This window comes from Pseudoflavonifractor sp. An187 (genome assembly GCF_002160275.1).
Taxonomy (GTDB): Bacteria; Bacillota; Clostridia; order Oscillospirales; family Oscillospiraceae; genus Enterenecus; species Enterenecus faecium.
This window is the reverse complement of sequence record NZ_NFKG01000006.1, coordinates 1-87,107: the sequence shown is the minus strand read 5'-3', so window position 1 is coordinate 87,107 and position 87,107 is coordinate 1. Positions and strand designations below refer to the sequence as shown.

At 60.1% G+C, this 87,107-nt stretch carries 77 protein-coding genes, 2 pseudogenes and 1 other annotated feature; of the genes and pseudogenes, 6 read left to right on the top strand and 73 right to left on the bottom strand.

Annotated features, from left to right (window positions below):
* Window positions 1–230: 230 nt before the first annotated feature.
* From B5F22_RS04885 to deoC, 3 genes are all read right to left on the bottom strand, one after another.
* Window positions 231–827: a carbohydrate-binding family 9-like protein gene (locus B5F22_RS04885; protein ID WP_158096622.1), complete on the bottom strand. Its 597-nt coding sequence runs from the start codon at window positions 825–827 to the stop codon at window positions 231–233.
* Between the two features lie 25 nt (window positions 828–852).
* Window positions 853–1,209 (bottom strand): sporulation initiation factor Spo0A C-terminal domain-containing protein, encoded by a 357-nt coding sequence (locus B5F22_RS04880; protein WP_087229490.1) that lies wholly within the window; start codon window positions 1,207–1,209, stop codon window positions 853–855.
* Between the two features lie 99 nt (window positions 1,210–1,308).
* Window positions 1,309–1,956 (bottom strand): deoxyribose-phosphate aldolase, encoded by a 648-nt coding sequence (deoC, locus tag B5F22_RS04875; protein ID WP_087391473.1) that lies wholly within the window; start codon window positions 1,954–1,956, stop codon window positions 1,309–1,311.
* A gap of 176 nt (window positions 1,957–2,132) precedes the next feature.
* On the opposite strand from deoC, the gene B5F22_RS04870 reads away from it, so the two are divergent.
* Together B5F22_RS04870 and B5F22_RS04865 are read left to right on the top strand one after the other, a co-directional pair.
* Window positions 2,133–3,041, top strand: coding sequence for a transcriptional regulator (locus B5F22_RS04870; protein ID WP_087391462.1), 909 nt, complete (start codon window positions 2,133–2,135; stop codon window positions 3,039–3,041).
* Window positions 3,038–4,753 carry an ABC transporter ATP-binding protein gene (locus tag B5F22_RS04865; protein WP_158096621.1) on the top strand — a complete coding sequence of 572 codons (1,716 nt, stop codon included), beginning with the start codon at window positions 3,038–3,040 and terminating at the stop codon, window positions 4,751–4,753. The genes B5F22_RS04870 and B5F22_RS04865 overlap by 4 nt, the downstream gene beginning before the upstream one ends.
* Before the next feature lie 35 nt (window positions 4,754–4,788).
* Here the strand turns inward: B5F22_RS04865 and B5F22_RS04860 are convergent, their stop codons facing one another.
* The 21 genes from B5F22_RS04860 to B5F22_RS04760 all read right to left on the bottom strand — a co-directional run bounded on the left by B5F22_RS04860 (window position 4,789) and on the right by B5F22_RS04760 (window position 25,823).
* On the bottom strand, window positions 4,789–5,940 hold the full coding sequence (locus B5F22_RS04860) for a DUF362 domain-containing protein (protein ID WP_087391458.1): 1,152 nt from the start codon (window positions 5,938–5,940) through the stop codon (window positions 4,789–4,791).
* Between the two features lie 73 nt (window positions 5,941–6,013).
* Window positions 6,014–7,963, bottom strand: a complete 1,950-nt coding sequence (locus B5F22_RS04855) for a bifunctional 4-hydroxy-3-methylbut-2-enyl diphosphate reductase/30S ribosomal protein S1 (protein WP_087391456.1) — start codon at window positions 7,961–7,963, stop codon at window positions 6,014–6,016.
* Window positions 7,960–8,550, bottom strand: a complete 591-nt coding sequence (locus tag B5F22_RS04850) for a lysophospholipid acyltransferase family protein (protein WP_087391454.1) — start codon at window positions 8,548–8,550, stop codon at window positions 7,960–7,962. The genes B5F22_RS04855 and B5F22_RS04850 overlap by 4 nt, the downstream gene beginning before the upstream one ends.
* Entirely contained in the window at window positions 8,547–9,239 is a 693-nt protein-coding gene (gene cmk, locus B5F22_RS04845; protein ID WP_087370378.1) for a (d)CMP kinase, read from the bottom strand. The genes B5F22_RS04850 and cmk overlap by 4 nt, the downstream gene beginning before the upstream one ends.
* Window positions 9,236–10,501 carry an NAD(P)/FAD-dependent oxidoreductase gene (locus tag B5F22_RS04840; RefSeq protein WP_275532478.1) on the bottom strand — a complete coding sequence of 422 codons (1,266 nt, stop codon included), beginning with the start codon at window positions 10,499–10,501 and terminating at the stop codon, window positions 9,236–9,238. Before B5F22_RS04840 ends, cmk begins: the two co-directional genes overlap by 4 nt.
* A 32-nt stretch (window positions 10,502–10,533) precedes the next feature.
* Entirely contained in the window at window positions 10,534–11,406 is an 873-nt protein-coding gene (locus B5F22_RS04835; RefSeq protein ID WP_087229468.1) for a MurR/RpiR family transcriptional regulator, read from the bottom strand.
* Window positions 11,407–11,543: 137 nt separating this feature from the next.
* Window positions 11,544–12,248, bottom strand: coding sequence for a pseudouridine synthase (locus B5F22_RS04830; protein ID WP_087229465.1), 705 nt, complete (start codon window positions 12,246–12,248; stop codon window positions 11,544–11,546).
* 17 nt (window positions 12,249–12,265) lie between these two features.
* Window positions 12,266–13,402, bottom strand: a complete 1,137-nt coding sequence (locus B5F22_RS04825; RefSeq protein ID WP_143482189.1) for a D-alanyl-D-alanine carboxypeptidase family protein — start codon at window positions 13,400–13,402, stop codon at window positions 12,266–12,268.
* 46 nt (window positions 13,403–13,448) lie between these two features.
* Window positions 13,449–13,850, bottom strand: coding sequence for a GerW family sporulation protein (gene ytfJ / locus B5F22_RS04820; protein ID WP_087370369.1), 402 nt, complete (start codon window positions 13,848–13,850; stop codon window positions 13,449–13,451).
* Window positions 13,825–14,490, bottom strand: coding sequence for a DUF2953 domain-containing protein (locus tag B5F22_RS04815; RefSeq protein WP_087391448.1), 666 nt, complete (start codon window positions 14,488–14,490; stop codon window positions 13,825–13,827). The genes ytfJ and B5F22_RS04815 overlap by 26 nt, the downstream gene beginning before the upstream one ends.
* Entirely contained in the window at window positions 14,487–15,089 is a 603-nt protein-coding gene (gene scpB, locus B5F22_RS04810) for an SMC-Scp complex subunit ScpB (RefSeq protein ID WP_087229453.1), read from the bottom strand. The genes B5F22_RS04815 and scpB overlap by 4 nt, the downstream gene beginning before the upstream one ends.
* Before the next feature lie 2 nt (window positions 15,090–15,091).
* Window positions 15,092–15,883, bottom strand: coding sequence for a segregation/condensation protein A (locus B5F22_RS04805; RefSeq protein WP_204210519.1), 792 nt, complete (start codon window positions 15,881–15,883; stop codon window positions 15,092–15,094).
* A gap of 103 nt (window positions 15,884–15,986) precedes the next feature.
* A complete protein-coding gene (gene rnc / locus B5F22_RS04800) occupies window positions 15,987–16,667 on the bottom strand; it encodes a ribonuclease III (RefSeq protein WP_087229450.1) in 681 nt (226 codons plus the stop codon).
* Between the two features lie 60 nt (window positions 16,668–16,727).
* Window positions 16,728–16,961 carry an acyl carrier protein gene (locus B5F22_RS04795; protein ID WP_087229446.1) on the bottom strand — a complete coding sequence of 78 codons (234 nt, stop codon included), beginning with the start codon at window positions 16,959–16,961 and terminating at the stop codon, window positions 16,728–16,730.
* A gap of 86 nt (window positions 16,962–17,047) precedes the next feature.
* Window positions 17,048–18,109: a phosphate acyltransferase PlsX gene (gene plsX, locus B5F22_RS04790; protein WP_087370362.1), complete on the bottom strand. Its 1,062-nt coding sequence runs from the start codon at window positions 18,107–18,109 to the stop codon at window positions 17,048–17,050.
* Between the two features lie 18 nt (window positions 18,110–18,127).
* Complete coding sequence (gene trmFO / locus B5F22_RS04785) at window positions 18,128–19,429, bottom strand: methylenetetrahydrofolate--tRNA-(uracil(54)-C(5))-methyltransferase (FADH(2)-oxidizing) TrmFO (protein WP_087391446.1); 1,302 nt, start codon at window positions 19,427–19,429, stop codon at window positions 18,128–18,130.
* Between the two features lie 15 nt (window positions 19,430–19,444).
* On the bottom strand, window positions 19,445–21,769 hold the full coding sequence (gene topA, locus B5F22_RS04780; RefSeq protein WP_087229437.1) for a type I DNA topoisomerase: 2,325 nt from the start codon (window positions 21,767–21,769) through the stop codon (window positions 19,445–19,447).
* Between the two features lie 6 nt (window positions 21,770–21,775).
* Window positions 21,776–23,020, bottom strand: a complete 1,245-nt coding sequence (gene dprA / locus B5F22_RS04775; RefSeq protein ID WP_087370356.1) for a DNA-processing protein DprA — start codon at window positions 23,018–23,020, stop codon at window positions 21,776–21,778.
* 25 nt (window positions 23,021–23,045) lie between these two features.
* Window positions 23,046–23,816 (bottom strand): RNA methyltransferase, encoded by a 771-nt coding sequence (locus B5F22_RS04770; RefSeq protein ID WP_087391444.1) that lies wholly within the window; start codon window positions 23,814–23,816, stop codon window positions 23,046–23,048.
* Complete coding sequence (locus tag B5F22_RS04765) at window positions 23,813–24,460, bottom strand: TrkA family potassium uptake protein (protein WP_087229428.1); 648 nt, start codon at window positions 24,458–24,460, stop codon at window positions 23,813–23,815. Before B5F22_RS04765 ends, B5F22_RS04770 begins: the two co-directional genes overlap by 4 nt.
* Window positions 24,461–24,473: 13 nt before the next feature.
* Window positions 24,474–25,823: a potassium transporter TrkG gene (locus tag B5F22_RS04760; RefSeq protein WP_087391442.1), complete on the bottom strand. Its 1,350-nt coding sequence runs from the start codon at window positions 25,821–25,823 to the stop codon at window positions 24,474–24,476.
* A gap of 451 nt (window positions 25,824–26,274) precedes the next feature.
* Between B5F22_RS04760 and B5F22_RS04755 the strand changes: the two genes are divergently transcribed.
* Complete coding sequence (locus B5F22_RS04755) at window positions 26,275–26,979, top strand: hypothetical protein (RefSeq protein ID WP_087391440.1); 705 nt, start codon at window positions 26,275–26,277, stop codon at window positions 26,977–26,979.
* Between the two features lie 45 nt (window positions 26,980–27,024).
* Here the strand turns inward: B5F22_RS04755 and srtB are convergent, their stop codons facing one another.
* The 27 genes and pseudogenes from srtB to queA form a co-directional block, all read right to left on the bottom strand.
* Window positions 27,025–27,828: a class B sortase gene (gene srtB / locus B5F22_RS04750; protein WP_087391438.1), complete on the bottom strand. Its 804-nt coding sequence runs from the start codon at window positions 27,826–27,828 to the stop codon at window positions 27,025–27,027.
* A gap of 75 nt (window positions 27,829–27,903) precedes the next feature.
* Window positions 27,904–30,681, bottom strand: a complete 2,778-nt coding sequence (locus tag B5F22_RS04745) for an SMC family ATPase (RefSeq protein WP_087391436.1) — start codon at window positions 30,679–30,681, stop codon at window positions 27,904–27,906.
* Window positions 30,678–31,817 carry an exonuclease SbcCD subunit D gene (locus B5F22_RS04740; RefSeq protein WP_087391434.1) on the bottom strand — a complete coding sequence of 380 codons (1,140 nt, stop codon included), beginning with the start codon at window positions 31,815–31,817 and terminating at the stop codon, window positions 30,678–30,680. The genes B5F22_RS04745 and B5F22_RS04740 overlap by 4 nt, the downstream gene beginning before the upstream one ends.
* Window positions 31,814–32,383, bottom strand: a complete 570-nt coding sequence (locus B5F22_RS04735; RefSeq protein WP_087391432.1) for a DUF4886 domain-containing protein — start codon at window positions 32,381–32,383, stop codon at window positions 31,814–31,816. The genes B5F22_RS04740 and B5F22_RS04735 overlap by 4 nt, the downstream gene beginning before the upstream one ends.
* Before the next feature lie 15 nt (window positions 32,384–32,398).
* Window positions 32,399–34,057, bottom strand: a complete 1,659-nt coding sequence (locus B5F22_RS04730; protein WP_087391430.1) for an ABC transporter ATP-binding protein — start codon at window positions 34,055–34,057, stop codon at window positions 32,399–32,401.
* A gap of 187 nt (window positions 34,058–34,244) precedes the next feature.
* Window positions 34,245–37,454: a LamG-like jellyroll fold domain-containing protein gene (locus tag B5F22_RS04725; RefSeq protein ID WP_087391428.1), complete on the bottom strand. Its 3,210-nt coding sequence runs from the start codon at window positions 37,452–37,454 to the stop codon at window positions 34,245–34,247.
* An 18-nt stretch (window positions 37,455–37,472) separates the two neighbouring features.
* A complete protein-coding gene (locus B5F22_RS04720; RefSeq protein ID WP_087391424.1) occupies window positions 37,473–39,386 on the bottom strand; it encodes a family 43 glycosylhydrolase in 1,914 nt (637 codons plus the stop codon).
* A gap of 9 nt (window positions 39,387–39,395) precedes the next feature.
* Window positions 39,396–45,791: a family 43 glycosylhydrolase gene (locus tag B5F22_RS04715; RefSeq protein WP_087391422.1), complete on the bottom strand. Its 6,396-nt coding sequence runs from the start codon at window positions 45,789–45,791 to the stop codon at window positions 39,396–39,398.
* A 400-nt stretch (window positions 45,792–46,191) separates the two neighbouring features.
* A complete protein-coding gene (locus B5F22_RS04710) occupies window positions 46,192–47,079 on the bottom strand; it encodes a hypothetical protein (protein ID WP_087391420.1) in 888 nt (295 codons plus the stop codon).
* 196 nt (window positions 47,080–47,275) lie between these two features.
* Window positions 47,276–48,130 carry an undecaprenyl-diphosphate phosphatase gene (locus B5F22_RS04705; protein WP_087391418.1) on the bottom strand — a complete coding sequence of 285 codons (855 nt, stop codon included), beginning with the start codon at window positions 48,128–48,130 and terminating at the stop codon, window positions 47,276–47,278.
* Between the two features lie 217 nt (window positions 48,131–48,347).
* The gene (locus B5F22_RS04700) at window positions 48,348–49,130 is read right to left on the bottom strand and encodes a hypothetical protein (protein WP_087229388.1); all 783 of its coding nucleotides are present in this window, start codon (window positions 49,128–49,130) and stop codon (window positions 48,348–48,350) included.
* A gap of 119 nt (window positions 49,131–49,249) precedes the next feature.
* Window positions 49,250–49,720, bottom strand: a pseudogene (locus B5F22_RS04695) (lysine--tRNA ligase); the annotation flags it as partial.
* A 165-nt stretch (window positions 49,721–49,885) separates the two neighbouring features.
* Window positions 49,886–50,110: pseudogene (locus tag B5F22_RS04690) on the bottom strand (tyrosine-type recombinase/integrase); the annotation flags it as partial.
* A gap of 476 nt (window positions 50,111–50,586) precedes the next feature.
* Complete coding sequence (locus B5F22_RS04685) at window positions 50,587–52,494, bottom strand: LPXTG cell wall anchor domain-containing protein (protein ID WP_143482188.1); 1,908 nt, start codon at window positions 52,492–52,494, stop codon at window positions 50,587–50,589.
* Between the two features lie 254 nt (window positions 52,495–52,748).
* Window positions 52,749–54,782, bottom strand: a complete 2,034-nt coding sequence (locus tag B5F22_RS04680) for an InlB B-repeat-containing protein (protein WP_087391413.1) — start codon at window positions 54,780–54,782, stop codon at window positions 52,749–52,751.
* 337 nt (window positions 54,783–55,119) lie between these two features.
* Window positions 55,120–55,464 carry a hypothetical protein gene (locus B5F22_RS04675; protein ID WP_087391410.1) on the bottom strand — a complete coding sequence of 115 codons (345 nt, stop codon included), beginning with the start codon at window positions 55,462–55,464 and terminating at the stop codon, window positions 55,120–55,122.
* A 52-nt stretch (window positions 55,465–55,516) separates the two neighbouring features.
* A complete protein-coding gene (locus B5F22_RS04670; protein WP_087391408.1) occupies window positions 55,517–56,653 on the bottom strand; it encodes a hypothetical protein in 1,137 nt (378 codons plus the stop codon).
* 33 nt (window positions 56,654–56,686) lie between these two features.
* Window positions 56,687–57,655, bottom strand: coding sequence for a hypothetical protein (locus B5F22_RS04665; RefSeq protein ID WP_087229373.1), 969 nt, complete (start codon window positions 57,653–57,655; stop codon window positions 56,687–56,689).
* A gap of 503 nt (window positions 57,656–58,158) precedes the next feature.
* A complete protein-coding gene (locus B5F22_RS04655) occupies window positions 58,159–58,485 on the bottom strand; it encodes a hypothetical protein (RefSeq protein ID WP_087229370.1) in 327 nt (108 codons plus the stop codon).
* A gap of 415 nt (window positions 58,486–58,900) precedes the next feature.
* Complete coding sequence (locus B5F22_RS04650) at window positions 58,901–60,313, bottom strand: helix-turn-helix transcriptional regulator (RefSeq protein WP_087391401.1); 1,413 nt, start codon at window positions 60,311–60,313, stop codon at window positions 58,901–58,903.
* Between the two features lie 39 nt (window positions 60,314–60,352).
* Window positions 60,353–60,565: a helix-turn-helix transcriptional regulator gene (locus tag B5F22_RS04645; RefSeq protein ID WP_071442138.1), complete on the bottom strand. Its 213-nt coding sequence runs from the start codon at window positions 60,563–60,565 to the stop codon at window positions 60,353–60,355.
* A 467-nt stretch (window positions 60,566–61,032) separates the two neighbouring features.
* Entirely contained in the window at window positions 61,033–62,544 is a 1,512-nt protein-coding gene (gene lysS / locus B5F22_RS04640; RefSeq protein WP_087391398.1) for a lysine--tRNA ligase, read from the bottom strand.
* Window positions 62,545–62,580: 36 nt separating this feature from the next.
* Window positions 62,581–63,057: a transcription elongation factor GreA gene (greA, locus tag B5F22_RS04635; RefSeq protein ID WP_087369190.1), complete on the bottom strand. Its 477-nt coding sequence runs from the start codon at window positions 63,055–63,057 to the stop codon at window positions 62,581–62,583.
* Window positions 63,058–63,224: 167 nt separating this feature from the next.
* The gene (locus tag B5F22_RS04630; RefSeq protein WP_158096620.1) at window positions 63,225–63,617 is read right to left on the bottom strand and encodes a TIGR04086 family membrane protein; all 393 of its coding nucleotides are present in this window, start codon (window positions 63,615–63,617) and stop codon (window positions 63,225–63,227) included.
* A gap of 103 nt (window positions 63,618–63,720) precedes the next feature.
* Entirely contained in the window at window positions 63,721–64,023 is a 303-nt protein-coding gene (gene yajC / locus B5F22_RS04625; RefSeq protein WP_087369249.1) for a preprotein translocase subunit YajC, read from the bottom strand.
* 116 nt (window positions 64,024–64,139) lie between these two features.
* A complete protein-coding gene (tgt, locus tag B5F22_RS04620; protein ID WP_087391393.1) occupies window positions 64,140–65,273 on the bottom strand; it encodes a tRNA guanosine(34) transglycosylase Tgt in 1,134 nt (377 codons plus the stop codon).
* Window positions 65,274–65,296: 23 nt separating this feature from the next.
* Window positions 65,297–66,319, bottom strand: coding sequence for a tRNA preQ1(34) S-adenosylmethionine ribosyltransferase-isomerase QueA (gene queA / locus B5F22_RS04615; RefSeq protein ID WP_087391467.1), 1,023 nt, complete (start codon window positions 66,317–66,319; stop codon window positions 65,297–65,299).
* 314 nt (window positions 66,320–66,633) lie between these two features.
* Between queA and asd the strand changes: the two genes are divergently transcribed.
* From asd to dapB, 3 genes are read left to right on the top strand one after another with little or no spacing between them, the layout of a single operon-like run.
* Window positions 66,634–67,722: an aspartate-semialdehyde dehydrogenase gene (gene asd / locus B5F22_RS04610; protein WP_087391390.1), complete on the top strand. Its 1,089-nt coding sequence runs from the start codon at window positions 66,634–66,636 to the stop codon at window positions 67,720–67,722.
* Window positions 67,723–67,755: 33 nt separating this feature from the next.
* Complete coding sequence (gene dapA / locus B5F22_RS04605; protein ID WP_087391386.1) at window positions 67,756–68,643, top strand: 4-hydroxy-tetrahydrodipicolinate synthase; 888 nt, start codon at window positions 67,756–67,758, stop codon at window positions 68,641–68,643.
* Between the two features lie 10 nt (window positions 68,644–68,653).
* A complete protein-coding gene (dapB, locus tag B5F22_RS04600; RefSeq protein ID WP_087391383.1) occupies window positions 68,654–69,406 on the top strand; it encodes a 4-hydroxy-tetrahydrodipicolinate reductase in 753 nt (250 codons plus the stop codon).
* Between the two features lie 45 nt (window positions 69,407–69,451).
* On the opposite strand, the gene tyrS is transcribed toward dapB, so the two are convergent.
* From tyrS to B5F22_RS04490, 22 genes are all read right to left on the bottom strand, one after another.
* Complete coding sequence (gene tyrS, locus B5F22_RS04595) at window positions 69,452–70,681, bottom strand: tyrosine--tRNA ligase (protein ID WP_087391379.1); 1,230 nt, start codon at window positions 70,679–70,681, stop codon at window positions 69,452–69,454.
* A gap of 16 nt (window positions 70,682–70,697) precedes the next feature.
* Window positions 70,698–71,567, bottom strand: coding sequence for an EamA family transporter (locus B5F22_RS04590; protein WP_087391376.1), 870 nt, complete (start codon window positions 71,565–71,567; stop codon window positions 70,698–70,700).
* A gap of 23 nt (window positions 71,568–71,590) precedes the next feature.
* Window positions 71,591–71,843, bottom strand: a binding site (T-box leader).
* Between the two features lie 29 nt (window positions 71,844–71,872).
* Window positions 71,873–72,670: a Cof-type HAD-IIB family hydrolase gene (locus B5F22_RS04585; RefSeq protein WP_087369197.1), complete on the bottom strand. Its 798-nt coding sequence runs from the start codon at window positions 72,668–72,670 to the stop codon at window positions 71,873–71,875.
* Window positions 72,671–72,692: 22 nt separating this feature from the next.
* Window positions 72,693–74,384 carry a DNA repair protein RecN gene (gene recN, locus B5F22_RS04580; RefSeq protein ID WP_087391373.1) on the bottom strand — a complete coding sequence of 564 codons (1,692 nt, stop codon included), beginning with the start codon at window positions 74,382–74,384 and terminating at the stop codon, window positions 72,693–72,695.
* A gap of 28 nt (window positions 74,385–74,412) precedes the next feature.
* Window positions 74,413–74,868, bottom strand: a complete 456-nt coding sequence (locus tag B5F22_RS04575; protein WP_087391370.1) for an arginine repressor — start codon at window positions 74,866–74,868, stop codon at window positions 74,413–74,415.
* A gap of 4 nt (window positions 74,869–74,872) precedes the next feature.
* Window positions 74,873–75,742 carry an NAD(+)/NADH kinase gene (locus B5F22_RS04570; RefSeq protein WP_087229327.1) on the bottom strand — a complete coding sequence of 290 codons (870 nt, stop codon included), beginning with the start codon at window positions 75,740–75,742 and terminating at the stop codon, window positions 74,873–74,875.
* Complete coding sequence (locus B5F22_RS04565) at window positions 75,739–76,548, bottom strand: TlyA family RNA methyltransferase (protein ID WP_087369200.1); 810 nt, start codon at window positions 76,546–76,548, stop codon at window positions 75,739–75,741. Before B5F22_RS04565 ends, B5F22_RS04570 begins: the two co-directional genes overlap by 4 nt.
* On the bottom strand, window positions 76,541–78,376 hold the full coding sequence (dxs, locus tag B5F22_RS04560; protein ID WP_275532477.1) for a 1-deoxy-D-xylulose-5-phosphate synthase: 1,836 nt from the start codon (window positions 78,374–78,376) through the stop codon (window positions 76,541–76,543). The genes B5F22_RS04565 and dxs overlap by 8 nt, the downstream gene beginning before the upstream one ends.
* 27 nt (window positions 78,377–78,403) lie before the next feature.
* Window positions 78,404–78,841 carry a divergent PAP2 family protein gene (locus tag B5F22_RS04555; RefSeq protein WP_087229318.1) on the bottom strand — a complete coding sequence of 146 codons (438 nt, stop codon included), beginning with the start codon at window positions 78,839–78,841 and terminating at the stop codon, window positions 78,404–78,406.
* Window positions 78,842–78,858: 17 nt separating this feature from the next.
* On the bottom strand, window positions 78,859–79,746 hold the full coding sequence (locus B5F22_RS04550; protein ID WP_087229315.1) for a polyprenyl synthetase family protein: 888 nt from the start codon (window positions 79,744–79,746) through the stop codon (window positions 78,859–78,861).
* A complete protein-coding gene (gene xseB / locus B5F22_RS04545; protein ID WP_087369202.1) occupies window positions 79,736–79,978 on the bottom strand; it encodes an exodeoxyribonuclease VII small subunit in 243 nt (80 codons plus the stop codon). Before xseB ends, B5F22_RS04550 begins: the two co-directional genes overlap by 11 nt.
* Window positions 79,969–81,189 carry an exodeoxyribonuclease VII large subunit gene (xseA, locus tag B5F22_RS04540; RefSeq protein WP_087391364.1) on the bottom strand — a complete coding sequence of 407 codons (1,221 nt, stop codon included), beginning with the start codon at window positions 81,187–81,189 and terminating at the stop codon, window positions 79,969–79,971. The genes xseB and xseA overlap by 10 nt, the downstream gene beginning before the upstream one ends.
* Entirely contained in the window at window positions 81,186–82,127 is a 942-nt protein-coding gene (locus B5F22_RS04535) for a DNA-binding protein (RefSeq protein ID WP_087391360.1), read from the bottom strand. Before B5F22_RS04535 ends, xseA begins: the two co-directional genes overlap by 4 nt.
* 28 nt (window positions 82,128–82,155) lie before the next feature.
* Window positions 82,156–82,614, bottom strand: a complete 459-nt coding sequence (gene nusB / locus B5F22_RS04530) for a transcription antitermination factor NusB (RefSeq protein WP_087229301.1) — start codon at window positions 82,612–82,614, stop codon at window positions 82,156–82,158.
* Between the two features lie 231 nt (window positions 82,615–82,845).
* Window positions 82,846–83,214, bottom strand: coding sequence for an Asp23/Gls24 family envelope stress response protein (locus B5F22_RS04525; RefSeq protein WP_087229298.1), 369 nt, complete (start codon window positions 83,212–83,214; stop codon window positions 82,846–82,848).
* Between the two features lie 107 nt (window positions 83,215–83,321).
* Window positions 83,322–83,897, bottom strand: coding sequence for a SpoIIIAH-like family protein (locus B5F22_RS04520; protein WP_087369205.1), 576 nt, complete (start codon window positions 83,895–83,897; stop codon window positions 83,322–83,324).
* 27 nt (window positions 83,898–83,924) lie between these two features.
* The gene (locus B5F22_RS04515; RefSeq protein WP_087391356.1) at window positions 83,925–84,449 is read right to left on the bottom strand and encodes a hypothetical protein; all 525 of its coding nucleotides are present in this window, start codon (window positions 84,447–84,449) and stop codon (window positions 83,925–83,927) included.
* On the bottom strand, window positions 84,446–84,934 hold the full coding sequence (locus tag B5F22_RS04510) for a hypothetical protein (protein WP_087391353.1): 489 nt from the start codon (window positions 84,932–84,934) through the stop codon (window positions 84,446–84,448). The genes B5F22_RS04515 and B5F22_RS04510 overlap by 4 nt, the downstream gene beginning before the upstream one ends.
* Window positions 84,931–86,025, bottom strand: coding sequence for a stage III sporulation protein AE (locus B5F22_RS04505; protein WP_087391350.1), 1,095 nt, complete (start codon window positions 86,023–86,025; stop codon window positions 84,931–84,933). The genes B5F22_RS04510 and B5F22_RS04505 overlap by 4 nt, the downstream gene beginning before the upstream one ends.
* Window positions 86,026–86,036: 11 nt before the next feature.
* Window positions 86,037–86,426, bottom strand: a complete 390-nt coding sequence (locus B5F22_RS12265; protein ID WP_087391347.1) for a SpoIIIAC/SpoIIIAD family protein — start codon at window positions 86,424–86,426, stop codon at window positions 86,037–86,039.
* The gene (spoIIIAC, locus tag B5F22_RS04495; protein WP_087229280.1) at window positions 86,423–86,617 is read right to left on the bottom strand and encodes a stage III sporulation protein AC; all 195 of its coding nucleotides are present in this window, start codon (window positions 86,615–86,617) and stop codon (window positions 86,423–86,425) included. The genes B5F22_RS12265 and spoIIIAC overlap by 4 nt, the downstream gene beginning before the upstream one ends.
* Window positions 86,618–86,631: 14 nt before the next feature.
* A partial coding sequence (locus B5F22_RS04490; protein ID WP_087391344.1) for a stage III sporulation protein AB occupies window positions 86,632–87,107 on the bottom strand: 476 nt, incomplete at its 5' end.

Below are 87,107 nucleotides of genomic sequence, written 5' to 3'. Positions count from 1 at the left end.
CTGTGGATGAAGCGGGAACACGGACGGCTTCAAACCCGTGTATCTGAGAAAATGACAGCGTAGCTTACCGAAATTGAAAAACTTCCGCAGAAAGCTCCATCCAGGTGGTATGGGCTGGCTTTTGCATGCCCAAAACGCTGCGGAAGTTCCACATACTGGATTCGTTTTTGCTGTTGAGAGTAAAAAAGGATGTGCCACAAAACTTACGTTTTGCGACACATCCATTCTATTTATTCAAACACCAGGGTGCCGAAATCGCCTCGGCGGTGGAAATCCGGCTTGTCGCTGGTCACCGGGGACCAGGCCAGATAGTGGGGATGCTCGGTCTCATCGCCGCACTTGTAGACGTTGGCACAGCAAGTGCCGGAATAGGTGAAGCCGGGGAAGTAGCGGCCTACAAACTCGGCGGGGATGCGGAAGGTAATGCCCCAGGTGTTCTCCTCCTGCCAGCTCTGGGGGCAGAACAGCTCGTCCATCTTCTTGACGATCTGGCGCACCCGGGTGGGGCGCGTGCCGCCAAAGCCCAGGTTCAGGGACTTGAGGGGGTTCCACTCAAAGTTGAAGTACCGGGCGTCCTCCTCCAGGGGGGCAAAGAAAACTTCCAGGCAGCTGTCGTTGCACACCTGGTCCAAGGTCCCAGTGAGGGTGGCACGGATGGGGTTCTCCTGGGCCTCCAGGCGCACGTACAGGTTCTCCCCGTCGTGGCACAGCTGCATCCAGGCCTTCACTCCGGCAGGCTCCAGCCAGCCCGTCTCCTTCAGCTCTGCGCGGGGAATGTTATCCCAATGGGCCCCGTCTCCCCGGGGCACACGATAGGTCTCTTTCATAGATTTGTCAACTCCAGTCTTGTTCTCAGTCATCAAAGGCCCCGTTGGCCTCCATGTAATAGCAAATAATATCCACAAATTCGCCTGTGGTGGGCTTGACACGGATGGGGAATCCCGCCATCTCTCTCAGTCGCTCCTGGTCGCCTTTGTTCCACTGGTGGTCCCGAATGAGCCGCAGATTCCGTTCCACCGTCGCCGGGGTGGCCTGGTCAAAGTGGGCGGCCACAGCCGGATACAGTCCCTTGGTGATGCGGCGCAGCAACTCCGGCTCCGTGTGGGCCAGCTCCACCGCACACACCAGCTGTCGCAGGGACAAAGACTCGCCAATCAATCCCATGGAGCGCAGGACCTCTCGAATCGCCCGTTGTTGATTCAATGTCATCCCGCCTTCCCTCGTTTTTCTCAGGTCTATTTTACTATAACTCCCAGAAAAACGAAAGAAATTTCATTCTGATTTTTCGACGTGATTCGACACCCCAATTTAGCCCTTCACCAAGGCCACAATGCGGGAGGTACCCAGCCGGGCAGCCCCCAGGTCCAGGAAGGTCTGGGCATCTTCCAGGGATGTAATGCCTCCGGCGGCTTTCACCTGCACCTGTGCTCCCACGTGGGCACGCAGCAGGGCCACATCTTCCGCCGTGGCGCCCCCAGAAGAAAATCCGGTGGAGGTCTTGATAAAGTCCGCCCCACTCTCGGTCACCAGCTCACACAGCTTCACTTTCTCCTCTTGGGTCAGCTGGCAGGTCTCCACGATCACCTTGAGGATATGTTCCCCGCAGGCCTCTTTCACCGCCCGCAGCTCCGCCAGCACGTCCGACCAGCGGCCATCCTTCACCCAGCCCAAATTGACCACCAGGTCAATCTCACTGGCTCCGTTAGCCATGGCGTTCTGAGCCTCGAACACCTTCACCGCCGTGGTGGAGTAGCCATTGGGAAACCCAATGACGGTACACACCGGAAGTTTCCCCGCCAAATACTCGCTGGCCTGTTTGACATAGCTGGGCGGGATGCACACCGAGGCGCAGCCATAGGCCACCCCGTCGTCGCAAATCTGGCGAATCTCTTCCCAGGTGGCGGTGGGGCGCAGCAGGGTGTGGTCCACCGCCGCCAAGATGCGCCGTTCGTCCAATTCTCTCACCTCCCCCATGGTTTTATCTCTTCCCCATCATACCCTCCCTTCTGCCCCATTGCAAGAGGGTTTCCCCTTTCGCTTAACCATTGGTTGAATTTACTCAAGATTTCCTCCATTGCACTCAACCGCTATTTTTCCTATAATACAACCATCAAGCGAATGGAGGAGTTTCCATGAACCAGCCTTTGAGTGCCACCATCACCCGCCTGCGCAAAGAGCGGGGCTTAACCCAAGAGCAGCTGGGACAGCTGGTGGGAGTATCCGCCCAGGCGGTGAGCAAATGGGAAAAGGGCGGTGCCCCGGATGTGGAACTGCTGCCTGTGCTGGCCGATCGTCTGGGGGTGAGCATCGATGCCTTATTTGGACGGGCCGACCCGTCCACCGCCGATATGACCACCCAGTTTCAACAGTGGCTGTTGTCCGTCCCCATTGATCGGCGGTTATTTTCCTTATTTGAACTACTGGCAATGTCCTCCCCCTATTTGGGCAGCAACCTGATGGGCTCTGGCATCATCCCGTCCATTTCGGTGCAATCCACCTGTTATATCGACAATATTGTTCCCACTCCTTCCAGGGAACACTCCACTTGCTGGCTTCGCTCCTATGTCACCTCGGAGGAAGGGTTGGTTCTAGGGGTATTGGCGGAGGACTTCCCCCTGTTTTTGCTGATGCCGGAGCCCCCCAAAGGATACCAGAGCAATCTCCCCGAACCAGAGCGGTGCCGAAAGTTATTCGCCGCCCTGGCCCTCCCCGGCGCTTTGGAAATTCTCCTGTACCTCCACGGGCGAGAGGGGAGCTTCTACCACCCCTCCGCCATCGCCAAGCACACCAAACTGCCCTTGGAGGATGTGCTGGCAGCACTCCCTAAAATGGCAGAATGCGAGCTGCTGAAGAAAAAGGATTTGGAGCTGGAGGACGGTCCCACCCAGGTCTACACCCTTCACAACAACTTTTCCTTTGTCCCCTTCCTGTTTTTGGCCCGCTGGGTCATGCAGCCGGAGGACGCCTATGTGTTTGCCTGCGACACCCGAAACCGCCCCCTCCTCGCCCCACCCCCAGAGAAAAAGGAGAACCAATCATGAAACAACCACTTGACCGCACCCTCTACACCCGTGCCATCTTCCGGGGCAATCGGTTATGCTTTGTCATCGCCCTCCTATTCACCTGTGCAGGCACCCTGTGGAATCTCATCGTCTCCTATCTGCTGGGGTACATCTTAGACATCATGACCACCGGGAATCTAGCCCAGCTGGCCCATACCACTCTGTTCTGCTTGGGGTTATCCGCTGTGATTTTCCTCTCCCAGTTGGCCCTGTACCGAGCCAAAACCCGGTTCATCCACCGGGGGCTGGCCCAGTACAAGGACCTCGCCTTCTCCCACCTATCCCAAAAGAGCATCCGGGCCTTTTCCCAGGAAAACACCGGGCGATACCTCTCCGCCCTCACCAACGACACCAACTCCATCGAAGAAAATTATCTCAACCAGTCCTTTCTTATGGTGTCCCAAGTGCTTCTCTTTTTTGGCTCGCTGGGCATGATGCTCTGGTATAGCTGGAAGCTGGCCTTGGCTACCATCCTGCTCAGCCTCATCCCCATTGCCGTCACCCTGGCCACCGGAGGCAAGCTGGCAGCCAGGGAGAAAAAAGTCAGTGAGGAAAACGAGAGCTATGTGTCCATGCTCAAAGACCTGCTCAGCGGGTTCTCTGTCATCAAAAGCTTCAAGGCAGAGGATCAGGTACGCTCCCGCTTCGCCCAGGCCAACGCCTGGTTGGAACACATCAAGGCCCGTCGGCGGTGGTTATACTTTCTCATCTCCGCTATGTCCACCTGTCTGAGCTTCCTGGTCCAGTTTGGCATCTTCCTCTTCGGGGCCTACCTGGCCATCCAAGGGGAGATCACCCCGGGCACCGTGCTTATCATGGTCAACCTGTGCGGTCTGCTCCTCAGTCCCATCCAGACGGTGCCCCAGTACTGGGCCGCCCGCAAAGCCGCCCTGGCCCTCATGGACAAGCTGGCAGAGCTCACCGCTCAGAACCAGCAGGAGAGCGGCGTATCCATCCCCGCCACGCTGAGCCAGGCCATCACCCTGGACCACGTGTCCTTCGGCTACGAGCCGGACAAGCCCATCCTGCAAGACCTCACCGCCCAGTTCCAGGCCGGGAAGACCTACGCCATCGTGGGCGGCTCCGGCTCCGGCAAGTCCACCCTGCTCCACCTGCTCATGGGGGCCAGCGGGGCCTATACCGGCTCCATCGCCATCGACGGCACCGAGCTGCGGGACGTGGACGCCCACAGCCTCTATGACCTGATGAGTCTCATGGGGCAGGATGTATTTCTCTTTGACGACACCATCCGCAACAACCTCACCATGTTCCGCTCCTTCCCTGAGGAGGAGGTGGCACAGGCTGTGGAGCGGTCCGGGCTGTCCCAGCTGCTCCAAATGCGGGGTGAGGACTACCGCTGTGGGGAAAACGGCGTGAACCTGTCCGGCGGCGAGGGCCAGCGCATCTCCATCGCCCGGTGCCTGCTGCGCCGCACCCCGGTGCTGCTGCTGGACGAGGCCACCGCCGCCCTGGACAATGCCACCGCTGCCGCGGTCACCCAGTCCATTCTGGACTTGACGGGCACCACCCGCATTGTGGTCACCCACCGCCTGGAACCCCAGCTCATGGCCCAGTACGATGAGATACTGGTCATGCGGGACGGACGCATTCAGGAGCAGGGCTCTTTCTCCGCTCTTATGGACCGAAAGGGATACTTCTACTCCCTGTTCACCCTGGCACAGCCGACCTAACGAAAACGGCCTGACTTCACAAGTCAGGCCGTTTTTCATCGTTCCAGCAGTCTGGCCACCCAGGTGCGGTGGACCACCATGGCGCTTTTGGGGCAGAACTCCTGGCAGCAGAAGCAGCGGATGCACTTGTCCCGATGGACCACCGCCTTCCCCTTCTCAATGGTGATGGTCTTGGCCGGGCAGATGTTGGCGCACACGCCACAGCCCACACAGTGCTGTTTCACCACCTTGGGCTTCTGGCTGAACACCTTGGCCATCACCGCGCCTCGCAGTCGCTTGGACAGGTGCTTCCCGTCCCCCTCAAAGAGGTGGCCGTTGCCCGTCTCAATGCGCTGGAAGTCTGGGACCACAAAGTCCTCTACGTTGCCCTGGACGGTCAGCTCTTCCGCCGTGGGGGGAATGAGCCCTCGCTCCATCGCCGCCTCCAGGGTGGGCACCTCCTCCCGACGCAGGCCCAACAGCTGGGCGCACACCAGGTCTGCCTTGTGAGGGCTCTCAGAGGCCGCCAGAAGGCCCACATGGCGCGGGGTACCTCCGGTAGGCCCGTTGCCCTCCATGCACGTCACGGCGTCTACAATGGTCAGGCGTGGCTTAAAATACTCGTCCAGGTCCACGATCATCCGGGCGAAGTCCCGGGGGTCAGGAAACCGGAAGTGGTACTCCGGCTTCATGGCGCCTGGGATGGAACCGAACATGTTCTTGGCTCCACAGGTCATAGCCATCATGCCGTGGGTCTTCAGCTTGCAGAAATTGATGATGGCATCCGCCTTTGAGAGGTAGGCGGTATAGGTGAACTGGCGGCACACCTTGCCCTGGGGGTACTCCCCCTGGGCGTGGCTGAAATCCCAGTTCAGGCGGCCTCCCGCCTGCTCCACCTGCTCCATCCCGGTGGCCTGATACACCCCCTTGACATAGGCGGCGTTGTACAGCCCGCCGGGGCTGTCCCCCACCACCACGTCCGCTCCACGCTCTGTCAGCATGCGCACCAGGGCGCACAGCAGAGACGGGTGGGTGGTGGCCGCCCGTTCCGGCTTGAGAAAGGTCACCAGGTTGGCCTTGATGGCGATTCTCATCCCCGGCTTCACCCAGGAGAGACCCCCCAGGGGCTCCAGCACCCGTGCCAGGGCGGACTCCACCTCCCCCTGGGAATAGTCCTTACAGGGAGTGAGCACCACATCCGGTTTCATACGATTCCTCCTTTGGACAAAAAACTCCCCCGGCCGATCCAGCCGGGGGAGTTGGTACAGCGATTTGAGAAACTTAGGCTTCCTCGGTCTCCTCGGTCTCCTCCACGTCGTTGCCCTCCAGCAGAGCACGGATGGACAGGGACACCTTCTTGTTCTCCTCGTCGATGGCGATGATCTTGGCGTCCACCATCTGGCCCTCAGTCAGCTCGTCACCGGGCTTCTCCACACGGTGGTCGGCGATCTGAGAGATGTGGATCAGGCCGTCCACGCCGGGAACGATCTCGGCGAAGGCGCCGAAGGTCATCAGCTTGACGATGCGCACGTTGGCCACATCGCCCACGGAGTACTTGCTGGTGAACACAGTCCAGGGCTCCTGGCTGCGGTCCTTCATGCCCAGAGAGATCTTCTTCTTCTCGGGGTCGAAGCCGATGACGTACACGTCCACCTCGTCGCCCACGGAGACAACCTCAGCGGGGTTCTTGATGCGGGACCAGGACAGCTCGGAGACGTGGACCATGCCGTCCACACCGCCGATGTCCACGAAGGCGCCGTAAGAAGTCAGGCTCTTCACGGTACCGGTGTAGTGCTTGCCCACCTCGATGTTGTTCCAAATCTCGGCAGCGGCAGCGGCACGGGCCTCAGCGGCCACGGCACGGATGGAGCCCACCACGCGGCGGCGAGCACGGTTGACCTCGGTGATGCGCAGCTGCACGCGGGTCTTCACCATGCCGGACAGATCAGCACCACGGGGCTGGCCGGACTGAGAGGCGGGGATGAACACGCGGATGCCCTTGACGTTGGCCACCAGGCCGCCCTTGTTCTCCTCGGTGATGATGCCTTCCAACACTTCCTTGCTCTCCACGGCGTTCTCGATGGTCTCCCAGTTCTTGGCAGCATCCAGACGCTTCTTGGACAGCTTCACCATGCAGTCGCGGTCGCTGACCAGCATGACGTAGGTCTCGATCTCCTCGCCAACCTTGGCAATGTCCTCCACCTTCACGTCGGGATCATCGCTCAGCTCGGACACGGGGATGTAACCGGGATACTTGATGCCCAGCTCCACCTGCACCTCGGTGGGTGTGATGGCAACGACAGTACCAGTGACCTTATCCCCCGTATTCAAAGTTTTGAACGATTCCTCCAGCATTTCAGCAAAGGACTGTTCAATCTCCATAATTTCATCGCTCATTTTGTTGTAGACCTCCTTTATTATCCACTCCGGTGTGGATGCACCGGCAGTGATGCCAAGCGTCCGGACAGAGCAAAAGTCCTCCGGGGACAGAGCGTCTGCTTGCTCCACCTGCACCACGTGGGCACAGGACTCCTGGCAAATCTGGGTCAGACGCCGGGTATTGGAGCTTTTGGGGTCTCCGATGACGATCATACTGTCACACCTGCCGGCCAATTGAGCCGCCTCAGTTTGACGCTTAGACGTAGCACCACATATTGTATCAAAGTATTCCGCATTTGTACACACTTTTTTTGCGTTTTCAACGGAATTTTCCCAATTCGCCCGAATGGCCGTGGTTTGGGAGACAAACGTCAGGGGTTGATGGACCAATTCCGGGCGATTTCGGAAGATTTTTTCCAACTCTTCCCAGTTTGCTGCCACCACAGAATGTTCTGCACATCCGGCAATACCCACGATCTCCGGGTGGTCCGGGTCGCCCACAATCACAGGCACCCGGCCCTGGGCGGCGGCATTGCGGACAATGTCGTGGATGCGGGTGACGTTGGGACAGGTGGCGTCCACCACCTGGCAGTCCTTCTCCTGAAGCTGGGCGTACACCCGGTCCGGTTCTCCATGGGCCCGGATGAGCACCGTGGCCCCCTGGGGGACCTCCTCCAAGCTGTGGACGGTCACCGCCCCCAGCTCTTCCAGTTTGGCAATCACATGGGCGTTGTGGGTGATCTCCCCCAGCAGATAGATCTTCTGGGTCTGGGCCAGCTGTTGGGCTTGCTCCACGGCTCGGCGCACGCCGTAGCAGAAGCCTGCGGACTTAGCAAGGAGCACTTCCTTCATACGCTACCTCCCAAATGATGAATCCGGTCCATGAGGTCGTCAGCAATGCGCTGATAATCCTCTGGTCCCGCTTTTCTCCCCTCGTAGACGGGGGCATAGGGCTTACCAAACACCACCCGGGTCTTGCGGAACAGCTTCTTCTTGGGGGAGATGTACACCGGGAGAAGCATGGTTCCGGTACGGGTGGCAAACATGGCGGCTCCGGTGTGGGCCGCGGCGTTCTCCCCCTCTTTCACACGGGTTCCCTCAGGGAAGAGCAGCAGCTTCTCCCCGTTGCGCAGCACCCGCATGGCCTCCTTGATGGCGGCCACATCCGCCTTGCCTCGCTTGATGCCGATGATGCCCGCCTTTCCCAGCAAAAAGCCCAGGACGGGAATCTTCATCAGCTCTTCTTTTGCAATGATGCGGGTTTGGCACCTCCAGCCTAAGGCGCACACCACATAAATGGGGTCTCCCAAGGTGGTGTGGTTGCCGCACATCACCACGGCCCCCTCTGGCACGTTCTCCCGCCCCTCTACCTTCCACGGGTGGAAGATTCGCATGAAAATCCAAATCAGGGGGTACAGCACAGCATACAGTCGATTCATGGGCGCACGCCCTCCCTTCCCAGCTTGGCCACAATGGTCTCCAGCAGCAGCTTGTGGCTCTCCTCCAGGTCCTTGCCGGTGGTGTCCACCACGGTGGCGTCCTCCGCCTGTTTCAGGGGGGCAATGGCCCGCTCCATGTCCTGTCGGTCCCGCTCCACCACGTCGGCCAAAATCTGCTCCAGGTCGGCCTGCTGGCCCCGCTCCAGAAGCTCCAGATAGCGGCGCTGGGCCCGGTCCTTGGCGTCGGCGGTGAGGAAGATTTTCACGTCCGCCTGGGGCAGCACCACGGTGCCGATGTCCCGGCCGTCCATAATGACGTTGTGGTTGTCCGCCAGGTGCCGCTGCTTGTTGAGCAGGAAGGCCCGCACAGGGGCCAGGGCTGCCACCTTGGAGGCGTAGCCGGAGATCACATGCTGGCGAATGGCCTGGGAGACGTCCTCCCCGTCCAGATACATCCGCTGCTGTCCATCCTCCCCGTGGCCCATGGTGATATCCACCTGGCCCAGGACCTGCTCCACCGCCTGGGGGTCGCTGGGGTCCACGCCTCGGCGCTGGACCGCCAATCCCACCGTGCGATAAATGGCCCCGGTGTCCACGTAGAGATATCCCATCTCCTGGGCCAAAGCCCGGGCCAGGGTGGATTTCCCCGCCCCAGACGGACCGTCGATGGCTATGCTGTAATACTTCATTGCGCTGCGCCGTCCTTTTTCTCTAAATATTCTGTGACTGCCTGTCCCGCCACCCAGCCGGTGGCCCAGGCAATTTGCAGGTTGAATCCGCCGGTATAGGCATCCACGTCCAACAGCTCCCCGGCAAAGAAGAGCCCCTGCACCTTCTTGGACTGCATGGTCTTGGGGTCTACCTCCCCCACCTTCACGCCTCCGGCGGTGACAATGGCCTCTTCCACCGGACGGGGCCCGGACACCTCCACGGAGAAGTCCTTCAACGTCTCCAGCAGGCTGCGCCGCTGTTCCCGCCGCAAATCATGGGCCTTGGTGTCCAAGGGAATGCCTGCTCGGCTGGCCACCACCGGAATCATGGACTGGGGCAGCAGCCCTCCCAGGGCATTGCCCATGTTCTGGTTGGCCCGCTCCGTGAAGTCCCGCACCAGACGGGCATCCAGCTTGCTCTCATCCAGGGCAGGCTTGAGGTCGATGTGCAGGGTGTAGTGGTCCCGCTGGAAGTTCATATGGGCAGAGGCGGAGAGCACCAGAGGCCCGGACAGGCCAAAGTGGGTGAAGAGCATCTCCCCCATCTCCTGGTAAACCACTTTCCCCTTTTTGTTTTTCGCTCGCACCTCCACGTTGCGCAGGGACAGCCCCTGCATCTGCTTACAGCAGGGGTCGGTGGACTCCAGGGGCACCAGAGAGCCCCGCACCGGGACGATCTCATGCCCCACCTGCTGGGCCAGCCGATAGCCGTCCCCGGTGGAGCCAGTACGGGGGTAGGAAGCCCCTCCGGTGGCCAGGATGACGCAGCCCGCCTCCAGGCCCTGGGGGCTGTGCTGGGTGGTCACCCCCACCACCTGGCCGTCTTGGAGCTTCAAGCCCGTGACCCGGTCCCGGAGCAGCTCCACACCCAGGCGGCGCAGCTCGAAAAACAGGGCGTCGATGACATCGGCGGCCTTGTCCGAGACGGGAAAGACCCGGTTCCCCCGCTCCACCTTCAGCTTGACCCCCAGGTCCTCAAAAAAGTCCATGGTGGCCTGGGCGTCAAACCGGGACAGGGCGCTGTACAAGAACTTGCCGTTGCGGGGGATGGAGGCCATCATCTCCTCCAGCGAGCAGTGGTTGGTGACGTTGCACCGCCCCTTTCCGGTGATGTACAGCTTGCGCCCCACCTTCTCATTGGGCTCCACCAGCACCACCTGGGCCCCGCCTCTGGCGGCGGAAATGGCCGCCATCATTCCGGCAGCTCCCGCCCCCACCACGATTACGTTTTCTCTACTCACCGTCGTTCCATTCCTCTCCCGGGCGTGTTTGATTACTTCCCGTCATACTCCACCTTCTCATACACCTGATACTCGTCCCAGATGTTCTCCAGCCGCTCAAAGGTGGCGGTGACCTCCGCCTCCTTCTTCCGTCCCACCGCCGCAATCAGGGCGTTGAGAATGGACAGCGGAGCCACCAGGGAGTCCACAAAGGAGGCCATGTCGCTCTTGGCCAGCAGGCGGAGGTTGGCCGTATCATACAGGGGCGACATGGCGCTATCGGTGAGGGCTACCACCGTGGCCCCCTGGTCCCGGGCAAACTCCATGGCCCGCACCGTGCGGGTGGAGTAACGGGGGAAGCTGATGCCGATGACCACGTCCCCCTCTCCCACCCGGAGCATCTGCTCAAACATCTCGCTGGCCAGGGTGGTGTGCACCTGGCGCACGTTGTCAAAAATCAGGTTGAAATAAAAGGCCAGGAAATCGGACAGGGCGGCCGCCGAACGCACACCCAGGATGTAGATATGTTTGGCCTTGACAATGGCCTCCACAATCGCCGAGAACTCCTCCCGGCTCAACTCCTCCAGGGAGGTACGGATTTTCTCAATGTCCGACTGCACCACTTTCTCCAGCAGGTCGTGGTCCCCCAGTCGGTCGTTGGACACCTCAATGCGCTGCACGGTGGTGAGCTTGCTGCGAATCATCTCCTGCAAGGCCCGCTGCATGGCGGGGTAACCGTCAAAGCCCAGTTCGGCGGCAAAGCGCACCACCGTGGACTCGCTGATGCGCACCGTCTGTCCCAGCTTGGCTGCCGTCATAAACGCCGCCTTGTCGTAATTCTCCAAAATAAAACGGCCAATCAATTTTTGGCCCTTGGAAAATGTGCCCATATTGCTCTGAATTAGCGTCAAAATATCCCGACTCACAGCGGTTCCCCCTCACTGGCTCCTTGCCCAAGAAAATCGGCGTACCACCAAGGGCCGCCGATTTCCATCATTGTTTCTCTGTCCTATCATACTCGCTCTTTTGGTAAAATGCAAGAGGTTTTGCAAGAAGTTTACCGTCACTTGCAAATTTCATGAAACAATTCCTGCATCTCCCCTGCGGTCAGGGTCCGCCAGGTGCCCCGTTTCAGGTTTCCCAGCCGGAGATTACCCTCCCGCACCCGCACCAGACGGGTGACCGTGACCCCGGCGGCGGCGCACATCCGCCGCACCTGGCGGTTCTTCCCCTGATGAATGACGATTTTCAGCTTCTGGGGCCCCAGAGGCTCCACCTCATCGGCCACCATGTCCTCCCCGTCCACCACCATGGGCTTGGAGAGGATGGGCAGGGCCGCCGTCACGTCTCCGGTGACCTGGACGTGGTACTCCTTGCGCACCTCGTGGGAGGGGTGGGTGAGCTTGTGGGTGAGGTCTCCGTCGTCGGTGAGCAGCAGCAGCCCCTCCGAGTCCATGTCCAGCCGTCCCACTGGCCATACCCGCACCCCGCAGTCTGCCACCAGCTGGGCCACTGTCTTGCGCCCCTTCTCGTCCGAGAGAGTGGTGACGTACCCCCTGGGCTTGTGGAGCATGAGATATGTATGGCGGCGGGGCTGGGTCAATGCCACCCCGTCCACCTGGATGTGGTCCCGCTGGGGGTCCGCCTTCTCTCCCAGGGCAGCCACCCGTCCGTTGACCTGCACCCGCCCTGCGTTCAAATACTCCTCCGCCTTGCGCCGGGAACAGATCCCGGCCCCGGAGAGGATCTTCTGTATCCGTTCCTCCACACGCTCACGCTCCTTGTCTAAATCAGTCCCATGCCGGGCACGGTGGTCTCCCAGCTCTTGCCCCACAGGCCCATCCACCAGCGCACCAGGGCGTTTGGTTTCCATCGGTCGTCTTCCACCCCGGTCCCAGTCTCCACGGGCATCTCTGCCACCACTTCCCCGTCCAAAATCCAACGGGCAGTGCCCACCTGGGTCCCGGCGGGAATGGGGGCGGTCAAGGGGGAGTATACGTCCAGCTGCATGTCCAGCTGTTCTCCCTCCGCCAGCGGGAACCAGCAGTCCCCCTGGGCAACCAGGGACACCGTGGGCTGCACACTGCCCGCCACCGCCGCCTGGCCCACCGCTGTCCCCTCCCCGCACAGCTGGGTGACCGGGTAGGTATCAAAGCCGTAGTGGAGCAGGGCCTGGTGGTCGTCCCAGTCATCCGGGTCATTGAGGGTGACGCACACCAGGGTCTGCGCCCCCCGGGTGGCCGCCGACACCAGAGTGCGGCCGGAGGCCTCGGTGTACCCGGTCTTCATGCCCACGCAGTCCTCCTCCAGCCACAAGAGCTTATTGTGGTTGACGAAGGTGCGCCCCTCCAGGGAGATATTCTGGGTAGCGCAGATGCTGGCCACCGTGGGGTTTTCCAGGCAGGCACAGGCCAGAAGGGCCATGTCATAGGCGGAAGAGTAGTGCTCCTCCTGGTTGAGGCCGCTGGGGTTGGTAAAATGGGTGTTGCTCATGCCAAGCTCCCGGGCCTTCTCATTCATAAGCTGTGCAAACCCCTCCAGGTCCTCCCCAATCCAGCAGGCGATGACCTGGGCGGCATCGTTGCCCGACTGGAGCAGCAGCCCGTAGAGCAGAGTCTCCAGGGTCAGCTGGTCCCCCGCCTTGAGATAGAGGGAAGAGCCCTCCACCCCCTCCAGCCATTCCGGTTCTACGGTGATGACCTGGGACAGGTCGGAGGTCTCCTCCACCGCCACCAAGGCGGTCATCAGCTTGGTGATGCTGGCAATGGGGCGGGGCGTGTGCATGTCCTCCTCAAAGAGCACACGCCCGGACCCCGCATCCATGAGCACCGCCGACGAGGCGGAGGTGGACACCGCTCCCGCCGGGGCGGAGGTACCAAACAATAGTGTTAAGGCCACCAACAGGGCCGCAATCTTCCTCAAAAAAGGTCACTCCCATCCAAGGTATCAGATGGGAGTAGTATCACCTTTATTCTCCGCTCTTATCCGTGCCGGTCTTTTTGTCGATATATCCGGTGACCTTTTCAAACATCTCAGGCACCAGATCCACCACCCGGCCCACCGAGTCCCCAGCGGGAGGAGCCACGGGCAACAGCCGCACGCTGCCATCCTTGACAATGAGGAAGGCCACGGGGGTGACGTTGACCCCGGCCCCGGCGCCGCCGCCGAAGTTCTTTTCCACGTTGGGGGTCTTGCCGAAGTCGGAGCCGCCAGTGGCAAAGCCAAAGGACAGCTTGGACACGGGGATGATGGTCACGCCGTCGGCGGTGACGATGGGCTGGCCCACCACCGTGTTGGTGTCCACCATCTCACGAATCCGGCTCATGGTCGTCTGCAACACTTCATTAATGGGATGCTTTTGTTCGCTCATGACTGTTTACCTCCTTGGAGTGCTGGGTGGTTCCACCCTCTTCGGCCTTGATGGCCGCCAGTTTTTTGATATATCGCAGGGCAAAGCTGAGACACTGGCCCATGGTCAGGGAGAGCTCTGCCTGAGCTGACACCTGGGGCTCCTTTTTGTCGTAGTCCAGGTCCACCACAAATTTGTGGTCCTTCACCCGGAAGTTGCCGTCGATGAGGTTCCAGATGCCGCCGATGACCCCGTTGATCATTCCGTAGCCGATGGCAGCGGAGGCAGGGTCCTTCCCTGCCCAGATCAGGTGCATCTTTAGCTTGCGCACGATGATCTTCCGGCGCAGCTCCCCTGCCGCTTCACAGATGAGGGGCAGATAGCGTTGGAACTTCTTCCACGAGCCGGGGTTCAAAAGGTTCCCCAACAGATTCTTGGTTTTCTCTTTCTCCGGCTGGGGTGTTTTTTTCGGTTCCTTGGGCTGCTTTTTCTTTTTCTTGGGCCGTTTGGCGGGTCTTGGCACCACCGGAACGGTGATGGGCCCCAGCTCCAGGGCCAGCCGAACTCCCTCCTGGCTGTAGCTGGCCTTGGCCCGCACAGGCACCAGCAGAAGCAGCGCCAGGGCCAGGACCACGCAGCCCAGTACAATCCAAATCATCATGCCTCACCCGAGGGTTCTTCCCCCTCGTCCTCCTGCATCTTGGCGATGGCCGACTCCAGATCCAGGGTCAGCTGGGTGCCCTCCTGGCTGGCCGAGGGCAGCTCGGGCAGCTCGTCCAGGCTGGTCAGACCAAAGGTGCGCAAAAAGTGGTGGGTGGTGCGAAACTGCATGGGACGGCCCGGGACCGCCAGCCGCCCCGCTTCCTCGATGAGCTTCCGCTCCAGCAGAATTCCCACGGTGTAGGAGCTGTCCACCCCCCGAATCTGCTCAATGTACGCCCGGGTCACTGGCTGGAAGTAGGCCACAATGGCCAGCACCTCCAAGGCGGTCTGGGACAGTTTGGGGGGCTTGCGGTGCTCCAAGGTCTTGCGGATGGGGTCTGCGTACTCGGGGGCGGTGCACATCTGCCAGCTGTGCTCGGTACGCACCAGGCAGATGCCCCGGCGCTGGTAGCGGTACTCGTCGGCCAGCTTCCGGCACACGCTGTCCACCGTCTCCACATCCTGCTCCAGGGTGGCGGCCATGCGCTCCACCGGCACCGGGTCCCCGGCTGCAAATAGGATGCCCTCTATGGTGCATTCCAACTCCTTCAATTCCATGCTCAGGCTCCTCCGTCCTCCGCCGCCTGGGACTCCGGGTGGGTACAGGTCAAGGTACTGTCCTCCCCGGTGCCAGCCAGATAGATTTGATTGGATTTACACAGCTCCAGCACCGCTAGAAAGGTGGCCACAATCTCCGAGCGGCTCTTGCTGCCCCGAAACAGGGCCCGGAAGTGGGTGACTCCCAGGGTGGTCAGCTGGTCCAGAATCCACCGGGCCTTGGTCTCCACCGGGTAGGGCTCCCGGCCCACAATGCCGTGAAAGGCCCGGGTGGGCGGCGGGACATTTCCATCCCCCCGCTGAAACAGACGGCGAAAGGCCTCGGTGAGGTCTGCCGGGTCATGCTGATAGCGGTAGGTCGTCTCCTGGGGCAGAGGCTGAGGCTGGCCCACCAGGTAGTCCCGTCCGAACTCGTACCGCCCTGCCAACACATTGGTGATGCCCTTGATGCGCTCATAGCTCTCCTTGTGCTGGTGCTCCTCCAGGGCCGCCATGAGCTGCTCCATCTCGCTCAAAGCCTCTTCGTCGTCGATGGAGAGGAGCATGCGGGTCTTGATGTACACCAGGTGGGCAGCCATAATGACAAACTCGCTGGCCACCTCCAGGTTCAGCCGCTCCCTCTGTTCCATCCAATCCAGGTACTGGTCCAGAAGCAGGGTGATGGAGATGTCCCGGATTTCGATTTTGTTTTTGCTCAGCAGGTGGAGAATGAGGTCCAGAGGCCCGTCAAAGTCCTCCATGCCCTCCTGTCTTACTTTTACCACCTTGTCCAGATGGTATACCGGGACATCCATACTTCTCCCCCCTCTTGGGATGAAATCGAGATTATTATATCGAATTTCACACAAAAATACAAGGGCACCCACGGGTCAAACCCGTCAGTGCCCTTGGGGTCCATCAGGCTTTCGCTCCGGCCAGCTTCTCCAGGGCGGCTCGGGCCGCCATCTGTTCCGCCTCTTTCTTGGTGTGGCCCTTACCCTGTCCGGCAGGGACGCCGTCCACGGCGGCCTCCATGACGAAAATCCGGGCATGGTCCGGTCCAATCTCCCGCACCAGGCGATAGCTCACGCTCACTCCGGGCTTGCGCTGCACCAGCTCCTGCAAGGCGGTCTTATAGTCCCGATCCACCGCTTTCTCCCGCTCCTTGTCCAGGATAAAGGTGCGGATGATGCTCTCCGCGGCGGCCATGCCGCCGTCCAGATACACCGCCGCCAGCGTGGCCTCGGTGGCATCGGCCAGAATGGAGGGACGAGTGCGCCCGCCTCCGGCGGCCTCGCCCTTACCCAGCTTCAAATAGGCGCCCAAATCCAGGACCTTGGCCACCTCGTATAAGCTTTCCTCACACACCAACGCTGCACGGGTCCGGGTCAGCTCCCCCTCCGGCATGTTGGGATGCGAGGAAAACAAATGCTGTGCCACCACAAGGCCCAGGACCGAATCCCCCAAAAACTCCAGCCGCTCGTTGCTGGTCACGCCCTCCGAGCGGTGCTCGTTGGCGTAGGAGCTATGGGTCATAGCGTGCTCCAGCAGCGATAGGTTTTTAAACTGATACCCCAACTTCTCTTCCAAACTTTTCATACTACCCTCCACGGAAAAAGCCCCGCCAGTGGCAGGGCTTTCCCCAAATCAAATGACTTCTTACAGATCCAGATGCTCCTGCATGTACTTGTACAGGTCGCCCACGGTGACGATGGAGCTGATCTCCTCTTCCTCCATCTCCTCCATGCCGAACTCCTCCTCCAGAGCCATGGAGAGGTCCACCAGGTCCACAGAATCCGCGCCCAGCTCGTCCACAAAGGCGGTATCCTTGGTGATGGCGTCAGCGTCCACGCCAAACTGCTCGGCAATCAAGGCACACAATTTTTCAAACATACTTTTCTCAAGCTCCTTTTATGTTGCTTTGGTAACAACATAATAGGGGCTTGATGCGTCCCTGTCAAGTGTCTTTTTGACAGTTTTTACTCCGCAGTCCCGTCTGTCTCCTGCTTTTTTGCCAAGCCCTTCACGGGCAGGCGCATGTACTCCACGTTTTCCGTGATATCCTCGATGATGCCGGACTTGCTGTACTCCATGGCCTGACGAATGGCGTTCTTCATAGCATAGCCGTCGGAGGAGCCGTGGGCCTTGATCACGGGGTGGGAAATGCCCATCAGGGGCGTGCCGCCCACCTCGCCGGAATCCATCTTCTTTTTAAACTCCCGCAGGCCGTCCTTCACCAGCAGAGCTGCAATCTTGGTCTTGAGACTGGAAAGAAACATCTTCTTGATCTCCCGGGCCATGTAGATGCCCACGCCCTCCATGGTCTTGAGGAAGATGTTGCCGGAGTAACCATCGGAGACGATGACGTCCACCGAGCCGGACACCGCCTCCCGGGCCTCCACGTTGCCCACGAAGTTGATGCGGCCCTCATCCGAGGCCTTTTGCAGCAGGCCATAGGCCTCCCGCTGCAAGTCTGTGCCCTTGGAGGGCTCCGCTCCGATGTTCAAAAGGCCCACCTTGGGCTCGGGACGACCCAGCACCCGCTCAGCGTAGTAGCTGCCCATAAAGGCAAACTGGAGCAGGAACTCGGGGGTGCACTCGGCGGTGGCGCCGCAGTCGATGAGCACCGCCCCGCCGTTACCCGTGGGCACCACAGGGGCTAGAGCCGCCCGGCGGATGCCCTTGATGCGCTTGGTCATCAGAGTGGCGGCAGACAGCAGGGCTCCGGTGGAGCCGGCGGAGACAAAGGCATCTCCGGTGCCGTCCTTGAGCAGGTTCAGGCCCACGGTGAGAGAGGAGTCCTTCTTCTCCTTGAAGGCGGTGGCGGGGTTGTCGCACATCTCCACCACCTGGTTGGCGTGGGTGATCTCCAGGCCCTGAGGCACTTCTGTGACCCCCTCCTTGTGCAGGGCCTCCAGAATCTCCTCTCCACGGCCCACCAGTACCACTTCTACGCCGTACTCGGCAATGGCATCCAAGGCACCTCGCACCGGTGCCTGAGGGGCGTTGTCACCGCCCATGGCGTCTACAATGATCTTCATCTCCGGCCCTCCTTCTCGTTACAGCTTCTCTCGCAGGGCATCCACCAGCTCCAGAGAGCGGCGGGACAGCTCTGCATTTTTGTTTCGCTTGCCCTTGACCTTGTGGTCCAGGGGCGGCATGATTCCAAAATTGATGTTCATGGGCTGGAAGTCCACCACGCTCTCGTTGCTCACGTACTGAGCCAGAGCGCCCAAGGCGGTCTCCCGGGGAAAGTCCACGGCTGGCTTGCCCAGCAGGCGGTTGGCCAGCTCCACCCCGGCCACAAAGCCGGAGGCGGTGGACTCCACATACCCCTCTACACCGGTGATCTGTCCGGCAAAGCAGATGCGCTCCTGGCCCCGTACCCGGTAGTAAGCGTCCAGCAGCCGGGGGGAATCCAGATAGGTATTGCGGTGCATGACCCCGTAGCGCACGTACTCGGCATGGGCCAGGGCGGGAATCATGGAGAACACCCGCTTCTGCTCTCCCCACTTCAAATGGGTCTGGAAGCCCACGATGTTGTACAGGGTGCCCTGGGCGTTGTCCCGGCGCAGCTGCACCACGGCATAGGGCTCCTTCCCCGTCTTGGGGTCGGGCAGGCCCTTGGGCTTGAGGGGACCAAAGCACAGGGTCTGTTCCCCCCGTCGAGCCATGACCTCCACGGGCATACACCCCTCAAACACCCGACCGTCCTCAAAGCCGTGGACAGGGGCCTCTTCGGCCTGGCACAGCTCCTTCCAGAAGGCCTGGTACTCCTCCTGGCTCATGGCGCAGTTGATGTAGTCCGCCGTGCCCCGGTCATACCGGGAGGCAAACCAGGCGTGGTCCATGTCGATACTCTCAAAGGTGACAATGGGAGCGGCGGCATCGTAGAAATTCAAATACCCGCTGTTGGGAAAGAGCTTGGCGATCTCCTCCGACAGCCCCTCGGACGTGAGGGGGCCACTGGCAATGATGACCTCTCCCTCCGGGATGTGGGTGACCTCCCCCTCCACCACGGTGATGTTGGGGTGGCTACGCACGGCGTCGGTGACCGCCTGGGAGAAGGCCTCCCGGTCCACGGCCAGAGCGCCGCCCGCCTCCACACGGGTCTGGTCGGCACAGCGCAGGATGAGGGAGCCACAGCGGCGCAGCTCCTCTTTCAGCAGCCCCACCGCATTCTCCAGTTGGTCGGAGCGGAGGGAGTTGGAGCACACCAGCTCCGCAAAGCCGTTGCTGTGGTGGGCGGGGGTCATCTTGTGGGGCTTCATCTCGTGCAGGGTCACCCCAATCCCCCGTTGGGCCAGCTGCCAGGCGGCTTCACAGCCCGCCAAGCCTGCGCCAATGATGGTTACATTCATAGTTCTTCCTTTATCTCAGGCCTCGTCCGCTTCTTTGGCGGCTTTGGCCGTGGTTTTCTTGGTGGTCGTCTTCTTCGTGGTGGTCTTTTTCGCCGTGCTCTTCTTGGCGGTGGTCTTTTTCGCCGTGGTCTTCTTCTTGGTCTCGCCCTCGGCCTGCTCCTGACCTTCCACCTGCTGGGCTGCCTCGCCCTCTTCGGTCTTCTTGCGGAAGCCGCCCCGCTTCTCTTCCGGTAGGAAGTTGGGACACTTCTCGTTGATGCAGAAGGGGCGCTTGTAGCCCCGGCCCGCTTTCTTGAACATGGTGTGGCCGCACTCGGGGCAGCAGTCCTTCACGGGCACGTCCCAGGTACGGAACTCACAGCGGCGGCTCTCGTCCTTACTGTTGAGGTGTTCGCAGCAGTAGTAGGTATACTGTTTGTGGGTCTTCTTGCTGGTTCCGGTGCGCTTGACCAGGCGGCCGCCGCACAGGGGGCACTTGCCCGGCATCTCCACCACCAGAGGCATGGTGAAGTTGCACTCCGGCCAGCCGGGACAGGCCAGGAAGCGGCCAAACCGCCCGGACTTCACCACCAGGTTGCGCCCGCACTCGGGGCAGATCTCCTCGGAGACCTCGTCGGGGACCTTGATGCGCTCCCCGTCCAGCTCGCTCTCCGCCTTCTTCATCTCCTGGTCAAAGTCGGTGTAGAAGTCGGACAGCACCTGCTTCCAGTTCACCTCGCCGGTCTCCACCTTGTCCAGCCGCTCCTCCATCTGGGCGGTAAAAGCGGGGTCCACAATGTCAGAGAATTTGTCCTTCATCAGCCCTGTAACCACTTCTCCCAGGGGAGTGGGCCGCAGGTGCTTGCCCTCCTTGACCACGTACTCCCGGTCGGTGATGGTGGAGATGGTGGGGGCATAGGTGGAGGGTCGGCCAATGCCCTTCTCCTCCAGAGCCCGGATGAGGGTGGCCTCGGTGAATCGGGCGGGGGGCTGGGTGAAGTGCTGAGAGGGGCTCAGGTCGTCCAGACGCAGGGCCTCCCCCTCCTTCAAGTCGGGCAGCGGGGACTGAGGCGCCTCGTCCTCGTCGTCCCGGCTCTCCTCATACACGGCGGTGAAGCCGGAGAACTTGATGGAGGAGTGGCTGGCCCGGAACTGGTACCCGGCACTCTCCACCTCAATGGACACGCTGTCATAAACAGCCTGGGCCATCTGGCAGGCCAGAAACCGGCTCCAGATGAGCTTGTACAGCCGATACTGCTCGCTGGTCAGGTCCTTCTTCAACTGCTCCGGGGTGAGGTTCACATCCGAGGGACGGATGGCCTCGTGGGCGTCCTGGGCAGAGTCCTTGGCCTTGAAGCGGCGGGTCTTTTCGGGATAATAGTCCTTGCCGTACCGAGCCTCGATGAAGGTCTTGGCGGAAGCCAGAGCCTCCTCAGACAGGCGCAGAGAGTCGGTTCTCATGTAGGTAATCAGACCCACGGTGCCCTCTCCGGTGATGTCCACACCCTCATACAGCTGCTGGGCCACGGACATGGTGCGCCGAGGGGTCATGTTCAGCTTTCGAGAGGCCTCCTGCTGCAAGGTGGAGGTGATAAAGGGCGGGGCGGGATTACGCTTTTTGTCCTGGCGCTTGACTGCCCGCACTGTGAAGGTGTCTGCCTTCACAGCATCCATGACCTCCTGCACCTCCTGGGCGTTGCCCAGTTCCATCTTCTTGTCCCGGCCGTAGAACTCCGCCCGGAAGGCCCCGATGTTGGGGGCGATGCGGCCCAGGTCGGCGGTGATGGACCAGTACTCCTTGGGCACGAAGGCGCGAATCTCCTCCTCCCGCTCCACCACCAGACGGGTGGCCACGGACTGCACACGGCCCGCAGACAGGCCACGGCGGATCTTCTTCCACAGCAAGGGGGAGAGCTGATAGCCCACGATGCGGTCCAGAATACGCCGGGCCTGCTGGGCGTCCACCAGGTTCTGGTCGATCTCCCGGGGGGACGCGATGGACTCGGTGACCACCTTGCGGGTGATCTCGTTGAAGGTCACCCGGCAGGTCTTCTCCTTGGGTACTCCAAGCACCGACTGCAAGTGCCAGGAGATGGCCTCTCCCTCTCGGTCAGGGTCGGTGGCCAGATAGACACGCTGGCTGTCCTTGGCGGCCTTTCTCAGCTCAGAAATGGTCTCTTCCTTATCCTTAATATCCTGATAGTCCGGCTCGAAGGTGGTCACGTCCACGCCCAGCTTGCTCTTGGGCAGGTCCCGCACGTGGCCCATGGACGCCTTCACCTGATAGTCCGGTCCCAAATATTTTCCAATGGTTTTTGCCTTAGCTGGTGACTCTACAATCACCAAATTCGTATTTCCCATAGATTCTTACTCCATTTTCAGTTTCACCGCTGCCCGGAATCGCTTGTCCTTTCCCTGGGTCACGTACCCTTGCAGCTGCAACATGGTCAGAGCAGCCAGAACCTGTCTGGCAGAGCGCTGGGTGTGCTCCACCAGGCCGTCCGCTCCCTTGGCTCCCTCTTGCAGAGCCAGGAGCACCACCTGCTCGTCATCGGTCAGGTTTTTCCGGCACTCCTTCCAGTCAATATATTCCATGCTTTCGGGATTGTCAACCTCTTTTTCCGCAGCGGGGGCTGTTTTGGGGGAAACGGGAGCCGGTTGTACCTGCTCCAACTGCTGCAATCTCTGCTCCACCACCTGGGGGTTCAGAGGGGGCTGTACCCCTAATTTTTCCGGGAAGCGATCCCGCCATTCACACAAGATATCCTCCCCACAGGTCACCAGTTTGGCGGCTCCCTCCTGGATGAGGCGGTTGGTGCCCTCGCTGGCCGGGGCGTCGATGGCACCGGGCACGGCGTATACGTCCCGGTTCTGGTCCAGAGCATGGCTGGCTGTGATGAGAGCGCCGCCCCGCCGGGGACTCTCCACCACCACAACGCCCAGGGACAGGCCGCTGATGATGCGGTTGCGCACTGGGAAGTGGCTGCCCTTGTGCTCGGTCCCTGGGGGATATTCCGAGAGAAGGAGCCCGGAGGCCGCCACATCCTCGTAGAGGAAGCGGTGGTACCGGGGATAAATAACGTCCAGCCCTCCGGCCAGTACGCTCACCACCGTGCCCCCGGCCATGAGGGCTCCCCGGATGGAGGCCGCGTCAATGCCCTGGGCCATACCGGACACCACCATAGCGCCGCCGTGGGTCAGCTCCATGGCCAGCTTTCCCGCCACCCGCTCCCCGTAAGGGGTACAGCTGCGGGTGCCCACCATGGCAATGGCCACCTGGTCGTCCAGAGAGATGGGGCGTCCCTTGGCGTAGAGCACCAAGGGCGGCTGGGGGATGTTCTCCAAGCGCTGGGGATACACCGCATCCTGACGGGTCATCACCCGGATGCCCAGCTGGTCGCAGCGGTCCAAAATCCGCTCCACCTCTCTCATGGACTTGTCCTTGAGCGAGGATCGGGCCAGACCGCTGAGCCCGGTGAGTTCATCCACGTCCTTGGCATGGGCGTAGTATACCCGCTCCGGCCCGCCGAAGTGGTCCAGCACCCGCTGCATGGTCACCCCCGCCAGGCCTCGCCGAGTGGACAACCACACCCAGTATTTCAAGTGGGACACCGTTCCCCGCCCCCTTCTCTCTCCTTTATAATTGGTCTCTGGCCATCTCCCAGAGCACCACCGACGCCGCAACGGCGGCGTTGAGGGATTCGCATCGCTCCACCATGGGAATTTTCACCGTCTTCTCACACAGCTGCAAGCTCAGGTCGGACACGCCCCGGCCCTCGCTGCCGATGATGACGCCGCTGCGAGTCAGAGAGACCTGCCGCACGTCCACGGTGTCCTCCCGCAGGGCTGTGGCGTACAGGGGAATGTCCGCCGCCCGGAGCCGTGCCGCCGCCTGCTCCAGGGTGCACTCCCACACAGGCAGGCGGAACGCCGCCCCCATGGTGGACCGCACCGTCTTGGGGCTCCAGGGGTCGGCGCAGCCGGAGCACAGGATGAGGCCGTCCGCCCCGAAGGCGTCAGCGGTACGCCAGATGGTCCCCACATTGCCCGGGTCTTGCACCCCGTCTAAAATGAGGTAGCGGTTCCCCGTCAGCTGCTCCGGAAGTTCCAGAGCGGGGGTACGGCAGACAAACACCACTCCCTGAGGGGTCTGGGTCTGGGCCACCGCCTCCAGCAGAGAGTCCGGCACCTCCACCACCCGCACGTCGTCGGGCAGCTGAGGCAGGGTGACCCCGGAGGCGTACACCACTGTCTCCAGGGGAATGCGCCAGCGCACCGCCTCTTGGAGCAGCTTGGGCCCCTCCCCCACGAATACCCCCTCCTCCCGGCGGGCGCTGCGCTTGCTGCCCAGCTTGCGCAGCCGGATGACCATGGGGTTGGAGCGGCTGGATATCACTTCATGTCTCATTTGTCGCATATCTTGGCAATGTCCTCATCCCGGCCCAGCACCATCATCTTGTCATTGGGGAAGAGCACGTAGTCTGCCCCCGGGGAGACGTTGACCTCCTGGCCACGGCGCACGGCAATGACGTTCAGGGCATACTTGGCCCGGATGTCCAGGTCCCGGATGGTCTTGCCCTGCCAAGCGGCGGGCAGGTCCACCTCCACGATGCCGTAGTCCTCAGACAGTTCGATGTAGTTGAGGATGTTGGAGCGGGCCAGACCCTGGGCCACCTTGATGCCCATCTCATGCTCGGGGAACACCACGTGGTCCGCCCCAACCTTCTCCAGCAGACGCTGGTGGACGTGGCTCATGGCCTTGCACACCACACGGGGCACCCCGGCCTCTTTCAGACGCATGGTAATCAGGGCGCTGCTGCCCACGTCGTTGCCCACGGCCACCACGGCACAGTCGTACTCGCCAATGCCCAGGGCATTGAGTACCGCCGGGTCTCGAGCATCGCCCACCACGGCGTGGGTCACCAGGTCGGCCACACTCTGCACCCGATCCCGGTCCGTGTCCACGGCCAACACGTCATGGCCTACTTCGAACAACTCTCTGGCCACCGCCGTTCCAAAGCGGCCCAGGCCAAACACTGCAAAATTCTTCACGTCAATTCCTCCATTAACCGATCATAACGTCACTTTCCGGATAGCTAATGCGGCTCTGCCGCCCGCCCTGGGTCAAGAATGCCACGGACAGAGAGAGCACACCCACACGGCCCAAGTACATCATCGCCACCAGCAACAGGTGGGAGAAGGTGGACAGGGTTGGGGTGATTCCGGTGGTCAGACCCACCGTGCCCAGAGCAGAGGCCGTCTCAAAGGCAGCGGACAGATAGGGGACCTCATCCACCACCGAGATGGTGATGGAGGAGAACAGGAACATCACAGACACCACCAGGACCAAGGTCACGGCGGAGAGCACCTTGGTCAGGGGGATGGTTCGGCCCCGGATGGTCACTTCGCTGCGGCCGTGGAGCCCGGCCCGCATGGCCAGCACCAGCACGCCCAAGGTCACGGTCTTAATACCACCAGCGGTGGACCCGGCAGAGCCGCCCACCAGCATGAAGAGAACGCACACAAACTGGGACACCTCTCGCAGTCCGCCCTGGGAAATGCTCAAAAAGCCGGCGGTACGCAGGGTGATGGACTGGAACAGGGCGTTGAGCCCCTGCTGCCACCAGGGCATCCCCCCCAGCGTCTCAGGGTTATCATGCTCCACCAGCAGGAAAAACAGCATGCCTCCCACAATGAGGGATGCCGTGATGACAATCACCATCTTGCTGTACAGGGACAGACGGTGGAAGGACTTCTTGTGTATGATCTCCTCCCACACAAAAAAGCCCAGACCGCCGCACACAATCAGGCAGGCCACCGTGAGCAGCACCACCGGGTTATCGGAATAGGTGGACAGGCTGCCCAAGCCGTCGGGGCCCAGCAGGTCAAAGCCCGCATTACAAAAGGCGGACACGGCGGTGAACACGCCCTTCCAAATGGCCCCCAGCCCATAGCGGGGCCAGAAACACGCCGTGAGCACAATGGCGCCCATGCCCTCCACCAGGAAGGTCAGGCGGAACGCTCCACCCACCAATCGGGCCACGTCGTGCATGTCGTTGAGGTTAAAGGCGGACACCATCATCAGCCGCTGACTCAGCGACATGCGCTTTTTTACCAGGCTGGCCAACAGAAAGATCACACTCATAAAGCCCAAGCCGCCCAGCTGAATCAAAGCCAAAATGACCACCTGACCAAACAGGGTAAACTGAGTCAGGGTGTCCACCACGATTAGGCCCGTCACACAGGTGGCGGACGTGGCGGTGAACAGGGCCGTGATGGGCCCACAGCTCACCCCGGACCGGGACGCAATGGGGAGCATCAACAGCAACGCCCCCGTCAAAATGACTCCAGCAAACGATAAGGCGATGACTCTGGTGGAGTTGACCACCCGTCTCCGCCGCCCTCTGCCACTCATCTTCCACACCTCTCCATTCCATAGGAAAGTCATACCGTCAGAGCCCTCTGCCGGTATGACTTTGCGCAGATCTGTTCAAACACGGGCCGACGAGTTCACATCGTTGCTTCATGGTTCTCGCCCTCCCCGTTTCTGATTGGGAAACTCTGACGGTTTCCCGTTCTTTCCCGCCCGCACTCGCTTCTTCGCAGGCGATCCCCTACATTGTACAAATAACCATGGGAAATTTCAACCCCTTTGTTCCCATCCCCGCCAACTCCTGCCTTTTGTGGAATCTCCCCGCATTTTTCAATCGCCCTATATCTTGCATGATGCAAATTGTATATTGATTCCAGGTCCTCTCAGGCGTATAATTAAGTATCATAATCACGGGCTTATTGGGAGAAACCGCGGAAAACCATCTGGTTTTCCGCGGTTTCCTTCCTGCCTAAAAAAGGAGACTTCATATTATATGGATGGACGAAAATTTTGCTGTCGGATTTTGTTTTATGTGCTGGGCCTGTTTGTCATGGCCTTTGGGGTCACCTTCGCGGCCAACTCCAACCTGGGAATGTCGCCGGTAAACTCCATTCCCGCCGTACTCAGTGCCATCACCAACATCGAGATGGGCACCTGTGTGATTATCATTTTCTCCCTGTTTATTGTGGCACAAATTCTCATCAAGCGGCGACAGTTTCGCCTCATTGACCTGACACAGCTGATTTTCTCCACTATCTTCGGCTTTTTCGTGGACTTCACTAACTTTCTTATGGGCGGCATTTGTCTGCCCACTGTGGCAGGGCGTGTCGTCATGATGCTCATCAGCCTGGTGCTCATCGCCATTGGAGTGTCCGCCTATGTGGCCACCGATCTCATCAACATGCCCATGGAGGGCATGACCCTGGCCATCACTCAAGCCGTGAAGCACAAGACCTTCCGCCAGGTCAAGGTGGTGGTGGACACCGCCACCGTGGTCATCGCTCTGGTGCTGTCTCTGGTATTTATGGGTGTGATTCAGCTCAATCAGGGCATCACAGGCTATCCCACCAGCCTGGTCTTTGTGGGCACCATCGTCAGCGCCGTGGGCGTGGGGACCGTCATGGGTCCCGTTCAGAAGGTGGTCCTCCCTCCCATCCGCCGCATCTGCTTCGGCTCCTCGGCCCAGACGGCCCAATAATTGCAACAAATGCCCCGAGAGGCTTGAAGCCTCTCGGGGCATTTGTTATCCGTTGACCTCAGCAGGCACCAAACGGGCATGCAGGACAAAACGAGCATTTTCAAAGGCGGAGCTACAGGTGGACAGGGTGACAATCCGGTCCTCCTCCCGCAGCTGCACATCGGTGGTAAAGGCAGAACGGCCCTGGATATCCTCCAGCCAGCTGGTAAAGCTGCCCTCCTCGGTGAAGTTCAGCTGCCAGGCGTTGGTGTCCACGCTGCTGACATAGCCGGAGAAGAATTGCAGCAGATAGGTCTGGTCCGGGGTCATCAGGTAGCCCACCGTGTGCTCCTCATAGAAGCTCTGGTCGGCATAGTGGCGCAGGTCGTTGAACATGGTCTTGTTGTTCATCTGGTGGCCGTAGATGATGGTATTGGGGTCGGTGAGGTCTGCCTCGTTGCGGTAGTCCATGAAAATGGCGCCCGCACTGTTCCACTTACCGGTGAACAGGCGGTTGAGGTAGTACTCATTGTCCGAACCCTGCACCACAGGATAGTTGACATGGGTGCCGGGGATGTAAATCCAGGCCATCACGTCCGGGTTGATCCCCTTCAAGGAATTAAAATCCACCACCGGGAACTGATTCAAATTCTCGGTAGCCTGGGGGGCCGGAGTGCCATCTGGGTTCTCTTCCTCGCCAGACTCGGAGGGAATCACAGGCAGCTCGCTGGGGATGCTCACAAACTGCTCCAGCTCTCCGTAGGCGTCCTCGCCCTCCTTGTACTCCGACATGATACTCCAAATCTTATACCCTGACACCGCCATCACAACAATGAGGATGGCGCAGATAATTCGATACAACCACTTCATGCGTACCCTTCTTTCCCTGTGGTAAAATTGAACGTATTTACTATACCATAACTATAGGCAAATTTCAATGCTGTGTCACACCACAATCTCCACCCGGCTGCCGCCGGTGCGGTCCTTGCGCACCACGATCTGTTTGTCGATTTTCTCCTTGAGCTCGGACACATGGGAGATGATGCCCACCAGGCGGTTGCCCTGGGCCAAATCTCCCAGCGCCCCCATGGCCTTGTTCAGGGATTCCTCGTCCAGGGAGCCGAAACCCTCGTCCACGAACATGGTGTCCAGGCGGATACCCCCGGCAGAGGACTGGATTTCATCGGACAGCCCCAGGGCCAGGGCCAAAGAGGCCTGGAAGGACTCGCCCCCGGACAGAGACTTGACGCTGCGCTGGGTGCCGTTGTAGTGGTCGATGACATCCATCTCCAGGCCGCTCTGGCCCCGGCTGCCCGCCGCCTCCCGGCGGCGCTTTAGCTCGTACTGGCCCCCGGTCATCACCAGCAGCCGCAGGTTAGCTCTGCGGAGGATGCGGTCAAAGAAGGTCATCTGCACATAGGTCTCCAGGGCGATTTTCTCCTTCCCCGGCAAGGTACCGTTGACGGTGTTGGACAACGTGCGCACCCAGGTATACCGCTGCTCCAGCTGGGTGAGCTGGGCGGTCTTTCCCTGGATTTGTTCCAAGGCAGTGCGGTTGGTAGTAATGCGGGTGTGGAGCTCCCGCTGCACAGCAGTCAACTGGGCACGCCGCAGGGTCAGCTCCTGGCTGCGGGCCCGCTGGGCCACCAAGTCCACCGGCTGGCTCTGCTCCACCAGGTGGGTCAGCTGCTTCACCGCCTCCTCTGCCCCCGTCAGGGCCAGTTGGGCGGCATTGGCCCGCCGCTGAGCCTGAGTTTGAGCCTCCTCCAGCCGCTGGAGCTTCCCTTTCAGGTCACTCTGCTCCTGTCTGGCCTGTTCCGCCTGAGGGTAGCGCAGCTGCCCTTCCAGGGTGTGAATCTGCCCCTGCAGCTCTTCCCGCCGGCTGTTTGCTCCTGCCAGCTGCTCCCGAGCAGAAGCTATGGCCTGCTCCAGCTCTCCTAGCCGCTGTTCCTGCTGGGGAATTTGAGTGTCCAGCTGTCGCTTGCGCGCCAAGGCAGCCTCCACCTGGCGCAGCTGTCCCCTCACCTGGTCCAATGCCTCCTGGGCTTTTCTCTGGGCCTCCCGAATGGCTTGGGCCACCTGGTCCAAGGGCTGGTCTGCCCCCTGCTCTGGCAGCACGTGAACCATTTGACTGCGCAGACGCTGCTCCCGCTCCTCCAGAGCTGTACGGGCCTTTCCCGCCTCCACACTCCAGGTGCTGGCGGTCTGCTGGGCCGCCTCCCAGGCCTGCTTGACCCGGTTCAGCTCCTCCTCCGTGGGTGCCCCCGGGGAGAGTTGGGCGGGGGTGGGATGGGCCAGGGACCCGCACACGGGACAGGGCTGGCCCTCTGCCAGCTGCTGGGCTAAAATTCCCGCCTGCTCATCCAAAAAGGCCTGATTTTTCCCGGTGTAGTCCTCTTGAGCCGCTTGTGCCTTCTGCCGGGCCACACCATAGCGTTTCTGGGCATTCTCCAAGTTCACACGGGCCTGACGGCACCCTGCCAGCAGGGTGCTTAATTCCTCCAGCTGCTGGCTCTGTTCCTGGGCCCGGGTCTGCTGTCCCAGCAGCCGCTCCCGCTGGGCTCCTGCCTCTTCCAGGCCCGCCCGCTCCTGCCGCCAGAGTTCCAGCTCCTTTTCCCGCCGCCGCTGCTCGTTCTCCTGCTCCTCCAGCCAGGTGCTCTGTTGTCGGATGCTCTGGGTTTGAGCCGTAAGATTCTGGCGCAGCTGGTCCAGCTCCTGATACCGGGGCAGCCCTGCCTCCAGGTCCGCCAACTGGGCCCGCAGGCCTTCCAACTGTGGTGCCTGTGCCGTCTGGGCCTCCAGCTGCTGTTGCGCCGCCTCCCACTGGGCGGCACAGGTCTTCCGCCGGGCTTGGGCCTCTTCCAGCTGGCTTTGGGCCTTTTCCAGCTCCTCCGCCTTAGCCAACAGGGCGGTGACAGCCTTCCACTCTCCGTCCAGCTGTTCCAGCTCCTCACTGCATTGGGTGTCCCGCTCCCGGTCCTGCTCCAAGAGGGCCTCCAGAAGTTCCACCGTCTCCTGGATGGGCAGCTCTCCCGCCCAGGCCCGCTCCCACTGGGGGTACATCGGGTCCTCCCGGGGGCAGAGCACCCCGTCGATGTACTGTTTGACGCTGGCTCGAGCCGCCTCACACTCCCTCTGTAGAGCGCCGCTCTCGCTTTTCACCTTCTCCTGGAACACCATGTACCCTCGGGTGGGGAAGAGCTTGCGAAAAATCTCCTGTCTGCTACGGGTATCCGCCAGCAGCAGCTTGAGAAAGTCCCCCTGGGCGATCATGGCAATCTGGGCAAACTGGCTGCGGTCCAGTCCGATGATATTCACAATTTCCCCGGTGACCTCCCGGGTCTTGGTGACCAGGCGGCCGTCAGGGAGGTGCAGCTCCGCCTCCGCCCGCTGGAGGGTGGTGCCGCCCCCTCGCTTGGCGGGGCGCTCATACTCCGGGGAGCGCCGGACCGTGTAGGTCTGCCCGCCGTAGGAGAATACCAGCTCCACCCAGGTGGGGGTGTCCGGCTGGGCGTACTTGGAGCGGAACATAGATGGGTCCCGGTTGTCCCCGCTGGGCTCCCCATACAACGCATAGGTGATGGCATCAAAGATGGTGGTCTTCCCCGCCCCGGTGTCTCCGGTGATGAGGTACAGCCCCCGCTCTCCCAGCTGTTCCAGGGGAATTTCCACCTGCCCGGCATAAGGGCCGAAGGCGGACAAGGTCAAGTGTAGTGGTCTCATCGCTCACCCTCCCAAATGGATTCCATCAATTGCTGGGCAAAGGCCCGCTGCTCCTCCCCCATGGGCTGCCCATTTTGCAGGGCGTAAAACTGGTCCAGCAACTCCAGCGGAGACTTTTTCTCCTGGTCTTCCTCCATCTCAATGGAATGCTCTGCCCGGGTGCGGCAATTGTCATAGTCCAGCTTCATCAAGTGGGGATAGATAATACGCAGCTTGGCCATTCCGTCGGGGATGTCCTCCTCATCGGTGAGGGTGATGTGGATATAGTCCTGGGGATAGCGGGTGCCCTGGTAGAAGTCCCGGAGGGTGAGCTGCTCATAACTGCCCCGCAGCTCCACCAGGTCCCGCAGCGGGGTGAGGGGCACGGTGCGCACCGCCACATTTCCCTTCTCCCCCAGCTCCACCACGGTCACAGACTTGTGGTGTCCCGCCTCGGAAAAGGAGTATTTCAGAGGGGTACCACAGTAGCGCACCGTCTCCCGCCCCACCGTCTGGGGCCCGTGGAGATGGCCCAAAGCCACATAGTCGAAGTCGTCAAAGGCGGACACGTCCACCTGGTCGGTGCCTCCCACCGATACCTCTTCCGAGTCGCACCGGGTGGCCCCGGTGACAAACTGGTGGGTCACCAGGATGTTCCGCTCCCTCCAGTCCACCTCCATGGCCTGGATGGCGGTGGTGACCGCGTCGGTGTAGCTGGTGATCTCCTGCTCGGGAAAATATCGCCGCACATAGGCGGGCTTGACAAAGGGGAGCAGATGGATATGCACTTGGCCATACTCATCGGCGAGGGTATACACCGCCGCCGTGCCGTTGTACACCGGGGCGATGTGGATGCCGCTTTGCTCCATCAGCCGCCCGCCAAAGGCCATGCGTTCCGGGGAGTCATGGTTGCCGCTGATGAGATAGACCTGGAGCCCCCGCCGGGACAGCTGGACCAGGAAGTCATCCAGCAGGGCCACTGCCTCCGCCGTGGGCACCGACTTGTCGTATACGTCCCCGGCGATGAGCACCCCCTGGGGCCGCTCATCCTCTACAATGCGTATAATTTTCTTTAAAATATACCGTTGGTCTTCCAGCATGGAATACTCGTTGACCCGCTTTCCCAGGTGCAGGTCGGACAAATGGATGAATTTCATACGTCTTCGGTCCCCCGCTGGATGGTCTGGGCCAGCACCTGGGCGGCCAGGCGGGAGCCCGCCTCACTGGGGTGGTAGCTGTCCTGGGCGTACAGCTCCTGTTGGTCCGCCAGCTGGTAAAACCGGGTGCCCACATCCGCCATCAACGCCCCGGTGTCCTGGGCCGCTTGGGCGTAGGCCTGGTGGAGCTGCTGGTACATCTGGTCGTAGTCCATGCCAAAGGCCCGGAGCTTCGCCCCGCCCCGTTGATAGGCCCAGGTGGCGTAGAGCACCGGTACCGCTCCATTGGCCCGAATCTGCTCACACAGGCGGGTGACGCTGCTGAAAAAGGACGCCGGACTGGTGATGGGGCCGTTGCTCATCTCCTGGAGTACCACATAGTCCCATTTCTCCTCCCGCAGCGCCGCCTGGGTGGCGGCCCCCATCCGGGTGTTGGGGTTGAGCTGCTCGGACAGGCGCGCCCCACCTCGGGTGTGGGCTACCACCTCCGCCCCAGTGAGCTCAGCCAGCATGTCCGGCATATCGTTAAAAAAGGTAAAGCTGTTTCCCAGCATTAAAATTCTCATGGATGTTCCCTTCTTTCATGGTATGGGTTCTTCCTCCAGCATGCCCCCGTGGAGATGGAGCATCTTGTGGGCCATCTCCACCGTGGAGGGGTGGAGGATATGGGACACGGCAATCACCGTCAGGTGAGGGATGGAGAAAATCAGTGTCTCAATCTCCTGGGCGGTGGCCGGGTCCAAGTGGGAGGTGCCCTCGTCCACCAGCAAAATCTCCGGGTTGGAGAGCAGGGCCCGGGCAATGGCCAGCCGCTGCTTTTCTCCGCCGGAGAGGAAGGAGGCGTTCTCCCCGATGGGGGTGTGGACCCCCTGGGGCAGCCGGGCCACCATTTGGGCAAGCCCCGCTTTGTCCAAAGCCTCCATCACCTGCTCCTGGGTGTAATCCCGGTAGAGCCGCACGTTTTCCAGGATGGTATCGTCAAAGAGGAATGGCTCTTGGGGAATACAGCACAGTTTGGCGGCATAGGCTGTCCGGTCTACCTGCTCCACATCCACCCCGTCCAGGGTCACAGCCCCGGCCTGGGGCGGCAGCAGCCGCTGCAAGAGTTTCAGCAGGGTGGATTTTCCGCAGCCAGACTCCCCGTGGATGATGTACTTCTTCCCCTTTTCAAAGGCGTAGCTCTGGCCGCTGAGCAGCGTGCGATCCCCATAGGAGAAGGTGACGTGGTCCAGGGACAGGCTGTGGGCAAAGGGGCCGGGTTGGACACCCCCTTGGGGACGCTGGGGCCCTGTCACCAGCTGCACATACTGCCCCACCACCTTCAGGGCCGATTTCAGCTCGGCAATGTCCCCGCTGATGGTGGTCAGCGGAGAGGCAATGTACACCATCAGCTGGGCGGCGGCAATGATGGCGGGCACCCCCAGGTGTCCGGTGAGGGTGAGAAAGGCGCCGATGACGTAGATGCCCAGGTACATCACGTTGCCGATGGCAAAGGACACCTCATAGGACATGGCGTTGATCAGTTTGGAGTCGCTGCGGGCCCGCTCGGTTTCCACGCTCTTCTTCCGGTGCCGCCCGGTGAGAAAGCCCAAAATCTGATACAGGGTGGAGGTCTCATAGGACAGCAGGTCCTCTTTAGCGGTGACCATATACCCCTCGTTGCACTGAGCGTAATAACGCCCCTTCTCCGTGATCTTCTTGGAGAAAATGACGGGTACCACCATCTGCAATCCCGCCAGCAGCAGGACGTACATCCCCAGCCAGGGGCTCAGCCATATCATGGCCACGGTGGCCACCACAAACTTTAACACCTCGGGATAGAGGCGCAACAGAGCGGTGAAATAGGACTCCCGGACGATCTCCATGTTGCTGGTCAGCTCCGCCAGGTACTCCGCGGAATTGTTCTCCCGAAACTTGGGATAGGGAAAGTACATCACATGCTCATAGACGTCCTGCTTCAAGGCGGCAATCACCCGGCCCAACAGCAAAATCCGGGCCCGTTTCACGCCGTAGCCCACCCCGAAGCCCAGCAGCACATAGAGGGCGTAAAGGCCCACATACCGCCCCATGTCCTGCACTTGGCCGGACATGGCATAGTCCACAGCAGAGGCCATAGCCGCCGCCAAGCCGATCTCCACCAGAGCGTTGAGGGGCGCCAACAGGAGATACAGGGCCAGGTGTCCTTTTCCCTGTCTGAGATAGGTAAAAAACAGCCACAGGGGGCGCTTTCTCTCGTTCATCTTGTTCCTCTCTTTCTCGCAAGGGTTCCACACACAGATACCGTTTGATTATAGCACACCCGCCCCCATCCATGAAGGGTAAGTTTCCTTCCTGCACAATCAGACAAAAAGGGATACGCTGCAAACCTGACAGGTTTGCGGCGCATCCCTTTTTCTTATTTTGGCTGATTTCTCAGCCTAAACCGATTCAATTGCGGCGGCGGCGACGCACCACGGTGACAGCGCCCAGCGCCATCACAGCAGTGGCCAGAGCGGCCACATATCCCATCAGCTGAGCGGAGTCGCCCGTCTGAGGCACGTTCTCCGGCTTCTCAGTGGCCTGGGGCTGGTCGGTTGTCTCAGGGTTCTGAGAGCTCTCGGGCTGGTCCGAGGGCTGAGTCTCGCCCTCGGCGGTGAGGCCGTCCATGGCGGCGCTCAGAGCTGCTACGGCATCGTCCACCTTGTCCTGGTCGTCCTCAGACAGGGTGGCATCCGCCATCACAGCCTGGGCCGTGGCCAGAGCGGTGCGGAAGGCGGCCACGGACTCGGCGGTGTATCCGGTCAGGTCCATGCCCTCGGCCTGGCCGATGAGGTCTTCCAGGATGGACTTGTCCGCCTTGAAGCGTTGGGCCAGGATGGCGTCCAACAGAGCCTCCGCCACAGGCTGGATGTCCTCGTCCATGGCATCCCCATCCGCGGCCACGTCCTTGGCTGCGGCCAGAGCGTCCACCAGCTGCTGCCAGTTGGTCTCCACATACTTGTCGGCCTCAGCCATCATGCCGTCGGCCTTGGTGATGAGCTGCTCCAGTAGAGTCTTGTCGCCTTGGACAAGGCCTAGCCCCCAGATGCCCTCCAGCAGATTGTCCCAAGCGGCGTTCACCTGGGCCTGGTCGGCGTTCTCGTCAGCCATCACGGCCTTAGCCTCGGCCAGCACCTTCTGGAAGGCGGCCACGGCGGAGTCGGTGACACCATCGGTGGACAGGGTCTCGGCATAGGCGATGGTCTTCTCCAACAGAGTCTTGTCCACATCGCCGGGCTCGGGAGTGGGCTCCGGCTGACCCAGCACCTCTACGGCAGTGGAATAGGCCATCTGGAAGCCGTCATACTTGGCGGTGACGGTGGCAGTGACAATGGTCTTTCCAGAGCCCGCTACGGTCACCACGCCGTCCTGATACGTGGCCACGTCCTCATTTCCAGTGGTGTAGGTCACGGTGACATAGTCCTTGACACGGTCGGGAAGGGTGAACACCTGGGCGGTCTCCCCTGCCTCCAGCTCCACCTGGGTCTCTGCCTCCTGGATGAAGGCGAAAGGGTTCACCGCCTCATCCCGGTAGTAGAGGTGGTCCAGGGTAAAGCACAGGGTCCGGACCGCCTGGTCCACCGCTGCAAAGGTGTTCTCCACACCCTCCGCAGCCTCAACGGCCTGAGCCAGACGCTGGGCGCTCTCCGGGGTGAGCAATGTGGTGTCCACCGCACGTGCCTGCTCCAGCAGAGTGTCCAGCTGGGAACGGTCAAAGGCAGTGACGGTGAAGTCAAAGCTCACCTCATAGCGCAGCAGGCCGTTCTGGAACACTGCTGTGAGGGACACGTCGGTGTCCGTCTCCGGGCTGGTCACAGAGCCGTCCGCGGCGATGACATCCGGGTTGCTGCTGGTCCAGGTCACATCCATGCCTCCGGCAGTCTGGGGCAGGGTCAGGTCATAGCGCACATCCTGGGCACTGTCGTTGTCCCCCAGCAGCTGGGCGACCTCAAGGGTCCCCTCTACGCTCTGCTGGAACATGGTCTGGAACTCATCCAGGGCCTGCTCCTGCACTTCCTCCTGGGACAGGGCGATGTTGTACACTCGCACTTCATCCACCAGGCCGTCAAACAGGGTATCCCAGTTGTTCACGCCCAGGTAGATGTCCGCATTGGACCCAGACAGGGGGTTGTTGCTCTGGACGGTACCCAGGCTCACGCCGTCCCGATACAGGGTGGCCTGACCCTGGGTTCCAGTGATGGTGATCTGGTGCCAGGTGTCGGCGGGCACGGAGGTATTGGCCAGCGTGGTCCAGCTAAATCCGCCGCCATTGCCCCAGAACTTCAGTTTGGAGGTGTTGCTCTGGCTGCCGGACAGAGCCATCCAGTTCTCCGGGTCATGATAGCCCAGAAGGAGCAGCACCTGGTTTTCCGCCAGCGCGGAATGGTTTTTCACCCAGAAGGACACGGTGTACTCGTCCCCCACATCCTGCTGGTTGAGCTTCAGGCCATAGTCGCCCAGGCGGACCGCCTGGCCGTCCCGGCCCTGCTCATAGCTCACTTCTCCGGTGTAGCTGCCCAGCTTGTACCCCAGGGCCTGGGCATCGGTGCCGCCCTCCACTCCGTTGTCCAGGGTGTTCTCAAAGTCGAAGGAAGCCACCAGGCGATCGTCCAGGGTGCCGCCCACCGTCACGTTGGTCTGGGCGGTCTTGGTTACAGACCCCAGGGTCACGGTGGTGGTGATGACGGCGTTGCCGGAGGCCACCGCGGTAACCACGCCGTCCTGGGAAACCTGGGCCACGGTGTCGTCACTGGTCTCATAGATGACGGTGGGGACAGCTGCTGCCACCACCGGGTGCATGGAGACCTCAATGGACTGGGTGCGCCCCACCACCATGCTCAAGCTGGAGGTGGCGGTGATGCCAGTCTGGTCCAACAGGGTTTCGGTGGAGGTCTCACTGTCATAGAGACGGTAGATCTCCGCCTCACTGAGGGTGCGGTCGTACACCTTGACCTCGTCCACCAGCCCGGTAAACTCCTCGTCCCAGTTGTTGACACCCACATAGATGTCCTGGTCTGCCCCGGTGAGGGGTCCGTTGCTGGTCCCAGACCCGCACAGTTCCCCGTCCAGGTAGGCGGCCACGCCGCCGGAGGAACCCACCAGGGTCAACTGGTGCCAGCCCCCGCTGAGGTCGGCACTGCCCAGTGTGGTCCAGGAATAGCCGTTGCCGTTGGCCCAAAAACGGCTGTTGGTCAGGCCGTCGTGTTCTGTTCCGCCCACAGCCAGCCACTTCTCCGGGTTATGATAGCCCAGGAAGAGGACGCTCTGGTTATACACCACCGAGCCGTCCCAGTTCAGCCACAGGGACACGGTGAAGTTGTCCCCCAGGTCCTCCCGGTTCAGCTTCAAGCCGTAGTCCCCCAGCCGGAGGGCCTTGCCCTCCTTACCCGCTTCATAGACGGGGGCGCCGCTGTAGGCATTGAGCCCCGTCACGATGGCGGAGGCACCGCTGCCCCCCTTTTCGTCGGCGAGGGTTTCGCCGTCAAAGGAATAGTCGGCCACCAGTCCGTCCTCCAGAGCCACGCCCTGGGCGCTGGCCTGGAGGTAACCCGGCAGAGAGGTACTGGTAAACACCATGGCCCCGGCCAACAGGGCAGAGATGAATTTGCTGTGTTTCATATCCCTGTCTTCCTCCTCTCAGCGGTAGTCCTGCTCCACCACGGTGATGGTGATGGAAGCCTCATATTGCTTGCCTGCGTACTGGTAGGTGACCCGCAACTCCTTCTTACCCGTGGTGCTCATGTCCACCTCAGAGGCGTTGGTGGTGTAGTGGTCCACCGTCACATACTGGCCGTCCCCCGTTTGGAGCAGGATACGGATGTCGTCGGTGTTCAGGGTCTCCCCCACCGTGTACATCCGGGTGGTCTTCTGCACGTCGGCAGGCTGGCTGGTGACCGCGGTGTCCTCGGTGGAGACAAAGAAGGTGGCCTCCTCGTCCCCCACGTCCTGGGCCAGCAGCAGATCGCCGTCCCGACTGACCAGGTAGTAGCCGGGGTACTTCACGCTCTCAAAGCTCACGCCCTTTCCGGCAAAACCCTCCAGGGTGCGGAAGGTCATGCGCAGAGCCTCGTCCTGGGTGCCACCGGCGTCCTGGGCCAGCACCACAGGGATGGTGTCCCCGGAGCTGTCCCCGGCGGTGATGTACAAGCCCGGCTTGTTGTTGGACTCAATGGAGACGTACTCCTCCACGCTCTTGTCCGCCTTACCGGGATTGATTTCCCACTCCTTCTCGGTGCCGGTCTGGAAGAAGTCCACCAGAATGTCCTTGCTGCCCCGGGCGGTGAGGCTGGCGGTGCTCCAGTCGGTGATGGGGTAGAAGGAGTCGGACAGGGAGTTTTCAAAGGGCTCGTTGGCCACATAGGCCCCGGTGTAGTCGGTGATGGTGCTCACCGTACCGGTGAGGCCCACAGCGGTCTTGGCGATGGGGTCGATGGTGCCATCGGCATTGATCTCCATCTTCTCCACACAGGCCACCCGGCGGAAGCCGCTGCCGTGGGGCAGGCTGCCGTCGTGGTAGACAAAGTAGGTCTGACCCTGGAAGTCAAAGACTGCCATGTGGTTGGTGTTGCCTGTGGCAGAGGGCTCCATGAGGATGCCGCCAAACTCCCACTCATTGGTCATAATGTCATCGGTGGTGGCGTAGGCCATCTGCTCCCGCCAGTCGGTGGCAAAGAACATGTAATAGGGGCCAAAATAGTTGCCATTCTCATCCTGCTGCCGGTAGTAGTAGGGGGCCTCGGTGTAGCTGTGGCCCTCAAACTTGTCCTGGTCGTTGAAGATCTCGATGCCGTTCATCTTGCCAATGACGATGTCATTGGGGGTGCCGTCCTCCGAGTAGTAGCCCACCGAGAGGTGGGCGGGGTCGCCGTCCCGGTCCAGGATGGAGACCATGTCCTCGTTGAGCTCACAGACGAAGAAGCGGTTGTTGCCCCAGCCCAGATACCGGTGCTCCACTCCGTTCTCATCCGTCTCCATCCAGATGGTGGGGTCGATGTCCTCCCAGGTGTGGGGGCCGTTGGGGGTGTCGATGTTGCGCACCAGGGGGTGGCCAATGTCCACAAAGGGACCTGTGGCCTGGTCAGCCACCGCCACACCGATGGATTTACCGCCGCCGTTGGCTCGGTCCGCCTCGGTGCAGTAGTACAGATAATACTTTCCATCGCTGCCCTTGGCCACCTGAGAAGCCCAGGCGGACACGTCATCCGCCGCCCAGGAGATGTCAGCGGCGTTGAGGATCTCCCCCTCATAGGTCCAGTTCTCCATGTCTGTGGAGGAGTAGCACCGCCAATCCGGCATGTGATAGTACTCACCGGTGGAGGTGTCATGCCCCACGTAGCAGTATACGGTGTCCCCGTCCACCAAAATGGAGGGGTCTCCGCCGTAGAGCACGTCGCCATTTTCATCAAAGCCCAGCATGGGATTGCCGGATACACTCTTATCCAGGACTTTCACCTGGGGCTGGGTCTCCTGCCCTGCCACAGCGGCGTAGCCGCCCACGGCAATGCACATAAGCATTGCCGTGGCGGCTGCCACAAACCGTTTGCGGTTCATACGCTGTTCTTACCCCCGTTTCTTTTTTCCGTAGCTAATCACAAACATCAGTCCTACCAGAGCCAGCAGAGTCACCGCTGCGGGCAGCACCACATTGGCCTGGTCCCCAGTCTGAACGCTTCCGCCCTCCGAGTCGGGCTTCTGGGTAGCCTGGGGCTTGTCGGTGGTCTCGGGCTTGTCCGAAGGCTGAGTCTCGCCCTGGGCGGTGAGGCCGTTCATGGCAGCGGTGAGAACGGCCACGGCCTCGTCCACAGTCTTCTGGTCGTCCTCAGACAGGGTGGCATCCGCCATCACAGCCTGGGCCGTGGCCAGAGCGGTGCGGAAGGCGGCCACAGACTCGGCGGTGTATCCGGTCAGGTCCATGCCCTCGGCCTGGCCGATGAGGCCTTCCAGGATGGACTTGTCCGCCTTGAAACGCTGGGCCAGGATGGCATTCAGCAGAGCCTCCGCCACAGGCTGGATGTCCTCATCCATGGCATCCCCATCCGCGGCCACGTCCTTGGCTGCGGCCAGAGCGTCCACCAGCTGCTGCCAGTTGGTGGCCACATACTTGTCAGCGTCCGCCATCATGCCGTCGGCCTTGGTGATAAGCTGCTCCAGCAGAGTCTTGTCGCCTTGGACAAGGCCCAGACCCCAGATGCCCTCCAGCAGGTTGTCCCAAGCGGCGTTCACCTGCTCCTGGGTGGCATTGGTGTCGGCCATCACGGCCTTGGCCTCGGTCAAGGCCTTCTGGAAAGCGGCCACGGCGGAGTCGGTGACACCGTCGGTGGACAGGGTCTCGGCATAGGCGATGGTCTTCTCCAACAGAGTCTTGTCCACATTGCTGGGCTCCTCCACCTCTGTCACGGTGACAGTGAAGGTGTCGGTGACGGTGATGGTGTCCTGGGTGTAGGTGACGGTGATGGTCTGTGCACCCACCTGGTCCTTGTCATACCCGGTAACGCTGGCCTGGGCAGTGACATCCTGGGTGGTGCCGTTGCTGTAGGTGGCGGTGACGGTCATACCAGTGAGGTCCAGCTCCTCGCCCTGGGTGTACTCAGTCTTGTTGGGAGCGGTGACCTGGATGGACTCCAGCACCACGTCCTCCTGATAGGTCAGGTTGTCCATGACCTCTTGCAGAGCCTGGGCGGCGGCGTCCGCCTCCTGGGTGGTCTGAACGGTGGTCAGAGCCTCCTCCGCGGTAGCGATGGCCTGGGCCAGAGCCTGGGCGCTGTCCTGGGTCAGGGCGTCCATGTCGATGCCCTTGGCAGCCTCAATGGTCTGCTCCAGCAGGTAGGTGCTCACATAGTCCTCAGAGCCGTAGGCGCGCTGCAGAGCGTCATACTCCTTGGCGGTGAGGGGCATCACGTAGCCATGGCGGTACTTGCTGGGCATGGAGTACTGGCTGTCGTCCAGCATGGTGAACTCCCCGGAGGACAGATCGGTGGTGATCAGAGGATAGTAGCCCTGGCCTCTGGCGAAGCGGTCCACCATCAGGCACCACTGGTCCTCACCCTCTGCGCTCTTCTCGTTGAGCTTGAAGATGATGGGGCCTTCCACAGCGCCCTGAGCGGCGGGCAGGTTGGTGCTCAGGTCCACAGACTCGATGGGAGTGAAGGTGCCCAGCACGGAGTCGGCCACGTCAATCTCGATGATGCCCCGGCTCTCGTTCTTGGTATAGCGGTAGTACTTGCCATCGTCCTCGATCATGGTGGAGTCGATGACCTTGATGCGCTTGCCGTTGGCATCGGTGCCACCGGCGTGGTAGAGCACGGGATCGGTGAAGGTGCGGAAATCACGGGTCTTGCTGTAATAGATGGCGTGGTTCTCATACTCCTGGGCGATGTTGCCCTCCTCGTCCACCTCAATGGAGGTGGCGGACCAGTACACCACATACTCCCCGGTGGTGTCATCATAGATGAACTCCGGGGCCCAGGTGCATCCGGCGTTCTCGGGGGCGATCTCGGCAATCCAGGGCTCGCTCCAGTTCACCAGGTCGGTGGACTCCCACACCACAATGCCGTGGCTGCCGCTGCCGCCAGCGCCGGGCCAGTTGCCGCCGTTGTGGTAGATGCTCAGGTCGGTGGCGATCATGTAGTATTTGTCGCCCTCGGGCGCCCGGGCGATGAAGTGGTCCCGCAGGCCGCTCTCACCGATGTTGCTGGTAAGCACTGCCTGGTTGTTGTTCAGGTCGGTCCAGTTCAAGCCGTCCTCACTGATGGAGAAGTAGGTCTGCTCGTGGGAGGCAGCGGCCTCGTTGCCGGTGAAGTGGACAAACAGGTAGCCCACATAGTCGTCCTCGGTGACGGCTTCCGCCTTGGCCTTGACCACCACGTCATAGGTCTTGGTCACGGAAGTCTGGCCCTCCTTGGAGAAGACAGCGGTGAGGGTGACGGTTTGGTCCTCCTCCCCGCGGGTGACCACACCAGCGGGGGTGGCATCGTAGTTCTCGTTTTCCACCACAGCGGTGCTGATGACGTCCTCGTTGGAGGAAGTCCAGGAAATGCTCACGCCGTCCTGCTCCTGGGGCAGGGTGATGTTGCCCCGGATGTCGTCGGCGTTGGGGATGGTAAAGGTCTCGGCCACCCGCTGCACGTCCTCCAGCATGGCCAGACGGTCCGCCTCGTCCTGCTGGTAAGAGGTCTTGACCTCCCACTCAGACATGGCGTAGTCGTAAACCTTCACATTGTCGAAGTAGCCACGGAAGTACAGGTCCTCCCCGTAGAAGGACTTGCCCAGATAGGCCTTCAGGTTGTCGCCCAGATCGGAGATGCTGATGCCGGTGTTCTGCTTCTCTGCCACCAGCTCACCGTCCCGGTAAATACTGATACTATCCTTGGTCACCACCAGCTTGAGGTTCACCCAAGTGCGGCTGTTGTCGGGATAGGCGCCGCTCCAGGAGGCAATCTGCTCGGTGCTGTAGCTACCAGTGGTGATGGCCAGCTTCAGGTTGGTGGGCATGGTCTTCAGGAACAGGTACTTCTGGTTGTCCTGACCAATGGTAAAGGTGAAGAAGTTGCCCCAGCGGGTCACTTCCTTGACGTCCATGGAGATGGTGACGCTGTCCATGCCGTCGAAGAAGCCCTCGGGGAAGGCCAGATAGCTGTCATTGCCGCCCCAGCCGTCGCTGCTGTCGCCGTCCAAGTAGAGCACCTGGCCGTAGTCGGGGTCCTGGGCGTACACAGCGCCGCCCTCCAGAGTGGCGTCGTTGTCGCCCACGCTGTCCTTGGCGGTCTCGCCGTTGCAATCCTCGTCAAAGTTGTACTCCAGCACAGGCTGGGCCTCCTGGGCCTCACCGGCCACCTTCAGGGTCACGGTGATCTCAGAGCCGCCCTTCACAAACTCGTCGTCGGACATGTTCAGCACAGGCACGCCCTCGGAGTCAAAGAACACGGGCTTGACGTAGGCGTGGCGGCAGGCGTCGTACAGGGGGTCGCCGCTGTGGTTGGCGTGCTCGGCGGCGTTGCGGGCGTGGTAGACGATGACAGGGTTGCCATCCTCATCCACGGTAAAGGAGTTGTGGCCAGGGCCGCACAGCTCGTCGTTGAAGTCGCCGCTGGTCATGATGGGATAGGGGGTCTTGGTCCAGGAGTCGGGGTCCAGCAGATCGCTGGTGGCATCCGCGGTGAGCAGGCCGATGCAGTACTCTGCGCCGGTGCCGGAGGCGGAGAAGGCCATGTACACCTTGCCATTGTTCTGGAGCACAGAGGGCCCCTCATTGACAGTGTAGCGCTGGAGCTCCCAGTAGTACTCCGGCACCGAGATCACCGAGCAGTTGCTGGTCAGCTGGGTGGGGTTTACAGGGTCCACGCTGGCGATGTAGATGCTGGACACGCCGTTGGGGTTGTCCGCATTGCGGGTAAAGTCGGCCCAGGCGTAGTAGGCCTTGTCCCCCACCTCAAAGTAAGTCATGTCCAGAGACATGGCGTTGAGGGCGGTGGTATCCCCGGCCTTGAGGTTGATGCGCTGCGGCTCGCCCCAGCTGTCGGGGTTGGTGATGTCATCGGCGTTGTTGCACTTGAGCAGGAAGGGGCGCAGATCGAAGCTGTACCCGCTCTCCACCCGGGCGGCGGTGCTCAGGAAGTACCAGGAGTCGCCGATCTTGTGCAGCTCGGGGGCCCAGATGAACTGACCAAAGCCCTGGCTCTCACTCTCGTCCCAGATCACATACTCCTGGGCGTCGGCCAGACCCTCGATGGTGTCCGCCACACGGATGACCAGGCGGTCATAGCCGTCCGCCCCGTCCTTGCCGTTGACGGGATAGGAGGCGGTGAAGTAGTACAGGTCCCGCTCCTCGTCGTAGGTAATGCTGGGGTCTGCCCGCTCCTCAATGAGGGGGTCCTGGGCGTCGGTGTAGTAAGCACTGCCACCGATGGTGCCCCGGATGGTGTACTCCACGCCGGGACGGCTGGTGTCCACCTTGTCCAGATCGGAGGTATTCCAGCGCACATCGTAGGTGCGCTCTTCCCCGTTGGAGTACTGAGCGATCAGCTCACCCACAGCCTCATCCAGAGCCTGCTGGGCATCGCCGTTCTCCTCCACGGTCACCTCCTGGGTCACCGGGGTGATGGAGGTGTTGTAGGGGTTGGAGTACTTGGCAGTAAGCTTGTCATACTCCGCCTGGGTCAGGGGGATGGAGGTGGCCCACACAGCGTCAGAGGGCACGCCAGACAGGCTGGAGAAGGTATAATTTGTACTTTCTGCTTTTTCAAACGCAGACAAATCCTTGGAGGAGTACTGGTGCACCGTCCCGGCCTTATCCTCTACATACAAAAGGTATTCCTCTGCGGTCAAATCGTACACGCACGCCAGCTTGGCGATGCTGGACACGCCGGGCAGGGACACCGTGCGCTCGTTGGTGTAGTCGATGAGGTCGTCCGAGTCGTACACCAGGATGGTGGAGTTGTTGCCGCCATCCCCGGCGATCATGGCAAAGCGGTCTCCATCTGCCTTGCGCAGCAGCACGGGAGACACATAGGCCTTGGCCCCCAGGGTGGTGTACATGATGGGCTGGTCCTTGTGCAGAGCGGTGAAGGTGCCGTCTGCCTCCTCCTGAGCAACCTTCATGCCGCCGGTCTGGCCACGCAGGCCATCGGTGGACAGATCGGGGTCATTGCTCACATAGGAGGCGATGTCCGCGCCCTGCTCCAGCACCACCAGCTTGATGTCCTTGGTCACATCGTCGGCCCCATCCAGGCTCAGGGTAGCGGTGAGGGTCACAGCGGCGTTGCCGTTCTGGGGGCGGGTCACGTTGCCCTCAGACGTGACAAACTCCTCATCGCTGGAGGTCCAGGTGATGGAGGCAGCCCCGATGGAGTCGGGCAGCTCCAGGTCTCCGGCAATGTAGCCAGCGCCCAGCGTCAGCTGGTCCCGATAAATGGCCAGATCGCCATTGGGGTTCTGCTTGGGCACCGTCACGGTAAACTCCTTGGTGTCAGACACCTGCCCCAGGGAGATGGTGGCAGTGAGGGTCACCTGGGTGTCTTCCTCCGGGCGCACCACGGTGCCATCGGGAGCGATGACATCGGGATTGCTGGAGACCCAGGAGATGGTGGTGTAGCCGCTGCTGCCCACGGTGGGCAGGGTCAGGTCCATGCTGGCCATGTCAGCCACGGTCAAAGCGGCCTTGTCCCCCGCCACAATGGCAGCAGCCTCGGTCTCGTCGGACAGGTACTCGGTGCGCACCTCGTCCTCGGTGAGGGCCTTGGAATAGACCTTGAAGTCGTCCATCTTGAAGTCCCCAGAGTTCCAGTAATGGGGGCTGGCTGTGCCCAGATAGATAAACTGGGTGCTGGAGACGAAGTCCAGCATGTAGTCGGTGCCCTTCCCCGGGTTGACGCCCTGGGTGGAGGGAGTCAGCTCCTTAACCAGGGCCCCATCCTTATACATGCGAATCTGCTGGTTGTCCATCACCACGGTGACATGCTCCCAGCCGCCGTCCTTGGTGACGGTACCGCCAAACTCCTTCATGTCCTGATAGGTGGCGGCGCCGGGATTGTCGTTGAAGTAGATGCTGCCGTTACTGGACATGCCATAGAATCCATCGGCGTTGCCTGTGCCGGAAGAGAAGCTCCAAATGCCCAGCCAGGTGTCCACGGCGTTGGCGTCAATCCATGCGCTCACCGTGAACCCTCCGGACAGGTCTTCGCCATACAGCGGGTTGTCGGTCTTGACCCAGCTCTTCCCGCTGCCCGACTTCATCACCTCGCCCCGGGTATCATCGGTGACAAGGGTGGGCTGGCTGGAGCCTTCTCCAGTACCCACAGTACCGGGATGGACGGAATCTTGCCAGTTACCATTGAACTGGTAATTGGCCACGAGGCTGTCCTCTGGCGAAGCCGCTTTGGCCTGCACCATGCCAGGAACTGCCACGTAGCTGGACAGCATGCCTGCCGCCAGCAACAATGATAGAACTTGCTTTTTCATATGCCCCTCCTATGTGATAAGATTGATTTCATCATACAACTTCCTAAATTTGTAGTCAACGAAAAATGCACATTTTTTACAGATTTGTGAGGAGCCAACAATACAATTTTGTAGATTTCACTCAATTTCCGGTACATCACATGTTATGTCCCTTTGATTGTTTCCAAAAAGAAATATAATCCAGCCCTCTGGATACCCACAGGCAACTTTGCTCAATTGGTTTTATTATACAATTTTATATTTTTCCTAAAAATATTCTCTCTTTTCTCCTCCTTCCGTCCTATTGGTTTCTATCGCGCAGGAAATGTTACCACTAAAAAACATGAAGACAGCAAAAGTCCGGTGCAGAATATCACGTTCTGCACCGGACTTCTCATCAGGATAGAAGTAGCTGGGGTTCTCACCACAGAAAGGCAATGGCATAGAGCGCCGACACGCCAAATAGAGACAACATGGCCAGCACCACCAGGGCCACTGCTCCGCCCAACATCTGCCGAATCAGCCCCTGGCCTTGATGGGCTGCCAGAGGGGCAAATACCGTCAGGTAGCCGCCCCACAGCATCAGGCAGGCGATTCCAGCGGGATACCAGGCTTGGCGCAACACCAGCTTTGCAAACTCCAGCATGGGTGGCCGCTGGGCCAAGCTCTCCACCAGCCATCGCTCCCAGGCTACAGGCGGGGCGTGGAGAATGAATTGCTGTACCGTCTCAGGCAGATGACGCCACAGGTTCTCGTCCATCCGAGCCAACAGGGACACCGCTCCGCTCTTGTACAGCACCACCGCCATCAGCCCCAGGCCTAACAGCATTCGTGCTATGCACAGCACCGTGGCCCACAGGGGATACCCGTCTTTCTCCTCTTTTTTCTTTTTGGACCTTCTGAATTTGAAGGACGGAAGGGAGATGGACCGGGACGGTGCCCTCCGCCGCTGCTTGGTGCGCTGCTGTGGGGCGGGCGCGCTGGGACCGGGACGGCGGCGCTCCACCACCCGCCAGTTGACGCGACACACCCACTCTGCAGCAGCCCGCTGGGGTGTATCCACGGGGGCCAGGAGGTCCGCCGCTGCACGGATGGCAGCGTCCTTCTCCCTGCCCTGTTCCACATGGTCCAGGTATGTTGCATAGAGGCCCGCTCTGGCAAAGGCCTCTAACATCGCTCCATAGGGGGCCAGGGCCGAATTGGCCCGGGCCAGCTGGCCAATCTTGGGGTCTCCCAGCACTTTGGTGCCGTAGCGACGTACCAGCTCCCGCAGCGCATGCTGGGCCTCGCCCTGCCCATTGCGCTGCATATGACTCTCTCTTGACTCCTCTCTGGGTTGTAGCCCATGATTTGGATTCAATTCTAATTTCACCACTTTCGCCTTCTTGGGCGGCGTCTCTCACACCGCCTCTGGAATTGGCCCTTATCATACCACAGTTTCAGAAATAAAGTCAAATGACAAGAGACGGTTCCTCCCATGGGAAAAACCGTCTCTCTTGTACCAATCAGTGAGCCAGAAGCGCCTGCACGCCGAAGAACAGCAGCACCAGCGCGCCCAGCACAATGCGATACCAGCCAAAAATCTTGAAGTCGTTTTTTTTCACAAAGTTCATGAGGAATCGGATGCACACCACCGACACCACAAAGGACACCACAAAGCCCACGGCCAGAATGGCGGCCTCTTCCCCGGTGAAGACGGGCTCCCCTGCCATCAGCTTCTCGGCAAAGAACTTGCCCAGCTTCAGAATGCTCACGCCCACCATGGTGGGGATGGCCAGGAAGAAGGAGAACTCAGCGGCGGCGGGTCGGGCGCAGCCAATGAGAATGGCGCCCAGAATGGTGGCTCCAGAACGGGAGGTACCGGGGATGATGGACAGAGTCTGGAACAGGCCGATAAGCAAAGCGGTCTTCCAGGTGATGTCTCCGGTACTGCGAACGGAGGGGGTACGGTGCAGGTTCTCCACATAGAGGAACCCAAGACCATAGATGATCAGAGCAGCGGCCACCACCCAGGGGGTCATGAGGTGCTCATCCATCCAGTCGTTCAGGGGCAGGCCCACCACCGCAGAGGGGATGCAGGCCAGCACCACCTTGCCCCACAGGTTCCAAGTGTCCCGTTTCTGGCGGACAGACTTGCGGGGAGAAAATGGATTGAGCCGGTGGAAAAACAGCAGCAGCACCGCCAGAATAGCGCCCAGCTGGATTACGTAGCGGTACATATCCATAAATTCCGTGGTGACGTTGAGCTTGATGAACTCATCCACCAAAATGAGGTGTCCCGTAGAGCTGATGGGCAGCCATTCCGTGATGCCCTCCACCACGCCTAGGAACAGAGACTTCAACAGTTCCAATACTAGCATAGAAAAACTCCCTTGTATGTCAGATTTCCAACACGTTCGCCGTGTTTTGGTGCACAGGTATCATGGGGACACATCCCCACAACATTCCCGTGCAACGGCTGAGCCTATCTTTGACATCATACCATTTGACGGGCCATTAATCCAGTGTAAATCGAAAACTTAAGAAATTTCTTAAACGCCCTCTTGCAATTGTCCACTTGAAGAAAGTTGAACGTTATCATACTCCCAAATAATGTGTTATGATGTCTATGGCCAAAGGTATTCCAATCACTATCAAAGCTCCAACCAGCAACACCAGGAAAATCCGTAAGAGTAACGGCTTTTTCTTCTCTGTGTCCGGCTCATACGCTTCTACCGATGCCCCATAAATTTGATACTTTCGAACCAGATGCGCTTTGAGAAGATTGGGACATCCCACCGTAAACAACGCACTAAGGATAAAAATGCCCCATACCACGATAGTGCGAATCGCTGTTTGTCCCAACAGCGGGCCAGTCATTCGAGCAACTATAACTCCAGCAACAGAGAAGATAAGCACAGAGCCAGCCAGTTTTTGAGGTTCTTTTCCTTCTTCTCTGCCAACATAATACCCACTCTTAACACGCCACCAAGTCCATCCAAGATTTACACCAACAATCAGAAGCCATGCTGCTGGAAATATTACGTAGTACCCAGGCCAAAATTCAGACACTTCCACATAAGATATAGAGAGCAATAGGAATACAAATGAAGTATAAAGCGTAGCCAGTCCTGTCAGCAGAAATTGCTGGTAGTACGTTAGCCGAGAGAATTTTCTTTTCAGTATAATTGCAACAATGCTCTGAAATAAAATTACTGCAACTAAAAGAACAGCTGATACAAATTTTTTGCTGACATGAGCAAATGCAACGGATGGAACAGCAAAAGGTAGATATAACTCTACCATCGTAAACAAAAAGTTTATGTTCACTGTTTTTTCATGATACCACCTGACATATGCCTCCGCATATTCTCTCTTCAAACATCATCCCTCCACTCTACACGTACCCCCATCATACCCTACTCTCCATACATCGGCAAGAGCCCCGTGAACCAGATCGTTCACGGGGCTCTCTAACATCTCAAATTCGGTTGGGATGCTTAGTACAGCTTAGCGCCGGCGGGGATGTGGTCATCCACCATCAGCAAATGCAGCTTCTCTACGCCCTCCTCGTGGTGGACAGCGGAAATCAGCATGCCGCAGGAATCGATGCCCATCATGGGCCGGGGAGGCAGGTTGGTGATGGCGATGCAGGTCTTGCCCACCAGCTCCTCGGGCTCATAATACTCATGAATGCCGCTCAAAATCACACGGTCGGTGCCGGTTCCGTCATCCAGAGTGAACTTCAGCAGCTTCTTGGACTTCTTCACAGCCTCACAGGAGAGCACCTTCACGGCACGGAAATCAGACTTGGAGAAGGTCTCAAAGTCCACGAAATCAGAGAACAGGGGCTCGATCTCCACCTTGGAGAAGTCGATCTTCTCCTCCACCTTCTGGGCCGCAGCAGGAGCGGCCACAGCGGCGCTCTCGGACTTCTTGGGCATGTCCAGAGGCTTCATGGTGGGGAAAAGTTTTCCCAACAATTCGTACATCGTCATATTCATTCAAATCCTTTGTTTTGCTTACTTTCCCGAACTTCATACTCATTCATATTACATCAGGAAAAAAGCAAAATTGTTGTCAATCTGCTGTCCTCGCAGAATTTTTGTTGTCAGGACTCACACCGAGAACCCTTCTCAAAAGATGTCCAACTTCGATAAGTTGTTAAATGATTCCTGCTTCTTCTGATCTGTAGCTTCAGCATAGATATCCATCGTCGTTTCAATGTTGCGATGTCCCATGATATCTTGGATCACTTTTAGATTTGTTTCGTGCTCACAGAGTCTGGTACAAAAAGTGTGTCTTAGATGGTGACAAGAAAAATCCGGAAGAATGACCGGCTCACGACGTTCTCTTTTTGCTTTTCGGTAAATTACTCCTCGATTGAAAAGAGTGCTTTAATCATTTTTGCAACTTCATCTGGAGCCGGATTTGTATTGTCAAGTTTCATATAGTTCTCAAACGGCAGTTCTTCGCCGTCATAGGAATTAAGGCGATACTTTTCGCTCGTTGCCCTCATTTCAGATTCGCTCCAATTGAGATCACGCTTCCGTTTGCTTTTTTATCCCCGGCATTTTATCCCCCTGCGGGGATAGGACAACCGCCCGGTATGTTTATCCCCGTTCATAATTGTTGATATAGGGATTATACCGTCTAATTTTGTAGATTTTTCCGAGATTTTCCGTAGAATTTTCGTAGTCGGTCGCAAGTTTAGACAAGAACAAACAACAAAATGCTGTATAATGTCAAATTTTACCTCCCTTTGAATACTGCACCGTAAGAAAAGACTTTATGGCTCAAAAACAGCCGCCATCTGTCTGATGGCGGCTGTAAAATGTTAGATATTCTGTTCCTTTTTCTTTCTGCTGTAAAGCGTCATGCCATAGACGCCGGCTCCGGATGCAGCCAGAAGACCAATCCACAGCATCATGTTGCTGCCGTCCCCGGTCTGCGGAATAGTTGTATCGGAAAACTGATCGCCCGCGCCGGTCTGCTCTCCGTCCTGAACCGTACTGGTTTCAAACGGTGTGTTGGAGCCAAGGATAGCATACTGGCTCAGATGGGTAGTCTCAAACACCAGGAAGTCGCCTTCCGCCACCGCGTCAAAGCGTTCCAGCTCTTCACCCAGATATACCGCCTGATAGTATTTGTAGCCCTTCAGGTGGTCGTTCATCGGGATTTTGACCGTCATGGGGTTATCCTTGATTTCCAGAGCTTTACCGTCTTTTCTAACGCTGATGTCGTAAATGGACAGCAGGCCCGGCAGCTCCTCTTTCAGTTCCGGACGGCTTCCCAGCACGCTTTCCTGTGCAATGGTGTCGGCATAAAGCTCTGCACCCTCTGGCACTCCATCGGTCAGGGAGATGGAAACACCGGTTTCGGAAGCAGTCAGATCTTTGGCGCCAGTATCCTCACCAGGTTTTGTTCCAGGATCAGTGCCCGGATCCTCACCAGGTTTTGTTCCAGGATCAGTGCCCGGATCGGTAGAAGTCCCGGACGGGGATACTTTGATCACATCATTGGTGCAGTAGTAGCTATACATGCCGGTCTTTACCACGTTGGTGGTATAGCCTGCCGGAATATCTTCTTCGGTCGCACCGCTGACGCCTTCTCCAGCCACAGGCACTACAATTTTTGTCAGGATTGTCTGACCCCAATCCTCCGCAGTTACGTCATCAACGGCGGTCTGATAGACCAACCACTGGGATTGATTCGGGTCTACTCCCCAATAAAACCTCTGCCCGTCCTTGATCAGCACTGTCATAGAGCTGATATCGCCTATTTTGGCGCTGATGGTTTCCCCTGAGTCGGTATATCCCTCAGGCAGAGCGTCCTTTTCAAGTCCGTCAACGGTAGCAATTTGAACGGCAAGATATTCTTTTTGGCTAGGAAGTCCTTCCACCTTCACCAGCTCGTGGATATAGCCCACAGGCTTGCCGTTTGTTAAATCGCTGCCGGTGTAGATTGTTCCGTAACTAACGCCGTATTTCTTTCCGTCCTCGCCCTTGGTGAGAACCTTCCAGTCTTGAGCAACATAGTTACTTTCATATATGACATTTTCCCATTCGGTGGTCTCCCCCTCGATGCCGGAATTGGCGGTCAGGGCAAGCTCTGTTTCCAGATTACCTGTGAAGGGAAGGGTTGAGGATGTTGTCGATACAAAGGCCGCAGAATAAGTGTTTTCACCTGCGCTCTTATACGCTGTCACAGAAGCGTTTGAGCCGACCTTGAGCAGACCCTGTGTTCCCTCGGCCATAAAGCGGATCGCCGCAGTCTGAGACGTTTTGTTTTCATTGATGGTCAGGGAGCCGTCTCCGGTAATTTCCAGATTGCCGCCCCAGCCGAAGCCCCATACAACCAGTTCGGCGATATGATTGTCACCCACCAGATGAAGCTTCAAATCGTCGCCCATCTCGTTGGTGGCAAGGGTCATTTCCGGGTGGTTGTAGTTTGTCAGGGTGATGGTGTTGGTAGCCTTGTCATAGACAGCGCCCTCCACCGTGTCAGCCTCGCCGCCGTTGCTATAAAGTACATAGCCATCGGGTTCTTCTACACTGCTATCATACAGCTGCACCCATGCGGCGCTCATGTCCCCGGACGAGGGGCCGTTCTCCGCAAACGCCGGCACAGCCATTCCAACAGCCATACAAAGCGTCAGCAGTCCTGCAAGCAGTTTTCGCTTCAATTTCATAACTGATTTTTCTCCTTTCAAGATAACATTCATGTGAATAAACGGTTTGATCATTCTCTTTGGGGTATCACCGCCTTTTTCTCTATATTTCTATGCCATCCGTTCCCCGGTGCGCCGGTTCAGGCAGCCAGGGCGGAACGAATAACCTTCTTTGCCGCAGTTAAAGTTCTTTATGCTTTGGTGAATACCAAAGCATAAAGAAGGGATATTCCTTCTTGAAAAGGATACCGGCTGCGCCGGGGCGGGCTGTGGGTTTTGCACGAAGCCCGCCCGCAGGCGCTTTGCCGGTTTTGTTTTATCTTTAAGCCTTATTTCCCGGCCGCTGTTTTTTCCCGTTTGTAGAACAGCATCCCCAGCAATCCGCCGCAGGAGGCCAGCATCAGGCTGATCCACAGCGCCATATCGCTGCTGTCCCCGGTCTGGGGGTTTTCTGTTTGCCCAGAAGGCTTGCCCTGCTGTTCGGGTTTGGCTGGGTCGGTTGGGTCAGCCGGGTCAGCGGGGTCTGTCGGGGTGGTCGGGTCAGTCGGCCCAGCCGGATCGGTGGGATCTGTTGGAGTAGTGGGGTCAGTTGGGTCGGTGGGGTCGGTCGGATCTGTTGGAGTAGTGGGGTCAGTTGGGTCGGTGGGGTTAGAACCAAGGATTGCGTACTGGCTCAAATGGTCGGTTTCAAACACGAGGAAGTCTCCTTCCACCACCGCGTCAAAGCGTTCCAATGGGTCGCCCAGATACACCGCCTGATAGTATTTGTAGCCTTTCAGGTGGTCGTTCAGCGGGATTTTCACCGTCATGGGATTGTCCTTGATTTCAAGGGTTTCCCCATTCTGGCGGACGCTGATGTCGTAAATGGACAGCAGGCCCGGCAGCTCCTCTTTCAGTTCCGGACGGCTTCCCAGTACGCTTTCCTGCGCGATAGTATCAGCGGAAAGGGTCGCGTCCTCCGGCACACCGTCGGTCAGGGAGATGGAAACGTTGGTGTCGGAGTCGGTCAGCTCGGTAACATTTTTCTCCCACACAGCATAAAGCTGTATGTCATAGATACTGGTGGAAGCGGGGTTTTCACCGTATTGTAAGCTGCGGTAATAGCTTTCCCAATCGGCAAACCAGTCAGAATTTGCGGTGTTTGCAATTATGCTGTTACGTTCGCCAGACGGCGAGAAAGACCAGCCCGCAAAGGTATAACCCTCACGCACGGGGATAACCCCTCCGATGTCGAAAAACTGTCCGTTTTCCACGCTCTTGAGGTCAATTTCACGGATAGCTTTTTCCCCGTCCTTCAATGCTCCGCCGTTGGGATTGAAAGTAACCGTACAGCCTCTTGTAAAGATTGGCGCCAAGTTTTTGTCCCCTGCCCCATATCTTAAACCGTTTTCAAAATCAAAGGTTATAAAGGTTTTACCGTCTTTTACCGTTTTTGTTTCACCCGAACCAATAATTGTATCATACCCTGATTCTCTCCAGCTTTTAAAATGATAGCCGGGCCGAACAGGATTTGGCAGAACAATCTGCTGCTCTTCCCGCTGGATATAATAGCGGTCAGGCAAATCCGCCAATTCTTCCTCGGTAAAATAGTTTTCCACGCCTTCATAGTTTATATTGTAATAAGGCTCATAAAAGGTAACATAGAACTGAGAGAAACCTCCGCCATACATCGATTGTACAGGCCCATGACCGACGTGTCCGCAGCCTTCTGTGCCCACTTCCTCGCCTTCGGCTCCCTTACCGCCGGCATAACAAGCGTCTAAACGCATGGGTAAACCAGTATTGTTAACATATCCTGCATTGAAAGTATGCCCCGGAAGTTCGCATGCCGCTTCCAAAGCGGACTGTAAATTACTATATTCTTCTTCCCCATAGGCTGATGGGTCGATCTCTAATAACTTGTTTTCAATGGCAATCTTTATCGCATTGTCATAATATTTTGTTATGGGTTCCAGCTTTGACAAATCCGGCGTGCTGGTTGTTAAATAGCCATCACTTACATACCTCGGTTCATGAGCACTGTAATTAGAATTAGGAATATTAACATATCCCAAATACAGGTCTGCATTCATGAATTTAACCGTAGTTATATACTTCCAATACTGATAGTCCGCCGTGATACACCCGCAATTGCCCTTGTGAATGTCCACGTTGGGCTGTGCGGTGAAACTCTCGCCGGGCATAACCAGTATATCCATGTTGTTTCTATGCGTATCCTCATTCAAAACGTGGTCTACGTGTGTGTATTGCGGGCCGTCAGCGCCCGGCTCCTGTTCAGCAGGCGTAGTGGCTGCGGCTGCCGGTACGGCCATTCCCGCCGCCATGCAAAGCGTCAGCAAACCTGCAAGTAATTTTCGCTTCATGATTGTTTCCTCCTTGTCAAATAAGATTGTTTATCCTTTGGTGTAAGCAAAGGATAGAAGGGGCGCCCCTTCTAAAAATTTTTCCTGCCGGCTGCCTGGGACAGGTTTTGCATGAAGCCCCGCCTGCAGGCGCTTTTGCCGGTTTTGTTTTATCTCTCAGCCTTATTCCTCGACCACCACCTTTTTCCGCCTGCAGTCCAGTATTCCCAGTACGCCGCAGGAGACCAGCAGAACGATATAGACGGCGTTTTGCCCTTTATCGCACTGGAGCGCTCTGCGGGAGAGCGGCGCCCTGCATTTCGGACAGAATTTCACGCTTGGGGCCGGCCGCTGTTCCCTATACGGCATAATGCCGGTCCGGCACGAAACAGCGGCGGTTGATCATCAGCTCGTTCTCAAGGTACTGGGCAACCTTATCGGCTACGGCGGTCACCGCCCGTTCCTCTCCCTGGGCCGACAGGCCGGGACAGGGTTCACGCATGGAAACCGTCAGTCCGGTCCCCACATCCTGTATCTCTGTCGAAAGGCTGAAGGTGCTGACGTTCCCGTAAACCGAAAGCCGGGCGACCACCGCGCCGCTTTCATTCTTCCAGTATTCCGCCCCCTCCGCGTCCAGCACGTCGTAAACAGCCATCTGCACATACCGCCGGACATAGGGAAGGAGCCTTTTCACCTGACACATTCCGTTTCCCTCCTTGTCATGTATTCCTTGTTTGCGGTTTTCCGCCGCTTCCCTATTCGATGTAACCGCTGATGGGCTCTGCATACATTTTGTTTTCAGTCACCGGCTTGTAGCGGTCACTGCCGGTGCTTTCATACCATCCGGCCTCCGCCCGGTAGATTTCGCCGGTCTGCGTGTCGTACACGCGCTCGTAGCCGCCGGTTTCGTCGCTCTGCATCTGGCTGGTGATGTCCTGCTCGACGTTCCGGCCCTCCCAGGCCGCCATGATGATTTCCAGCCTCTCGTTGGTGATGCGGCTGATTTCCTTTGACATCGCCACCTTTTCTTCACCGGCCTGCTCAGTGGCTTTTACGAAACTCTCAGAATAGGCGAGCGTTCCAAGGCATTTGGTGAGGACGCTCTCCCATTCGATGAAGGTATCCTTCGCGGCGGTGACCGCCATGACGTTGTATGCCATGTAGTAGCCGCCGTCCGCCCAGGGGATGATATATCCTACCGGCAGTCCTGCGGCAATATCAACGCTTCCGAAGTCCACCACCGACGCGGCGAACATCCCCTCGCCTTCCTTGCCGTTTTCGGTAAAGGACGCCCGCAGCGTCTCTTCTCCCAGAGCATACGAGGACAGGAGGCTGGCCGAGGCAAAGCGGTCGGTCACGGCAAAGCCGTCAAACCGGGGGAAGGTATAGCCGGCATAGCTCGGCTCCCACTGCTCTGCAAACACCGCGTATTCCGAAAACAGCTTGAAAAAGTTTTCGGTGGAGGGGGTTGTCAGCACCGGCGCCTGGGAAAGCATCTGCGCCCATGTGTTCCCCATGGTGACGTTATACGCATAGGCGTCCTTTCCCTCCTGGCTGTGCAGCAGGCCCTCCGCCTTCAGCAGGACAAACATCTGGTTGAGGGGCTGGCTGGGATCCTGCACCCGGATGGAATGGTACATGGCCGTACCGCCGCTGGTGACTGTCCAGCCCTTGGGGATCTGCAGGCTGAAATCCGCCGTTTCATACAGCTCGGTTTCGATGGACCTGGCCGCTGTCTCAGTGATTTTTACGTCGTTTTCTTCTTTCGTGATGGTCCCGTCGCTGTTGACGACAGGCTCCTTTCCGCCCGGCTGCCCCTGCCCGGCGCAACCGGCGAGGGAGAGCGCCAGCGCCGCCGCCAGCAGCAGGGATAATACGCTTTTCTTTTTCATAGCAGAATGCCTCCTGATCGATTTTTATTAATTTCAATAGCCATCCAGAGCGAGGAGCTTCTCCATCACATCCGGCGGGTATGCGATGTAGCCCGATTCATAGTCCTCGCCTATCGCCTCCGTGGCGGGGAGAAGCTTGTAGTCCGCCGTGATGATATAATCATGGGCGATGGTGAGCACGTCGCTGTAATACCGGCTCAGCAGCTCCAGCTTTACAAGCCGGTAGCGGTTGCCGCCGCCGAATTTTGGGAGATAGGCGGCGGGGGTGCCGTCGGCGTTGGTGGTCTTTTCCTCATAGCTCAGATCATTCTCGGAGATATCGTCGTACATGATCTGGTAAAACGCCTGATCGGTCGCCAGGATGTTCCCATTTAAGATGGCAACCGCTTTTTCTCCGTCCCCCACGGCCTCGTCCGCCACCTCGTAAACAATATAGCCGTCCTCATCGTCGTCAAAATAAATCCCTTCAAAGTTCTCGGAGGGGAGCTGTCGTTCTGCCGCCGCCTCCAGCTTCCCGTCTGCGATCAGCAGATAGCTGCCTCCGACGTGCACAATCCGCTGGGCTCTGTCCCGCAGCCCGACGTCCTCGGTCAGCGTTTTTCCGTCTGCGTTGTAGCGCCAGGCGTGCGTCAGGACAGGATGGAGATACTTGCTCTCCGTCGCAGTGTACGGGCCGTTGTTGCTGGCAGACTTGACCGAATACCGTTTGCCGCCCCGGTAGACCACCTCCAGGTCGGCGCCGTTGAAATCGTTGGCCTGGAGGTAGACGGGCTGTTCCGCAAGGGGCAGGGTTCCCACCTCCCGGCAGTTCTGTCCCCCCGGCAGGGTCGCGTCGCAGCGGTACTGATAGATTTTTCCGCCGGACAGGAAGACGCTGGACAGATTGCCGCCGGCCTTTTTGGGGTTGAGATCCGAAAAGACGGTTTGCAGGCTCAGCACGCCTTCTGCGCCGGTAAAGGTTTTGTAATCCGACTGGTCAAAGGCGACGCCCCGCTTTTTCAAAAGCTCCTGCTCCAGCGTTTCCGGCTCAGGTTCCGGCTCCGGCGCCGAAGCGGCAGGCGTGCTGCTGGCGGACGCTGTGGAGCTGCCTGTATCGGAAGACGGCTCCGAAGGCTCCGTCCCGCCGGAGCAGCCGACAAGCAGCAACCCCATCGCCAGCAGAAGCGGCAGCAGCCGCCTGCAGAGGCTTCGCTTTTTGGTATATTGAATCAAATCGGTTTGTTCGTTCATTCTCTTTCCTCCTGAAGCTGGTGTGCGGACAGCAGGGCTTTCTCAGCCCTCCAGTTTCAAAACCCCGCGGTTCACCTTCATGGCAAGGATCCGGCGCACACTTTTCCTGCGACGCCGGTATGCCGGATTCCTGGGAAACAGAACTGCCCGAAGAAGTGCTGGGATTTGCACACCCGCCGGATATGGCGATGAAAGCGCAGCACAAGGCGGCGAGCATTCTCTTCCATTTTATCCCCGTCATTTCTCACACCTCCTGTCCCCTGAAGCGGCGTTTTTTAAGCGTCTTCCTCCCCTTTCGTCATCAGGGTATTTTCCAAATGCCGGACGATCTGGTCCAGCATCTCCTGCAGAAGCCGGTACGCTCTCTGCTCCGGTATCCCGTCGCAGGGGCGGCGCAGCGAAACCGTCAGTTCGGTTCCAAACGCTTTTTCCTCCGCCGTTATGGAAAGGGAGACGTCTGTTCCGTCCTCTCTCCATTCGGCAATAACCCTTCCCGGCTCTTCCTCCCCAAAAGTAATCCCTTCCTGCCGCAGCACGCCGTACACCGAGCGCAGGACAAAGGAGCGCACATAGGGAAGTTCTCTTTGAACGTATTCCATCATTTCTTCTCCTCCTGAATTTTTGGGGAACCGCGGCAGACGCCGGGAAGTGGATTCTTACGCCCTCATTTTAGGTGAAAAGAGGCCGGATTGTCTATGCGTAAATCCCGCCAATCGTATCAAAACAGGTGGCGGTGAACCGCCATTTTTCAAAAAACCGATGGCGGTCAACCGCCACTTGTGCATATTATATAAATCAAAGCAACTATTTTGAGGCTTTATATATGCACAACTTCTAATCGTTCCAAATAGGGGTTGAGGTGTACTTTTCGTTCCTGATTTTTCCTTTCGCGGATGCCGAATGGCGTAAATTTCATTTTTCAGATGGGGAAAACGATATTTTTCATCAGGACAATTCGTTACCGCACACAAAAACACCCTGCCTCTCCGGAGAGAAAGCAGGGTGTCAGCCAGTATGTTAATCGTTGCGGTAAAGCAGGTACATAGTGATGCGGGATTTTGCGCCTGTCTTTTCGTACAGGGCGGAGATATGCCGTTCCACCGTCCGCTTGGACAGGAACAGGCAGTCGGCGATCTCCTGGGCGCTGCTGTCCGAAGAAATCATCTGGGAAAATACATCCCATTCCCGTTCGGTCAGCCCGTATTTTGCGATGAACGCCTCCCTGCGCTCTTCGTCCGACTTTTGGGAAGCAGGCGGCTCCTTGGGCTCCATGACGGCGTTCATGCGGGCGGTATACACGGCCATAGCAACGCTGACCGCCACGAACAGCACCAGGGCGATGACAATGGCGGCCAGGCTGTTGCCGGTGGACAGCAGCGCCACCGATCCGCTGGCGATCAGGGCGGCGCTCACGTTATTCATGGCGCGGCCCATGCCCGCCCACAGCGACGGCAGGCGCATATGCCGGGAAAGCTCCATAAAGCCCGCTGTGAAAAAGACAACGAAAAAGCCCGAGGACAGGTAAAAGACCACCAGTCCAATCAGGAACGGAGCGCCCAGGTTCAGTACCACAATGGACAGAACCGACATCATCATCACGCAGTACATGATAAGCCCCATATACTTCCGCTTTCGGATATCGAAGACAAAGCCTGCGGCGAGGCCGCTGAGCGCCAGCAGCAGGCGGGGCCACTGCCCGATATCCGTCCCGCTCGCATGACGGAGAGTCACGGCATTGTCCAGTGTGCTGAACACGCAGGCCATCAGCACTACCAGCAGCGCCAGCATAATGCCCGCCGTCCGTTTTTTCCGGGTGAGGGAAATGTCTGTTTCTGATTTTGAGGCCAAAGCCGCAGTCTCCGTCATTTCGATGCGGCTTTGGCCGGCCTGTCTCGTTCGGATGACCAGCAGGCTCAAAGCCGCCAGAAATACCGAAAGAAACGCCGCCTCCGCAACCTCCAGGTTGACAAGGTTGTTGTTTGCATACTGGAGCAGAATTCCCAGAGCGTAGGCGATCCCCGCCAGCCGTGCCAATGCATTGTCGCCGTCTATGGTGACGGAAGCCAGATAGTGGACGGCGCTGCCGAAAACGCCCAGCAGCAGGAAGAGCACCATCCCTGCCGTCATGGTCGCCGCATAGGAGATATGCTGCTGGACAATGAAGGTACAGATAATCGCACCCAGCGCCAGGATAAAGGTCAGCGCGCTTTTATAGCGCCTCCCGCCCCAGCGTTCCATGGCCGGATACAAGAAAAAGCCGACGGCGCTGGCGCCCAGCGCATAGTTCTGGGCAATGACAGTTCTCCCTTCCGTCACCGACAGAGAAATCATATTGACAAACAGATATTCCGCCCCTAAAAAGACAAAAGTAAAAATACCGATCAGCAGAATGGCGTTGACAGACGCCGGCTTTCTCAGTTCCCCTTTCATCGTACCACCCTTTCCACAGAAGCCGCTGCAGGCGTCCCGTTATTTCTCCGATTCTTCCGTCAGCTCCACTACATCCCCGATGTCACAGCGGAGCGCCCGGCAGATCCGCTCCAAAACCTCCAGGCTCACATATTCGTCCCGGTTCAGCTTTGCTATCGTAGAGGAGGACACATCTGCCAACTCTGTCAGGGCGGATTTTTTCATCTTTTTATCAATCAGCAATTTCCACAGCCGGTTGTACTGGACAGCCATACGCTTCATCTCCCGCCTTGTTTATGGAAGACAGTATAGCACAAAAATCGTGAAAAGCCAATGGATTTTATGAGATGTCACATATTTTTACGAATGTTAAGCCAAAAGAAAGCAGCCGCTCCTTTTACAGGCTCCTTTTACAGCCATAGACATTTACCGCTTTTTATTTCCAACGAGGTGAAGAAGCTAAAATACAGGGGAAAGGAGTACGATTATTTTCTGTTTACTCTGCAATGTTTATTACCTCGACACCTTTGTCATGACACAAGCAGACCTAACAAAAAAAGAGAACACCTTCTGAAATTACTTTCAAAAAGTGTTCTCTATACAGCAAGTACTGTATTGTGTTTTATCCTTACAACAATTCATTCTGCTTCACAATTCTTCAAAATTATATGAAAAATTGTTGTCAATTTGTTGTCAACTCGGATTTGAGATGCCGAAAACCCTTGATTTTACTGGATTTTTTAGTCCAGAGGCTTCATTGTCGGGAAGAGCAGTACCTCACGGATGGAGTCGTTGTTGGTGAGCATCATGACACAGCGGTCGATACCGATGCCCAGGCCGCCCGTGGGAGGCAGACCGTACTCCAGAGCAGTGATATAGTCCTCGTCCATCATGCCGGCTTCCTCGTCGCCGTTTTCACGCAGCTCCACCTGACGCTGGAAGCGCTGCTTCTGGTCGATGGGGTCGTTGAGCTCGGAGAAGGCGTTGCCCATCTCACTGCGGCAGATGAACAGCTCGAAGCGCTCGGTGAGCCGGGGATCGGCGGGAGAGCGCTTGGCCAGGGGGGACACATCCACGGGGTGCATGGTGATGAAAGTGGGCTGAATGAGCTTCTCCTCCACCTTCTGGTCGAACACCTCGTACAGGGCGTTGCCCCAGGTGGCGGGAGCGGCCTCGGGCAGCTCCACACCGATGGAGGCGGCCAGAGCCACAGCCTCAGCGTCGTCGGTGATGACCATGAAGTCCAGGCCAGTGTACTGCTTGACGGCCTCGGCCATGGTCAGACGGGGCCAGCCGGGGGTCAGGTCAATGTCGTTGCCCTGCCACTGAATCTGATAGGTGCCCAGAATCTTCTGCGCGGCAGAGCTGAGCAGGTCCTCGAACAGGTCCATCATGTCGTGGAAGTCGGCATAGGCCTGGTACAGCTCCACGGTGGTGAACTCAGGGTTGTGCTTGGTGTCCATACCCTCGTTGCGGAAGATACGGCCAATCTCGTACACACGCTCCAGACCGCCCACCACCAGGCGCTTGAGGTGCAGCTCAGTGGCAATACGCATGTACATATCAATGTCCAGGGTATTGTGGTGGGTGATGAAGGGGCGGGCGGTGGCACCGCCGGAGATGGTGTTGAGCACCGGAGTCTCCACTTCCATATAGCCCCGGTTGTCCAGAAAGTCCCGGACGTGGCGGACGAAGGCGGAACGAATCTCAAAGGTGCGGCGCACCTCGGGGTTGATAATCAGGTCCACATACCGCTGACGGCAACGGGTCTCCACGTCGGTGAGGCCGTGGAACTTCTCCGGCAGAGGCAGCAGGGACTTGGACAGCAGGGTGATGGTGTGGGCCTTGATGGAGATCTCGCCCCGCTTGGTGCGGAACACATCGCCCTCCACACCCACAATGTCGCCGATGTCATACTTCTTGAAGGCAGCCAGGGCCTCCTCGCCCACGTCGTCCACACGCACATAGAGCTGGATACGGCCGCCGCCGTCCTGGAGGTCGGCGAAAATGGCCTTGCCCATGCCGCGCTTGCTCATGAGACGTCCGGCCAGGCGCACCACCTGGCCCTCCATGGCCTCGAAGTTGTCCTTCACTTCGTTGCTGTGGTGGGTGACATCGTACTTGGTCACCTGGAAGGGGTCCTTGCCCGCTGCCTGGAGGGCAGAGAGCTTGTCCCGGCGAATTTGCAGCAGCTCAGACAGAGAGGGCTCGGCCTGGGCGTTCTGCTGGTTCTGGTTGTTGTGTTCCGACATACTTGTCTTCTCTCCTTCTATCTGTCCGTCTTCCGCTTAGCGCTGGATGCTGACGACCTTGTATTCAATGTTTCCGGCGGGGGCGTCCACAATCACGGTGTCCCCGATGCGCTTGCCCAGCAGGGCCTTGCCGAAGGGAGACTCCTCGGAGATGCGGCCATTCATGGGGTCAGCCTCCTGAGAGCCCACCACCTGGTAGGTCTCCTCCTCGTCCAGCATGGTGTCCATAACGGTGATCTTGCTGCCCAGACGCACGGTGTCGGGGTCGCTGTCGGCCTCCTCCTCGATGACGGAGCAGTTGGCCAGAATGTTCTCGATCTCGGCAATGCGGGAGTAGAGCTTACCCTGCTCGTTCTTTGCCTCGTCGTACTCGCTGTTCTCGGACAGGTCGCCGAAGGAGCGGGCCTCCTTGATCTGGTCGGCCACTTCCTTCTCACGAACGGTCTTGAGGTAGTTCAGTTCCTGCTTCAACTCTTCCAAACGCTCTGCGCTGAGCTTGTATTCCTTGGCCATGATGTTCATCCTTTCAACGATAAAAAATAGAAGCCGCAACAGATGGCAGCCCACAAAAAGTCCATTATATTATTATAGTTGTTCCTACGAATTATAGAGAGTTTCTCCCCAAATGTCAAGGGTTTTGGCAGAGGGAAATGGCTCCCTCTGCCAAATTCTCCACGCCCTCACACGCGGCTGCGCCGGACGCTGGCGGGCTTCTTTCGCCCGAACCGCAGGCACAGCAGCCCGGCCAGGGCTCCGCCGCACAGGCAGGAGGTAAGCACCACCAGCCCACGCACCTCCAGCACCTGTCCCCCGCCCCGGGCCGCACTGATAATCCACAGCAGCACCCCACAGGTCAGGCCCGCAGCCAAGCCGCCCAGCAGCTTCCGGGCTGGCCAGCGGCAGGCGCACACCAGGCCGCCCACCAGGCCGCCCAGCACACAGGCCATAGCCACCAACTGCAACTGGGCATTCTCCCGCAGCAGCCCGGAGGAAATGGCCGCTGCCCCGGCCAATAGCACCAGCAGCTCCACCACAATGGCCACCACGCTCCCCAAAGCTACGCCCAAAACCATCTGGGTCGGGCCTCCCGGTTTCACATCGTCTTTGCGCAAAAAAAGCACCCCTTTCCACATGGTTATTTCACCATATGCAAAGGGGGTGCTTCTCATGCGGACCTTACTTATCCTTCTTGTCCTTCTTCTCCTGAGCGGTGACATCCTGCTCAGCCTGGGTGCCCTTGCTGGAGATGGCCCACTTGGTAAACTCGATGCGCACACGGTCGGCGCCGGTCTCCATGACGATGGTCTCCTCCTTGATGGCACAGATGGTACCCACGATACCGCCGATGGTGGTGATCTGGTCCCCCACCTTCAGGCTGGCGCGCATGGCGGCCGCTTCCTTCTTCTTCTTGCTCTCGGGACGGATGAGCAGGAAGTAGAACACGGCGATCATGATGAGGATCATAAGAACGCTAGACATTGCTTCGGCAGGCATACAACGATTCTCCTTCTATGTGTGGATTGTAAAAAGATACATCACGTGTCATTATACCCGGATTATCCCTGAAACACAAGCCCTATTTTCCGCTCCAGACGTCAGGGCATCCGCTGAGCCAGTTTCTCCGAGTATTCCGCCCGGAACTGCTGGAAGGTGCCCTCGTCCAGGGCCTGACGGATGCGCTCCATGAGCTTATTGTAGAAGTACAGGTTGTGCATGACAGCCAGGCGCAGCCCCAGCATCTCCCCGGCAGTAAACAGGTGGCGCACATAGGCCCGAGAGAAGTTGCGGCACACAGGGCAGTCACACTCGGGGTCGATGGGTAACTCGTCGGTCTTATACCGCTCATTTTTCATGTTCATCCACCCGCTCCAGGTAAACAGCTTGCCGTGGCGGGCATTGCGGGCGGGCATGACGCAGTCGAAGAAATCCACGCCCCGGGCCACCGCCTCGATGATGTTAGAGGGGGTGCCCACCCCCATGAGGTAGCGGGGCTTGTCCTGGGGCATATAGGGCTCCACGGCGTCGATGATGTCGTACATCACTTGGGTGGGCTCACCCACCGCCAGGCCGCCGATGGCGTAGCCGTCGCACTCCACCTTGGCCGTCTCCTGCATGTGCCAGATGCGCAAATCCGGGAAGGTGGCTCCCTGGTTGATGCCAAAGAGCATCTGGCCGGGGTTGACGCAGTCGGGCTGGGCGTTGAGCTTGTCGTGCTCGTCCTTGCACCGCTTCAGCCACCGCAGGGTGCGCTCACAGGAGGCCTTGGCATACTCATAGGTGGCGGGGTTCTCCACGCACTCGTCAAAGGCCATGGCAATGTCGCTGCCCAGGTTGGACTGGATGCGCATGGACTCCTCGGGGCCCATGAAGATCTTGCGCCCGTCCAGGTGGGAGGCAAAGGTCACCCCTTCTTCGGTGATCTTGCGCAGCCCGGACAGGGAGAAGACCTGGAAGCCACCGGAGTCGGTGAGCATGGGCCCGTCCCAGCGCATGAACTTGTGCAGGCCGCCCATCTGGCGCACCACGTCGTCGCCGGGCCGCAGGTGGAGGTGGTAGGTGTTGGACAGCTCCACCTGGCAGCCGATATCCTTGAGGTCAAAGGCGGACAGGCCACCCTTGATGGCCCCCTGGGTGCCCACATTCATGAACACCGGGGTCTGGACGGTGCCGTGGGGAGTGGTGAACTGGCCCCGGCGGGCCTTTCCCTCGGTTTTTAACAATTCAAACATGTGTATCTCCTTTTCGCTGCATGTCAAGAGATGAACATGGCATCTCCAAAGCTGAAGAATCGGTATCGGTTCTCCACCGCCTCCTTGTAAGCCGCCAACACATGCTCCCGGCCCGCCAGGGCGGACACCAGCATGATGAGGGTGGACTCGGGCAGGTGGAAGTTGGTGATCAGGCCGTCCAGCACCTTGAAGCGGTAGCCGGGGTAGATGAAGATGTTGGTCCACCCCGCCTTGGCCTCCATGGAGCCGTCCTCGTTGGCCCAGCTCTCAATGGTGCGGCAAGAGGTGGTGCCCACACAGATGACCCGGCCCCCGGCGGCGCGGGTGGCGTTGATGACGTCCGCCGTCTCCTGGGAGATGACGCAGTACTCCGAGTGCATCTCGTGGTCGGTGACCTCCTCCGCCTTCACCGGGCGGAAGGTGCCCAGGCCCACGTGGAGGGTGACATAACACACCTTCACCCCCATGTCCTGGACCTGCTGCAACAGCTCCGGGGTAAAGTGCAGCCCAGCGGTGGGTGCTGCGGCAGAGCCCACCACCTTGGAGTACACCGTCTGGTATCGCTCAGAGTCCTCCAATTCCTCCTTGATGTAGGGAGGCAGGGGCATTTTGCCCAGCTTCTCCAGGGTCTCCAAAAAGATGCCCTCGTAGTCGAAGCGGACCAGGCGGTTTCCGCCCTCCACTTCCCCCACCACCTCGGCGGTGAGTTCTCCGTTGCCGAAGGTGATTTTGGCCCCAGTGTGCAGCTTCTTACCCGGGCGCACCAGGCACTCCCAGACCTTCTCCCCCCGGTCAATGAGCAGCAGCACCTCACAGGCCCCGCCGGTGCTGCGGTGGCCCAGCAGACGGGCGGGCAGCACCCGGCTGTCGTTGAGCACCAGGCAGTCCCCCGCCCGCAGCAGCTTGGGCAGGTCGTAGAAGTGCATGTGCTGGGTTTGGCCCGTCACCTTGTCCAAGGTCAGCAGCCGGGAGGCGTCCCGCCGCTCCAGGGGCGTCTGGGCAATGAGTTCTTCCGGCAAATCAAAATAAAAATCAGATGTTTTCACAATTTCCCCACCGTTCTCGCCATCATTTCCCCGGCATACCTTCTTGAGCGCACACATACAATGCTCTGTCCCCTCCCCGCTTCCACCTTGGGGCGGGCCGGGGGACACGAAAAAATTTTCCTTTTTTTCGCCGGATATGGAAATGATAAATTGACACTTTAATGCGATAATGTTATGATGTCTAGTAAGTATTTCGTCGAACTCTGGGGACAGAGTCTGTTCCTCTACCTCGACGCATACGCTATTCTATTATAATACAACATCCGCCCACGTTTCAACCACTTCTTTCCCGTGGGCAGGAGGAGGTCATTTCCGTGCATGAATACAAAGTAGGTATCATCGGCGCCACCGGCATGGTGGGCCAGCGTTTCGTCACCCTGTTGGCCAACCACCCCTGGTTCCGCCTCACCGTTCTGGCCGCCAGCCCCCGCTCTGCCGGGAAGCGGTATGAGGAGGCCGTAGCGGGCCGTTGGGCCATGGACGTGCCCATTCCTGAGGTAGCAAAGGACATGGTGCTGCTCAGCGCCCAGGACGACGTGGAGACCATCGCCAGCCAGGTGGACTTTGTCTTCTCCGCTGTGGACATGTCCAAGGACGCCATCCAGGCCCTGGAGGAGGAATATGCCCGCCATGAGTGCCCGGTGGTGTCCAACAACTCCGCCCACCGCTGGACTCCCGACGTGCCCATGGTGATTCCCGAGGTCAACCCCCAGCACCTGGAGGTCATCCCCGCCCAGAAACAGCGGCTGGGCACCCAGCGTGGCTTTATCGCCGTGAAATCCAACTGCTCCATCCAGAGCTATGTCCCCGCCCTCACTCCCCTGCTGGGCTATGGCATTGAGAAGATTCTGGTGTGCACCTATCAGGCCATTTCTGGAGCCGGTAAGACCTTTGAGACCTGGCCGGAGATGGTGGATAACCTGATCCCCTACATCGGCGGCGAGGAGGAGAAGAGCGAGCAGGAGCCTCTGAAGGTGTGGGGCCGGGTGGAAAACGGGGTCATCGTCAACGCAGACGCCCCCGCCATCACCGCCCAGTGCCTGCGGGTGCCCGTGTCCAACGGCCACACCGCCGCTGTCTTTGTCACTTTTAAAAATAAGCCCACCGAGGAGCAGATGAAGGAGGCCTGGCGCACCTATCAGGGCCGGGCCCAGGAGCTGAAGCTGCCCACCGCCCCTCAGCAGTTCCTCCACTACTTTGAGGAGCCCGACCGTCCCCAGGCCAAGCTGGACCGGGAGCTGGAGGGCGGCATGGCCGTCTCCGTGGGCCGTCTGCGCCCCGACACCCAGTACGACTACAAGTTCGTCTCCCTCTCCCACAACACCCTGCGGGGCGCCGCCGGCGGCGCGGTGCTGCTGGCCGAGCTTTTGTGCGCGGAGGGGTACATTGAGCCCGTCCGCTAATCCATGAATTTGAAACAGAAAGGAAGTTGCCCTATGCGCACACCCGTGTTCACCGGTTCCTGTCCGGCGCTGGTCACCCCCTTTGACCAAAACGGCGCCATCAATTACGACGCCTTCGGCAAACTCATCGACGCGCAAATTGAAGCCGGGGTGGATGCCGTGTGCGTCTGCGGCACCACCGGCGAGTCTGCCACCATGTCCATTCGGGAGCACATCGCCGCCGTGGAGTTCTGCGTCAAGCGGGTCAATCACCGGGTCAAGGTAATTGCCGGGGCGGGCAGCAACGACACCTCCGCCGCGGTCTATCTGTCCCAGCACGCCCAGGACTCCGGAGCTGACGCCCTGCTCCACGTCACCCCCTACTACAACAAGGCCAGCCAGACCGGCCTCATCCGCCACTACGAATACATCGCCGACCGGGTGGACCTGCCCATCATCCTCTACAATGTGCCCAGCCGTACCGGCGTGTCCTTCACCGCCGAGACCTACCGTCACCTGTCCCAGAACCCCCAGTTCAACGGCGTGAAGGAGGCCTCCGGCAACTTCTCCCTGCTGGCCCACACCCGTTTCCTGTGCGGGGACGACTTCTACATCTGGTCGGGCAACGACGACCAGGTGGTGCCCATGATGGCCCTGGGGGCCAAGGGCGTCATCTCGGTGGCCTCCAACCTCATCCCCGAGGTGATGGTGAAGATGACCAAGCTGTGCCTGGACAACGACTTCGAGGCCGCCTCCAAGCTGCAAATCAAGTACATGGACCTCATGGACGCCCTGTTCCTGGAGGTCAACCCCATTCCCATCAAGGCCGCTTTGAACCTGGTGGGCATGGAGGCCGGCCAGCTGCGCCTGCCCCTGTGCGAGATGTCCGAGAAGAACCTGGAGACGCTGCGCAGTTCCATGGCCCGCATGGGTCTTCTGTGAGGGCCGCCCCATGCAAAAGATAATCATTTCCGGCTGCAACGGCCACATGGGCCGAGTGGTGGCCGACATCTGTGCCACCGATCCCCAGGTGGAGGTGGTGGCAGGCATCGACATTCTGGGCCAGCCCAATCCCAACTTCCCCGTGTTCTCCTCCCCCGCCGCCTGCGACGTGGAGGCGGACGCCGTCATTGACTTCTCCCACCCCTCCGCCCTGGCACCTCTGCTGGAGATGTGCCAGGTCCGGAACATGCCCGTAGTGCTGGCCACCACCGGCTATGACCAGCAGCAGCTGGAGGCCATTTCAGAGGCTGCCACCCACATCCCCGTGTTTCGCTCGGCCAACATGTCTCTGGGTGTGAATGTGCTGCTGGACCTGGTAAAAAAGGCCGCCTCGGTGCTGGGGCTGGACTATGACGTGGAGATCGTGGAGCGGCACCACCACCGGAAGGTGGACGCCCCCAGCGGCACCGCCCTGATGATCGCCGACGCCGCCGCCTCTGCCCTGCCCTACGAGCCGGAGTATGTGTACGACCGCCACAGTGTGCGCCAGCCCCGGGGACCCCACGAGATCGGCATCTCTGCCGTGCGTGGAGGCACAATCGTGGGCGACCACACGGTGATCTTCGCCGGACGGGACGAGGTCATTGAGCTCAGCCACCACGCCGCCAGCCGCGAGGTCTTCGCCAGCGGTGCGGTGCGAGCCGCCAAGTTCCTCACCGGGGTACAGGCTCCCGGCCTCTACGACATGTCCTATTTGGTATAAAAAAGTCCTCTTGGACAGCAGCTGCTGTCCAAGAGGACTTTTTTCTTATTCGGCAATCTTCACGCAGTGGAACACTTTCTTGCCCTTCTTGATGATGGCACCGTCGGCGCCGCAGTCCTGGCAGCAGAACTGAGCGTTGACGTCGGTGACCTTGGCATCGTTGACGGACACGCCGCCCTGCTGCACCAGGCGGCGGGCCTCACCCTTGGAGGGGCACAGGCCACACTTGACCAGCAGGTCCAGAAGGCCGATCTTGCCCTCACAGAAGTCGTCCTGGCACAGGGTGGTGGTGGGCATGCTGGAGCGGTCTCCGCCGCCGGCAAACAGGGCCTTGGCAGCGGCCTGAGCCTTCTCTGCCTCCTCCTTGCCGTGGACCAGAGCGGTGAGCTCGTAGGCCAGGATCTCCTTGGCCTTGTTCAACTGGCTGCCCTCCCATTGGTCCATCTCATCGATCTGCTCCAGAGGCAGGAAGGTGAGCATACGGATGCACTTGAGCACGTCGGCATCCTCCACGTTACGCCAGTACTGGTAGAAGTCGTAGGGGCTGGTCTTGTTGGGGTCCAGCCACACGGCGCCCGCGGCAGTCTTGCCCATCTTCTTGCCCTCGCTGTTGAGCAGCAGGGTGATGGTCATGGCGTGGGCGTCCTGGCCCAGCTTGCGGCGGATGAGCTCGGTGCCGCCCAGCATGTTGGACCACTGGTCGTTGCCGCCAAACTGCATGTTGCAGTTGTAGTGCTGGAACAGGTAGTAGAAGTCGTAGGACTGCATGATCATGTAGTTGAACTCCAGGAAGCTCAGGCCCTTCTCCATGCGCTGCTTGTAGCACTCGGCCCGGAGCATGTTGTTCACCGAGAAGCAGGCGCCCACTTCCCGCAGCAGCTCCACGTAGTTGAGCTCCATCAGCCAGTCGGCGTTGTTGACCATCATGGCCTTGCCCTCGCCGAACTCAATGAACCGCTCCATCTGCTTTTTGAAGCAGTCGCAGTTGTGCTGGATGGTCTCGGGGGTCATCATGGTGCGCATGTCGCTGCGGCCGGAGGGGTCGCCCACCATGCCGGTGCCGCCGCCAATGAGGGCGATGGGGCGGTTGCCCGCCATCTGCAGCCGCTTCATGAGACACAGGGCCATGAAGTGGCCCACGTGGAGGGAGTCGGCGGTGGGGTCAAAGCCGATGTAGAAGGTGGCTTTGCCGTTGTCGATCATCTCTCGAATTTCTTCCTCGTTGGTGACCTGGGCGATGAGGCCACGGGCCACCAGTTCGTCGTACAATTTCATTTGGTCTACTCCTTTGTTATGATTTTGCCGCCACGGCCTGGGCCGCCTCGGCTTTGGTCTTCCACACATTATACCCAACCACGCCGCCAATGACGATCACCGCACCCACCAGGGACACGGGACCGATGGTCTCGTGGTAAATGAGGGCCACCAAAATGGGGTTCAAGATGGGCTCGATTCCCGACACCAAGCTGGCCGTCACCGCCGAGGTGCGGGCCAGGCCCAGGGTAAGCAGGATGTAGGCCAAGGCCACCTGGAACACACCCAGCACCACCAGACTCAACAGGGTCACCGAGCTAACCCTTGTCTCCCCCATCAGCCAGGGCAATCCGATGAGGGCGCTGCCCACATTGCCCCAAAACACCGAGGAGATGGGGTCGGAGTCCGGCATATCCTGGAGGAGAAACACGCCCGCATAGCTGAACCCGGACAGCAGGGCCACCACGTTGCCCCCCATGCCCCCTGCCTGGAGGCTGTCCACGAAAAAGCACAGCACCCCCAGCACCACCACACCGCAGGCCACCAACTCGCCCTTCCGGGGCATCTTCCGCCACACCAGGGCGGTGAGCAGCAGCACGAAGATGGGGGCGGTGAATTGCAGCACAATGGCGTTGGCCGCCGTGGTCATCTTGTTGGCCAGGGTGAACAGGGTGTTGGTGCCGCAGATGGCCACAGCACCCAGCCCGATCCAGGGATTGAACCGGGGCCGATGTCCCACCCGCCACAGGTAGAGGCCGATGACCACCAGGGCGATGAAATTGCGCCCGCTGTTGATGGACATGCCGCTCCAGGGGATCACCTTGATACACACCCCACCCAAGCTGTACAGGATGGCCGCCAGAAATACCAGCACCACACCACTGCGCTCTTCCTTTTCTTTTGACAAAAAAACACCCCCTGTCCCGTAGGACAGAGGGCGTGAAACAACGCGGTACCACCTCTGTTTGCCGCTTCCTCACGAAAGTCGGCCTCAGGGAGTTTTTCTTCAAACTCCAACGCGCAATATCGGGCGCACCCGTCCGTTCCTACTTGCAGCCCCAAGGGGCCGTTTCAGAAGGCTGCTCCAAGGTGTATTCCCTCCCCGACGCTCTCTTCCTTGCACCCACCGGAAGCTCTCTGGGCAGCGGTCTGGGGAGATACTTCTCCTCTTCTCTGCATTGTCACTGATGATAGCACAGTTATCTGTGGTTGTCAAACGCTTTCTGCGGGCAGCAGCGAGAAGTGTCGCAGGGCCTTGGAAATGCCCTCCTCCTCCACGGTGGCGGTGACGTAATCCGCCAATTCCTTCACCCGCTGGTCTGCCCCGCCCATGGCCACACTGGTTCCCACCAGGGCCATCATGGTCAGATCGTTCTCTCCGTCTCCGAAGGCCATGGTCTCCTCCGGGCTTAAGCCGTAGTGGGCCATGGTGGCCCGAATGCCGTCGGCCTTGCCCTCGCCTTTGGACATCACGTCAATGCCCAGAGGGTGCCAGCGGCTATAGCTGCACCCGGGCATGACGGAGACGAACAGGTGCTCCTCCTCCTGGTTGACCAGGGGAATGAACTGATACACTTTGCCTTCCAGCATCCGCTGGGCGGACAGGACGGGGTACTGCTTGGTGTGCAAAAACTCGAACACCTCGTCCACCCGTCGATTGTGGCAGGTGAGATAGCTCACCCCGTTCTCCTCCACCAGAGCAGCCAGTTCCGGATGGGCCTCCAGCACATCCTTGGCGTTCCGCAGGTCCTCCAGGGGCAGGGGGTTATCCCGATATACCCCCTGGGCATTGAAGCAGCACTGACCATTCAAGGTGATATAACCGTCAAACACCACATCCCGCAGCATTCCGGTGCTCTCCAGGTCCTGGGGTGCCCGTCCGGAACAGACGAAAATACGAATGCCCGCCCGCTGGAGGGCAAACAGGTCGTCTCGGAGCTGCTGGGACATGATCTTGTTTTTATACGAGACCATGGTGCCGTCAATGTCAAAAAAGATCGCGCGTATCATGGGTGAGTTCCTCCGTGTATGGTTATGCTTGTGTCTGTTTCCAGGCTTCCGCCTTTTGCAGCAGCTCCTCCGCCCCTTCCAACAGGATGGCGGTGGAAGCGCCGCCGCTGAGGCGGGCCAGCTCTTCCCGGCGGCGTGGCCGGTCCAGCTGCTCCACCCGAGTGTAGGTGCGGCCGTCCCGCTCCCCCTTCTCCACCGAGAAGTGCACGTCGCCCATGGCGGCGATCTGGGGCAGGTGGGTGACGCACAGCACCTGGCGGCCCCGGGCCACCTGGCTGAGCTTCTGGGCCACTTTGGTGGCGGCTCGACCGGATACTCCGGTGTCCACCTCGTCAAAGACCATAGTAGTGACGCAGTCGGTCTCGGCCAGCACGTTTTTCAGCGCCAGCATGATGCGGCTGAGCTCGCCGCCAGAGGCGATGCGGTTGATGGGCTTCAAATCCTCCCCCAAGTTGGCGGACATGAGGAACCGGACCCGGTCCATACCGAACTCGTTGAGGCCGTCCTCCCCTTCCACGGGGCCAAATTCCACTTCAAACCGCACCCGGGGCATGTCCAGGTCGGACAGCTCCTGCTGAATGCGCCGGGCCAATTCCTTGGCCGCCTTCTGACGGGCCTTGGACAGTTGTTCAGCCTCCTGTTGGGCCGCCTGCACCGCCTGGGCCACTTCCCGCTCCAGCTTCTCCCGGCGCTCGTCGGAGAACTGGATGTTGTCCAACTCGGTCTGGCACCGGTCCAGATAAGCCAGCATCTCCTCCTCGTCCGCTCCGTACTTGCGCTTGAGGCGGTGGAGCAGGTCCAGCCGCTCCTCCACGTCGTCCAGCTGGCCGGGATAGAAGTCTAGGCCGCTGCGGGCTTCCCGCACCAGTTCCGCCACATCGTCGGCGGCGTAGCGCAACTGGGACACCTTCTGGGCCAGCTCGGACAGCTCGGCGCTGTACCGCCCCCCCTGGGTCAGGGCGTTTTCGGCGCTTGTCAGCAGGGCCACCGCTCCGTCGGACATCTCGCCCCCGGTGAGGGCCTGCCACGCCTGGTCCACGGCATCGGTGATGCGCTCGGCGTTGCGGAGAATCTCCCGCTGGGCGGTGAGCTCCGCCTCCTCACCCACCCGCAGCTGGGCCCGCTCCAGCTCTCCAATCTGGTGCTGGAGGGTGTCCATGCGCCGGGCCTTCTCCCCCTCGTCCATCTGCACCGCTTTGAGCTGGGCCCGCAGGTCCTTCACACGCTCATAGGCCGCAGTGTAATTCTGGCGCTGGGGAGCCATGTGGGCGAAGTTATCCAGGCTCTCCAGGTGGGTCTCCTCGTCTAAGAGCTGCTGGCCGTCGTGCTGGCCGTGGATGTTCAAAAGCTGGCTGCCCAGCTCCCGCAGCTGGGTCACCAGCACCGGGTGCCCGTTGACCCGACAGGTGTTTTTCCCGTCCGGGTGGATGACCCGCTCCACCAACAGCTCCCCGTTTTCATCAGGGGCAATGCCGTACTGTTCAAACCAGTTTAAGGCGGGCAGTCCGCCAAACACCCCCGTCACCCGGGCACACTTGGCCCCGGTGCGGATGAGGTCCCGGCTGGTCCGCCCGCCGATGATGGCGCCGATGGCGTCCACCACAATGGATTTACCCGCTCCCGTCTCGCCGGTGAGCACGTTAAATCCCTCTCCAAAGGCGATTTCCGCCTGGGAAATCACCGCAATATCCTCAATGTGAAGCAAGGAAAGCATATCAAATCTCCCCGTTTGGCGCCTGCTCTCAGTCCAGCATGGCCGCCATTTCTCGACAAAATTCTTCCGCCAGGTGGTTGGTGCGCATGATGATGATCACCGTGTCGTCCCCGGCCAGAGAGCCCAGGAATCCGTCGATGTCCATCCCGTCCAGGGCGGCTCCTGCCGCAGAGGCAAGCCCCGGCATGGTCTTGACCACCACGATGTTCTGGGCCACGTCAAAGGAGGTGACGCCTTCCTTGAAAATGTTGCGCAGACGGCCGGCAAAGTTGTGGTGAGGCTGTTTGTTTTGCGCCACCACGTACTTGTAGGTCCCGGCCCCGGTGGGTTGCTTGACCAGGTTCAGCTCTTTTATGTCCCGGGAAATGGTGGCCTGAGTGGCCAAAATCCCACACGCCCGCAGGCTCTCCAGCATCTGTTCCTGGGTCTCAATGTCCTGCTCGGCGATGATACGCAGAATTTCCGACTGTCGCTTTGACTTCATCCTCTCACGCCTTTCCCAATTTCTGATTGATGACCTCGTAGAAGGTCCGTCCGGTGAGCTTGACCAGCCGGGTCACGTGGCGGGACCTGCGGCACTCCACCCAGTCCCCCGGCTGGACCTTGAAGGCCCGGCCGCCGTCCACCGACAGGCTGGCATTTTTCCGGCTGCCCGGGGCCAGCCGCACCCCCACCGACCGCTCACTGCCCAGCACAAAGGGCTTGGCGTGGAGGGAGTGGGCGCAGATGGGAGTGATGATCATATTCTCCGCTGTGGGCTCCACAATGGGCCCCCCTGCCGCCAGAGAGTAGGCAGTGGACCCGGTGGGGGTGGCGATGACCACTCCGTCCCCAGAGAAGGAGGAGATCACCGTCCGGTCCCCCGTCACTTGCAGGTCCAGCACCCGGGCCACCGAGGTGCCCTTGGTGACCACGGCGTCGTTGAGGGCGGTCTCAGAGAACACCCGCCGCCCGTCCCGGCGCACAGTGATGTCCAGCATCATCCGCTTCTCAATGGTGTACTTTCCCGCCGTCAGGCGGCTGAGCATGGACAGCTCGTGCTGCTCCAGCTCGGCCATAAAGCCCACGCTGCCCAGATTGATGCCCAGCACCGGAATCTGGTGGGCGTTGGCGTCCCGGGCGGCGTGGAGGATGGTGCCGTCCCCGCCAAAGCACACCAGCACGTCGGTGTCCTCCAGCTCGGCGCTCATCTGCCCAAAGGGCTGGTGGGCGGGCAGGTGGACCCGGCTGGAGTCCTCCAGATCAAAAGGCAGGCAGATGACCACCTGGGCCCCGTTGTCCTCCAAAATCCGCTTGGCGGTCATGGCTGTTTTAAGCCCCCGGTCCCGGTAAGGGTTGGGGCTGAGTAGCACCTTCATGGGTTCTCTCCTTCCATCTGGGCGTGGGAACGGCGCACCAGGTCCTCCAGGTCGCCCCACTCCGGCTCTCCCGGCTTGGCCTGCATATACCCCAGATACTCAATGTTGCCCTCTGGGCCACGGATGGGAGAGAAGTCAATGCCCTTGACGGTAAAGCCCGCCTCGGCGGCGTGCTGGGTGAAGTGCTCCAGCACCTCCAGGTGGACGGCAGGGTCCCGGACCACGCCCTTTTTGCCCACCTTCTCCCGTCCGGCCTCGAACTGGGGCTTGATGAGGGCCACCACCTCCCCGTCCTCGCTCATGAGTTGGCGCAGGGCGGGAAGAATCAACTTCAGAGAGATAAATGAGACGTCAATGGAGGCAAAGTCCAGCACGTCAGGGATCTCGTTATGAGACAGGTACCGGGCATTGGTGCGCTCCAGCACCACCACCCGCTCGTCGCTGCGCAGAGACCAGGCCAACTGGCCATAGCCCACGTCCACGGCGTACACCTTGGCCGCTCCGTTTTGCAGCATACAGTCGGTGAAGCCTCCGGTGGAGGCGCCAATGTCCGCCGCCGTCTTGCCCTTAAGGTCAATGGGGAAGTGCTTCATCGCCTTCTCCAGCTTCAACCCGCCCCGGCTGACGTAGCGCAGAGTCTGGCCCCGCACCTCCAGGGCCGTATCCTCATCCAGGGTCATCCCCGCCTTGTCCAGGCGCTTCTCCCCAGAATACACCTGTCCGGCCATGATGATGGCCTGGGCCTTTTGGCGGCTCTCCACCAGCCCCTTCTCCACCATCAGCACATCCAAGCGTTTTTTAGCCATTGGCGATCACCTCCATTGCTTTTTGACAAATTCCTGCCCCGTCGATGCCGGTCATCTCCCGCAGCTGGGCCACCGAGCCCTGGGGCACAAACTGGTCTCCCAGATTCACCAGGGCCGCCTTCACAGGTACCCCGGCCAAGGCCAGCTCCGAGATGATGGTACGTCCCACGCAGCCGGAGTCGTTGCACTCCTCGGCTACAATGAGCCGCCCGGTTTGCTCACACAGGCGGCGGATGGGGTCCATATCCAGGGGGCGAATGCTGTTGAGCTTCACCACCGCTACGGAGTGCCCCCGCTGCTCCAAGAGCTGGGCGGCCTGGAGCACCTGGTCCACCATAGTGCCATAGGCCACCAAGGTCACATCGGTGCCCTCTTGAATCACCGTGGTGCCGTCCACCCCGGCCACCTGGGTCCACTGCCCTTCCCCGCCCCGGGGATAGCGAATGGCCACCGGGCCGGTCATCTCACACACCGCATGGCGGAGCATGGCCCGCAGCTCGGCAAAGCTGGCAGGGCATAAAATCTGCATCCCGGGCACCGTGGACAAAAAGCCCACATCAAACACGCCGTGGTGGGTCTCGCCGTCCTCTCCCACCAGGCCCGCCCGGTCCACGGCCAGGATGCCGTGGAGATTTTGCAGGGCCATGTCGTGGATGAGCATGTCATAGCCCCGCTGCAAAAACGTGGAGTACACCGCAAACACCGGAAGGGCTCCCTGCTTGGCCAGACCTCCGGTCATGGCCACCGCGTGGCCCTCGGCGATGCCCACGTCAAAGAATCGCTGGGGATAGCGGCGGGCAAACTCGTCCAGGCCAGTGCCCAGCCGCATGGCCGCCGTGATGGCCACCAGCTCCGGTTTTTCCTCGGCCAGCTGGCACATGCTCTCCCCAAACACCGAGGAGAAGTTAGCGCCCCCTGCCTTGGACACCGCCAGCCCCTTCTCCACGTCAAAGGGGCCCACCCCGTGGAACTGGTCCGGTTGGCGTTCTGCCGGTGTATAGCCTTTCCCCTTTACAGTCTTGACGTGGAGCAACACCGGGCAATTGAGCTCTTTGGCGTAGCGGAGCATCCGGGTGAGGTAGCTCACGTCGTGGCCGTCCACAGGGCCCAGGTAGGTAAAGCCCATGTCCTCAAACATGGAGTAGCCCAAGATGGCGTCCTTCACCATCTTCTTGGCCCGGTGAGTGACTTTGTAGACAGCCTGTCCCACGGCATTTTTCCCAGTGACGCTGCGGTAGAGCTTTTTCAGGTGCAGGTACTGGGGCTTGAGGCGCTGGCGGGACAGGTGGGCGGCCACGCCGCCCACGCTCTTGGTGATGGACATGCCGTTGTCATTGAGAATAACAATGAGGGGCTCGCCGCTGCTGCCCGCATCGGCCAGGCCCTCAAAGGCCAGTCCACCGGTGAGCGCGCCGTCCCCGATGAGGGCCAGCACGCTGTAGTCTTCCTTGTTGACGGTGCGGGCCCGGGCCATGCCCAGGGCCACGGACACCGAGTTGGAGGCGTGGCCGGCGATGAAGGCGTCCGCCCGGCTCTCGTGGGGCTTGGGGAAGCCGGACAGGCCACCGAACTTCCGCAGGGTGTTCATAGCCGAGCCCCGCCCGGTGAGGAGCTTGTGGGCGTAGCACTGGTGGCCCACGTCAAAGACCAGACGGTCCACATCCAGGTCAAAGACCCGGTGCACCGCCACCAAGATCTCCACCACGCCCAGACTGGCGGCCAGGTGTCCCCCGGTCTTGGAGACCGTCTGGATCATCTGTACCCGCAGCTGCTGGCACAGCTGTCTGGCCTGTTGGTCTGTCATCTCGCTGTATTGCTGAGGCAACACGCGGCTCCACTCCTTCCTGTATGGGGGTTACAGCAGAAAATACGCTCCAGCTGTCCCCACGACGACACCCAGAACTGCCCCGGCTGCCACTTGCAGCGGGGTGTGGCCGATGAGCTCCTTGAGCTCCTCGGCAAACAGCTCGGGCTTGTATTCATCCCAGTTTTTCATGATGTAGTTGAGGATTTTGGCCTGCTCTCCCGTCTCCTTGCGGACGTTGGCGGCGTCGTACATCACCACAAAGGCCACCACCACCGCCAGGGCAAACACCGGCTGGTCAAACCCGGCGGTCATGCCGATGCCGGAGGCACAGGCACACACCAGAGCCGAGTGGGAACTGGGCATTCCGCCGCCGGTGAACAGGTAGCTCCAGTCCACCTTGCGGTAGACCACCACGGAGATGAGCATCTTCAACGCCTGGGCAATGGCCCAGGCGGCCACAGCCAGAAACAAGATGGGTGAGATCATGGCGTATACCTCCCTTTTTAGTGGTCCCGCTTGGCCAGGGCATCCGCCAGAGCACAGAGGAACTCACCTGTGTCCGGGAACGCCTCCTGCACCGCCAGCTTGGCCCGGTGGGTATACCGCTGCACCAGCTCCTGGCAGGAGTCCAGGCCGTACAGGGTCACATAGGTCACCTTGCCGTTCTCCCGGTCAGACCCCACGGGCTTGCCCAGCTGCTGGGTGGTGGACTCCTCGTCCAGCATGTCGTCCCGAATCTGGAACGCCATGCCCAGGCCCTGGGCGTACTCCTTGGCCGCCTTCCACTGTGCCATGGTGGGGGCCACCGGGGATGCCGTCAGGCCCAGCAGACAGGCGGCCTTGAGAAGGGCCGCCGTCTTCCAGCTGTGCACCAGGTTCAGCCGCTCCTCGGTCTGGTTGTCCCCGTTCATGTCCAGGTACTGCCCGGCACAGATGCCCTGGATGGCACCCGCCGCCTGGGCCAGCACGGCACAGGCCTCGCCGTTGGACTCCACACGCTGGGTGCGCCGGGAGGTGGCCAGCCGGGAAAAGGCCTCCGCCTGGAGGGCATCACCGGCCAGCACAGCGGTGCACTCTCCGTACACCTTGTGGCAGGTGGGCTTGCCCCGGCGCAGGTCATCGTTGTCCATACAGGGCAGGTCGTCGTGGATGAGGGAATAGGTGTGGAGCATCTCCACGGCCACAGCGTAGTCCACAGCGGGCTCCATGGACCCGCACAGGGCCTCACAGAACTTCAGCACCAGCACCGGACGAATCCGCTTGCCCCCGGCCAACAGGCTGTACCGCATAGCCTGCAACAGCTCCTGGTGGGGGCCCATATCCAAAAGGCTCTCTTTCAGGGCCTGCTCCGCCATCTGGCGGGCCTGCTCATATTGTGCCTCATAGTCCATCGTTTTGTTCTCCTTCCTGGAAGGGGACCTCCTCCTGGGCCTCTCCGCCCAGCAGAAGGCGGACCTTCTGCTCGGCCTGGTCCAGCATCTGGGTGCAGTGGGCGGCCAGACCGGTCCCCTCTTCAAACAGTTTCAGCGACTGGTCCAGGCTGGACTCGCCTCGCTCCAGCTGGGAGACAATCTCCTCCAGCCGCTTCATGGATTCCTCAAAGCTCTTCTTCTTTACCGCCACTGCTGTTCCTCCTTTTCTTCCACCCGGCAGTGGTACACGCCATCTGCCACCAGCACGTCCATGGCCTGGCCAGGTTGTACCTGCTCCACCGTGGTCACGGCCCGCCCCTCTGCCTTGGCGATGGCATAGCCCCGGCTGAGCACTTTCAGCGGGCTCATGGCGTCCACCCGGCCCGCCAGCCCCGCCAACTCCACTCGGCCCCGGCGCAGGGTGCGCTCCAAGGCCATGGCCAGTCGGCGCTGTGCGCTGTCCAAGCGCATGCGCTGGTCGTCCACCACCGCCACGGGGTTGCGCAGCACCCGGCTCTGCTCCAGACGTCGCAGTTCCTTCCGGTCCCGGTCCAGCTGGACCTCCATGGCCTGTCTCAGCCGGAGGGTGAGCCCCTCCAGCCGCTGCCGCTCCTGTTGCTGGTCTGGCACCGCCAATTCGGCGGCGTTGGAGGGTGTGGAGGCCCGCAGGTCCGCCACATAGTCGGAGATGGTCACATCCGGCTCATGGCCCACCGCCGAGATGACGGGGATGTTGGACAGGGCAATGGCCCAGGCCACCGGCTCCTCGTTGAAGGCCCACAGGTCCTCCCGGGAGCCACCGCCTCGGCCGGTGATGATGAGATCGATGTCGTCTCGATTGTTCACCTGGTGGATGGCGGCGGCGATCTCCTCTGCCGCCCCCTCCCCCTGCACCCGCACCGGCACCACCAACACCTCGGTCAGGGGCCAGCGCTGGCGCAGAATGCGAATCATATCCCGCACTGCAGCCCCCGCCGGGGAAGTCACCAGGGCGATACGCCCGGGATAGGCGGGCAACGGTTGCTTCTTGGCCGGGTCAAAGAGGCCCTGGGCCTCCAGCTTCTTTTTCAGCTCCTCGAAGGCCCGGTCCAGGGCTCCCCGCCCATCCTCCATCAGCTGGGTACAGTACAGCTGATACTGGCCGTCCCGGGGATAGACGGACACCCGGCCGTAGGCAATCACCGACAGGCCGTTGACGGGTTTAAAGCGCAGCCGGGCCGCATCCCCCCGGAACATGACGCAGCGGATACTCCCCTGCTCGTCCTTGAGGGAAAAGTAATGGTGCCCGGAGGGGTAGCACTTGTAGTTGGACACCTCGCCCCGCACCAAAAGTCCCCGCAGCAGGGGGTCGCCGTCCACCAGCTTCTTGAGATACCCGTTGACCTGGGAGACAGAATAGACGGGTAGTTGGGTGCCGCTCACGGCTCAATCCCCCGTTCCACCGCCCGGTGGGCCAGGATGGCCACCCCCAGGGCGTTGTCCGTGGAGTACTGGGGCGGGGCAAAGATGGCCCCCAGAGGCTCCAGGCGACTGCGCAGCAGAGAGTTGGAGGCCACGCCGCCGGAACACAGCACCGGCAGGTTTCCGTATTTTTTCTGGGCCCAGGCGGTGGTGCGGGCCAGCACCGAGGCCAGGGTCTCAAAGGTAAATCGGGCCACATCGGCGGGGGCTACCCCGGCCTCTGCCATGCCCTTGATCTTATTCTCCATGCCGGACAGGGAGAAGGAGCCCTCCTTGGTCTTCACCACAAAGTACTTCTCCTCCTGGGAGTCCCGGCTGAGCACGTCCATGGCCTTTCCTGCCGGGAAGTCCAGGCCCAGCATGACGCCGATGCGGTCCACCAGCTGGCCCGCGGAGATGTCCGAGGTGCCGCCGATGAGCTCGGCTTGGACGGTGTGCCCGTGGGGGTGCACCACCAACAGCTCGGTGGTGCCGCCGGACAGGTGCCAGGCCAGGTGGGGCTGGTCCATCAGGTCCTCCCGCCCCGCCGACCAGGCAGCCGCCGCAATGTGGCCCTGCTGATGGGAACAGGGATAGAAGGGCACGCCCAGAGCGGCGGCCAAAGACCGCCCCTGTCCCTCGCCCACCAGGAAGCAAGGCATATAAGACCCCTCCACTTCCCGGGGCTGGGTGGAGGCGCCCACGGCCCGGATTTCTCCGATGGCCCCTTCGGCCCGCAGCGCCTCGGTCATCAGGTGCAGACGCTTGACGTGCTGAAACACCGCCTCGCTCTGACGCAGACCCAGGGAGCCCTCTTGCACCGTCAGGAGACGGCCGTGGTTTACCCCCACTCTGCCGTCAAACACCGCCGCCGACGTGGTATAGTTGCTGGTGTCAAATCCCAAACACATTCCTGCCATCCTTGTCCCCTCCCTCGTTGTCTTCTCGTCAGTCCTGTTCCTGGGGAAACTCCTCCCGGACGAATGCGCCCAAGATGCCGTTGACAAACCGCACCACGTCCTCATCCAGGTATTTCTTGGAAATTTCCACTGCTTCGTTGATGGCCACCTTGTTGGGCACATCGGGCATGTACAAAATCTCGTACATGGTCAAACGCATGATGGCCGCCGCCACCCGGTCGATGCGGGAGAACCGCCAACCCTTGGCGTGGCGCTCAATGTAGCCGTCCAGCTCGGCACCGTGGTCGGCCACCCCGCGCACCAGGGTGACAATATACTCTTTGAGCCCTTCGCCGGGGAACTGGGCGTACAGCTCTTCCTCCTGGCCTCTGGCTGCAAAGGCCTCTTCCGTCAGCTCCCGCTCCAGCAGCTGGTCCGCCTTCAGGTTGGAAAACGCCAGCTCAAAGGTGAGATGCATCGCAATTTCCCGGGCTGTTTTTCTGGTCATGGAACCTTCATCCTTTCGCGGCTCACCCGCCGCCTAATCTAAAAGGGGTATACTCCCCCAATGTGTATATACATTGATTATACACGCAATGGTGGGAAAAGAAAACCCCTTTCCCGCTCCCTGCGACGAATTTGGACAAATGGGCAACCCAGCCCCATTCCCCGCAGATTCCCTGTGCAAAACGCAAAAGAGCCGCTGCGCATCCCACGCAGCGGCTCCGCCTTGTTTTGTTTACTTCTGGAAGGTCACACCGGACACGGTGACGTTGACCCCGGCCACGTCCAGGCCGCTGGTGTTCATCACCGCGTTCTGAATGGCGTCCTGCACGTTCTTGGCCACCTCGGGCACCACGTAGCCATACTTGACCAGGATGGTGACATCCACCATCACGGCCTCGCCCTCCACCTCCAGGTGGACGCCCTTGGCCACGCTCTTGCGGGTCACCAGAGCCGCCACGTCGTTGGTCAGGGTGGTGCCCAGAGCACTCACGCCATCCACTTCCATGGCTGCTGCCCCGGCGATGACGGCCAGAACCTCTTCAGAGATGTTCACGCTTCCCAGCTCTTCCTGGCGGGAGATATATTCCTTGCCTTCGGCCATACTGCCTCACGCTCCTTCTTCGTTCTCAGGGCAGCTAAACGTCCGCCCGGTTTCAGATAACTGGAGACATTATACCACCGCAAGGCCTAAAATACAATCCTGTTTTTCTAGGGTTTGGCCTCAATGATCTTGATCTGATCTGCGCTGAGTCCCGTTTCTTCCCGCACAATCTCCACGATTTTCGCAATGTCCGTCTCGCTCAGTCCCTGGTCTGTGGAGGACACCACCAGGTTGACTCCGTCCTCCCCAATGAAGCACACACAGTCTCCGTATCCCTTGGCGGTGACCAGGTTCTCCACCTGGGCCTCCGAGAGGGTGTCGTCGGCCATGGTCTGGATGGAGGCGTTGGCCTCATCCACCACCTTCTGGTCCGCCTTCTCGTCGGCTGCCGCCTCCTGCAACAGTTCCAGAGCGCTGTCCCGGGCCTGCTGACGGTTGAGCCGGGCGCTGGCAAAGTAGCCGCTGCCCGTCTCCTCCTCCGTCTGGCCCTCCGCCGTCTCTCCATCCTGCTCCTCGTCCACGCCATTGACCAGGGTGGTCTGACCCAGCACCTTGCCGTCACTGCCGTCGGTGCCGCTGCCCTCTCCGGTGAGTTGGTTGTTGTAGGACCAGTTGAGATACACCGCCACCCCCACAAACAGCACGATGGCCAACACCACTGCATTGCGTTTCCAAACGCTCATCCTTCTACCTCCTAAATGACATCGAATTCAGTCGCCCGCACATATGGTAATCCGGTCCGAGCCCAGCCCGGTGAGGGCCGACACCGCCTGGGTGATGGCCAGCTGCACCTGGGGGTCGTCCCCGCCTGGGCACACCACCAGCGCCCCTCGAAAACTGGGGTAATACTGGGTCAGCACAACCACTTCCTCTCCATCCTCCCCGTCGCAGATCACCGTGGTCTGCTCCTGGGAGCTCTCCTTCTCTCCCTGCTCCTCCACCCGGTCCTCAGCCAGCACCCGCTCCACCCCCTGGTCCAGGGAGAGGAGCACCGTGGCGTCCCCCGCCCCTTGGATGCGGGAGATGGCCTGAGCCAGCCGCTGTTCCAGCTCTTCCACCGAGAAGGACTCCTCCTCTGCCTCCTGGCCCTGGGTGTCCGGGCCCGAGGTAGCGCTGCGCTGGGTGGGCCAGGCCACCAGCACCAACCCCACCACGGCCAGAATCAGCACCAGCTTGTATTGCCGCAGCCAGCTGCGCCACTGCTCCCCATTGGGCATGTTCCAATTCCACTTCACCCCGATATCACCTCAAAGCTCTGGCGCTCATAGGGAATCCCCAGGTCCGCCTGCATCATCTCCGCCAGGGTATCTCTCTGCGCCTGGGTCCAGGTCCCTGTTAAGCAGGCTGACCACGGCTGCGGTATCTCGTCATCCCATGCAACCACCACCTCCACCTGACACGTCACACCCAGCGATTCCGCCTTGTCCAAAATATATGCGCCGGTTTCCTCCTCTATGATGGATTCATACAGCAATTGATTTTGTTCCATCAGCGCCTCCTCTGCCTCCTCCATGGCCCGAGTATCCCATTGCAGCATCTCCTGCCAGTCCTCTTCTTCCATGCCCACCATGGGCCCCAGGGTCACCAGCAACAGCAGCAGGCTGCCCACCAGCTTGCACACCCGCTGTCCGCCACCCCCCTTCACCAGGGCCCCGGACACCACCATCACAATGGACGCACAGGCCACCCCCAGCAGCCACTGCTCCATCCAGCCGCTCATCCGGTCACCGCCGATACCGAGGACACCAGGGTCACCAACAGCAACAGCGCACAGGCTCCGGTCATCCCCATGATGAGACCAAAGGCCCCGCCAATCTGCTCCACCAGTCCGCACACCCGGCTCTGGCCCATGGTGGCCGCCAGGGCCGCCACCAGCTTATAGAGCAGATAGTGCACCAGCAGCTGGAGCACCGGCACCAGGCAGATCCCCAAAATCGTCACCATGCCAAACACCCCCACCGAGCTGCGCAATATCCCAGCCGAGGCCAAAATGGTCTCCGAGGCGTCGGACAAAATGCCCCCCACCACCGGAATGGCCCCGGAGATGGCAAACTTGGCCACCTTCATGGACATGGCATCCACCGACCCGGACACCACCCCGCTCATGGATAAATATCCAACAAACACCATCATCAGCACCACCAACACCGAGGTGGCCACCCATTTCAGCCACCCGGCCATCTGCTTCAGCCCCGGATTGCCCAGAGCCGCCCACGCCACACTGGCTGCCACATACCCGTAGACCATGGGCAGCAGCACCCGCTGGATGACGTTCATCAACAGGCTGGAAAACCCCGCCGCCGCCATCTGACGGGCCGCCGCCCCGGCAATGGCCCCGGTGGCGGCGGTGGCCCCCGCCACCACCGGCAGCAGCACCGTGGCAAAGGCGGTCATGCGCTCCATGGCGGTACACCCCAGCCCCAATAGGGAGGACATGTCCGCCACCGCTGCCACCGTCACCGCCAGGGCCCCCGCCAGGGACACCACCGGAATCTCATTTCCCCCTCCGGCGTCGTACACCGTCTGGGCCAGTCCGCACAGCAGGAGGATGACAAAGAGGATGGTGGCCGAACGCACCCCGGCCCGGACGATGCCGAACATCTCCCCCTTTCCCGTCTCCACGAGACTCTGGAGCCCTTCGTCCAGGCTCTCCCCATAGACGGCGCTGCCCCCCTGCTGTTCGGCCTCCCGCTCCATCTCCTCAATGCCCAGAGCGTCCTCCTGGCCCTCCAGTATCTGGTCTGTGGAGACGGCCCGGGCCGGAACCACACACAGCAGCAGCGCCAGACACAGCGCCCACATCCACCGCATGCTCTCCCCTCCTAACTCAGCAGTTCTTCCAGCAGCGACAGCACCCCCTGGAGCAGGGGCATGGCCGCCACCAGGCCCAACACCGTCCCCGCCAGCTCCACGGCGCTGGCCAGGCCGTTTTCCTTGGCATCCCGGCAAAAGTCCGCGGTGAATTTGCACAGCATGGCGATGCCTGTAGTCTTCATCACCGGGGCGATGAGCTCCTGAGAAATGCCGCCCGCTTGGGCCAACCGTTGGATATAGCCCACAATCAGCCCCAGCTCTCCAGACACCGCCACCAACACGGCCACGGCGGCACACAGGGTGAGCACCAGGGCGATCTCCGGGGCCTGCTTGCGCACCACCACCCCGCACACCACCGCCACCAGCACGCCCCCCGACACCATGACCATCTGGCTCATAGGTCAAACAGGGTCTTCACCAGGTCAAAGAGGGCGCTGATCTCCTGCACCACCATCATCAGCACCACCACCAGAGCCACCAGGGTGGTCATGGTGGCCATCTCATCCCGCCCGGACCGGGCCAGCACCTGGTTGAGCACCGACACCAAAATGCCAATGGCAGCGATTTTAAAAATTAAGTCCACATTCATCCCTAGGTGTCTCCTTATACGAATAAGATCATCAAAACCGCCCCGGCCGTCACCCCCAGAGCGCCGTATACCCGGCCCAACCGCCGCCGCTGCTCACAAGCCTGGGCCAGTTGCTCTTCCAGCTGCTCCCGGGTGTGCTCCACCGCCTGGCGCTGGCTCTCCCCGTCGTACTGGCCCAGCACGGACCCCAGGGCGTCCAACAACTCCACGTCCAGCTGCTCCAGCCGCATCTGGCTGGCCTCCCCCGCCTGCTGCCACACTTGGGCAAAGGTGCGGCCCCGCAGGTTCTGGGCCCCGTGGGCGCACAGGGTGAAAAACTCCCCCGGGCCCCCCTGGCATTGGTGTGCGGCCAGGTTCAACGCATCGGGCAGCGGGGCCAGCTTCCAGGACAGTTCCCGCTGCACACACTCCAGCCCCACCAACAGGCCCCGCAGGTCCTTCACACGCCCATCCAGGTGTGCGATCTGTCTCTTATACACATCTCCGAGCT

Coding starts and splice junctions, on each gene's coding strand:
- B5F22_RS04885 (WP_158096622.1), bottom strand. CDS start 827: ATGAAAGAGACCTATCGTGTGCCCCGGGGAGACGGGGCCCATTGGGAT.
- B5F22_RS04880 (WP_087229490.1), bottom strand. CDS start 1,209: ATGACATTGAATCAACAACGGGCGATTCGAGAGGTCCTGCGCTCCATG.
- B5F22_RS04870 (WP_087391462.1), top strand. CDS start 2,133: ATGAACCAGCCTTTGAGTGCCACCATCACCCGCCTGCGCAAAGAGCGG.
- B5F22_RS04865 (WP_158096621.1), top strand. CDS start 3,038: ATGAAACAACCACTTGACCGCACCCTCTACACCCGTGCCATCTTCCGG.
- B5F22_RS04860 (WP_087391458.1), bottom strand. CDS start 5,940: ATGAAACCGGATGTGGTGCTCACTCCCTGTAAGGACTATTCCCAGGGG.
- B5F22_RS04855 (WP_087391456.1), bottom strand. CDS start 7,963: ATGAAGGAAGTGCTCCTTGCTAAGTCCGCAGGCTTCTGCTACGGCGTG.
- B5F22_RS04850 (WP_087391454.1), bottom strand. CDS start 8,550: ATGAATCGACTGTATGCTGTGCTGTACCCCCTGATTTGGATTTTCATG.
- cmk (WP_087370378.1), bottom strand. CDS start 9,239: ATGAAGTATTACAGCATAGCCATCGACGGTCCGTCTGGGGCGGGGAAA.
- ytfJ (WP_087370369.1), bottom strand. CDS start 13,850: ATGAGCGAACAAAAGCATCCCATTAATGAAGTGTTGCAGACGACCATG.
- B5F22_RS04815 (WP_087391448.1), bottom strand. CDS start 14,490: ATGATGATTTGGATTGTACTGGGCTGCGTGGTCCTGGCCCTGGCGCTG.
- scpB (WP_087229453.1), bottom strand. CDS start 15,089: ATGGAATTGAAGGAGTTGGAATGCACCATAGAGGGCATCCTATTTGCA.
- B5F22_RS04805 (WP_204210519.1), bottom strand. CDS start 15,883: ATGGATGTCCCGGTATACCATCTGGACAAGGTGGTAAAAGTAAGACAG.
- rnc (WP_087229450.1), bottom strand. CDS start 16,667: ATGAAAAGTTTGGAAGAGAAGTTGGGGTATCAGTTTAAAAACCTATCG.
- B5F22_RS04795 (WP_087229446.1), bottom strand. CDS start 16,961: ATGTTTGAAAAATTGTGTGCCTTGATTGCCGAGCAGTTTGGCGTGGAC.
- plsX (WP_087370362.1), bottom strand. CDS start 18,109: ATGAAGATCATTGTAGACGCCATGGGCGGTGACAACGCCCCTCAGGCA.
- trmFO (WP_087391446.1), bottom strand. CDS start 19,429: ATGAATGTAACCATCATTGGCGCAGGCTTGGCGGGCTGTGAAGCCGCC.
- topA (WP_087229437.1), bottom strand. CDS start 21,769: ATGGGAAATACGAATTTGGTGATTGTAGAGTCACCAGCTAAGGCAAAA.
- B5F22_RS04770 (WP_087391444.1), bottom strand. CDS start 23,816: ATGAGACATGAAGTGATATCCAGCCGCTCCAACCCCATGGTCATCCGG.
- B5F22_RS04760 (WP_087391442.1), bottom strand. CDS start 25,823: ATGAGTGGCAGAGGGCGGCGGAGACGGGTGGTCAACTCCACCAGAGTC.
- B5F22_RS04755 (WP_087391440.1), top strand. CDS start 26,275: ATGGATGGACGAAAATTTTGCTGTCGGATTTTGTTTTATGTGCTGGGC.
- srtB (WP_087391438.1), bottom strand. CDS start 27,828: ATGAAGTGGTTGTATCGAATTATCTGCGCCATCCTCATTGTTGTGATG.
- B5F22_RS04745 (WP_087391436.1), bottom strand. CDS start 30,681: ATGAGACCACTACACTTGACCTTGTCCGCCTTCGGCCCTTATGCCGGG.
- B5F22_RS04740 (WP_087391434.1), bottom strand. CDS start 31,817: ATGAAATTCATCCATTTGTCCGACCTGCACCTGGGAAAGCGGGTCAAC.
- B5F22_RS04735 (WP_087391432.1), bottom strand. CDS start 32,383: ATGAGAATTTTAATGCTGGGAAACAGCTTTACCTTTTTTAACGATATG.
- B5F22_RS04730 (WP_087391430.1), bottom strand. CDS start 34,057: ATGAACGAGAGAAAGCGCCCCCTGTGGCTGTTTTTTACCTATCTCAGA.
- B5F22_RS04725 (WP_087391428.1), bottom strand. CDS start 37,454: ATGAAACACAGCAAATTCATCTCTGCCCTGTTGGCCGGGGCCATGGTG.
- B5F22_RS04720 (WP_087391424.1), bottom strand. CDS start 39,386: ATGAACCGCAAACGGTTTGTGGCAGCCGCCACGGCAATGCTTATGTGC.
- B5F22_RS04715 (WP_087391422.1), bottom strand. CDS start 45,791: ATGAAAAAGCAAGTTCTATCATTGTTGCTGGCGGCAGGCATGCTGTCC.
- B5F22_RS04710 (WP_087391420.1), bottom strand. CDS start 47,079: ATGCAGCGCAATGGGCAGGGCGAGGCCCAGCATGCGCTGCGGGAGCTG.
- B5F22_RS04705 (WP_087391418.1), bottom strand. CDS start 48,130: ATGCTAGTATTGGAACTGTTGAAGTCTCTGTTCCTAGGCGTGGTGGAG.
- B5F22_RS04685 (WP_143482188.1), bottom strand. CDS start 52,494: ATGATCAAACCGTTTATTCACATGAATGTTATCTTGAAAGGAGAAAAA.
- B5F22_RS04680 (WP_087391413.1), bottom strand. CDS start 54,782: ATGAAGCGAAAATTACTTGCAGGTTTGCTGACGCTTTGCATGGCGGCG.
- B5F22_RS04675 (WP_087391410.1), bottom strand. CDS start 55,464: ATGTGTCAGGTGAAAAGGCTCCTTCCCTATGTCCGGCGGTATGTGCAG.
- B5F22_RS04670 (WP_087391408.1), bottom strand. CDS start 56,653: ATGAAAAAGAAAAGCGTATTATCCCTGCTGCTGGCGGCGGCGCTGGCG.
- B5F22_RS04655 (WP_087229370.1), bottom strand. CDS start 58,485: ATGATGGAATACGTTCAAAGAGAACTTCCCTATGTGCGCTCCTTTGTC.
- B5F22_RS04650 (WP_087391401.1), bottom strand. CDS start 60,313: ATGAAAGGGGAACTGAGAAAGCCGGCGTCTGTCAACGCCATTCTGCTG.
- B5F22_RS04645 (WP_071442138.1), bottom strand. CDS start 60,565: ATGGCTGTCCAGTACAACCGGCTGTGGAAATTGCTGATTGATAAAAAG.
- lysS (WP_087391398.1), bottom strand. CDS start 62,544: ATGTCGGAACACAACAACCAGAACCAGCAGAACGCCCAGGCCGAGCCC.
- greA (WP_087369190.1), bottom strand. CDS start 63,057: ATGGCCAAGGAATACAAGCTCAGCGCAGAGCGTTTGGAAGAGTTGAAG.
- B5F22_RS04630 (WP_158096620.1), bottom strand. CDS start 63,617: ATGGTTTTGGGCGTAGCTTTGGGGAGCGTGGTGGCCATTGTGGTGGAG.
- yajC (WP_087369249.1), bottom strand. CDS start 64,023: ATGTCTAGCGTTCTTATGATCCTCATCATGATCGCCGTGTTCTACTTC.
- tgt (WP_087391393.1), bottom strand. CDS start 65,273: ATGTTTGAATTGTTAAAAACCGAGGGAAAGGCCCGCCGGGGCCAGTTC.
- dapA (WP_087391386.1), top strand. CDS start 67,756: ATGCGCACACCCGTGTTCACCGGTTCCTGTCCGGCGCTGGTCACCCCC.
- dapB (WP_087391383.1), top strand. CDS start 68,654: ATGCAAAAGATAATCATTTCCGGCTGCAACGGCCACATGGGCCGAGTG.
- tyrS (WP_087391379.1), bottom strand. CDS start 70,681: ATGAAATTGTACGACGAACTGGTGGCCCGTGGCCTCATCGCCCAGGTC.
- B5F22_RS04585 (WP_087369197.1), bottom strand. CDS start 72,670: ATGATACGCGCGATCTTTTTTGACATTGACGGCACCATGGTCTCGTAT.
- recN (WP_087391373.1), bottom strand. CDS start 74,384: ATGCTTTCCTTGCTTCACATTGAGGATATTGCGGTGATTTCCCAGGCG.
- B5F22_RS04575 (WP_087391370.1), bottom strand. CDS start 74,868: ATGAAGTCAAAGCGACAGTCGGAAATTCTGCGTATCATCGCCGAGCAG.
- B5F22_RS04570 (WP_087229327.1), bottom strand. CDS start 75,742: ATGAAGGTGCTACTCAGCCCCAACCCTTACCGGGACCGGGGGCTTAAA.
- B5F22_RS04565 (WP_087369200.1), bottom strand. CDS start 76,548: ATGGCTAAAAAACGCTTGGATGTGCTGATGGTGGAGAAGGGGCTGGTG.
- B5F22_RS04555 (WP_087229318.1), bottom strand. CDS start 78,841: ATGATCTCACCCATCTTGTTTCTGGCTGTGGCCGCCTGGGCCATTGCC.
- B5F22_RS04550 (WP_087229315.1), bottom strand. CDS start 79,746: ATGGACTATGAGGCACAATATGAGCAGGCCCGCCAGATGGCGGAGCAG.
- B5F22_RS04535 (WP_087391360.1), bottom strand. CDS start 82,127: ATGGCAGGAATGTGTTTGGGATTTGACACCAGCAACTATACCACGTCG.
- nusB (WP_087229301.1), bottom strand. CDS start 82,614: ATGACCAGAAAAACAGCCCGGGAAATTGCGATGCATCTCACCTTTGAG.
- B5F22_RS04525 (WP_087229298.1), bottom strand. CDS start 83,214: ATGGCCGAAGGCAAGGAATATATCTCCCGCCAGGAAGAGCTGGGAAGC.
- B5F22_RS04520 (WP_087369205.1), bottom strand. CDS start 83,897: ATGAGCGTTTGGAAACGCAATGCAGTGGTGTTGGCCATCGTGCTGTTT.
- B5F22_RS04510 (WP_087391353.1), bottom strand. CDS start 84,934: ATGAGCGGCTGGATGGAGCAGTGGCTGCTGGGGGTGGCCTGTGCGTCC.
- B5F22_RS04505 (WP_087391350.1), bottom strand. CDS start 86,025: ATGCGGTGGATGTGGGCGCTGTGTCTGGCGCTGCTGCTGTGTGTGGTT.
- B5F22_RS12265 (WP_087391347.1), bottom strand. CDS start 86,426: ATGAGCCAGATGGTCATGGTGTCGGGGGGCGTGCTGGTGGCGGTGGTG.
- spoIIIAC (WP_087229280.1), bottom strand. CDS start 86,617: ATGAATGTGGACTTAATTTTTAAAATCGCTGCCATTGGCATTTTGGTG.